The organism is Variovorax paradoxus, from assembly GCF_040544635.1.
Lineage (GTDB): Bacteria > Pseudomonadota > Gammaproteobacteria > Burkholderiales > Burkholderiaceae_C > Variovorax > Variovorax paradoxus_R.
Genome location: NZ_JBEPKJ010000012.1, coordinates 1 through 111,959, shown reverse-complemented (window position 1 = coordinate 111,959; position 111,959 = coordinate 1). Strand labels below are relative to the sequence as shown.

At 66.1% G+C, this 111,959-nt stretch carries 104 protein-coding genes, 1 tRNA gene, 1 pseudogene and 1 riboswitch (1 of these 107 running past the window's edge); of the genes and pseudogenes, 54 read left to right on the top strand and 52 right to left on the bottom strand.

Features of this window, described 5'->3' with window-relative positions:
* Positions 1-395, bottom strand: partial view of an ABC transporter substrate-binding protein gene (locus ABIC94_RS20405; protein ID WP_354374796.1) — the beginning only. Its footprint begins 712 nt before the window's first position; the window shows 395 of its 1,107 coding nt (coding positions 1-395); its start codon is at positions 393-395; its stop codon lies off the left edge, out of view.
* A 174-nt stretch (positions 396-569) separates the two neighbouring features.
* Between ABIC94_RS20405 and uvrA the strand changes: the two genes are divergently transcribed.
* The 4 genes from uvrA (at position 570) to ABIC94_RS20385 (ending at position 9,659) form a co-directional block, all read left to right on the top strand.
* Positions 570-6,323 carry an excinuclease ABC subunit UvrA gene (gene uvrA, locus ABIC94_RS20400; protein ID WP_354374795.1) on the top strand — a complete coding sequence of 1,918 codons (5,754 nt, stop codon included), beginning with the start codon at positions 570-572 and terminating at the stop codon, positions 6,321-6,323.
* Between the two features lie 135 nt (positions 6,324-6,458).
* A complete protein-coding gene (locus tag ABIC94_RS20395) occupies positions 6,459-7,508 on the top strand; it encodes an ornithine cyclodeaminase (protein ID WP_354374794.1) in 1,050 nt (349 codons plus the stop codon).
* Positions 7,509-7,547: 39 nt separating this feature from the next.
* Complete coding sequence (locus ABIC94_RS20390) at positions 7,548-8,594, top strand: histone deacetylase family protein (protein ID WP_354374793.1); 1,047 nt, start codon at positions 7,548-7,550, stop codon at positions 8,592-8,594.
* 96 nt (positions 8,595-8,690) lie between these two features.
* Positions 8,691-9,659 (top strand): Bug family tripartite tricarboxylate transporter substrate binding protein, encoded by a 969-nt coding sequence (locus ABIC94_RS20385; protein ID WP_354374792.1) that lies wholly within the window; start codon positions 8,691-8,693, stop codon positions 9,657-9,659.
* On the opposite strand, the gene ABIC94_RS20380 is transcribed toward ABIC94_RS20385, so the two are convergent.
* The 4 genes from ABIC94_RS20380 to ABIC94_RS20365 all read right to left on the bottom strand — a co-directional run bounded on the left by ABIC94_RS20380 (position 9,625) and on the right by ABIC94_RS20365 (position 13,517).
* Positions 9,625-10,515, bottom strand: a complete 891-nt coding sequence (locus ABIC94_RS20380) for an HAD-IIB family hydrolase (protein ID WP_354374791.1) — start codon at positions 10,513-10,515, stop codon at positions 9,625-9,627. The genes ABIC94_RS20385 and ABIC94_RS20380 overlap by 35 nt on opposite strands.
* A 7-nt stretch (positions 10,516-10,522) precedes the next feature.
* Entirely contained in the window at positions 10,523-12,151 is a 1,629-nt protein-coding gene (locus tag ABIC94_RS20375) for a peptide chain release factor 3 (protein ID WP_354374790.1), read from the bottom strand.
* 88 nt (positions 12,152-12,239) lie between these two features.
* A complete protein-coding gene (gene phaP / locus ABIC94_RS20370) occupies positions 12,240-12,734 on the bottom strand; it encodes a TIGR01841 family phasin (RefSeq protein ID WP_354374789.1) in 495 nt (164 codons plus the stop codon).
* 144 nt (positions 12,735-12,878) lie between these two features.
* A complete protein-coding gene (locus ABIC94_RS20365; protein WP_354374788.1) occupies positions 12,879-13,517 on the bottom strand; it encodes a hypothetical protein in 639 nt (212 codons plus the stop codon).
* 117 nt (positions 13,518-13,634) lie between these two features.
* Positions 13,635-13,703: riboswitch (S-adenosyl-L-homocysteine riboswitch) on the top strand.
* 66 nt (positions 13,704-13,769) lie between these two features.
* Here ABIC94_RS20365 and ahcY point away from each other — a divergent pair.
* The 4 genes from ahcY to ABIC94_RS20345 all read left to right on the top strand — a co-directional run bounded on the left by ahcY (position 13,770) and on the right by ABIC94_RS20345 (position 17,519).
* Complete coding sequence (ahcY, locus tag ABIC94_RS20360) at positions 13,770-15,209, top strand: adenosylhomocysteinase (RefSeq protein ID WP_354374787.1); 1,440 nt, start codon at positions 13,770-13,772, stop codon at positions 15,207-15,209.
* Complete coding sequence (locus tag ABIC94_RS20355) at positions 15,210-15,998, top strand: TlyA family RNA methyltransferase (RefSeq protein ID WP_354374786.1); 789 nt, start codon at positions 15,210-15,212, stop codon at positions 15,996-15,998.
* 10 nt (positions 15,999-16,008) lie between these two features.
* A complete protein-coding gene (gene metF, locus ABIC94_RS20350; RefSeq protein ID WP_354374785.1) occupies positions 16,009-16,833 on the top strand; it encodes a methylenetetrahydrofolate reductase [NAD(P)H] in 825 nt (274 codons plus the stop codon).
* An 86-nt stretch (positions 16,834-16,919) separates the two neighbouring features.
* On the top strand, positions 16,920-17,519 hold the full coding sequence (locus ABIC94_RS20345) for a septal ring lytic transglycosylase RlpA family protein (protein ID WP_354374896.1): 600 nt from the start codon (positions 16,920-16,922) through the stop codon (positions 17,517-17,519).
* Between the two features lie 30 nt (positions 17,520-17,549).
* On the opposite strand, the gene ABIC94_RS20340 is transcribed toward ABIC94_RS20345, so the two are convergent.
* Entirely contained in the window at positions 17,550-18,503 is a 954-nt protein-coding gene (locus tag ABIC94_RS20340; protein WP_354374784.1) for a 23S rRNA (adenine(2030)-N(6))-methyltransferase RlmJ, read from the bottom strand.
* A gap of 221 nt (positions 18,504-18,724) precedes the next feature.
* On the opposite strand from ABIC94_RS20340, the gene rplM reads away from it, so the two are divergent.
* The 3 genes from rplM (at position 18,725) to erpA (ending at position 20,105) form a co-directional block, all read left to right on the top strand.
* Positions 18,725-19,156 (top strand): 50S ribosomal protein L13, encoded by a 432-nt coding sequence (gene rplM / locus ABIC94_RS20335; protein WP_028259766.1) that lies wholly within the window; start codon positions 18,725-18,727, stop codon positions 19,154-19,156.
* A 12-nt stretch (positions 19,157-19,168) separates the two neighbouring features.
* Positions 19,169-19,561: a 30S ribosomal protein S9 gene (gene rpsI, locus ABIC94_RS20330; RefSeq protein WP_055808288.1), complete on the top strand. Its 393-nt coding sequence runs from the start codon at positions 19,169-19,171 to the stop codon at positions 19,559-19,561.
* Between the two features lie 178 nt (positions 19,562-19,739).
* Entirely contained in the window at positions 19,740-20,105 is a 366-nt protein-coding gene (erpA, locus tag ABIC94_RS20325; protein WP_007827949.1) for an iron-sulfur cluster insertion protein ErpA, read from the top strand.
* 112 nt (positions 20,106-20,217) lie between these two features.
* On the opposite strand, the gene ABIC94_RS20320 is transcribed toward erpA, so the two are convergent.
* Together ABIC94_RS20320 and ABIC94_RS20315 are read right to left on the bottom strand one after the other, a co-directional pair.
* Complete coding sequence (locus ABIC94_RS20320; RefSeq protein WP_354374783.1) at positions 20,218-21,345, bottom strand: anhydro-N-acetylmuramic acid kinase; 1,128 nt, start codon at positions 21,343-21,345, stop codon at positions 20,218-20,220.
* A 53-nt stretch (positions 21,346-21,398) separates the two neighbouring features.
* Positions 21,399-22,739 carry a peptidoglycan DD-metalloendopeptidase family protein gene (locus ABIC94_RS20315; RefSeq protein WP_354374782.1) on the bottom strand — a complete coding sequence of 447 codons (1,341 nt, stop codon included), beginning with the start codon at positions 22,737-22,739 and terminating at the stop codon, positions 21,399-21,401.
* Positions 22,740-22,896: 157 nt separating this feature from the next.
* Here ABIC94_RS20315 and tyrS point away from each other — a divergent pair, with 157 nt between their 5' ends.
* The gene (gene tyrS / locus ABIC94_RS20310) at positions 22,897-24,129 is read left to right on the top strand and encodes a tyrosine--tRNA ligase (protein ID WP_354374781.1); all 1,233 of its coding nucleotides are present in this window, start codon (positions 22,897-22,899) and stop codon (positions 24,127-24,129) included.
* A gap of 38 nt (positions 24,130-24,167) precedes the next feature.
* On the opposite strand, the gene ABIC94_RS20305 is transcribed toward tyrS, so the two are convergent.
* Positions 24,168-24,785: an OmpA family protein gene (locus tag ABIC94_RS20305; RefSeq protein ID WP_354374780.1), complete on the bottom strand. Its 618-nt coding sequence runs from the start codon at positions 24,783-24,785 to the stop codon at positions 24,168-24,170.
* Entirely contained in the window at positions 24,782-25,276 is a 495-nt protein-coding gene (locus tag ABIC94_RS20300; RefSeq protein WP_354374779.1) for a FecR family protein, read from the bottom strand. The genes ABIC94_RS20305 and ABIC94_RS20300 overlap by 4 nt, the downstream gene beginning before the upstream one ends.
* Positions 25,277-25,419: 143 nt before the next feature.
* On the opposite strand from ABIC94_RS20300, the gene ABIC94_RS20295 reads away from it, so the two are divergent.
* Positions 25,420-26,331, top strand: a complete 912-nt coding sequence (locus tag ABIC94_RS20295) for a cation diffusion facilitator family transporter (protein ID WP_354374778.1) — start codon at positions 25,420-25,422, stop codon at positions 26,329-26,331.
* Positions 26,328-26,771 (top strand): D-aminoacyl-tRNA deacylase, encoded by a 444-nt coding sequence (gene dtd, locus ABIC94_RS20290; RefSeq protein ID WP_354374777.1) that lies wholly within the window; start codon positions 26,328-26,330, stop codon positions 26,769-26,771. The genes ABIC94_RS20295 and dtd overlap by 4 nt, the downstream gene beginning before the upstream one ends.
* A gap of 10 nt (positions 26,772-26,781) precedes the next feature.
* On the opposite strand, the gene ABIC94_RS20285 is transcribed toward dtd, so the two are convergent.
* The 3 genes from ABIC94_RS20285 to ABIC94_RS20275 are packed head-to-tail and all read right to left on the bottom strand — an operon-like array spanning position 26,782 to position 28,796.
* Positions 26,782-27,381, bottom strand: a complete 600-nt coding sequence (locus ABIC94_RS20285; RefSeq protein WP_354374776.1) for a class I SAM-dependent methyltransferase — start codon at positions 27,379-27,381, stop codon at positions 26,782-26,784.
* Between the two features lies 1 nt (position 27,382).
* Positions 27,383-27,844: an rRNA maturation RNase YbeY gene (gene ybeY, locus ABIC94_RS20280; RefSeq protein WP_354374775.1), complete on the bottom strand. Its 462-nt coding sequence runs from the start codon at positions 27,842-27,844 to the stop codon at positions 27,383-27,385.
* A 1-nt stretch (position 27,845) separates the two neighbouring features.
* A complete protein-coding gene (locus tag ABIC94_RS20275; protein ID WP_354374774.1) occupies positions 27,846-28,796 on the bottom strand; it encodes a PhoH family protein in 951 nt (316 codons plus the stop codon).
* 20 nt (positions 28,797-28,816) lie between these two features.
* Between ABIC94_RS20275 and ruvA the strand changes: the two genes are divergently transcribed.
* Positions 28,817-29,389 (top strand): Holliday junction branch migration protein RuvA, encoded by a 573-nt coding sequence (ruvA, locus tag ABIC94_RS20270; RefSeq protein WP_126749423.1) that lies wholly within the window; start codon positions 28,817-28,819, stop codon positions 29,387-29,389.
* A gap of 18 nt (positions 29,390-29,407) precedes the next feature.
* Here the strand turns inward: ruvA and ABIC94_RS20265 are convergent, their stop codons facing one another.
* The 7 genes from ABIC94_RS20265 to ABIC94_RS20235 are packed head-to-tail and all read right to left on the bottom strand — an operon-like array spanning position 29,408 to position 35,914.
* Positions 29,408-30,034 (bottom strand): YdeI/OmpD-associated family protein, encoded by a 627-nt coding sequence (locus ABIC94_RS20265; protein ID WP_354374773.1) that lies wholly within the window; start codon positions 30,032-30,034, stop codon positions 29,408-29,410.
* Complete coding sequence (locus tag ABIC94_RS20260) at positions 30,031-30,984, bottom strand: phosphatidate cytidylyltransferase (protein ID WP_354374772.1); 954 nt, start codon at positions 30,982-30,984, stop codon at positions 30,031-30,033. Before ABIC94_RS20260 ends, ABIC94_RS20265 begins: the two co-directional genes overlap by 4 nt.
* Positions 30,981-31,703 carry a lysophospholipid acyltransferase family protein gene (locus ABIC94_RS20255; RefSeq protein ID WP_436318063.1) on the bottom strand — a complete coding sequence of 241 codons (723 nt, stop codon included), beginning with the start codon at positions 31,701-31,703 and terminating at the stop codon, positions 30,981-30,983. Before ABIC94_RS20255 ends, ABIC94_RS20260 begins: the two co-directional genes overlap by 4 nt.
* Positions 31,700-32,140, bottom strand: a complete 441-nt coding sequence (locus tag ABIC94_RS20250; protein WP_354374771.1) for a hypothetical protein — start codon at positions 32,138-32,140, stop codon at positions 31,700-31,702. The genes ABIC94_RS20255 and ABIC94_RS20250 overlap by 4 nt, the downstream gene beginning before the upstream one ends.
* Positions 32,133-33,482 (bottom strand): phosphatase PAP2/dual specificity phosphatase family protein, encoded by a 1,350-nt coding sequence (locus tag ABIC94_RS20245; RefSeq protein ID WP_354374770.1) that lies wholly within the window; start codon positions 33,480-33,482, stop codon positions 32,133-32,135. Before ABIC94_RS20245 ends, ABIC94_RS20250 begins: the two co-directional genes overlap by 8 nt.
* A gap of 19 nt (positions 33,483-33,501) precedes the next feature.
* Positions 33,502-35,271 carry a bifunctional alpha/beta hydrolase/class I SAM-dependent methyltransferase gene (locus ABIC94_RS20240; protein WP_354374769.1) on the bottom strand — a complete coding sequence of 590 codons (1,770 nt, stop codon included), beginning with the start codon at positions 35,269-35,271 and terminating at the stop codon, positions 33,502-33,504.
* A gap of 40 nt (positions 35,272-35,311) precedes the next feature.
* Positions 35,312-35,914 (bottom strand): CDP-alcohol phosphatidyltransferase family protein, encoded by a 603-nt coding sequence (locus ABIC94_RS20235; RefSeq protein WP_354374768.1) that lies wholly within the window; start codon positions 35,912-35,914, stop codon positions 35,312-35,314.
* A gap of 179 nt (positions 35,915-36,093) precedes the next feature.
* On the opposite strand from ABIC94_RS20235, the gene ruvB reads away from it, so the two are divergent.
* From ruvB to ABIC94_RS20220, 3 genes are all read left to right on the top strand, one after another.
* Complete coding sequence (gene ruvB, locus ABIC94_RS20230; RefSeq protein ID WP_354374767.1) at positions 36,094-37,158, top strand: Holliday junction branch migration DNA helicase RuvB; 1,065 nt, start codon at positions 36,094-36,096, stop codon at positions 37,156-37,158.
* 20 nt (positions 37,159-37,178) lie between these two features.
* Entirely contained in the window at positions 37,179-38,141 is a 963-nt protein-coding gene (dmeF, locus tag ABIC94_RS20225) for a CDF family Co(II)/Ni(II) efflux transporter DmeF (protein WP_354374766.1), read from the top strand.
* 94 nt (positions 38,142-38,235) lie between these two features.
* Positions 38,236-39,105, top strand: coding sequence for a UDP-2,3-diacylglucosamine diphosphatase (locus tag ABIC94_RS20220; RefSeq protein WP_354374765.1), 870 nt, complete (start codon positions 38,236-38,238; stop codon positions 39,103-39,105).
* Between the two features lie 18 nt (positions 39,106-39,123).
* On the opposite strand, the gene ABIC94_RS20215 is transcribed toward ABIC94_RS20220, so the two are convergent.
* The 4 genes from ABIC94_RS20215 to ABIC94_RS20200 form a co-directional block, all read right to left on the bottom strand.
* Complete coding sequence (locus ABIC94_RS20215; RefSeq protein ID WP_354374764.1) at positions 39,124-39,372, bottom strand: hypothetical protein; 249 nt, start codon at positions 39,370-39,372, stop codon at positions 39,124-39,126.
* A 186-nt stretch (positions 39,373-39,558) separates the two neighbouring features.
* Complete coding sequence (locus ABIC94_RS20210; protein WP_354374894.1) at positions 39,559-40,839, bottom strand: cytochrome c; 1,281 nt, start codon at positions 40,837-40,839, stop codon at positions 39,559-39,561.
* A gap of 16 nt (positions 40,840-40,855) precedes the next feature.
* Positions 40,856-41,551, bottom strand: a complete 696-nt coding sequence (locus ABIC94_RS20205) for a c-type cytochrome (protein ID WP_354374763.1) — start codon at positions 41,549-41,551, stop codon at positions 40,856-40,858.
* Complete coding sequence (locus ABIC94_RS20200; protein WP_354374762.1) at positions 41,551-41,739, bottom strand: DUF2970 domain-containing protein; 189 nt, start codon at positions 41,737-41,739, stop codon at positions 41,551-41,553. Before ABIC94_RS20200 ends, ABIC94_RS20205 begins: the two co-directional genes overlap by 1 nt.
* Positions 41,740-41,837: 98 nt before the next feature.
* Between ABIC94_RS20200 and ABIC94_RS20195 the strand changes: the two genes are divergently transcribed.
* Positions 41,838-43,292 (top strand): PLP-dependent aminotransferase family protein, encoded by a 1,455-nt coding sequence (locus ABIC94_RS20195; protein WP_354374761.1) that lies wholly within the window; start codon positions 41,838-41,840, stop codon positions 43,290-43,292.
* The gene (gene alkB, locus ABIC94_RS20190; protein WP_354374760.1) at positions 43,289-43,948 is read left to right on the top strand and encodes a DNA oxidative demethylase AlkB; all 660 of its coding nucleotides are present in this window, start codon (positions 43,289-43,291) and stop codon (positions 43,946-43,948) included. Before ABIC94_RS20195 ends, alkB begins: the two co-directional genes overlap by 4 nt.
* A gap of 237 nt (positions 43,949-44,185) precedes the next feature.
* Here the strand turns inward: alkB and ABIC94_RS20185 are convergent, their stop codons facing one another.
* The 4 genes from ABIC94_RS20185 to ABIC94_RS20170 form a co-directional block, all read right to left on the bottom strand.
* Complete coding sequence (locus ABIC94_RS20185) at positions 44,186-44,629, bottom strand: MaoC family dehydratase (protein ID WP_354374759.1); 444 nt, start codon at positions 44,627-44,629, stop codon at positions 44,186-44,188.
* On the bottom strand, positions 44,622-46,274 hold the full coding sequence (locus tag ABIC94_RS20180; protein ID WP_354374758.1) for an AMP-binding protein: 1,653 nt from the start codon (positions 46,272-46,274) through the stop codon (positions 44,622-44,624). The genes ABIC94_RS20185 and ABIC94_RS20180 overlap by 8 nt, the downstream gene beginning before the upstream one ends.
* Positions 46,271-47,011: a nitroreductase gene (locus tag ABIC94_RS20175; RefSeq protein WP_354374757.1), complete on the bottom strand. Its 741-nt coding sequence runs from the start codon at positions 47,009-47,011 to the stop codon at positions 46,271-46,273. Before ABIC94_RS20175 ends, ABIC94_RS20180 begins: the two co-directional genes overlap by 4 nt.
* A 161-nt stretch (positions 47,012-47,172) precedes the next feature.
* On the bottom strand, positions 47,173-48,192 hold the full coding sequence (locus ABIC94_RS20170; protein ID WP_354374893.1) for an AraC family transcriptional regulator: 1,020 nt from the start codon (positions 48,190-48,192) through the stop codon (positions 47,173-47,175).
* 205 nt (positions 48,193-48,397) lie between these two features.
* Here ABIC94_RS20170 and ABIC94_RS20165 point away from each other — a divergent pair, with 205 nt between their 5' ends.
* Positions 48,398-49,126, top strand: coding sequence for a glutathione S-transferase family protein (locus ABIC94_RS20165; RefSeq protein ID WP_354374756.1), 729 nt, complete (start codon positions 48,398-48,400; stop codon positions 49,124-49,126).
* A gap of 54 nt (positions 49,127-49,180) precedes the next feature.
* On the opposite strand, the gene ABIC94_RS20160 is transcribed toward ABIC94_RS20165, so the two are convergent.
* The 4 genes from ABIC94_RS20160 to ABIC94_RS20145 form a co-directional block, all read right to left on the bottom strand.
* Complete coding sequence (locus ABIC94_RS20160) at positions 49,181-50,809, bottom strand: tannase/feruloyl esterase family alpha/beta hydrolase (protein ID WP_354374755.1); 1,629 nt, start codon at positions 50,807-50,809, stop codon at positions 49,181-49,183.
* Positions 50,810-50,971: 162 nt separating this feature from the next.
* Complete coding sequence (locus ABIC94_RS20155) at positions 50,972-51,652, bottom strand: Crp/Fnr family transcriptional regulator (RefSeq protein WP_354374754.1); 681 nt, start codon at positions 51,650-51,652, stop codon at positions 50,972-50,974.
* Positions 51,653-51,821: 169 nt separating this feature from the next.
* Entirely contained in the window at positions 51,822-52,799 is a 978-nt protein-coding gene (locus ABIC94_RS20150) for a tripartite tricarboxylate transporter substrate-binding protein (protein WP_354374753.1), read from the bottom strand.
* Between the two features lie 29 nt (positions 52,800-52,828).
* On the bottom strand, positions 52,829-53,995 hold the full coding sequence (locus ABIC94_RS20145; RefSeq protein WP_126748073.1) for a mandelate racemase/muconate lactonizing enzyme family protein: 1,167 nt from the start codon (positions 53,993-53,995) through the stop codon (positions 52,829-52,831).
* Positions 53,996-54,097: 102 nt separating this feature from the next.
* Between ABIC94_RS20145 and ABIC94_RS20140 the strand changes: the two genes are divergently transcribed.
* On the top strand, positions 54,098-54,997 hold the full coding sequence (locus ABIC94_RS20140; RefSeq protein ID WP_436318067.1) for a LysR substrate-binding domain-containing protein: 900 nt from the start codon (positions 54,098-54,100) through the stop codon (positions 54,995-54,997).
* Between the two features lie 87 nt (positions 54,998-55,084).
* Here ABIC94_RS20140 and ABIC94_RS20135 read toward each other — a convergent pair whose 3' ends face one another.
* The gene (locus tag ABIC94_RS20135; RefSeq protein WP_354374892.1) at positions 55,085-55,522 is read right to left on the bottom strand and encodes a winged helix-turn-helix transcriptional regulator; all 438 of its coding nucleotides are present in this window, start codon (positions 55,520-55,522) and stop codon (positions 55,085-55,087) included.
* Positions 55,523-55,625: 103 nt separating this feature from the next.
* Between ABIC94_RS20135 and ABIC94_RS20130 the strand changes: the two genes are divergently transcribed.
* Positions 55,626-56,429, top strand: coding sequence for an SDR family oxidoreductase (locus tag ABIC94_RS20130; protein WP_354374751.1), 804 nt, complete (start codon positions 55,626-55,628; stop codon positions 56,427-56,429).
* Between the two features lie 11 nt (positions 56,430-56,440).
* The gene (locus ABIC94_RS20125) at positions 56,441-56,737 is read left to right on the top strand and encodes a YciI family protein (RefSeq protein ID WP_354374750.1); all 297 of its coding nucleotides are present in this window, start codon (positions 56,441-56,443) and stop codon (positions 56,735-56,737) included.
* Between the two features lie 160 nt (positions 56,738-56,897).
* Here the strand turns inward: ABIC94_RS20125 and ABIC94_RS20120 are convergent.
* Positions 56,898-56,974, bottom strand: a tRNA-Met gene (locus ABIC94_RS20120).
* Positions 56,975-57,123: 149 nt separating this feature from the next.
* Here ABIC94_RS20120 and ABIC94_RS20115 point away from each other — a divergent pair.
* Complete coding sequence (locus ABIC94_RS20115; RefSeq protein ID WP_354374749.1) at positions 57,124-57,792, top strand: sigma-70 family RNA polymerase sigma factor; 669 nt, start codon at positions 57,124-57,126, stop codon at positions 57,790-57,792.
* A complete protein-coding gene (locus ABIC94_RS20110; RefSeq protein ID WP_354374748.1) occupies positions 57,789-59,069 on the top strand; it encodes a hypothetical protein in 1,281 nt (426 codons plus the stop codon). Before ABIC94_RS20115 ends, ABIC94_RS20110 begins: the two co-directional genes overlap by 4 nt.
* Positions 59,070-59,094: 25 nt before the next feature.
* Here ABIC94_RS20110 and ABIC94_RS20105 read toward each other — a convergent pair whose 3' ends face one another.
* Positions 59,095-59,874 carry an enoyl-CoA hydratase gene (locus ABIC94_RS20105; RefSeq protein WP_354374747.1) on the bottom strand — a complete coding sequence of 260 codons (780 nt, stop codon included), beginning with the start codon at positions 59,872-59,874 and terminating at the stop codon, positions 59,095-59,097.
* Between the two features lie 133 nt (positions 59,875-60,007).
* On the opposite strand from ABIC94_RS20105, the gene ABIC94_RS20100 reads away from it, so the two are divergent.
* A complete protein-coding gene (locus ABIC94_RS20100; protein ID WP_354374746.1) occupies positions 60,008-60,634 on the top strand; it encodes a DUF2325 domain-containing protein in 627 nt (208 codons plus the stop codon).
* A gap of 19 nt (positions 60,635-60,653) precedes the next feature.
* On the opposite strand, the gene ABIC94_RS20095 is transcribed toward ABIC94_RS20100, so the two are convergent.
* Genes ABIC94_RS20095 through ABIC94_RS20085 form a run of 3 tightly spaced genes read right to left on the bottom strand, consistent with a single transcriptional unit; the run spans position 60,654 to position 64,410 of the window.
* Positions 60,654-62,510 (bottom strand): M61 family metallopeptidase, encoded by a 1,857-nt coding sequence (locus tag ABIC94_RS20095; RefSeq protein ID WP_354374745.1) that lies wholly within the window; start codon positions 62,508-62,510, stop codon positions 60,654-60,656.
* On the bottom strand, positions 62,510-63,232 hold the full coding sequence (locus tag ABIC94_RS20090) for a DsbC family protein (RefSeq protein WP_354374744.1): 723 nt from the start codon (positions 63,230-63,232) through the stop codon (positions 62,510-62,512). The genes ABIC94_RS20095 and ABIC94_RS20090 overlap by 1 nt, the downstream gene beginning before the upstream one ends.
* Positions 63,233-63,252: 20 nt before the next feature.
* On the bottom strand, positions 63,253-64,410 hold the full coding sequence (locus ABIC94_RS20085) for an FAD-dependent monooxygenase (RefSeq protein WP_354374743.1): 1,158 nt from the start codon (positions 64,408-64,410) through the stop codon (positions 63,253-63,255).
* 89 nt (positions 64,411-64,499) lie between these two features.
* On the opposite strand from ABIC94_RS20085, the gene ABIC94_RS20080 reads away from it, so the two are divergent.
* Both ABIC94_RS20080 and ABIC94_RS20075 read left to right on the top strand, forming a co-directional pair.
* Positions 64,500-65,381 (top strand): MOSC domain-containing protein, encoded by an 882-nt coding sequence (locus tag ABIC94_RS20080; protein WP_354374742.1) that lies wholly within the window; start codon positions 64,500-64,502, stop codon positions 65,379-65,381.
* Positions 65,378-66,391 carry a glycerophosphodiester phosphodiesterase family protein gene (locus ABIC94_RS20075; RefSeq protein WP_354374741.1) on the top strand — a complete coding sequence of 338 codons (1,014 nt, stop codon included), beginning with the start codon at positions 65,378-65,380 and terminating at the stop codon, positions 66,389-66,391. The genes ABIC94_RS20080 and ABIC94_RS20075 overlap by 4 nt, the downstream gene beginning before the upstream one ends.
* Positions 66,392-66,404: 13 nt before the next feature.
* Here ABIC94_RS20075 and rbsD read toward each other — a convergent pair whose 3' ends face one another.
* Genes rbsD through ABIC94_RS20045 form a run of 6 tightly spaced genes read right to left on the bottom strand, consistent with a single transcriptional unit; the run spans position 66,405 to position 72,497 of the window.
* The gene (rbsD, locus tag ABIC94_RS20070; protein ID WP_354374740.1) at positions 66,405-66,797 is read right to left on the bottom strand and encodes a D-ribose pyranase; all 393 of its coding nucleotides are present in this window, start codon (positions 66,795-66,797) and stop codon (positions 66,405-66,407) included.
* A complete protein-coding gene (gene rbsK, locus ABIC94_RS20065) occupies positions 66,794-67,768 on the bottom strand; it encodes a ribokinase (protein WP_354374739.1) in 975 nt (324 codons plus the stop codon). Before rbsK ends, rbsD begins: the two co-directional genes overlap by 4 nt.
* The gene (locus ABIC94_RS20060) at positions 67,765-68,865 is read right to left on the bottom strand and encodes a LacI family DNA-binding transcriptional regulator (RefSeq protein ID WP_354374738.1); all 1,101 of its coding nucleotides are present in this window, start codon (positions 68,863-68,865) and stop codon (positions 67,765-67,767) included. The genes rbsK and ABIC94_RS20060 overlap by 4 nt, the downstream gene beginning before the upstream one ends.
* A gap of 26 nt (positions 68,866-68,891) precedes the next feature.
* Positions 68,892-69,875 carry an ABC transporter permease gene (locus ABIC94_RS20055; RefSeq protein ID WP_354374737.1) on the bottom strand — a complete coding sequence of 328 codons (984 nt, stop codon included), beginning with the start codon at positions 69,873-69,875 and terminating at the stop codon, positions 68,892-68,894.
* On the bottom strand, positions 69,872-71,500 hold the full coding sequence (locus ABIC94_RS20050) for a sugar ABC transporter ATP-binding protein (protein WP_354374891.1): 1,629 nt from the start codon (positions 71,498-71,500) through the stop codon (positions 69,872-69,874). Before ABIC94_RS20050 ends, ABIC94_RS20055 begins: the two co-directional genes overlap by 4 nt.
* A 43-nt stretch (positions 71,501-71,543) precedes the next feature.
* Positions 71,544-72,497 carry a sugar ABC transporter substrate-binding protein gene (locus ABIC94_RS20045; protein ID WP_354374736.1) on the bottom strand — a complete coding sequence of 318 codons (954 nt, stop codon included), beginning with the start codon at positions 72,495-72,497 and terminating at the stop codon, positions 71,544-71,546.
* Between the two features lie 258 nt (positions 72,498-72,755).
* Between ABIC94_RS20045 and ychF the strand changes: the two genes are divergently transcribed.
* Positions 72,756-73,847 carry a redox-regulated ATPase YchF gene (ychF, locus tag ABIC94_RS20040; RefSeq protein WP_126749393.1) on the top strand — a complete coding sequence of 364 codons (1,092 nt, stop codon included), beginning with the start codon at positions 72,756-72,758 and terminating at the stop codon, positions 73,845-73,847.
* A 138-nt stretch (positions 73,848-73,985) separates the two neighbouring features.
* The gene (locus ABIC94_RS20035; RefSeq protein WP_354374735.1) at positions 73,986-74,660 is read left to right on the top strand and encodes a glutathione S-transferase; all 675 of its coding nucleotides are present in this window, start codon (positions 73,986-73,988) and stop codon (positions 74,658-74,660) included.
* A gap of 25 nt (positions 74,661-74,685) precedes the next feature.
* On the opposite strand, the gene ABIC94_RS20030 is transcribed toward ABIC94_RS20035, so the two are convergent.
* Entirely contained in the window at positions 74,686-75,156 is a 471-nt protein-coding gene (locus ABIC94_RS20030) for a YqaA family protein (protein ID WP_354374734.1), read from the bottom strand.
* A 181-nt stretch (positions 75,157-75,337) separates the two neighbouring features.
* On the opposite strand from ABIC94_RS20030, the gene dusB reads away from it, so the two are divergent.
* The 3 genes from dusB to purH are packed head-to-tail and all read left to right on the top strand — an operon-like array spanning position 75,338 to position 78,288.
* Positions 75,338-76,396, top strand: coding sequence for a tRNA dihydrouridine synthase DusB (gene dusB, locus ABIC94_RS20025; protein ID WP_354374733.1), 1,059 nt, complete (start codon positions 75,338-75,340; stop codon positions 76,394-76,396).
* Positions 76,397-76,418: 22 nt separating this feature from the next.
* Complete coding sequence (locus tag ABIC94_RS20020; protein WP_007838304.1) at positions 76,419-76,655, top strand: Fis family transcriptional regulator; 237 nt, start codon at positions 76,419-76,421, stop codon at positions 76,653-76,655.
* 16 nt (positions 76,656-76,671) lie between these two features.
* A complete protein-coding gene (purH, locus tag ABIC94_RS20015) occupies positions 76,672-78,288 on the top strand; it encodes a bifunctional phosphoribosylaminoimidazolecarboxamide formyltransferase/IMP cyclohydrolase (RefSeq protein WP_354374732.1) in 1,617 nt (538 codons plus the stop codon).
* A gap of 93 nt (positions 78,289-78,381) precedes the next feature.
* Here purH and hemL read toward each other — a convergent pair whose 3' ends face one another.
* Entirely contained in the window at positions 78,382-79,677 is a 1,296-nt protein-coding gene (hemL, locus tag ABIC94_RS20010) for a glutamate-1-semialdehyde 2,1-aminomutase (RefSeq protein WP_354374731.1), read from the bottom strand.
* The gene (thiD, locus tag ABIC94_RS20005; RefSeq protein WP_354374730.1) at positions 79,677-80,636 is read right to left on the bottom strand and encodes a bifunctional hydroxymethylpyrimidine kinase/phosphomethylpyrimidine kinase; all 960 of its coding nucleotides are present in this window, start codon (positions 80,634-80,636) and stop codon (positions 79,677-79,679) included. The genes hemL and thiD overlap by 1 nt, the downstream gene beginning before the upstream one ends.
* A gap of 111 nt (positions 80,637-80,747) precedes the next feature.
* Here thiD and ABIC94_RS20000 point away from each other — a divergent pair, with 111 nt between their 5' ends.
* From ABIC94_RS20000 to ABIC94_RS19975, 6 genes are all read left to right on the top strand, one after another.
* Positions 80,748-80,918, top strand: coding sequence for a rubredoxin (locus ABIC94_RS20000; protein WP_007838397.1), 171 nt, complete (start codon positions 80,748-80,750; stop codon positions 80,916-80,918).
* Positions 80,919-81,001: 83 nt separating this feature from the next.
* Positions 81,002-81,400 carry a response regulator gene (locus ABIC94_RS19995; protein ID WP_126749384.1) on the top strand — a complete coding sequence of 133 codons (399 nt, stop codon included), beginning with the start codon at positions 81,002-81,004 and terminating at the stop codon, positions 81,398-81,400.
* A complete protein-coding gene (locus ABIC94_RS19990; RefSeq protein ID WP_354374729.1) occupies positions 81,400-81,765 on the top strand; it encodes a response regulator in 366 nt (121 codons plus the stop codon). The genes ABIC94_RS19995 and ABIC94_RS19990 overlap by 1 nt, the downstream gene beginning before the upstream one ends.
* A 19-nt stretch (positions 81,766-81,784) precedes the next feature.
* Positions 81,785-82,318, top strand: a complete 534-nt coding sequence (locus ABIC94_RS19985) for a chemotaxis protein CheW (protein ID WP_354374728.1) — start codon at positions 81,785-81,787, stop codon at positions 82,316-82,318.
* 42 nt (positions 82,319-82,360) lie between these two features.
* Complete coding sequence (locus tag ABIC94_RS19980; protein WP_354374727.1) at positions 82,361-84,679, top strand: methyl-accepting chemotaxis protein; 2,319 nt, start codon at positions 82,361-82,363, stop codon at positions 84,677-84,679.
* A gap of 28 nt (positions 84,680-84,707) precedes the next feature.
* A complete protein-coding gene (locus ABIC94_RS19975; RefSeq protein WP_354374726.1) occupies positions 84,708-90,773 on the top strand; it encodes a hybrid sensor histidine kinase/response regulator in 6,066 nt (2,021 codons plus the stop codon).
* Positions 90,774-90,816: 43 nt separating this feature from the next.
* Here ABIC94_RS19975 and ABIC94_RS19970 read toward each other — a convergent pair whose 3' ends face one another.
* Entirely contained in the window at positions 90,817-92,316 is a 1,500-nt protein-coding gene (locus ABIC94_RS19970; protein ID WP_354374725.1) for a cryptochrome/photolyase family protein, read from the bottom strand.
* Here ABIC94_RS19970 and ABIC94_RS19965 point away from each other — a divergent pair, their 5' ends adjacent.
* The 6 genes from ABIC94_RS19965 to ABIC94_RS19940 all read left to right on the top strand — a co-directional run bounded on the left by ABIC94_RS19965 (position 92,317) and on the right by ABIC94_RS19940 (position 97,025).
* Positions 92,317-92,916, top strand: coding sequence for a YqgE/AlgH family protein (locus ABIC94_RS19965; RefSeq protein ID WP_354374724.1), 600 nt, complete (start codon positions 92,317-92,319; stop codon positions 92,914-92,916).
* Positions 92,916-93,374: a Holliday junction resolvase RuvX gene (gene ruvX, locus ABIC94_RS19960; protein WP_436318061.1), complete on the top strand. Its 459-nt coding sequence runs from the start codon at positions 92,916-92,918 to the stop codon at positions 93,372-93,374. Before ABIC94_RS19965 ends, ruvX begins: the two co-directional genes overlap by 1 nt.
* Positions 93,371-93,868: a bifunctional pyr operon transcriptional regulator/uracil phosphoribosyltransferase PyrR gene (pyrR, locus tag ABIC94_RS19955; RefSeq protein ID WP_354374722.1), complete on the top strand. Its 498-nt coding sequence runs from the start codon at positions 93,371-93,373 to the stop codon at positions 93,866-93,868. The genes ruvX and pyrR overlap by 4 nt, the downstream gene beginning before the upstream one ends.
* Positions 93,868-94,830 (top strand): aspartate carbamoyltransferase catalytic subunit, encoded by a 963-nt coding sequence (locus ABIC94_RS19950; protein ID WP_354374721.1) that lies wholly within the window; start codon positions 93,868-93,870, stop codon positions 94,828-94,830. The genes pyrR and ABIC94_RS19950 overlap by 1 nt, the downstream gene beginning before the upstream one ends.
* 139 nt (positions 94,831-94,969) lie before the next feature.
* Positions 94,970-96,253: a dihydroorotase gene (locus tag ABIC94_RS19945; RefSeq protein WP_354374720.1), complete on the top strand. Its 1,284-nt coding sequence runs from the start codon at positions 94,970-94,972 to the stop codon at positions 96,251-96,253.
* A gap of 25 nt (positions 96,254-96,278) precedes the next feature.
* The gene (locus tag ABIC94_RS19940) at positions 96,279-97,025 is read left to right on the top strand and encodes a lysophospholipid acyltransferase family protein (protein WP_354374719.1); all 747 of its coding nucleotides are present in this window, start codon (positions 96,279-96,281) and stop codon (positions 97,023-97,025) included.
* Positions 97,026-97,213: 188 nt separating this feature from the next.
* Here the strand turns inward: ABIC94_RS19940 and ABIC94_RS19935 are convergent, their stop codons facing one another.
* Positions 97,214-99,472 carry a putative bifunctional diguanylate cyclase/phosphodiesterase gene (locus ABIC94_RS19935; RefSeq protein WP_354374718.1) on the bottom strand — a complete coding sequence of 753 codons (2,259 nt, stop codon included), beginning with the start codon at positions 99,470-99,472 and terminating at the stop codon, positions 97,214-97,216.
* A 468-nt stretch (positions 99,473-99,940) separates the two neighbouring features.
* Between ABIC94_RS19935 and ABIC94_RS19930 the strand changes: the two genes are divergently transcribed.
* The gene (locus tag ABIC94_RS19930) at positions 99,941-100,246 is read left to right on the top strand and encodes a hypothetical protein (RefSeq protein WP_354374717.1); all 306 of its coding nucleotides are present in this window, start codon (positions 99,941-99,943) and stop codon (positions 100,244-100,246) included.
* A 400-nt stretch (positions 100,247-100,646) separates the two neighbouring features.
* Here ABIC94_RS19930 and ABIC94_RS19925 read toward each other — a convergent pair whose 3' ends face one another.
* Together ABIC94_RS19925 and ABIC94_RS19920 are read right to left on the bottom strand one after the other, a co-directional pair.
* Positions 100,647-101,585, bottom strand: a complete 939-nt coding sequence (locus ABIC94_RS19925; RefSeq protein WP_354374716.1) for a pectate lyase family protein — start codon at positions 101,583-101,585, stop codon at positions 100,647-100,649.
* Positions 101,586-102,160: 575 nt separating this feature from the next.
* The gene (locus tag ABIC94_RS19920) at positions 102,161-103,060 is read right to left on the bottom strand and encodes a LysR family transcriptional regulator (protein WP_354374715.1); all 900 of its coding nucleotides are present in this window, start codon (positions 103,058-103,060) and stop codon (positions 102,161-102,163) included.
* 71 nt (positions 103,061-103,131) lie between these two features.
* Between ABIC94_RS19920 and ABIC94_RS19915 the strand changes: the two genes are divergently transcribed.
* The 7 genes from ABIC94_RS19915 (at position 103,132) to ABIC94_RS19885 (ending at position 111,422) form a co-directional block, all read left to right on the top strand.
* Positions 103,132-104,061 (top strand): NmrA family NAD(P)-binding protein, encoded by a 930-nt coding sequence (locus tag ABIC94_RS19915; protein ID WP_354374714.1) that lies wholly within the window; start codon positions 103,132-103,134, stop codon positions 104,059-104,061.
* A 22-nt stretch (positions 104,062-104,083) separates the two neighbouring features.
* Positions 104,084-104,338, top strand: coding sequence for an alpha/beta fold hydrolase (locus ABIC94_RS19910; protein ID WP_354374713.1), 255 nt, complete (start codon positions 104,084-104,086; stop codon positions 104,336-104,338).
* 88 nt (positions 104,339-104,426) lie between these two features.
* Complete coding sequence (locus ABIC94_RS19905; RefSeq protein ID WP_354374712.1) at positions 104,427-104,708, top strand: alpha/beta fold hydrolase; 282 nt, start codon at positions 104,427-104,429, stop codon at positions 104,706-104,708.
* Positions 104,709-105,201: 493 nt separating this feature from the next.
* Positions 105,202-106,461: a hypothetical protein gene (locus tag ABIC94_RS19900; RefSeq protein WP_354374711.1), complete on the top strand. Its 1,260-nt coding sequence runs from the start codon at positions 105,202-105,204 to the stop codon at positions 106,459-106,461.
* A gap of 354 nt (positions 106,462-106,815) precedes the next feature.
* On the top strand, positions 106,816-108,750 hold the full coding sequence (locus tag ABIC94_RS19895) for an alginate lyase family protein (RefSeq protein ID WP_354374710.1): 1,935 nt from the start codon (positions 106,816-106,818) through the stop codon (positions 108,748-108,750).
* 253 nt (positions 108,751-109,003) lie between these two features.
* Positions 109,004-109,198 carry a hypothetical protein gene (locus ABIC94_RS19890; RefSeq protein ID WP_354374709.1) on the top strand — a complete coding sequence of 65 codons (195 nt, stop codon included), beginning with the start codon at positions 109,004-109,006 and terminating at the stop codon, positions 109,196-109,198.
* A 58-nt stretch (positions 109,199-109,256) separates the two neighbouring features.
* Positions 109,257-111,422, top strand: coding sequence for a dockerin (locus ABIC94_RS19885; RefSeq protein ID WP_354374708.1), 2,166 nt, complete (start codon positions 109,257-109,259; stop codon positions 111,420-111,422).
* A gap of 150 nt (positions 111,423-111,572) precedes the next feature.
* Here ABIC94_RS19885 and ABIC94_RS19880 read toward each other — a convergent pair.
* Positions 111,573-111,959, bottom strand: a pseudogene (locus ABIC94_RS19880) (type II secretion system secretin GspD); the annotation flags it as partial.

Here is a 111,959-nt window from a genome sequence, read left to right as displayed (position 1 = left end):
AGAACCGGCTTGTGCAGCGCCATGGCGCCGGTCGAAGGCGCGATGAGCGGCACGCCGTGCTTGTCGAGCCAGGGCACGATGGCCTGCGAATGCGGGGTGCCGCGGCTCAGGAACAGTGCCAGCACCTTTTTGTCTTCGATCAGCACGCGGGCGTTTTCGCTGGCGCGCTTCACGTCGAACGCATCGTCCATGCGCAGTATCTCGATCTTCTCGCCGTGAATGCCGCCTTGCGCATTGGCGGCATCGATCACCAGTTGGGCGCCGCCCAGGGCTTCGTTGACGCTTGCGGCCACCGAGCCGGTCACGCCGGTCGTCTGGCCGATCAGGATCTGGGCCGAAGCAGCCGTGGCGGCCATCGTCAGCAGGGCGGCGCAAAGCGTGTGCAGCTTCTTCATGGGTAACTTTCGGAGGTTCAGTCGTTAAACGGAAACAAAATGTGCTATTTGTTACTCAAAGTGTCTAAAACGGAATCCGTACAAACCCCTGCGCGGGCACAGACCATGTGACGGAATGCGCGAATTCGTCACCGGCCACTCCCTAGAATGTTTGCCCCACCCCCCAAGGCACTCATGACACAGGGCTCCATCCGGATTCGCGGCGCGCGCCAGCACAATCTCCAGAACCTCGATCTCGACATCCGCACCGGCGAGATGACCGTGGTCACCGGGCCCAGCGGCTCGGGCAAATCGAGCCTCGTGTTCGACACCCTCTATGCCGAAGGCCAGCGGCGCTACGTGGAGACCTTCTCCGCCTACGCGCGCCAGTTCCTGGACCGCATGGACAAGCCGGCGGTCGACAAGGTGGAGGGCGTGCCGCCCGCCATTGCCATCGACCAGACCAACCCGGTGCGCTCCTCGCGCTCCACGGTCGGCACCATGACCGAGCTCAACGACCACCTGAAGCTGCTCTACGCGCGCGCGGCCCAGCTGTTCGACCGCGAAACCGCGTTGCCGGTGCGCCACGATTCGCCCGACAGCATCTATGCGCAGATCGCCGAACGGGCGGCTGCGGCGGGCGATCCACGGCTGGTCGTTACCTTTCCGGTCGAGCTGCCGGCGGGCACATCGGCCGAAGAAGTAACGCAGTGGCTGTCGGCCAGCGGCTTCACGCGCGTGCAGTCGGAGCGCGAAGTGGCCACGCCCACCGGGCCGCGCAAGGTGCTCGACGTGGTGGCCGACCGCTTCCGCATCTCGGGCGCCGAGCGTTCGCGCGTGGTGGAGGCCATCGAGGTCGCTTTGAAGCGGGGCAGTGGCCGCGTCACAGTGCATGCCACGGGCGCGGAGGAAAACGCGCCCACCGACGTGTGGAAGTTCTCGACGGGCCTGCATTGCCCCGAGAGCGACATCCGCTACACCGACCCGATTCCGTCGATGTTCTCGTTCAACTCGGCCGTGGGTGCCTGCGAAACCTGCCGCGGCTTCGGCCGGGTGATCGGCGTCGACCTGGGCCTGGTGATTCCCAACGACAAGCTCACGCTGCGCGCCGGCGCGATCAAGACTATCCAGACCCCCGCCTGGAAAGAGGCGCAGGACGACCTCATGCGCCACGCCGAGGCGGCCGGCATTCCGCGCGACACGCCCTGGAACAAGCTCACCGACGAGCAGAAGCACTGGGTGATCGAGGGCACGCCCAACTACAAGGAAGGCAACTGGAACAAGCAGTGGTATGGCGTTCGCCGCTTCTTCGGCTACCTGGAGAGCAAGGCCTACAAGATGCACATTCGCGTGCTCTTGTCGAAGTACCGCAGCTATACGCCGTGCCCCGTGTGCAGCGGCGCGCGGCTCAAGCTCGACAGCCTGCTGTGGCGCATCGGCAGCAAGGAAGACGCCGACGCGGTGCTGGAACCCGCCAAGCGATTCATGCCAACCGGCGCGAAATGGACGCGTGCGCAGCTCGAGGCGCTCCCCGGCCTTTGCCTGCACGACCTGATGCTGCTGCCCATCGAGCGGCTGCGCCGCTTCTTCGACCGCGTCGAGCGGCACGGCAACGGCAACACCACGAGCGAGGGCGAGGCGCAGGCGCTGAAGCTGCTGTTCGAGGAAATCACCACCCGCCTGCGCTACCTGCACGACGTGGGCATCGGCTACCTCACGCTCGACCGCCAGAGCCGCACGCTCTCGGGCGGCGAGGTGCAGCGCATCAACCTCACGACGGCGCTCGGCACCTCGCTGGTCAACACGCTGTTCGTGCTCGACGAGCCCAGCATCGGCCTGCATCCGCGCGACATGAACCGCATCACCGAGGCCATGCTGCGCCTGCGCGACGCCGGCAACACGCTGGTGGTGGTCGAGCACGACCCGGCCGTGATGCTCGCGGCCGACCGCGTGATCGACATGGGCCCCGGCCCCGGCATTCGCGGCGGGCAGATCGTCTTCGACGGCACCACCGACCAGCTGCGCGACGCCGACACGCTCACCGGCCAGTACCTGGGCGGGCGCAAGAAAATCGGCATGGGCTTCAAGCGGCTGGTGAGCGAGAACACGCACCGGCTCATTCTCGAAGGTGCGCGCGAACACAACCTGCAGAACGTGACGGTCGAGTTTCCGCTCGCGCGCCTGGTGTGCGTGACCGGCGTCAGCGGCTCGGGCAAGTCGACGCTGATCCAGGACGTGCTGGCGCCCGCGCTCATGCGCCACTTCGGCAAGGCCACCGAAACGCCGGGTGCGCACGACCGCCTGCTGGGTGCCGATCACCTGGGCGACGTGGTCTTCGTCGACCAGTCGCCCATCGGCAAGACGGCGCGTTCCAATCCCGCGAGCTACGTGGGCGCGTGGGACGCGATTCGCGAGATCTTCGCCACCGCGGCGCTCTCACGCCAGCGCGGCTACACCGCGAGCAAGTTCAGCTTCAACTCCGGCGACGGGCGCTGCCCGACCTGCGGCGGCTCGGGCTTCGAGCACGTCGAGATGCAGTTCCTGTCGGACGTGTACCTGCGCTGCCCCGATTGCGACGGCAAGCGCTACCGCCCTGAAATCCTGGAAGTGCGCGTGGAGCGCAAGGGCAAGAACTACAACGTGGCCGATGTGCTCGACCTGACCGTAGCCGAAGCCGCGGCGGTGTTCGAGGCCGACCGCGACGTGCTGCGCGTGCTGCAGCCCATTTCCGATGTGGGGCTCGACTACGTCAAGCTCGGCCAGCCGGTGCCCACGCTGAGCGGCGGCGAGGCCCAGCGCCTGAAGCTCGCGGGCTTTCTGGCCGAGGCGGCCAAGAGCGCGACGGCCAGCAAGCAGTCGGTCGCGCGCAGGGGCACGCTGTTCTTGTTCGACGAGCCAACCACCGGTCTGCACTTCGACGACATTGCGCGCCTGATGCGCGCGCTGCGCAAGCTGCTCGACGCTGGGCATTCGCTGATCGTGATCGAGCACAACCTCGACGTGATCCGCGCGAGCGACTGGTGCATCGACCTCGGGCCCGAAGGCGGCGAGGGCGGCGGCCAGGTGGTGGCCGAGGGCACACCCGAGCAACTGCGCGAGAACCGCGCCTCGCTCACCGGCGCGGCGCTGGCCGACTATGAACTGGCCGTCGGCCCCGAGGCCTACAAGGTGGCGGAGCGCGCGGCACGGCGCTACATCGCCAATGCCAAGACGGCGCCGGGCAGCAATGCGATCGAGATCGTCAATGCGCGCGAGCACAACCTGAAGAACCTGAGCGTGAACATTCCGCGCGGCAAGTTCAGCGTGGTGACGGGCGTGAGCGGCTCGGGCAAATCGACACTGGCCTTCGACATCTTGTTCAACGAAGGACAGCGGCGGTATCTCGAGTCGCTCAACGCCTATGCGCGCAGCATCGTGCAGCCCGCGGGCCGGCCCGAAGTGGATGCGGTCTACGGCATTCCGCCCACGGTGGCCATCGAGCAGCGCCTGTCGCGCGGCGGCCGCAAGAGCACGGTGGGCACCACCACCGAGGTGTGGCACTTCCTGCGCCTCTTGTACGTGAAGCTGGGCATCCAGCATTGCACGCACGACGGCGCGGCGGTGCAACCGCAAACGCCGGACAGCATCGCGGCGCAGCTGATGCGCAACTTCAAGGGCCAGCACATCGGCCTGCTGGCGCCGCTGGTGAGCAACCGCAAGGGCGTGTACACCGAGCTGGCCGACTGGGCGCGCCCGCGCGGCTTCACGCACCTGCGCGTGGACGGCGACTTCCTGCCGACCACGGGCTTTCCGCGCATCGACCGCTTCAAGGAGCACAGCATCGAGCTGCCGGTGGCCAGCCTCGACGTGCTGCCCTCGAAGGAAACCGAACTGCGCGAGGCGCTGACCAAGGCGCTCGAGCACGGCAAGGGCGTGGTGCATGTGCTGAGCCAGCTCGACGGCCTCAAGGCCGCGATGATGGCCGGTGTGTCGGCGCACGGCATCGGCCGCGTGAACGTGTTCTCCACGCTGCGCGCCTGCCCGGTCTGCAGCACCAGCTATGCCGAACTCGACCCGCGCCTGTTCAGCTACAACAGCAAGCACGGCTGGTGCCCCGACTGCGTGGGCACCGGCGTCAAGCTCAGCAAGGACCAGCGCAAGGTCTTCGACGACTCGATTCGCGACGACGACAACAAGGGGCGCGAGCAGACCTTTGCCGAGCCCGAGGTGGAAGACCTGGCCGACACCGCCTGCCCGACCTGCGAAGGCACCCGGCTCAACGCCACGGCGCGCGCAGTGAGCTTCGGCGCATCGCTGGCGGACGGCATGGGCGGCATCGGCATTACCGAACTCGCGCGCATGAGCGTGACCGAAGTGAGGCAGTGGTTCGAAGGCCTGGTGCTGACGGGCCGCGAAGCCGAGATTGCGCGCGACCTGGTGCCCGAGATCAAGAGCCGCCTCGAGTTTCTCGAAGAGGTGGGCCTGGGCTACCTCACGCTCGACCGCGGCGCGCCGACACTGAGCGGCGGCGAAGCCCAGCGCATCCGGCTTGCGGCGCAGCTCGGCAGCAACCTGCAGGGCGTGTGCTACGTGCTCGACGAGCCGACCATCGGCCTGCATGCGCGCGACAACCAGATCCTGCTCGACGCGCTGCACAAGCTCGGCGACAAGGGCAACACGCTGGTGGTGGTGGAGCACGACGAAGACACCATCCGCCGCGCCGACCACATCATCGACATCGGCCCGAGCGCCGGCAAGCGGGGCGGGCGCCTCGTGGCCGAAGGCTCGGTGGCCGACATCCAGGCGGCGGGCGATTCGCAGACCGGCCGCTACCTGCGCGATGCCATCAAGCACCCGCTGCAGGCAAGGCGGCTGATTCCTTCTCCCGACCCGAAGGCGGAAGACAGCGGCCAATGGCTCACGGTGCACGGCGCCGACCTGCACAACCTGCAGGACCTGACCGCCACGCTGCCGCTGCATCGCCTGGTGGTGGTCACCGGCGTGAGCGGTTCGGGCAAGTCCACGCTCGCGCGCGACGTGCTGCTGGCCAGCGTGCAAGCGGTCGTGATCCAGCGCATGACCAAGGCCGGCCGCGACGCCGATGCCGCGGGCAAGCGTCCGGCGTGGTCCGGCTGCGATCGCGTCGAGGGCTACGAAACCATCGACCGCGTGCTCGAGGTCGACCAGACCCCCATCGGCAAGACACCGCGCAGTTGCCCGGCCACCTATATCGGTTTCTGGGACACCATCCGCAAGCTGTTTGCCGACACGCTCGAAGCCAAGGCGCGCGGCTACGGCCCGGCGCGCTTCAGCTTCAATACCGGCGAAGGCCGCTGCCCCGGCTGCGACGGTGCCGGCGTGCGCACCATCGAGATGAGCTTCCTGCCCGACGTGAAGGTGCCTTGCGAGGTGTGCCACGGCGCGCGCTTCAACCCCGAGACGCTGGCCGTGAGCTGGCGTGGCAAGAGCATCGGCGACGTGCTGCAGATGGAGGTGGACGAGGCGGTGGAGTTCTTCGCCGCCATGCCCAACATCAGCCATCCGCTGCAATTGCTGAAGGACGTCGGCCTCGGCTACCTCACGCTGGGCCAGCCTTCGCCCACGCTCTCGGGCGGCGAGGCGCAGCGGATCAAGCTGGTGACCGAACTCAGCAAGGTGCGCGACGACATCACCCGCCGCGGCCAGAAGGCGCCCCACACGCTCTATGTGCTCGACGAGCCGACCGTGGGCCTGCACATGGCCGACGTCGAGAAGCTGATCCACGTGCTGCACCGGCTGGTGAACGGCGGCCACAGCGTGGTGGTGATCGAGCATGACCTCGACCTGATCGCCGAGGCCGACTGGATCATCGACCTGGGGCCGGAAGGCGGCAACGCCGGCGGGCGCATCGTCGCGGCGGCGCCGCCGGAAGAGGTGGTGCGGCTGGGTACCCACACGGGCGTGGCGCTGGCGCCGGTGTTGACAAGATAGGGGGCTCGCAAAGCGCCGAAAGGCGGCGCACAATGGCTTCAATCCTTGGCGCAGGCGCATCCTGAATCAGCCATGGGGGATCGAGTCGGGTGACAGGATGAAGCGCCGTGCCGGGGCTACGCAAGGAGCCATGTCATGACCCGCTTCATCGATGTTCACAGCCTGGTTCGCCTGGTGGACGAAACCGGCGTTCCGCAATTTCTCAAGGCGCTGGCCGACGCGCTGCGCGACGATTTCCTGCGCTGGCGCGAGTTCGACAAGAAAGCGCGCGTGGCCAGCCATTCGCATCTCGGCGTGATCGAGCTGATGCCCGTGGCCGACGACGGCGCCTACGCCTTCAAATACGTCAACGGGCATCCGCACAACACCTCGGTCGGGCTGCCCACGGTCATGGCCTTCGGGGTGCTGGCCGAGGTCGATACCGGCTACCCGGTGCTGTTGTCCGAGCTCACGCTCACCACCGCGCTGCGTACCGCCGCCACCTCGGCCATGGCGGCGCAGGCCTTGGCGCGACCCGGCTCGCGCAGCCTGGCGCTGATCGGCAACGGCTCGCAAAGCGAGTTCCAGGCGCTGGCCTTTCATGCGCTGCTGGGCATCGAGGAAGTGCGTGTGTTCGACATCGACCCGCGTGCCACCGACAAGCTGGTGCGTCACTTGTCCGCTTGCACGCCGCTGGACGTCGTGCGCGCGCATTCCGTGGCCGATGCCGTGCGCGGCGCGGACATCGTCACCACCGTCACCGCATTTCAGGGGCAGGCCACCGTCCTCACGCCCGACATGATCGAGCCCGGCATGCACATCAATGCCGTGGGCGGCGATTCGCCCGGCAAGACCGAGCTGCACCCCGGCGTGCTGCGCCTGGCGCGCGTGTTCGTCGAGTACGAGCCCCAGACCCGCGTCGAGGGCGAAATCCAGCAGTTGCCGGCCGACTTTCCGGTGCACGAACTCTGGAAGGTGCTGGTCGGCGACGTGCCGGGCCGCGAAAGTGCCGACCAGGTCACGGTGTTCGATTCGGTCGGCTTCGCGCTCGAGGACTACACCGCGCTGCGCTACATCCATCAGCTGGCCATCGAGCGCGGCGTGGGCCAGCAGATTGCGCTGGTGCCCGAGCTCGACGACCCAAAGGATCTGTTCGGGTTGACCGCCTCCGGCCGGCGCCGTGCGGTGCTGCGGCGTGCGGCATGATGGGCGGCTTCGCAGCAACGCCCATCTGCTTTTTCATTCATGCTCACCATCTACAACGACCAGCACGCACTTCACCAAGGCAAAGTCGAGATGTTCCGCGGCGAGCTGGTGCCGTGCTTCGAGGTGCCCGCCCGCGTCGACCATGTGAAGCATGAACTGGAGCGTCGAGCCCTGGGTCCGTTGCAGGTGCCCGATGCATTCGATGAGGCGCTGCTGGCCAAGGTGCATGCGCCGCGCTACCTGGACTTCATTGCGCATGCGTGGGATGAATGGGTGGCGCTCGACCCGGCCAACGCCTCCCGCGATGCCCTGCCTTCGTACTGGCCCACGCGCGGCATGCGCACCGATGTGCTGCCCCAGAGCTTTCCGGCCCGCCTGGGCCTGTTCTCGTTCGACGCTGGCACGCCGCTCACGGCCGGCAGCTGGGCCGCCGCGCGGCATGGCGCCGCCTGCGCATGGACCGCGGCGCAGCGCGTTATCGGCGGCCGGCGCGCCGCCTTTGCACTCACTCGCCCGCCGGGCCACCATGCGGGTGCCGATTTCTTCGGCGGCTACTGCTTCGTCAACAACGCCGCGGTGGCCGCGCAGGCGCTGCGCGATGCCGGTGTGGAGCGCGTTGCCGTGCTCGACGTGGACTACCACCACGGCAACGGCACGCAGGCCATCTTCTATGAGCGAAGCGATGTTCACTTTGCAAGCCTGCACGGCGACCCGCTCACCGACTATCCGTATTACCTCGGCCATGCGGACGAGCGCGGCGCGGGCGAAGGGGTGGGCTTCAACCACAACCTGCCGCTCGCACGCGGCACCGGTTTTGTCGCATGGCGCGCGGCGCTCAGGTCGGCGCTCGACAACATTGCAAAGGTAAAGGCGGGTGCCCTCGTGGTGTCGCTCGGCGTCGACACCTTCGAGGGCGATCCGATCTCCGGCTTCAAGCTGAAAAGCGAGGACTACCTGCGCATGGGCGAAGACCTCGCGGGCGCGGGGTTGCCCACGGTGTTTGTGTTCGAGGGTGGCTACGCGGTCGCGGAAGTGGGCATCAACACGGTGAACGTGCTCGAAGGTTTCGGCCAGCGGGCCGGCTGAGGAACCTCGGCGACAGCAGTCGGGTGAGCACCGATTGCCGGGGACGGCGGGGCAAGGCCCAATCCGCGGTTCATTCAGTTTCAGGAGTCTTCCGCCATGTCCCGCCGTTCCCTTCTCTGTGCCGCCACGCTTGCCGCGTGCGGTCTTGCTTTTCCATTGGCGGCGCTTGCCCAGGCTTTTCCCAGCAAGCCGATCAAGCTGGTCATCGCCTTTCCGGCGGGCGGGCCGACCGACATCACGATGCGCCAGCTGGCCGACAACGCGAGCAAGATCCTCGGGCAGGCCGTGATCGTAGAGAACAAGCCCGGCGCCGGCGGCACGCTGCCGGCGCAGGCGCTGCAAACCTCGCAGCCCGACGGCTACACGGTCGCGCAGATTCCGCTCGGCGTGTTCCGCCTCGGCTACACCACCAAGATCAACTGGGACCCGCTCAAGGACATCAGCTACGTCCTCAATGTGACGGGTTACGCCTTCGGCATCGTGGTGCCGGCCAGCAGCCCCTTCAAGACCTGGGCCGACTTTGTCGCCTACGCCAAGGCCAATCCCGGCAAGCTCACCTATGGCTCCACGGGCAACCTGACGAGTCCGCACCTCACGACCGAAATCATTGCGCAGAAGGCCGGCATCGAACTGCAGCACGTGCCCTACAAGGGCAGCGCCGACCTGATGCTCGCGGTGGTCAGCGGCCAGCTCATGGCCGCCGCCGACAGCACCGGCTTTGCGCCGCAAGTCGAAGCCGGCAAGCTGCGGGTGCTGAACACCTGGGGCGAAAAACGCCTGGCCAAGTTCCCCGATGCGCCGACGCTGAAGGAACTGGGCTACGACTTGGTGCAGAACTCGCCGTTCGGTATCGGCGCCCCCAAGGGCACGCCGCCCGAGGTGGTTAAGAAGCTGCACGACGCGTTCAAGCAGGCCATGGAAGAGCCAAGCTACGTGGCCTCGCTCGGCCGCTACGACATGCTGCCGAACTACATGAGCTCTGAAACCTATACCAAGTTTGCGCAGGAGACCGTGGTGAAGGAGAAGGCTGTCATCGAGAAGCTGGGCTTGGCGAAGCCGAACTGAGGGTGGACGGCCCGCTGCGGTCAGGGCCGGCGCGGCCAGACAGTACTGCTCGCGCCACTTCGCTGAAACCTGCCCCGCGCTCGCCCTCGGTCACGTAGCGCGGCAGGTGCTCCAGCTGCGGCACGAAGCGCGCCACGTTCGCCACGCCGACGCTGTTCGCAAAGGTGCGGAACATCAGCTGGTCGTTGGTCGAATCGCCCACATAGGCCCAGCGATCGATTTCGTCGTCGAGCGTGCGGCCCCACAGCTCACGCACGATCCAGCGCGCGCCTTCGAGCTTGTCGTTGTTGCCGTACCAGCCGTTGATGTGAATGCTGCTCACGGTGGCGTGCATGCCTTCGCTGCGCATCAGCGTCACCACCTGTGCGATGGTTTCCTCGCTCAGCTGCGTGAACTCGCTGTGGTCGATGGCGATGTCGGTCTCGCGGCCCGGCGAGTCGGTGGCGCGCCGGGCGCCCGGAATCTCGCGCTCGATGCGCGCCAGCACGGCTTGCATGCGGTCGAAATTGGCGGCGCGGGTTGCCGCGTCCTGCTGGTAGCGCTTTTGCAGCTTGCCTTCCGGAAGAGGCAATAAAGCGACCGCGCCGTTTTCCGCCACGATGGAATCCACGGGCCAGGCGGAAACGAAAGGCTCGCTCCAGCCTACCGGACGACCGGTGATCGCCACGACCTGAAGCCCGGCGGCCTTGAGGTCTCCAAGCGCCTTCAGCGCATCGGGCGTGATGGCGCCTTCTGTCGTGAGCGTGTCGTCGATGTCGGTGAACACGCCGACCAGGTTGCCGCGCGCGGTCGCCGCCCATTGCGACAGCGGCAGCAGATGGGTGGGCGAGGAGGGCAGCGAAGTCGACTGGCGCATGCCTGGCTCAGCCCGCGCTCTGCAGTGCCAGCCCCGCGTGCTCGCGCAGCGGATGGAAATGGATCTTCGGAAAGCGCTCCTGCGCCAACCGCACGTCGTACGGCGACGTGCACAGGAAGGCCAGCGTGTCGGCCGCGTCCTTGGCCATGCGCACCGGGTACGCGTTGACGAACTCGCGCAACTCGGCCGGGGTGTCGGCCGTGATCCAGCGTGCACCCGTGTACTGGCAGCCCTCGAGCCGCACGTCGGCGTCGTACTCGGCCTTCAGGCGGTGCTGCACCACTTCGAACTGCAGCTGGCCGACAGCGCCCAGCAGCATCGGCCCGCCGACCTCGGGACGGAACACCTGGATCGCGCCTTCTTCGCCGAGCTGGGCCAGGCCCTGCTGCAACTGCTTGGTACGCAGCGGGTTTTTCAGAATCACCGTCATGAACAGTTCGGGCGCGAAGAAGGGCAGGCCGGTGAACTGCAGGCTCGCGCCGTCGGTGATGGTGTCGCCCAGTTGCACGCCGCCATGCGTGGTGAAGCCCACGATGTCGCCCGCATAGGCCTCTTCGACCGCCTCGCGGCGCTGGCTCATGAACGTGACGACGCTGGTGGGGCGCAGCTCCTTCGAGGTGCGCTGCACCTTGAGCTTCATGCCCGGCGTGTACTTGCCCGAGGCCATGCGCACGAAGGCGATGCGGTCACGGTGGTTGGCGTCCATGTTGGCCTGCACCTTGAAGACCACGCCCGCGAAGTCCTTGTCCTCGGGCTGGATCTCTTTCACCACCGGCTGGCGGTTGACCATCGTGGTGCTGGTGCGCGACTGGGGCGAGGGCGCCAGGTCGACCAGCGCGTCGAGCACTTCCATCACGCCGAAGTTGTTCACGCCGGAGCCGAAGAACACCGGGGTCTGCTTGCCGGCCAGGAAGGCCTCGCGATCCCAGGTGGGGGAAGCGCCGGTGGCCAGCTCCATGCTGTCCATGGCGGATTCGAAATCGGCGCCGAATCGCTTGGTGAGCGTGTCGCGTTCGGTGAGCGCGATGGTCTCGAAGTCGTGCGGCAACCGCTCGCTGCCCGACTCGAACACCGTCATCGTCTGCGTGCGCAGGTTCATGATCCCGCGGAAGCTCTTGCCTTGGCCGACCGGCCAGGTCATGGGCACGCAGGGCATGCCAAGCTCGCGCTCCACCTCGTCGAGGATGTCGAGCGGCTCGCGCACTTCGCGGTCCATCTTGTTGACGAAGGTGATGATGGGCGTATCGCGCTGGCGGCAGACCTCGATCAGTCGGCGCGTCTGCGCTTCCACACCGTTGGCCGCATCGATCACCATCAGGGCCGAGTCGACGGCCGTGAGCACGCGGTAGGTGTCTTCCGAGAAGTCCTTGTGGCCGGGCGTGTCGAGCAGGTTGATGACGTGGTCGCGGTACAGCATCTGCATGACCGACGAGGCCACCGAGATGCCGCGCTGCTTTTCAATTTCCATCCAGTCGGAAGTCGCATGGCGCGAGGCCTTGCGCGCCTTGACCGAGCCGGCGATCTGGATCGCGCCGGAGAAAAGCAGCAGCTTCTCGGTCAGCGTGGTCTTGCCGGCGTCAGGGTGGGAAATGATCGCGAAGGTGCGACGGCGGCGGGTTTCGGCAACAAAAGACAAGGTGGGCAATCTGCAGGGGGATTGCCCGATTTTAGAAGGCGGCCCGGGAACCCACCGGCCAAGGCCGGAAACGTCCGCCTTGGGCGCCTTACTTCCGCTGCAGCAGCTTGGTCACTTCGTCCACATTGGCCTGTATGCGCTGGCGCACCAGCTCGAAGGAATCGGCTTGCGACTTGGCGGCAAGGTTGGCGAGTTCCTTGATGTCGTCGATGGCGCGCTGGAACGATTGGCGGCCGAGTTCGTCGAGCTTGGCGAGGTTGGCCTTGGGGTCCTTGCCGGGCATTTCCTTGGCGGCCGTCTGCCATTCGACGATGGCGTTCTTGATCATCTCGGTTTGCCGTTGCACCACGGTCTGCAGGCCCTGGTAGGACTTTTGGTTCGCCTGCATCAGCGTCTGAAGGTCCTTCTGGCCGTTGGCGAGCAGCTTGCTCGCGCCGCCGGTCAGGTTGAGTTCCTGCAGCCGGTCGGTCATGGCCTTGAGGTTCTTCAGCGGATTGAGCATGTCGGCGGCCTCGGGGCCCGCCGCCTTGGTGCTGCTGCTGGCAGTGGTTTTCTTTGCGGCGGCTTTCTTGGCAGTGGCCATGGTGCGGTATCTCCTGTGTCGGTGTCGGGTGAACGGGTGAATGACAAGGACCGGCCGGACGGCAAAGTCCCTCGCCACGATACGCCGCAGCGGCACGCCCGCGGCTGCCGCTGCGACAAATTTGCCTGCGGGATTTCCCTTGGATTACATCGGCGGCGCGAAACCGTTGCGCCCGGCGGTGACCCGCAGCGCCGTGGGGATGCCGTTCTTTTCCTGTGCGTTGACCAGCACCTTGGCGCCAGGCACCAGCAGGGATTCGGTGCCGGGACGGAAGGTCACGACCGGCACATCAGGCGGCACGATGACAGTCTTTTCTCCGCCCTTGTAGGTCAGCCGGAGTTGTTGTCCGCCGCGCACCGATTTTGGCGCTGCGGCCAGATCCGCCACGGTGGCATTGGTCATGGTGCTCTGCGGCAGCAGGTCCCACGGACGGTGGCCTTCGCCGGTACCGCGCGCGGCCTCGGGGAACACCACCACCTCGAGCGCCTTCTGCGTGCCGTCGGCCTGCGGCATGGCGGCGGTGCCGATGAAGCTGCCCTGCTTGATGTCGGACAGCTTGATCGGATAGACCTCCGACACCGTCATGTCGGCCGGCCGCGCAAGGCTGACGACTTCGCCGCCGCGGTCTTGCACCACGAGGGTCTTCGCGTCGACGCGGACGATGGTGCCGCGGATGCGCACGGGGTCGGAGGCTGCCTGCTGCTGCGCGGAGGCAAGGACCGGCGCACCGGCGGCAAGAAGGGCAGCCGAGGCCAGCAAGACCTGGGAGATTCTGACGAGCATGGATGGAACTTCCGTCGTTGGGAGCAGATCAATGTACGCCCCGGATGTGAAACGCGCTTTCCGGTATGTGGGATATCCCGGCGATTGGCTCGCATCGCCACGCCGTCTACAATCCCCTGTTCCGAGGAGCGTTGCAGCGCCATCAGGCGTGAGGCTCGGACTACATCGCAACCACGCTCACCCGCTGTTCTCGCGGTGAGTCTTTTCCCCGAACGCAGTGGCACCTTTCAAACTAGCTTTGTTGGAGTTCTCATGAGCGCTGTTCTCAAGCCCACCCCCGTTTCCACCGCCGACCAGGCGATTGCCGACCTGTCGCTGGCCGCCTGGGGCCGCAAGGAAATCCGCATCGCGGAAACCGAAATGCCCGGCCTGATGGCCATCCGCGAGGAGTTCTCGAAGGGGCAGCCGCTCAAGGGCGCGCGCATCACGGGCTCGCTGCACATGACGATCCAGACCGCCGTGCTGATCGAAACGCTGCAAGCGCTCGGTGCCACCGTGCGCTGGGCTTCGTGCAACATCTTCTCGACGCAGGACCACGCCGCCGCCGCCATTGCCGCCGCCGGCACGCCGGTGTTCGCGATCAAGGGCGAGTCGCTGAAAGACTACTGGGACTACACCCACGCCATCTTCGACTTCGGCCCCAAGGGCTCGAAGGGCGAGGGCCCGAACATGATCCTGGACGACGGCGGCGATGCCACGCTGCTGATGCACCTGGGCCAGCGCGCCGAGAAGGATCTGGGCGTGCTTGCCAACCCGACGAGCGAGGAAGAACGCATCCTCTACGCGGCCATCAAGGCCAAGCTGGCAGTCGATTCGACCTGGTACACCCGCAAGTCGGCCGAGATCATCGGCGTGACCGAAGAGACGACCACCGGCGTGCACCGCCTGAACGAGATGAGCGCCAAGGGCACGCTGCTGTTCCGCGCCATCAACGTGAACGACTCGGTCACCAAGAGCAAGTTCGACAACCTCTACGGCTGCCGCGAATCGCTGGTGGACGGCATCAAGCGCGCCACCGATGTGATGATCGCCGGCAAGGTGGCTTGCGTGGCTGGCTACGGCGACGTGGGCAAGGGCTCGGCCCAGGCACTGCGCGCACTGTCGGCGCAAGTGTGGGTCACGGAAATCGACCCGATCAACGCCTTGCAGGCCGCAATGGAAGGCTACAAGGTCGTCACGATGGAATATGCCGCCGACAAGGCCGACATCTTCGTGACCACCACCGGCAACAAGGACGTCATCACGCATGACACCATGGCCAGGATGAAGGACCAGGCCATCGTCTGCAACATCGGCCACTTCGACAACGAGATCGACGTGGCGTCGATCGAGAAGTACGAGTGGGAAGAAATCAAGCCGCAGGTCGACCACATCAAGTTCCCCGACGGCAAGAAGATCATCCTGCTGGCCAAGGGCCGTCTCGTGAACCTGGGCTGCGGCACGGGCCACCCGAGCTTCGTGATGTCGTCGTCGTTCGCGAACCAGACCATCGCCCAGATCGAGCTCTTCACCAAGCCCGACGCCTACCAGGCCGGCAAGGTCTACGTGCTGCCCAAGCACCTCGACGAGAAGGTTGCGCGCCTGCACCTGAAGAAGGTCGGCGCGATGCTCACCGAACTGACGGACGAGCAAGCCGCCTACATCGGCGTGAACAAGGCGGGTCCGTACAAGGCGGACACGTACCGGTACTGAATGCGCGCTGATCAATTGCTGGTGGAACGCGGCCTCGCCGCGTCGCGCTCGCAGGCCGTGCGGCTCATTGCCGGCGGCATGCGCTGGCGCGATGCGGGCACGGGCGATGCGTGGCGCTCGGTCGTGAAGAACCGCGACGAAGTGCCCGAGTCCGCCGAGCTCGAACTCGACGATGCCGCAGAAGCGCGCTACGTGTCGCGCGGCGGGCTCAAGCTCGAAGGCGCGCTGGCTGCAAGCAGCGTGGACCCGTCGGGCAAGCTGTGCCTCGACGTTGGCCAATCGACCGGCGGCTTCACCGATTGCCTGCTGCAGCGCGGCGCTGCGAAGGTGGTGGGCGTCGACGTGGGCCATGGGCAGCTGCATGCGCGGTTGCGCGAGGACGAGCGTGTCGTGGCCATCGAGGGCGTCAATGCGCGAGCCTTGTCGCCGGACGACCTTCAGGAAGAAGGCGAAGAGCCTTCCGAACTGCGTTTCGACCTCATCGTCGGCGACCTGTCGTTCATCTCACAAACGCTGGTGCTGCCGGCCGTGGTGCCGTTCCTGGCCGACGACGGGCACCTGCTGGTGCTGGTCAAGCCGCAGTTCGAACTGCAGCCGGGGCAGGTCGGCAAGGGCGGCATCGTGCGCGACGAGTCGATGTATGCGGTGGTCGAAAAGCGCCTGCGCGATGCCTGCGAAGCGCTCGAGCTTCGCGTGCTGCAGTGGTTCGACAGCCCCATTGCCGGCGGCGACGGCAACCGCGAGTTTTTCATTCACGCCGTGCGCGTTGCTCACGCGAACGGCTCTTAAGGAGACGCAGGTGCGCCTTCCTCTGAGTTTCGAATTCTTTCCGACCAAGACGCCTGAAGGCGCGGTCAAGCTGCGCGCGGTGCGCCAGCAGCTGTATGCGCGCAAGCCCGAGTTCTGCTCGGTCACCTACGGCGCGGGCGGTTCCACGCACCAGGGCACTTTCGGTGCGGTGCAGGAGATCCTGTCCGAAGGCGTGGATGCCGCCAGCCACTTCTCGTGCATCGGCGCGACGCGCGCCACCGTGCGCGAACAGCTGGCCGAGCTCAAGGCCATGGGCGTGAAGCGTCTCGTGGCGCTGCGCGGCGACCTGCCGAGCGGTTACGGCATCGGCGGCGAGTTCCTGTACGCCAGCGACCTCGTGGCCTTCATCCGCGAAGAAACGGGCCGCGACTTCCACATCGAGGTGGCTTGCTACCCCGAGGTGCATCCGCAGGCGCGCTCGCCCGAGGCCGACCTGCAGGCCTTTGCCGCCAAGGTAAAGGCCGGGGCCGATTCGGCGATCACGCAGTATTTCTTCAGCCCCGAGGCCTACTTTCGCTTTGTCGAAGACGCCCGCAAGCTGGGACTCGACACGCCGATCGTGCCGGGCATCATGCCCATCACCAGCTCGACACAGCTGATGCGCTTCTCCGACGCCTGCGGCGCCGAAATCCCGCGCTGGATCCGCCTGCGGCTGCAGGGCTTCGGCGACGATACGGCGTCCATCAAGGCCTTCGGCCTCGACGTGGTGACCGACCTCTGCGCGCGTCTGCGCGACGGCGGCGCACCGGCGCTGCACTTCTACACAATGAACCAGTCGGCGGCGACGCTGGCTGTACTGGAGCGCCTGGATTGAGGGAGCGCGCAGAAGCAGGGGGCTCGCTGCGCGGGGCGCTTCGCATCGCGCTGGTCGCAGCAACCTGCGCGCTGGCCGGTTGTGCCATGCCCCCGGCCACCGAAGGCGGGGCAGCAGATGCGAAAGACGCAAAGCTTTCGCCGTTGCCACGCCAGATGGCCGTACCTCCGGGTGCGCCGGCTCGTTCGAGCGTGCCTTCCGTCCGCTACGACCTTGCGGTGTCGGGAACTGGCGAATTGGGCCCCGACGATGGCGTGCCTGGCGACAGTGGTCCTCGCGAGATTTTCGAGCGCGGCGGGGCGTCCTGGTACGGCATCCCGTTTCACCAGCGCAAGACCGCGAGCGGCGAGCGCTTCGACATGACGGCCATGACGGCGGCCCACAAGACCTTGCCGTTCAACACCCGCGTCTGCGTGCGCAGCCTGGTCACCGGCAGCGAGGTGCTCGTGCGCATCACCGATCGGGGGCCCTATGCGCAGGGCCGCATCATCGACCTGAGCCGTGCCGCGGCCGAACGCATCGGCATGATCGGGCTCGGCATCAAGCAGGTGGCGCTGACGATCATCGACCGCGAGGGCATGCGCTGCGGCGGCCTCGAGGCGGAGAAAGGCGATACCGCAACGCCGGCGGCCGCGCCTACTTCCGCGCGCCGCAAGGTGAATGTGCCGCCGCGCCGCCGCCGTTAGAGGCGAGAGGCGCAGACAAAAACGAAACGCCTAGCCGCCCGCGTCGAGCGAAAACGCGGCGTGCTTGTCCTGGGCCAGCCGCTCCACCAGCTGCGGCAGGGCGGCCGCCAGCAGCGGCTTCAGCGTGTAGGGCGGGTTGATCAGGAACATGCCGCTTGCGGGCAGTCCGGGTCGCTGGGTTTCGCCGGTGTCCGTGGTGATCAGCTTGCTTGACTTGACCGTGAGCGTGGCGTGCAGCCACGGTTTGCCGGCCTTGGTTGCCATCGTCTTGAGCCGGCGCGGCAGGTCGTGCGCTTCGGGGCGCGGAATGATCGGGTACCAGATGGCGTAGGTGCCGGTCGCGAAGCGCTTGAGCGCCTCGGCCGCGAAGTCGAGCACGCGGCCGTAGTCGCTCTTGATTTCGTAGCTCGGGTCCATCAGCACCAGCGCGCGGCGCGAGGGCGGCGGCAGGAACTTGGTGGCGCTGCCGAAGCCGTCTTCGCGCAGCACGGCGATCTGGCGACCCGCTTCGAGCTGCGCAATGTTGGCGTCCAGCGTGCGTGCATCGGTCGGGTGCAGCTCGAACAGCTTGAGCTTGTCATGGTCGCGCAGCAGGTGCTGCACGATGAACGGCGAGCCGGGGTAGATGCGCGCGCCGCCCTTCGGGTTGAAGTCGTGGATCACGCTCAGGTAGCGCGCAATCGCATCAGCCAAGGGGGCTTCGGCTTCGGGTGCTGCTACCTTTTTGGTAGCTGACTTTGCAGCCGGAGCAGGCGCGGCAGGTGCTTTCTTCTCGGAAAGCAGGCGCAATATGCCTTCGGCCGCTTCGCCGCTGGTGCCGGCGTAATCCCCGTCGAGCCGGTACAGGCCGGCACCGGCATGGGTGTCGACAACGGTCAGGGCTGCTTCTTTTTCAAGCAGGTGATCGAGCGTGGCAATCAGCACCGTGTGCTTGAGCACGTCGGCGTGGTTGCCGGCATGGAAGGCGTGGCGGTAACTGAACATAGGGTGAGGATGGTAACGTCTCGGGCCTCGTGAGAGGCTTCAATTTGCTTCGATAGGCCAATTCTTCGTATAATCGCGGGCTTCGCAGCGTTTTTGTAGCCCCGCGGCGAAGGCATGCAACCTGTTCTCCAGGGTGCGTGAAACCCACCTAAGAGATTCCCGTCAGAGGAACGCCGACCGTGGAAAAGGGCTCGCCAAACCCTCTTTTCAAGAGAAAACTCATGACCAAAACGTTCAGCGCCAAGCCCGCTGACGTGACGCACGAGTGGTTTGTGATTGACGCGACCGACAAGGTCCTCGGACGAGTAGCCAGCGAAGTTGCTCTCCGTTTGCGCGGCAAACACAAGGCCATTTACACGCCTCACGTCGATACCGGTGACTTCATCGTCATCATCAACGCCGCGCAACTGCGCGTCACCGGCGCCAAGTCGATCGACAAGGTGTACTACCGTCACTCGGGCTACCCGGGCGGTATCACGGCGACCAACTTCCGCGACATGCAATCCAAGCACCCGGGCCGCGCCCTGGAAAAGGCTGTCAAGGGCATGCTGCCCAAGGGCCCGCTTGGTTACGCGATGATCAAGAAACTCAAGGTGTACGGTGGCGCTGAGCACCCGCATACCGCCCAACAGCCCAAAGTGCTGGAACTGTAAGGAGCCTTGAGAATGATTGGTGAATGGAACAATGGCACCGGCCGTCGCAAATCGAGCGTCGCCCGTGTGTTTCTGAAAAAGGGCTCGGGCAAGATCACGGTCAACGGCAAGGACATTCAAGAGTTCTTCGGCCGCGAAACCTCGATCATGATCGCGAAGCAACCCCTGGTGCTGACCAACAACACCGAAACGTTCGACGTCATGGTCAACGTGAACGGTGGCGGTGAATCGGGCCAGGCCGGCGCAACGCGCCACGGCATTACCCGTGCGCTGATCGACTACGACGCAAGCCTGAAGCCGGTGCTGAGCCAAGCTGGCTTCGTGACCCGCGATGCGCGTGAAGTCGAACGTAAGAAGGTCGGCTTGCACTCTGCACGCCGCCGCAAGCAGTTCAGCAAGCGCTGATACTGTTCGCTACGGACAAAAGCCGCCTTCGGGCGGCTTTTTCATTGCGGCACCTTGGCGCAGGCGTGTTCGACCCCACTTGTGTTGGGTGCTCGCTACCGCCGACCTGCCAGGAATGCCGCATTGCAGTAGCATTGGTTCATTGGCCGCATGTTCGGCCCTCAAGGAGTTATCCCACATGAGCGCTGTTGCCGAAAATATCCAGACCCAGATGCCCGAACCGATCGTCTTCACCGACAGTGCGGCCGCCAAGGTGGCCGACCTGATCGCCGAAGAAGGCAATCCCGACCTCAAGCTGCGCGTATTCGTGCAGGGTGGCGGGTGCTCGGGCTTTCAGTACGGTTTCACTTTCGATGAAATCACGAACGAAGACGACACGACCATGACCAAGAACGGCGTGTCGCTGCTGATCGACGCCATGAGCTACCAGTACCTCGTCGGCGCCGAAATCGACTACAAGGAAGACCTGCAGGGTGCCCAGTTCGTGATCAAGAATCCGAACGCCACCAGCACCTGCGGCTGCGGATCCAGCTTCTCGGCTTGATGCCTTCTTGCCGCTGTCGGCAGCTTTCGGTTCCGTAAAAGCCGCCTTCGGGCGGCTTTTTTGTTGCCGCTGGCTCCGGACCGCCGGACCAGGGCTGGCGGGGGAGTTCGGCTCAGGCCGGGTAAATCGCGCCCAGCACCCGCGGGCCGCGCGCTCCGGTCACGCTGGCCAAGTTGCCTGCCTCGCGCCGCACGGTGCTGCGCGCCAGCCATGCAAAGGCCGCAGCCTCTACCTGCAGGGGGGGCAGCCCGTGGTCGGTGGACGTGGCCACCTTCACGCCCGGCAGCAGTGCGCGCAAGCGCCCGACCAAGTGGTCGTTCAATGCGCCGCCGCCGCAGACGATCAGCAGCTTGCTATTTTTTTCATAGCACAACACATCTGCCGCACAAACGCTGGCGGTGAATTCGGCCAATGTGGCCTGCACGTCGGCAGGTGGGGCCGCTGTGGCCGCACCGAGGCACGCTGAAAGCCATGCCGGGTTGAACAGGTCGCGACCGGTGCTTTTGGGCGGCGCCTTCGCGAAGTAGGGTTCGGCCTGCAGCGTGGCGAGCAACTGAGGCAGCACCTGCCCGCTCGCAGCCCATTGCCCGGCGCGATCGAAGGGCTGTCCGGTATGAAGCTGGCACCAGTAATCCATCAAGGCATTGCCCGGGCCGCAGTCGAAACCCAGCACTGCCGGCTCTCCCGCAGCGTCGGCCGCGGGCAGCAGGCTCAGATTGGAAATACCGCCGATGTTCAGCACCGCCACGGGTTCGCCGGCACGCGCGAAGAGTGCGCGGTGAAATGCCGGTACCAGCGGGGCGCCTTGGCCACCCGCCGCCAGGTCGCGGCTGCGAAAGTCCGCGACCACGTCGATGCCCGTCAGCTCGGCGAGCAGCGAGGGGTTGTTGATCTGGAGCGTGTAGCCGACCTCGTCGAACTCGGTGGGCCGGTGGCGCACGGTCTGGCCGTGCGCGCCGAGAGCCGTAACGGCGCTGGCAGGGGTGCTGCTGTCCGCGAGGAGCTGGCCGGCCACGCCGGCATAGATCCGGGCCAGGCCGTTGCCGGCAAGTGCCGCGCGGTGAAGTTCATTGTCGCCGGGCGTGTTGAGCGCCATCAGCTCTGCCCGCAGTGCGGCGGGAAAAGGGGCTGTGGCGTAGGCCCGCACGGCGATGCGGCCTTCCGAAAAGTCGGCCAGAACGCCGTCGACGCCGTCGAGCGACGTGCCGGACATCAAGCCGATGAAGAGTTCGGCGGCCATTGCTGAATGGGGCGAGCGGGCCGCGTGCTGTGCTGCCGCTGCGAAGCGGAGGCTCAGTCGGCGCTGGCCTGGATGACCGAGAACGCGGCCGCCAGTTCGGTGCGTGCACCGATGGCAATGCGTTCGAAGGCTGGGCGCATGGCCGCGGTGATCGGGGCGCCGCCTTCCTGGGCGATCGAGGCCGGGTCCTGGTATTCGCCGTTCACGCGGAACTCGAAGTGCAGGTGCGGGCCGGTGGCCCAGCCAGTGGAACCCACCGCACCGATCGTCTGGCCCTGGCTGATGCTTTCGCCGGCCTTGACGTCGACGCGGCTCAGATGGGCGTAAGCCGTCTGCTGGTTGTTTCGGTGCTTGACGATGACGATGTTGCCGTAGCCGCTTTGCGTGCCGGCGAAATCGACCGTGCCATCACCGACGCTGCGCACCGCGGTGCCGGTGGGGGCCGCGAAGTCGATGCCGTTGTGCTGGCGCCAGCTGTTCAGGATCGGGTGCATGCGCATCGCGAAGCCGCTCGACACACGCGAAAACTCGACCGGCGAGCTCAGGTAGGCCTTGCGCAGGCTGTCTCCGTTCGGGCGGTAGTAGCTGCCCTTCTGGCCTGCGGGCTGGAACCACACGGCCTGGTGCACCTTGCCGCCGCTCTCGAACTCGGCGGAGAGCACGCGCCCGCTGCGCAGCGCCTGGCCGTCGGCTTCGAAGGTTTCGTACACCACGGCGAAGCGGTCGCCCTTGCGCAGCGCACGCACGTCGACGTCGCCCGCGAAGATGTCGGCCAGCTGGCTCGCGACCGAATCGGGAACGCGGGAGTCGTCGGTGGCTGCGAACAGCGAGGTGCGGATGGTGCCGCTGGCCAGTCGCGTGCCCGGCGTGAGCGTGTCGCGCTCGGTGAGCGCGACGAAGCCGACCGCCGTGCGTTCGATGACGAAGCGCTTGAAGCCGCCGTCGCCGTCGGGAATCCAGCGGGCGCTCAGCTTCTTGAGCTGGTTTTCCTGCGTGGCTTCGGCCGTGATGGTGCGTCCCGCGCGCGCGAACAGCGCATTGCGGGCTTCGCCGCTTCCGCGCACGAAGGCGGTGGCGGCAGGGTCGGAAATGCCCAGGCGCTTCAGCAGGGCCTCGGCCGTGTCGCTGGAGCGCGTGATGTCGGTGCGAAACAGCGTGAAGCTGAAGTTCTCAAGGGACTCGCTCTGTTCCGCAAAGGACAGGGGCGCGGTCGCTTCAAGAATCTGTTGGACCGGGAGGTCGGACGCGTCGGGGCCCAGCGAGGCCACCGCCAAGGTTCCGGCGCTCAGCAAGGCAGCCGCGATAGCCGCGGTGATCTGCTTGGGATAGGTCCGGAATGTATAAGCCACGCGAGAAGCCAGTAGCTCCTCGGCGGCGAGAATGCCGTTGATCAAACTTTGAATTCCAGCTCAGGTTCTGCAAATCCGTGCTGCAAAGCCCAGAACGGACAGGGCGGCAGGACGGTGCGGAAAAAAGCGCCGCTTAGAATCCGGCGCTTGAAAAGTCGGGCTGAGTATAGCTTCGGCAACCTGAAAATCAGCCAAAAAGCCTATGAATGCCGAATCTGTTACATCCAATGGCCTGTCCGATGGTGTAAGACGAGCGCTTGAAATCTCCCTTCGGGGCACCGACGAACTGCTCCCGCAGGACGAATGGGTGCGCAAACTGCAGCGATCGGAGGCGAGCGGAACCCCGCTGCGCATCAAATTCGGCCTGGATCCGACGGCTCCCGACATCCATCTGGGGCACACCGTGGTTTTCAGCAAGATGCGCCAGCTCCAGGATCTGGGGCACACGGTGATCGCGCTGATCGGCGATTTCACCACCACCATCGGCGATCCTTCGGGCCGCAACAGCACCCGCCCCCCGCTCACCCGGGAGCAGATCGAGGCCAACGCGAAGACCTATTTCGACCAGCTGCGGCTGGTGCTGAACATCGATCGCACCGAAGTTCGTTACAACTCCGAGTGGAGCGACCCGCTGGGCGCGCGCGGCATGATCCAACTGGCCGCCAAGTACACCGTTGCCCGCATGATGGAGCGCGACGATTTCAACAAGCGCTTCAAGAGCGGTCAGTCGATCTCGGTGCATGAGTTCCTCTATCCGCTGATGCAGGGCTATGACTCGGTGGCGCTCAAAAGCGACCTCGAACTGGGCGGCACAGACCAGAAGTTCAACCTGCTTGTCGGCCGCCATCTTCAGCAGGAATACGGCCAAGAACCGCAGTGCATACTCACTATGCCTCTGCTGGAGGGGCTCGATGGCGTCGAGAAGATGTCCAAGAGCAAGAACAACTACATCGGCATCAGCGAAGACGCCAACACCATGTTCGCCAAGGTGCTGTCGATCTCCGACGAGCTGATGTGGCGCTGGTACACGCTGCTGAGTTTCCAGTCGCTGGAGCAGATCGGGGCGCTCAAGGCCGAAATCGCCGGTGGCCGCAATCCGAAGGATGCGAAGGTGGCGCTGGCCAAGGAAATTACTGCGCGCTTTCACAGCGCGGCGGCCGCCGAAGCCGCCGAGCAGGACTTCATCAACCGCAGCAAGGGCGGCGTGCCGGATGAGATTCCCAAGGTTTCGCTGGGCGGCGCGCCGCTAGGCATTGCGCAGCTGCTCAAGCAAGCCGGCCTGGCATCTTCGACCTCCGAGGGCAACCGGCTGATCGACGGCGGCGGCGTGCGGGTCGATTCAGTCGTGATCAGCGACAAGGCGCTGAAGCTGTCCGCGGGCAGCTACGTGGTGCAGGTCGGCAAGCGCAAGTTTGCGCGCGTGACCGTCAATTGACGAAAAGGGCGGCGGCGCTGGCCGCCAGCCCACCTACCTCACCGGACTTCGATGGTGACGCGCCGGTTGCGCGGCTCGTCCACCTCGTCGGCGGTGGGAACGGCAAGTTCACGTTCGCCGCGGCCCACGGCCTCGATGCGCTTGGCCGGAAACTGCCGGTCGATGAAGAGCTGCACTACTTCTTGTGCCCGGCGCTGCGAAAGCATGTCGTTCTGCTCGAGGGCTCCCTTGGTGTCGGTGTGCCCGGTCACCACGATGTCGCTGCCGCTGCGGGTTTGGGCCGCAATCAGGGCTTCGTTCATCACTTGCTGCGACGCGGGCGTGAGCGTGGTGCCGCCAACCTCGAAAAACACCGTGTAGCGCTGCGGCGGAGGCGGGCGCATGTCGAACAGCACCTTGTTCTGGGCCTGAACCTTGGCTGGGTCCGCCTGGTCGACCACGGGCGCGCCCGAAGCGCCGACGGCCGCGGTTGCGCGCTGATAGGGCTTGGAAAGAACTTCTTCGCCGTCTTTCGCGCGCACCACCACCGCCGAAGGCTTGTCGTCTGCCTGGGGCAGCAGCACCACGCGGGTGCCCGGGGTCGAGCAAGCGGCAAGCAGCGTTGTGATCAGGGCGGCAAAAGTCAGAGAGGCACAGGTCCGCGACTTCATCATCATGGCTGGCCGTCGGTCTGCACGATGAAGTCGGTCCCGCGGATGCCGATGGTGGCCGTTTGCGTCTCCACGCGAATTGCGTCGGGATTGGTCTTGCCGATCAGGCCGGTGATCATGCGCATGGAGCCGCGCAGCAGCGACACGAGCACGCCGCCTTCATGCGTGGTGGCGTTGAAGTGGAATTCCTTCAGGTCCAGCCGCGACGAAGGACCGACCACCAGCGTCGTGTCGTCGCGCAGGACCACGGCGGCGGAAGAGTCCGGGCCCGTCACGATACGGTCCACGGCGGTGAGCGCATCGCCCGCGCTGGCCGTGCGAGGCGTGCCGGCGGTGCTGAGCAACTGCACGTTGCCGCGCACCGACTTCACGAAGCCCGCCTGGGGCTCGGCGACCGGCGCAGCTGCTGGCGCAGCGGAAGGCGTTTGTGCGTGGGCCAACGCCACTGCGCCCCAAAAGGCGAAGCCTCCCAGGGCGATCAGGAATTTTTTCATCATCACTCTCTGCGAATGTCTCGCGGTGACACAAATATTAAATTGAACCTGTTACAAGCGGAGGCCGCATTTGATAACTCGGCTGCAAGGATGCGGTCTTTTGCCGCACTTCTGTCGTTTTTATTGTTCAACGTCTCTCGCCGCGCATGACTTTCACGCCCAAGACGCTGCTTCGCGTTTCTGTTGCCGTTGCCTTGATCACGATCCTGCTCAAGGGATTGGCGGGCTACGTGACGAACTCGATGGGCCTGATTTCCGATGCCATGGAGTCTTTCGTCAATCTTGCCAGCGCGATGTTCGCCCTGGCAATGGTGACTGTCGCCGCGCGGCCCGCCGACGAGGAGCATCCCTACGGCCACCACAAGGCCGAATATTTCTCGTCGGGTTTCGAAGGCATTCTGATTGTCGGTGCCGCGGCCGCCATTCTCTGGGTTTCGGTGCAGCGGCTGCTTTCCCCTCAGCCTCTCGAGCAGCTGGGCTGGGGGCTCGGGCTTTCGGTGATCAGCTCGGGCTTCAACGCGGCCCTGGCCTTTGCGCTGTTTCGCGCGGCGCGCATGCACCGGTCGATTGCGCTGGAGGCCGATGCGCGGCATCTCATGACCGATGTCTGGACCTCGGCAGCGGTGGTGATCGGCATCGTGGCCGTGTACTTCAGCGGATGGCTCTGGCTCGATCCGCTGCTGGCCATTGGCGTGGCGCTCAACATCGTGCGGGAAGGCGTGAGGCTCGTGTGGCGTTCGTCGCAGGGCCTGATGGACGAAGCGCTCGAGCCCGAAACCATCGCCACGCTGCGCGCCACGCTCGACCAGTTTGCCGCGCGCCTGCCCGAAGGCGCTCGGCTGCGCTTCGACGACATGGTGACGCGGCGCGCCGGCCAGCGCCGATTTGCCGACCTGCACATGCACGTGCCCGGCGAGTGGACGCTCCAGCACGCGGCAGCCATGCGCGATGAACTGGAACAAATGCTGATGGACGCCGTGCCCGGCTTGCGCGTGACCATCCAGCTGCTGCCGCTGGGCATGGAAGCGCGCGCCACCCAGTTGGAGGAAGACGCATGAAGGCCGTGGTTCAACGCGTGGCAAGCGCGCGCGTCGATATCGCCGGCCGGACCGTCGGCGCCATCGATGCTGGCCTGCTCGTCCTGCTTTGCGCCGAGCGCGGCGATGCGGATGTGCTGGCCGATCGCATGCTCGCCAAGCTGTTGAAGCTGCGCATCTTTTCCGACGAGGCAGGCAAGATGAACCGCAGCCTGCAGGACATTGGCGGCGGCCTGCTCGTGGTGAGCCAGTTCACGCTGGCGGCCGATGTGAGCGGCGGTAACCGCCCCAGTTTCACGCAGGCAGCGGCACCCGACGAGGGGCGGCGGCTCTACGACTATTTCGTGGCGCAAGCCCGTGCTGCGCACCCCGTGGTTGCAACGGGCGAGTTCGGTGCCGACATGCAGGTGCACCTGGTCAACGACGGGCCGGTCACCATTCCGTTGCAGATGGTGGCGTAGCGCGCTGCCTTCAGTCGCGTTCGAGCACGGCTTCCCAAAGCACCTTCGGCTGCTCGTAGCGCTCGACCGCGAGTTCCTCCAGGTGCCGCACGCGCCAGCCATCGGCAAAGAGCCGCTCCACCGCCGCGCGGTCGAAAAAGCGCTTGGGCACGCCGTCCACCAGATAGAAGGAATCTTCTCCGTCCGGTGGCGGGCCGTTGGCGCCGTGGTGAACGTCGTTGACTGAATTCAACCGGCACAGCAGCACGCCGCCCGGGCGAAGCACGTCGTGAATCCGCCGGGCCAGGGCCAGTGTTTCATCCCAGGCAAAGTAGTGCAGCGAAAGACTTGCGAGCACCGCGCCCACGCTGCCGTCGGCCATCGGAAAGGGCGCACGGAAATCGCTGCAAAGAAACTCCGCGCCGTGCGGCACCCGGGCTCGCGCGGCCGCCACCGATTCGGTCGAGAGCTCGATGCCCACCACGCGCAGCCCCGCGCCCACCAACACCGCGCTGTCCCGGCCCGTTCCGCAGCCCAGTTCGAGCACCGGGTCCGCTCCCGCGCGCTCGGCAAGCAGAGGAAGCCAGCGCTGCAGCCACGGATCGGTGTTCGCGCCGGGTGTTGCAGTCATCTCACCGCCCGTAGGGATTGCGAATGCCGAGGCCGGCCAGAATTTCGATCTCGCGCGCTTCCATTTCCTCGGCATCGGCCTCACCGGTCTCGTGGTCCCAGCCCTGCGCGTGCAGCGTGCCGTGAACGAGCAGGTGCGCGTAGTGCGCGGCCAGGGTCTTGCGCTGTTCCTTCGCCTCGCTGGCGACCACCGGCGCGCACAGCACCAGGTCGGCCATCACCACGGGGCTTTGCGCATAGTCGAAGGTCAGTACGTTGGTCGCGTAGTCCTTGCCGCGGAACTCGCGGTTCAGGCGCTGGCCTTCTTCGGCATCGACGATGCGCACGGTGATCTCGCCATCCGCGTCGAGCGCGTGGCGGATCCAGCGCGCCACGCTGTGCCGCGGCAGCGCGGCGCGGTGCCGCTCGATGCCCTTGAAGCGCTGCGCAAATTGCAGCGAGAGCGAAAGCTGGGCCAGTGCCATGTCAGTGCGTTCCCGCGCGCTTGCGCTGGCCGTCGTAGGCGTCGACGATCTTGGCGACCAGCGGATGCCGCACCACGTCGGCACTGGTGAAGTGCGTGATCGCGATGCCGCTCACGCGCCGCAGCACGCGCTCGGCGTCGATCAGCCCGCTCAACTGCTGCTTGGGCAAATCGATCTGACTCACGTCGCCCGTCACCACCGCCTTGGCACCGAAGCCGATGCGCGTGAGGAACATCTTCATCTGCTCGACCGTCGTGTTCTGCGCCTCGTCGAGGATGACGAAGGCATTGTTCAGCGTGCGCCCGCGCATGAAGGCCAGCGGCGCGATTTCGAGCGCGTTGCGCTCGAACGCCTTCTGCACCTTCTCGTAGCCCATGAGATCGTAGAGCGCGTCGTACAGCGGACGCAGGTACGGGTCGACCTTCTGCGTCAGGTCGCCCGGCAGAAAGCCGAGCCGCTCGCCGGCTTCCACCGCCGGTCGCGTGAGCACGATGCGCTGCACCGCCGCGCGCTCCAGCGCGTCGACTGCGCAGGCCACCGCCAGGTAGGTCTTGCCGGTGCCGGCCGGGCCGATGCCGAAGGTGATGTCGTGCTTGGCGATGTTGTCGAGGTACAGCGCCTGCGTGGGCGTACGCGCGCGCAGGTCGGCGCGGCGCGTGACGAGCATCGCCGAGTCCTCGTCGCTCATCGAGCCGTCGCCCGCGAGCGTGAGCTGCACCACGGCCGGGTCGATAGGACGCTGGGCAATTTCATACAGCGCCTGCAGCACGTCCATTGCACGTTGCGCGGGGGCCTTGGGGCCGTCGACCTTGAACTGCTCGTGGCGGTGCGCGATCTTCACGCCCAGGGCTTCCTCGATGCGGCGCAGGTGCGCGTCCAGCGGTCCGCACAGGTGGCCGAGGCGCGAGTTGTTGGGTGGGGCAAAAGTGTGTCGCAGAATCACGCCGGACATTTCAAGGAAAAAGGGCACCCATGATAGGCAAACTCACCGGCATCCTGGCCGAGCGCAATCCACCGCAAGTGGTGGTGGACTGCAACGGCGTCGGTTACGAGGTCGATGTGCCGATGAGCACGTTCTACAACCTGCCCGGCACCGGGGAGCGCGTTTCGCTGCTCACGCACTTCGTGGTGCGCGAGGACGCGCAGATTCTCTACGGTTTCGGCACCGCCGAGGAGCGTGCGGCCTTTCGCCAGCTCATCAAGATCACCGGCGTGGGCCCGCGCACGGCGCTCGGCCTGCTTTCGGGCATGAGCGTGGGCGAGCTGTCGCAGGCCATCACCACGCAGGAGCTCGGCCGGCTGGTGAAAATTCCAGGCATCGGCAAGAAGACCGCCGAGCGGCTGCTGCTGGAACTCAAGGGCAAGCTGGGTGCCGACATCGGCCTGCCTGCGCATGCGGCCTCCGATGCGCAGGCCGACATCCTGCAAGCGCTGATCGCATTGGGCTACAGCGACAAGGAAGCGGCGCTGGCGCTCAAGGCGCTCCCCAAGGACGCGACGGTGAGCGAGGGCATCAAGCTGGCGCTGAAGGCGCTGGCGAAGTAGGGCGCCGCCCGATCCGGCTCAGGGATGGATCTTCTCGCCCTTCGCGAGCATTTCCACGAATTTCGCGATGCGCCGCGCCCGGGTCTCGGGCTTCTTCGCACCTTGGGTGCGGAACAGCACTGCATAGCGGTTGCGCGAATCCAGCTTGACGAAGAAGGCGGCGGCCTTGGGGTTTGCGTCGAGGGCGGCCTGCAGGTCGGGCGGCACGGTAGCGATGCTTTGGGCGTCGTAGGCCGCATCCCAGCGGCCGTCGGTGCGGGCGCGGTCGACCTCGGCCAGGCCGGCTGGCTGCATGTGGCCTTCGGCGATCAGCCTCAGGGCTTTGTCGCGGTTGATCTTCGACCAGGTGCTGCGCAGGGTGCGCGGCGTGAAGCGCTGCAGAAAGTGCTTGTCGTCTTCTGCCTTGCGCTGCCCGTCGATCCAGCCGTAGCACAGCGCAACCTCGAGTGCCTCTGGGTGGTTGACCGACGCGATGCCGCTGTCCTTCTTGGCCATTCGCAGCCATACGCCGGCCGCGTCGGCATGGTGCCGCTTGAGCCAACGCTCCCATGCGGCGGCAGTGGTGCATTCGACGGGCGTGTCATGCGGCACGCGCTCGGCCGCCACCGCTTTCTTTGCGCTTGTGCTTGCGCGTGCCGTGCTCATGGCACCCACCAGTAGCGCAAGGCGTGAAAGTAGATCGGCGCAGCGAAGATCACCGAGTCGAGCCGGTCGAGCATGCCGCCGTGGCCCTCGATCATCGAGCCCCAGTCCTTCACGCCGCGGTCGCGCTTGATGGCCGACATCACGAGCCCGCCGAAGAAACCCATGAGGCAGATGGTGAGCGCCATCAGCGCGGCCTGCCAGGGGTTGAACGGTGTTGCCCAATAGAGCACCGCGCCCAGTGCGGTGGCGCTGGCCACGCCGCCGACAAGGCCTTCCCAGGTCTTGGAAGGCGAAAGTTCGGGCGCCACCTTGCGCTTGCCGAAGAGCTTGCCCCACACGTACTGCAGCACGTCGCTGCCCTGCACCACGATCACGAGGAAGGCGATCAGCAGCAGGTTGCGGCCTTCGAAACCGGGAATCTGCAGTGTGAGCAGCGCGGGCACGTGGCTGATGCAGAACACGCAGATCATCAGGCCCCACTGGATCTTGGAGGTGCGTTCCAGAAAGCGCTGCGTGTCGCCGCCCACGGCCGCGAGTATGGGCAGCACCAGAAAGGCGTAGACCGGAATGAAGATCGAATAGAGCCCGTACCACTCGATCCACACCAGGAAGTACTGCACCGGCAGCCCGATGTAGAACGCCGCCGCAATCGCATGATGGTCGCCGCGCCGCGTGTAGGCCAGGCTGATGAACTCGCGCAGCGCGTAGAACGAGATCAGATAGAACAGCACGATCACGCCGCCCTTGCCGAACGCGAAGGCAATGCCGATGACCGCCACCATCACCCACCACGCATTCACGCGCGCGTTGAGGTTGTCGATCACAGAGCTCGGCTGGCCCTGCGCCACGCGCCACTTGAGCATTGCGCCGATGGCCGAGGCAAGAATCAGCACGCCGGCGACGCCGCCGAACAATTGCAGTGTGGTCTGGGTGGAGGGCGAGATGTTCATGGCGTCGTCGTTGTTTTTTCTTGTTCTGGTACGCGGTCGTATTCGGGGCGCAGGTCGAGCATGGCGGCGCGTGCGCGCGCGATGAAGCTGGTCTTTTCTTCGCCTTCGGCCAGCTGGATCGGGGCGCCGAAGTGAACCGTGCAGGCGAGCGGAATCGGCACCAGCGTGCCCTTGGGCAATACGCGCTTCAGGTTTTCGATCCACACCGGCACCAGCCGCACATTGGGGCAGGCGCGCGCCAGGTGAAAGAGGCCGCTCTTGAGCGGCAGCAGGATTTCGTCGCCGGTGTTGCGCGTGCCCTCGGGAAACATGATGAGCGAGTCGCCGCCTTCCAGCGCTTCTTTCATCTGATCGACCGGGTTGCCGCCTTGGCCCGAACCGTCGCGCCGGATCATCAGCGCGTTGAACACGTCGGCACCGATGAACTGGCGCACCTTGGAGGCCATCCAGTAGTCCTGCCCCGCCACCGGCCGCGTCAGCGCGCGCAGATCGGGCGGCAGCGTGGCCCACAGCAACACGAAGTCTCCATGGCTCGTGTGATTGGCGAAGTACAGCGTCTGCTCGGCCTTGGGCGTGGTGCCGCTCCAGATGGCGCGTACGCCCGTCAGCAACCCGGCCGCGCCGATGATCAGCTTGCCCGCGACCACAGCGAGGGCGCGGCGCAGCACCGTGCTTGGGGGCCGGAGGTCTTTTTTGTCGTTGTTGTCTTCTTCGGTCAAGAGAGGTCCTGTGTCATCAAGGCGAGGAGAAACATGGCGGTCTGGCAGGCGATCACGACGGCGTGGCGCTGCATGAGCTGGCGGGTTCCCTGGATACGGTCGTCGAGCGGCCGGGCGGCTTTCGTCGCCGGTGCATTGCGCAGGCCGAGCCGGTCGAGCGCGGTGTCGAGCGCATCGAGCGATGCGATGGCGCCGCGTACCAGATCGCTGAACAGCGCCTGGTCGAGCCGCAGCCTGAAAGCGAAATAGCGCTCGAGCGTGCCCAGCACCACCACCGCGCCGAAGCTCATGGCGGCCGTGATCGAGAGCGAGCGCATCGTGAGCGCAAGCACCAGCGCCGCAATGCACATCAGTGCGAAGCCCCAGGCCGCCAGCACCGCCGCAGCGCGCAGCAACCCGGCCAGCGCCGCACATGTGGCGCGTTCGGTGTCAGTCATGGGGTGGCAGTCCCGGAGCAGCGGTGCCCAGCGGTTCGAGCGAGACCCGCCACCCGGCGCGCAGCACGATCTGCGGGCGGGCAAGGCGCACCGTGTCTTCGGCTTGCACCAGGCCGCTCGATCCGCCGTAGCGCCCCAGCCATGCAATGGTCGCAGCGGCGCTGCGCGAGAAGCCCAGCGCGCAGCAGACCCATACCGGCGCGCCTTCGGCATTGAGGCGCTGCCCTTCGATGACCGCAGCCGCGCGCTGCAGCCGCACGGTCGGCGGCACGGTCAGGTCGAGCATCGGCACGCAGCGCGCATGCGGCACACCAGCGGGCGCCTGCAACTCGGCGCACAGGCTCACGAGCCGTGGCCGACCCGCGGCGATCCATTCGGCCTTGGCCGGCAAGCGTCCGAGACGCAGGCCCGGCACCACCTCGACCGAAGCCGGCAAACGGCGCGTCCAGAGCCACGCATTGGCTGCGGCGCCGAGGCGGTAGGGCGCGAACAGCCAGCGTGCGGCCCAGCCCATGCGGCCGCTGCCGTTCATCTGGAAGCCACGGGCGCCGAAGCCGATGTAGTTGAGCGCCACCAGCGCCAGCGAAACCGCGGGCCAGGCGAGCCACAGCCATATGCCGCCGCCATACAACGCGGCAGCAAGAAACAACGCCGCGCCGGCGGCATAAAAGCTTGCGAGCTTCCAGCGCTGTGCATCGCGCGTGCACTGCCAGGCGCGCGGCATCGACACCGTGCGCTCCATCGGCCACAGCCAGACGCAGAAAATTCCGAGCAGCGCGCCGGTGGGAATGTCGATGAAGTGGTGCTGCCAGGTCGTGAGCACCGAGGCGCAGATGGCGAACGCCCACACATGCAGCACCAGCTTCGCCCAGGCTGCATGCAAGAACTGCCGGTACCAGTCCCACAGGATCACCGCCAGCGCGATGTGCAGCGAAGGCGCCTGGTTGTAGGGCTGGTCGAAGCCGCGCAGCGCATTGAACAGGAAGGCCGGTGCGCCCTCGACCGCCGGCTGCCCGAAGCTGAAATGCAGCGGCCAGATGACGAAGCAGGTGCAGGCGATGAGCGTTGCGCTCACGAGCCGCAGGGCGTGCCGGTCGAGCGTGCGCTTGCTGCGCGCAAGAAATAGCGAGAGCGCGTAGAAGACGTTGATCGTCCAGTACGGAAAGATCGTCCAGGCCCAGAACGGCACCTGCCGCTCCCACTCGAAAGCCATCGAGGGCACCTGCGCGCGCGTGGTGGCCCACCAGTTGGCGAGGCCGTAGGTCGCGTAGAACAGCGGGCCCAGAAACACCAGCCATGCAGCGGCCCGCTTCCAAGGGCGCTGTGCCAGCCAGCGCTTCATTTCGCGCCAAGCCCCGAGGTCATGCCACCCTCACTGCGAGCGAGACGGTGAAGATGCCCCACTCGTCGACGCGCTGGTCGATCTTGCGGAAGCCCGCTTCCTCCACCAGCTGGTCCATTTCGGCCTGCGTGCGGCGGCGCATCACCCAGGCTTCGCCCTGGCGGTGGCTGGTGAGCGCGCGCGCAATCATCTCGAGCTGCGGATGCCACGGCTGGCCGGTGTAGACCAGGTAGCCGCGGTCTTCCACTGCGTCGCCCACGCCCGCGAGAGAACGCCGCACCATTTCGTTGTCGGGGAACAGTTCGTAAAGGCCCGACACCACGGCCAGCGTGGGGCGCGGCGTTACGGTGGCCAGGCTGATGCGGTCGAAGGCGTCGGCCTGCACGAACTGCGCGACGTCTTCCAGGCCCTTCTCGGCGATGAGCGCGCGGCCGTCGCGCACGTTGATGTCGCTGTAGTCGCGCAGCAGGATCGAGCTGGCCTTGACCGGGCTCGCGAGCACCGCGTCGAGCACGTAGCGGCCATGGCCGGCCGCAATGTCCATCACGCGCACCTCGCGGTGCATCTCGGCCAGGCGCTCCATCGCGATGCGGATCAGCTCCTCGACATGGATCTTGCGCTGGCGTATGCCGCGCCAGCCGATCGAGTTCAAGTAGGTGTTGTCGATGGAACGGCCCAGCGGCCCTTTGCCTTCCGGATGATTGCGGTAGACGTAGTCGAGCGTGCTGCCCGAGTCGAAGCCGGTGGCATGGCCCAGCGCAATGCCGCTCGACAGCGTGCCGCCGACGCGCAGGCCGGCGCGCGTCATGGCCCAGTAGGCGCCGCGCGGCGAAAGCGGTGCCAGGGGCTCGGCCAACGCGCGCGACTCATCGGCGGTGTTGCCGCTCAGATGCGCGGCGCGCAGGTCGACCGGCACCGGCGGCTGGTCGAACAGCTGCAGGATGAATTCGCGGATCGACTGCACCGCCGGCGCCCGATCTTTCTCGCCCAGCGTGTCGTGGAAGAACCCCGGCAGCTCCACCTTGGTCTTGATCGCGCTGCCCAGCCGCTCGAAGAACTGGTGCTGCGGCTTGTGGTGCACCACCCAGTCCGCGCCCGAGATCAGCAACTGCACCGGCAGCGTGATGGCGTTGGCATCGGCCACCACGCGGTCGGCGGCTTCGTAGAGGCCGAGCAGGATGTTGACGGCGATGGGCCGCGAGATCAGCGGATCGCTCTCGTAGCTCGCAATGCGCTCGGGGTCGTGCGTGAGGAATTTCGCCTTCACATAGCTGTTGACGAAGAACAGCCCGCGCAGCTTGTGCATCAGCCCCAGCCCGGCGCGCGCAAAAGGGACGTACAGCTTGACCTTGAAGGCCGGCGAGGCCAGCGTGAGCCCGCGCACCTTGGGCGCGTAGTCGTGCGCCCAGGTGGAGACCAACACGGCCCCCACGCTCTGCGCAATGACGTGGATGTCGTGTTCCGCCACGCCGTGCGCGCTGCCGATGTGCTGGACGAAAGTCTGCACGTCGCGCACCGAGGTTGCAAAGCTCGGGCTGTAGCCGCGCTGGCCCGGCGAGCGGCCATGGCCGCGCGCGTCCCAGGCAAAAAAGTCGAAATCGGGCAGGTCGAGCTCGTCGACCAGGTGCGCCATGCGCGCGCCGTGTTCATGGCCGCGATGAAACAGCACGATGGCGCCGCGGCGCGTGGTACCCGTGGCCGGCCAATGCCGGTAGAAGAGCGATTCGCCGTCGTGCGTGCGGAACTGGCACTCCTGGGGAATGCGCGGGGTGGTGTTGGTGTCGGTCATTGAATCCAGAGGGCTGTTTTTTTGTTTGTTGTGCATGGGTTCATGCGGCTTCGGCCAGTGCGCGCCGGATGCGGTTGACCACCGTCCAGGCCACGAGCGCGGCGAGGAGCGGCATCAACCAGGCGGTCCAGCCCGGCAGCGGCCAGCCCAGCGCCACATAGAGGCCGAGCGCGCCGAACACGAAGGCGCGGTCGCTCTTGCCGAGCGGCCCGTCGTAGCGGCGCGAGGCACCCACCGTGGGACCGAGTGCGCCGGCGAATTCGCTCAGGCCCGCGAGCATGATCACCGTGCCGACCCAGAACGGGTTGAACGGCTGCACCAGCGCAAACGGCAGGTACAACGCGGCGTCGGAGACCACGTCGGTCAGTTCGTTGAGGAACGCGCCGAGTTTGCTTTGCTGCCCGTGCTCGCGCGCCAGCATGCCATCGATGGCGTTGAAAGCCATGCGCACGAACATCCATGCGGGAATGAGCGCGAAGGCCGCGAGGGACGGCGCCGCGAAGAACAGCCAGAGCCCGAGGGCGACCGAAACCACGCAAGCGGCCAAGGTGACCTGGTTGGCGGTGACGCCCATCGCATGCAGGCGCACCACCAGCGGCCGCAACAGCGCCTGGAACCGCGGCTTCAGTTCGTAGATGGACACGTGCTGGCTTCCCCTCGTTTGTTATATGGCCTGAGACGGCCGGAGCATTCTGCCAGTGTGGGGATTGGCCCCCACGCTCGGCACTTCATGTCCTCGCTGCCCCCCGAGGGGGCCACTCGCTTGCTTGGGGCGGCCCGGCGCGCGCTCGGACTAAACTTGCCATCGCAGCCCCTCATTTCATGACCATCCAAACCGACGATTTCGCCCCCGCACCGCCTCGCGTGGTGTCCGCCGCTCCCGCTTCACCCCAGGAAGAGGCGATAGAGCGGGCATTGCGCCCCAAGCTGCTCGACGAATACGTGGGCCAGGCCAAGGTGCGCGAGCAGCTCGAAATCTTCATCGGCGCGGCGCGCAAGCGCAAGGAAGCGCTCGACCACGTGCTGCTGTTCGGCCCGCCCGGCCTCGGCAAGACCACGCTGTCGCACATCATCGCGGCCGAGCTTGGCGTGAACCTGCGCCAGACCTCCGGCCCCGTGCTCGAAAAGCCCAAGGACCTGGCGGCGCTGCTGACCAACCTCGAGCCGAACGACGTGCTCTTCATCGACGAGATCCACCGCCTGAGCCCGGTGGTCGAGGAAATCCTCTATCCGGCGCTGGAGGACTACCAGATCGACATCATGATCGGCGAGGGCCCCGCGGCGCGCAGCATCAAGCTCGACCTGCAGCCCTTCACGCTGGTGGGCGCCACCACCCGCGCCGGCATGCTCACCAACCCTCTGCGCGACCGCTTCGGCATCGTCGCGCGGCTGGAGTTCTACACGCCCGAGGAACTGGCGCTCATCGTGCGGCGCAGCGCCGGCCTGCTCAAGGTGGAAACCGACGAAACCGGCGGCTTCGAGATTGCGCGCCGTTCGCGCGGCACGCCCCGCATCGCCAACCGTCTGCTGCGGCGCGTGCGCGACTATGCCGAGGTAAAGGGCAACGGCCGCATCACCGAAGACATCGCGCACAAGGCGCTTGCCATGCTCGACGTCGATCCGCAGGGCTTCGACCTGATGGACCGCAAGCTGCTCGAAGCCGTCATCCATCGCTTCGACGGCGGCCCGGTGGGGTTGGACAACGTGGCTGCCAGCATCGGCGAGGAGCGCGACACCATCGAAGACGTGATCGAGCCTTACCTCATTCAACAGGGCTACCTGCAGCGCACGCCGCGCGGGCGCATCGCCACGCTGGCGGCCTACCGCCACCTCGGGGTGACGCCGCCTTCGAGCCGCTCGGACGGACAAGACCTTTTCGGAATCTGATCTTCTACTCATGCACACCCATGCATACCCATGACCTGAGTGCCTGGCAGCACGACCACGAGTTCGGCGCAGGCAACGAATCGGCCGAGCGCAGCACCCGCCTCGTGATGTGGATCACCGTCGCCGCGATGGTGGTCGAAATCGGCGCCGGCTGGTGGTTCAACTCCATGGCGCTGCTGGCCGACGGCTGGCACATGAGCTCGCATGCGCTGGCCATCGGCCTGAGCGCCTTTGCCTATGCGGCGGCGCGGCGCTACGCGCACGATCCGCGCTTTGCATTCGGCACCTGGAAAATCGAAGTGCTGGGCGGCTTTGCGAGCGCGCTGATGCTGCTCGGCGTTGCGGCGCTGATGGTGGTGGGTTCCATCGAACGGCTTCTCTCGCCTTCGGCCATCCACTACCGCGAAGCCGTGGCGGTGGCCGTGCTCGGGCTGGTGGTCAACCTGGTCTGCGCGCGGCTGCTGGGGTCGGCGCACCACCACGGGCATGGGCACGACCATGGTCACGGCCGCGCTCATCACGACGATCACAGCCACTCGCACGGCCACGACCTGAACCTGCGCTCCGCCTACCTGCATGTGGTGGCTGACGCCGCCACCTCGGTGCTCGCCATCGCGGCGCTGCTGGGCGGCTGGTTCTTCGGCTGGTCATGGCTCGACCCGATGATGGGCATCGTCGGCGCGGTGCTGGTGTCGGTGTGGGCCAAGGGGCTGCTGAAGGAAACCGGCCGCGTGTTGCTCGACCGCGAGATGGACCATCCTGTCACGGCCGAAATCCGCGAAGGCGTGGAGACCATGCTGGCCGATTCGGAAACGCGCGTGGTCGACCTGCACGTGTGGCGCGTGGGCCGGGAAGCCTATGCCTGTGCGCTCACCGTGGTGACGCATTCGCCCACGCTTTCGGCCGACGAGGTGCGCGCCTGCTTCTCGATGCACGAGGAGATCCGCCACTCGACGGTGGAAATCCAGCGCTGCGCATCCTGAGCTGACTGCAGGGCGTGGCCTCCTGGCCACGCGTCACCAGAATGTCACGGGAACGCCATCGCGCCGTCACGCCGCGGTGGGAGCCTACCCGTCCATGCAACGCGACGATGCTTTCCTCCGCGCATGGCGCGACACCGCGACCCGGGCCCCCGAGCCGGAGGACGACGATCTTGCGCGCCCGCCGCTGCGCTATCGCACCCTCTGGATCTCCGATCTGCACCTGGGCACGCCCGGCTGCCAGGCCCGCGCGCTGCTCGACTTCCTGAAGCACACGGAGTGCGAGACCTTGTTCCTGGTCGGCGACATCATCGACGGCTGGCAGCTCAAGCGCCACTGGTACTGGCCGCAGGCGCACAACGACGTGATCCAGAAGCTGCTGCGCAAGGCGCGCAAGGGCACCCGCGTGATCTTCATTCCGGGCAACCACGACGAGTTCGCGCGCAAGTACCTGCACCACAACTTCGGCGGCATCGACGTGGCCGAGGAATGGATTCACGAGACCGCCGACGGCCGCAAGCTCTGGATCATTCACGGCGACCTGTTCGACGGCGTGATCCAGTGCGCCAAGTGGCTCGCGCACGTGGGCGATTCGCTCTACGAGTTCACGCTCAAGCTCAACCGGCACCTCAACTCGCTGCGCGCGCGCATGGGCCTGCCGTACTGGTCGCTTTCGAAGTACCTCAAAGGCAAGGTCAAGCGTGCCGTGAGCTACGTGGGCGATTTCGAGAACGCCGTGGCGCGCGAGGCCCGCAAGCGCGGCGTGCAGGGCGTGGTCTGCGGCCACATCCACCACGCCGAAATGCGCGACATCGACGGCATCCTCTATTGCAACGACGGCGATTGGGTCGAAAGCCTCACGGCCCTGGCCGAGCATGCCGACGGCACGCTGGAGATCATCGACTGGGCGCAACACATGCCCGTGCCCGCGAAGACCGGCGCACAGCGCGAGCCCGTGGCGGCCTGAACGAGGGCAGAGCGCGGCTCAGCGGCTCTGCGGTGGGCCCTTGGCCGATTGGCCGAGGAACTGGTCCCGCCAGCTGTCGTAGTGCCGCAGCATGTTCTTGCCCATTTCGTCCATCCACAGCCACCAGGCAAGCGTGAAATTCTCCGCGCCGGTGGGGGCGAGGAGCGGGTCGGCCGGCAGGGCGGCATGCGCCAACGGGTCCGGCAGTTCGTAGTCGCACAGCCGTTCGACGCTGGCGTGCGAGAAATTCGTAGCGACAAAGCTCAAGGTTGCTCTCCTTCGAGTGGCGCGTTCTGGGGCGCCTAAGAACAACTCCCGAAACAAATTGGAACAGAAAAGGCGCTGTGGTCGGCTTCGGATAATCCCGAATGAAAACAAAAGAGCTCATAAATTGTGGCCGCGCGTACGCACATCGACCGCTTCCGGGAGCCCGTTCCAAGGCACTTGCGCCGCTCAGCGGCGCATCGTGTCGAGCGGCGTCACAGGCGGGCTGTCGTTGCCCCATGACCCGCGAATGAAGGTGAGCACCGCGGCCACGTCGGCCGCGTCGAGCACCTGTCCGAAGGGCGGCATGCCGTAGGGCCGGGGATTGCCTTCGGTGGCGGGCAGGTAGCCGCCGTGCGCAATCACCTGGACCAGGTTCGCCGTCTGCGCCATGTTCACGGCGCGGTTGCCCGCCAGCGGCGGGAACGCGCCCGGCGCTCCCTGGCCCTGGTCGCCGTGGCAATAGGCACAGCGCTGGTCGTAGATTTTTGCGCCGCGCGTCATGGTGCCGGCATCTCTGCGCAGGGCGGCGGCGGGCCGTGCAGGCGCAGCAGACGCGGCCGGCCCGCCGGGCAGGTCTTTCAGGTAGGCAGCCATCGCGCCCAGATCGGCATCGCTCAGGTATTGCGTGCTGCGGAACACCACGTCGGCCATCGGCCCCATGACCGAACCGCGCGGCGCGACGCCGCTCTTGAGCAGCGCCACCACTTCGGCGGTGGGCCAATCGGCCACGCCCGCCTCATGCGGGTCGGCGAGCGACGGCGCATACCAGTTCTCCACCGCGATCAGCCCGCCCGAAAGGCCGAGTTGGGTCTGCGTTGCGCCGAGCGAATCGCGGCTGCCGTGGCACGCGATGCAGTGCCCCAACCCGCCGACCAGGTAGGCGCCGCGGTTCCATTCGGCAGGCTTGCCCGCGTTGGCCACGAAAGGCTCGGGCTTGAAAGAAAGGGCCCGCCACACCGCCAGCGCGGCCTGGGAGTCGTAGGGAAACCGCAACCGATGCGCCAGGTTCGGCGCCGGCGCGGGCGGCACGCTGCGCAAATAGGCGTAGATGGCATCCGAATCTTCGCGCGTCACTTGCGTGAAGTTCGGATACGGGAACGCGGGGTACAGCAGCCGGCCGTCCTTGCTGCGGCCGTTGTGCATCGCGCGCCAGAAATGCGCGCTGCTCCAGCTGCCGATACCGGATTTGTCGTCGGGCGTGAGATTGCTCGAATACACGGTGCCGAACGGCGTCTCGATCGGCAGGCCGCCCGCATAGGGCTGGCCGCCTCGCGTGGTGTGGCATCCGGCGCAATTGCCGGCCAATGCGAGATAGCGTCCACGCTCGACCTGCTGGGGCGTGGCGTTGAAAGTTTCGGCCTGCTCCGGCAGCGGGTCTTCGCCGCGCAGGTTCAGCGCCACGATGCCGCCGGCCGCGCCGCCCACCAGCAGCACCAGAACCAGCAGTGTCCAGCCGAGATATCGCATCTTCTTCATGGCCGCCTCACTTCGGCATGCCGCCGCACGCCACCGGCAGCGGGGCGGGCAGGGACGGGGCGGGCTTCGGATCGGCCGGCATGGGCTGCACCGCGAGCCAGCTGGCCACGGCGTTGATGTCGGCCGTCGTCATGCGGCGGCCGATGTCGGCCATGCAGTCGGGAGCGAGCGCATGCCGCTCGTTGGTGAGCCAGGCGCCGAGCTGCGACGACACGTAGAGGCGGGGCAGCCCGAGCAGCCCCGGAATGGCCGGCTGCACGCCGGTGAGCGCGGCGCCGTGGCATTGCACGCAGGCCGGAATGCGGCGTGCCGCATCGCCTTCGAGTGCCAGCTGGCGGCCGCGCGCCAGCTGTGCGGGCGGCGCGTCGCTCGCGGTCGAGACGGGCGGGTAGGGCAGGTCCAGGCCCGCGAAGTATTCGGCCATTTCCATCAGGTACGCATCGGAGAGGTGCTGCACCATGTAGGTCATGTCGGCATTGAAGCGCCGGCCGTCGCGAAAGCTCCGCAGCTGGTTGAAAAGATAACCCGCGGGCTTGCCGGACAGGCGCGGAAAGTAGCCGGCATTGGTGGTGGCGCCTTCGCGCCCGTGGCAGGCGATGCAGGCGGCCACGCGCTGCTCGATGCCGCCTGCAGCCATGGCGGCCCCCTGGCAGCCGAGGAGCAGCAGCAACGCGATTCCCGCGAGGCGGCGGACAGTCTTCATCACGTGCCGGCCGCAAAGTGCGCAAGCGCCAGCAGCCCCGCAATGAGCAGCAGCACCGTGACCAGCGCGACGCCGATGAGCGGCAGCACCCCGACCTGTTCGGTGCGACGGTCGGCATCCGCGCGGCGGCCGCCCAGCCCGATGAAACTCCAGAGAACGGCGCGTACCGCGCGCATGAGATTGGACATGCACCGACTGTGCCGCAACCGCACTCAAAAAAACAGATGCAGATCCGGATCAAATCACCGGTGCAGATAAAGTCGCCTCGAATGAAAACAGCCCTGCAATGAAGCGCTACGAAGCCCTTGCCGCCGATATCGAGGCGTCGATCCGCCACGGCACGCTGAAGACCGGCGACCGCCTGCCTTCGGTGCGGCATACCGGCGAGAGCCGCGGCGTGAGCGCGTCCACCGTGTTCCAGGCGTACTACCTGCTCGAGGCGCGCGGGCTGGTGCGCGCCCGCGACCGCTCGGGCTACTACGTCACGGGCGGCGGGCTGCGCGATGCGCCGCCCGAGGCCAACCTCATGTCACGCCCCGCCGAGGGGCCGAAATCGCTCGACGTGAGCGACCAGGTGTTCGACATCCTCGAAGCCAGCATGTCGCGCAAGGTGGTGCCCTTCGGTTCGGCGTTTCCGAGCCCGCTGCTGTTTCCGCTCGCGCGGCTGGGCCAGTTCATGGCCGCGAGCGCCAAGTCGCTCGACCCATGGAGCACGGTGGACGACCTCACGCCCGGCAGCGCGGCGTTGCGCCGGCAGATTGCGCTGCGCTACCTGGGCGACGGCATGCAGGTGCCCGCTGACGAAATCGTCGTCACCAACGGCGCGCTGGAGGCGCTCAACCTGTGCCTTGCGGCGGTCACGCGGCCGGGCGATTCGGTGATCGTCGAATCGCCCACCTTCTACGCGGCCCTGCAGGCACTGGAGCGCATGGGCCTGCGCGCCATCGAGGTGCCGACGCATCCGGGCGAGGGCATCGACCTTGGCGCGCTGGAGCTCGCCATTGCGGCCCACCGGCCCAAGGCCTGCTGGCTGATGACCACGTTCCAGAACCCGCTCGGCAGCCTCATGCCCGACGCGAAGAAGAAGGCTCTGGTGGAACTGCTGGCGCGGCACGCGCTGCCGCTGATCGAAGACGACGTGTACGCCGAACTCTATTTCGGCGACCGGCGGCCGCCTCCGGCCAAGGCCTTCGACACGCAAGGCCTCGTGCTGCATTGCTCTTCGTTCTCGAAGTGCCTGGCGCCGGGCTACCGCATCGGATGGGCATCGGCGGGGCGCTTCACGCGCACGGTGGCGCGGCTGAAGCTGACCACCTCGCTCAGCACCTCGGTGCCCGCCCAACTCGCGCTGGCCAGCTATCTGGAGAAGGGCGGCCTCGACAAGCACCTGCGCAAGTTGCGCCAGACCCTGGCCGTTCAGCAGGCGAGCTTCGCGCAGGCGGTGGGCCACTTTTTTCCGGCGGGCACGCGCGCCACGCGGCCGCTCGGCGGCTACTTCCTGTGGGTCGAGCTGCCGGCGCATGTGAGCGCGCTCGATATCCATCGCCAGGCGCTGGCGCTCGGCATCAGCGTCGCGCCCGGGCCGATCTTTTCGGCCACGCGCGGCTTTGCCCACTGCCTGCGCCTGAACTACGGGCATGCCTGGGACGGACATGCCGAAAAGGCAATGCAGACCTTGGGGCATTTGGTGGCCGCCGCGGCAGCCGACGGCCCGGCGCACGACAAAATCGCTTCGTCGTGACGCTCGATCTTTTCTCCGATGCCCCCGATGCCGAACTGCCGCGCGGCAAAGAGGCGATCGGCCCCGGCGCCTTCGTGCTGCGTGGTTTCGCGCTGCCCTTCGTGGAGGATCTCCTGCCCGCGTTGAGTGATGTCGAACAGAGCGCCGCCTTCCGGCACCTCGTGACCCCGGGCGGTCTCACGATGTCGGTCGCCATGACCAACTGCGGCCGCCTCGGCTGGATCTCGGACCGGCGCGGCTACCGCTACGGCGAACTCGACCCTCAAACGGGCGCGCCATGGCCGCCGATGCCCGCGGTGTTCGAGCGCCTGGCGCAAGCGGCTGCCGCCGAAGCGGGGTTCGAGGGCTTCGCACCCGACGCTTGCCTGATCAACCGCTACGAACCCGGCACGCGGCTGTCGCTGCACCAGGACAAGGACGAGCGCGACTACGGCGCGCCCATCGTCTCGGTTTCGCTCGGCATGCCGGCCACGTTTCTTTTTGGCGGGCTCGCGCGCGGCGACAGGGCCGTTCGCATTCCGCTGACGCACGGCGATGTCGTCGTGTGGGGCGGGCCTGACCGGCTGCGCTACCACGGCGTGCTGCCGCTCGAAGACCGGCCGCATGCCCTGCTGGGCAGCCGGCGCATCAACCTCACTTTTCGCAAGGCGGGTTGAGGCCCGGCGAACGGGCAGGGCGCGCCGATGCGGCACTACATCTCGTTCAAGTCAAACGGATGACTTGTCCCGCTTTTCTGTGCACAACTCTGTGGGTTGTCTGAGGACCCGGGTGCTCGAAGCAAGCACTGGCGCGGGTTTGCACCACATTGCCTGCTGAACGGGCACCGGGCCCGGCAGCGTGGAAAAACGGGTGGAAGGCGGGGTAGATCGTCTCGAAAGCGCCTGTGCCGACTGTCATGAGCCGGGCGTGAAAAGGACCGTCCCCTGCGCGAGAACGCTGGTCCGGTCGTCTGCGCTCTTGATCGCGCCCTGCAATTCGAGGACGCATCCGCCCTTCGAATGCGCGGCCATCGACGTCACCTGCCACTCGATGAGCACCGTCTCGCTCGCTCGCACGGGACGCAGCAGGTCGACCGAGAAATTCATCCCCAGCACGTTCCCCTTCCCGGCGAAGTGGCTGGCGGTCAGTCCCATCAACAGGGAGGTGGTGTGGGTCGCGCTGGCGATCAATCCGCCGAAGCGCGTGCCCCGTGCAAATGCCGCATCGTGGTGCAGAGGGTTCTCGTCTCCCGCAGCCAGGGCAAAGGCCCGCACTTGCGCTTCGTCGAAGGTATGGGGTCGCGAGAAGCGGTAGCCGGGTCCGACCGGCGCAACGGCCGCGGCTTCGAACTCAGCCATGGCTCGCGAGCCTGGTGATGGCGTCCTGGCTTCCGGCCTGCTCGCGCAAGCGGAACTTCTGGATTTTTCCCGTGGCCGTCTTCGGCAAGGGGGTGAAGATCACCCGGCGCGGACACTTGAAGTGCGCCAGCCGTTCCCGGCAGAACGAAATGACCTCTTGCTCGGTGGGCGCAGCGACACCTGCCCTGAGTTCGATGAACACGCACGGCACCTCGCCCCACTTGCTGTCGGGCTGGGCAACCACGGCCGCATGCAGGACCGCCGGGTGTCCGTGGACGACGTCCTCGATTTCCACCGAGGAGATGTTCTCGCCGCCCGAGATGATCACGTCTTTCGACCGATCGGTGATCTGCGCATACCCGTTGGCATGAAGAACCGCGACGTCGCCGGTACGGAACCAGCCGTTGGCGAGCGCCTTGCGCGTCGCCGCCTCGTTCTTGAAGTAGCCCATCATCACCGTGTTGCCGCGCAGCATGAGCTCCCCTGCGGATTTGCCGTCGGGCAGGACGGGTTCGAGGGTGTCGGCGTCGCCGACCATGAGGCCTTCGAACATGGCGGCCCGCACGCCCTGTCGCACCCGCAGCGGGCCTTGCTCGGCGGGCGGTAGATCGTCCCAGCCGTCCTGCCACACGCAACTCACCGGCGTGCCGGAAACCTCCGTGATGCCGAAGACGTGCTCCACGTCGAAGCCCATGGCCAGAACCGCGTTCAGCACGGCAAGCGGCGGCGGCGACCCCGCGGTCAGCACGCGCACGGGGCGCGGCAGCCGGGCGTCTTTCGCCGAGTCCGCGAGCATTGCCATCACGACCGGCGCTGCACAGAGGTGATCGACCTGGTGCCGGTCGATGGCCTCCAGCACCGCATCGGCGGAAACCCGGCGCAGGCAGACATGGGTTCCCGCTGCCGCCGTCACGGCCCAGGTGAAGCACCATCCGTTCGCGTGGAACATGGGCAGCGTCCACAGATACTTCGGCGCCCGAGGCATCGCCCAGTTCGTGATCTGCAGCAAGCTCATGAGGTAGGTGCCGCGGTGGCTGGCGACCACGCCCTTGGGATCTCCGGTCGTGCCGGAGGTGTAGTTCAGGGCGATGGGTTGCCACTCGTCGCCCGGCCACCGGCCGGGGAAGTCCGGGTCTCCGCTCGCCAGCAAGGATTCATAGTCGGTGTCGCCGATGCGTTCGCCGGGTGGCGCGAGGTGATCGTTGATGTCGATGACCGCTGGCGCACGGTCGAGGAGCTTCAAGGCTGCGGCCACCGTTGCGGCGAACTCACGGTCGACCATCAGCAATTTGCATTCGCCATGACGCAGGATGAACGCGATCCCTTCGGCATCCAGGCGATGGTTGATCGCGTTGAGCACCGCACCGGCCAGCGGTATGCCGAAGTGGGACTCCAGCATGGCCGGCGTGTTGGGCGCCAGCACCGAAACGGTGTCGCCCGGCTGGATGCCTCTCATCGTCAGCGCCGACGCAAGGCGATGGCAGCGCTCCCGCGTCTGCTCCCATGTCCGCGTCAGATCGCCGTGCACCACCGCCGCACGTTTCGGATGCGCCAAGGCGGCGCGATCGAGAAAGCCGAGCGGAGTGAGCGGCACATGATTCGCCGCGCAGCGTTCGAGGCCCTGTGCATAGGATTGCGCGCTCATGCTCTTGTCTCCTTCGAGGTGTCGTGAAATGTCGTGAAGGCGGAAACCGGCTCTCGCTCGGTCACGAGCGAGTTCTCGATCGAAGACTCGTCGGCGTAGCCCAGGCTCATGCCGCAGACCAGCATCTGGCCGGAGGGAATATCCAACAGGTCCGCGATCTGGCGATGAAACTTCAGAAAGGCGGCTTGAGGGCAGGTGTGGAGGTTTCGGCCGCGCGCGGCCACCATCACGCTCTGCAGGAACATGCCGTAGTCCAGCAGGCTTCCTTCCTGGAGTTCGCGGTCCACCGTGAAGAACAGGCCCACGGGCGCATCGAAGAACCGGTAGTTGCGCCCGTGCTGCAAGTGCATGCGCTGCTTGTCGCCCTTGGCGATGCCGAGCAATCCGTAGAGGTCCCAGCCGACCTTGCGGCGCCGTTCCAGGTAGGGGGAAAACCATTCGCGCGGGTAGTAGTCGTAGGGCTCGAGCAGTTCTCCCGACCTGCCGGGATCATCGTCGAGCGCGGCAATCGCAGCGGACAGGCTGGCCTTTGCAGGCCCTGTCAAAACATGCACATGCCAAGGCTGCATGTTCATGCCGGAAGCGCTGTAGCGCGCGGCCGAGAGGATCGCTTCGACTTCTTCTCTCGGCACCGGCCTTGGCAAATACGCCCTCACGCTGCGTCGGGTGGCAATGGCCCAATCGACTGCTCCTCGCAGTGCTTCTGCACTGAGCGGCGATGCCATCATTCGATTCATTCCTGGATTCCCTTGCCTCAAACAAACTCGTGGCGCCGCGGGCGCGACTGCCAGAGAAGATTAGTTCTGCAAGGGCGCGGTGCCCATGCCCGGACGCCTCGATTCAAGCGGGGCTTCTGGGCATGCGAGCGCCTCTTTGGTGGACTCCAGGAGTCTGGCGCCTACTCTCGCGTTGGGGGAGACGAGCGATAAGCTCCCGGGCTGACGCCTGTCCATTTCTTGAAGGCGCGATGGAAAGCGCTTGTTTCCTGGAATCCGGTTCGGGCGGCGACTTCGGCCACCGTCAACGACGCGCTCGACAACAGATCGATGGCGATGTCCCGCCGCAGATCGTCTTTCACCCGCTGGTAGCTCACGCCCTCCTGCTGCAAGCGGCGTTGAAGCGTGGTGCCCGAGATGCAGAGTTCCTGTGCGAGTTTTTCCAGCTCCGGCCATGCATCGGGCACCTGGCTGCGCAACCTGTTGCGAACCTGCGCACTGGTGCTCGCGTCATTGCGGTACTTGACCAGCAAGTTGGCCGGTGCCGCCCTCAGAAAGTTGTCGACCGTTTCCGGCGACTCTGCAATCTTCAGTTCCAGCAGATCGCTTGCGAAGCTGATGTGCGTGGTCTCGCCGTTGAATTTCACGTTCTCGCAGAACCGCGTGCGGTAGTGGCTGTCATCGCCGGGAGGCGGGCATCGGAACTGCATCTCGCGCAGGGGAATGCGCCTGTGCACGAGCCAGCATGCCAGTCCATGGACCAGGATGAACCAGGTGCCGTAGCCGAACAGCCGGCGCAGCACGCCGCCGTCATGCAGGATCACGCGGGCCTCGTCGCCGGAGCAGACCAGCTCCCCGCGGAAGTCATCCAAGGTCGCGTGCAGGAACCTCAGGATCCGGCGAAGGGCATGCGCCAGGTTGTCGGCGTTGACCGCCGCGCGCGTCATGAGCGCATAGCTGCCCCGGCGAAGCCCGTGGCTGTCCAGGCCGAAGAACTCGTCGTCCATCAGGTCGGCCAGCGCCACCCACATGCGCGAGTACGCAGCCGCCGAGATGCGCGCACGCGGCGCGCTCAACAGCTCGCGATCGATCTTTGCACTTTCGAGGACGCTGCTGATGTCCATGTTCCGGAGCGCCGCGGCGTGGATCGCCTCGTGCACCAGTTCAATGGACACGGTTCCCTTCAAGCCTGCAGACTTCATACGAACTCGCTCAAGAATCGTTGATGGGGCGAGCCCTTTATAAGCGTGTTCCACGCCGGGTTTCCCCTAGGCGCGAAAGCGGGGAATTGGTCGCCTCCGGACAGTTCGCAACTGGGCGCAAACCTAGAATGCACCGGCCTTTCAGGAACGCATTCGCGTGCCGCGCACCCGAGCTGGCGCAGGGGCCTGACCAACCACGAAGACCATGTTGACCCTGTACCACTGCGTCAGCGCCCGTTCCTTTCGGCCACTCTGGACGCTGGAGGAACTGGGGCTTCCCTATGAACTGAAGATGCTGCCATTCCCGCCACGCGTGTTGCAGCGCTCCTATCTCGACGTGAACCCCCTCGGCACGGTTCCCCTGTTGATCGACGGCGAGACCCGGATGACCGAGTCGGCGGCCATTTGCCAGTATCTCTGTGCCTTGAGCGCGCCCACCGCCCTGAATGTGGAAGCCGGTGAAAACGACTTCGGTGCTTATCTGAACTACCTGCACTTCGGCGAAGCTACGCTCACTTTTCCCCAAACGCTGGTCCTGCGCTACGCACACTTCGAACCCGAGACCCGCCGGCAACCGCAGGTGGCGAGTGACTATGCCAAGTGGTTCCTGGCTCGGCTGCGCACGCTGGAGCCACTCCTGACGGATCGCGAATATTTGTGTGCCGGGCGTTTCACGGCGGCCGACATTTCCGTCGGCTACGCGCTCCTGCTGGCGCAGCACCTCGGGCTGGCCAACGAATTCACTCCTTCCGTGCGCGCCTATTGGGACAGGCTGAAGCAGCGCCCCGCCTATGCGGCAGCGCTTGAAGCCCAGCAGAGGGCGGCTCGGCAGCAGGGTGTGTCGCTCGTCGCCGCGCCCGATACGCTGCCGCCGGCAACGTCCCCTCCTGCACAGCCGACTGCACAGCCGCCTGAACAAGACGCACGAAGTTGAGCGGCTCGAAGCAGGCGGCGCCGGGCAAGCACATCGAAGTGCAGCCTTATTAGCTCAGGAGGTGCAGGCGTAGTTGGCCGCCAACCTGGACGCTGCAGCATCGTTGGCCGGCCCCGTGTACCGCGGATATTGCGGGTACTGGCACAACGGCCGGCTGAGGACGACCGCTCCATCGGTGTCACGCTTCTCCGCGACCAGCGTGGCAGGTGCCGCGCTCTTGGTCACCCATTGGTCGAGTGCCGTCAGCAGGTCTGCCGAATCGGCACCCGGTCCTCCGGCGCAGTGGTTCACCCCCGGCGCAACGTAGAAGCGAGTGGATGCATCGGCAGCCGAGGCGCCCACCGCGCTTCGCATGTTCCCGTAGTACTCGACGGTCGATCTGGCGCTGAGCGCGGCATCGTTTCCGCCGTGCCACAAGATCAACTTGCCGCCGCTGTTGATGAACGGCCGGATGTCCGCGTTGGTCGCGTCGTTGAGTGCGGCCATGGCATAGAGCGCGTTCTGGTTCTGGTCCCAGGGGGTGTAGGCCAGCGAATCGACCGTCCGGTCGCGGGCGAGGTAGTTCTTGACGGTCGTATCCTGAAACAGGAACTGCAGCGCCATGGTGACATTGCCGTCGCCCGTGAGCCAGGTCCGCCACGCGCCCGGGTCGTCCTCGTTGCCTGTCAGGTTCCAGCCCGCATTGCGGAAGGTGGTGCTGCCCGTGAAGGTGGCTTCGGTGGTCCACGAAGTCACCACGTCGAGCTGTGCGTCCGAGAGGCAGCTGTCGCCGGTATCGGCTCCGCCGGCGCAACGCAGCGCGGCAACATTGACCACCGCGGGCATGCATGCGGCCTGGTTCGACACAACGCCGTCCGTAACGCCGTCGAGCCCGTCGCAGGCGTCTCGCACACGCGTGCTCAAAAGCGCGGTCTTCGCGGCGCTGAACGCACCGCCAGGCGCGGCAAGCGCCCTGGAATTCCGGTTGAAGGCGCCCATGAACCCGACCCAGTTGTAGGCGGGTGCGCGCGCAATCACGCCGTCGAAGAGGTTTGGCGAGCGCTGCACTGCCATCAATGCTTCCCGTCCGCCGTTCGAGCAGCCCTCGAAGTACGACTTGGCCGGCAACGCCCCGTAGGCCGTCGCCAGCGTCTCTGTTGCGGTCGACATCACCGTGGGTACCGAGAGGCTGCCGAACAGCTGCGCGGCAAAGGTGTCGGTCAACGCGAAGTCCGCGCTCAATCCGCTGCCCTGATGCCCGGAGTCGCTGGCGACCACGGCGTAGCCTTGACCCAGCGCCGGTGCCCCGGGCGGCGAAATGGCGCCGTTGTAGCCGCCTCCGCCCTGGTAGTAGAGCTTGCCGTTCCACGCCTCCGGCAGGGAGATCTGGAAGTTCAAGGCGGGCGCTATCGTGCCGGTGACCTTGCAGTACACGGGCGTGCCTGCCGATGCCGCCTCCATGACGGCCGTCAGCGCGGCGCCTGCAACGGTTTTTCCGTTCAGGTCGCTGCACGCCTTTTGAGCCGTGGCAACCGGCGGTGCGGGTGGCGGGTTTCCGGGTTGAGCCGCCGGAGGGGCGGGAAGCGGCAGGAAGGGCGTGCCGTTGCCGGAGCCGCCGCCGCACGCCGCCAGCATCGCCACGCTGACAGCAGCAGCATGGAGCTTCACGCGAGGCGACGATGCCTTTGAGAGTAAGAAGTGCATGTCTCTATTCCTTTGTCAGTTTTCTGCCGGCGCACCGCATCGAGATTGAGCGATGCCGATCAGATTCTGGAAGGCGAGAACATTGGCAACTGTTTCGGGACGGACATTCGGCCCGCTGATTTCTAAGGAAAAACCCTTCGGTTCCGATGCATGCCGGCCCTGCTACGGATACTTGGCCAGTGCCTGCCTGTCCATGACCGTGATGTAGCCGTAACCCCGCTGGATGAGGCCCGCGGTTTCGAGTTCGGTCAACGCAATGTTGACGCGCTGGCGCGAGATGCCCACCAGCAGCCCGATCTCCTCCTGGTTGATCCGCAGCGTGGAGTCGGTGTTCGGATAGAGCACCGGATGGAAGAGGCTGGAGATTCCACGCGCCACGCGCGCCGTCGGTTCGAGCAGCCGGTCGAACTTCACCATGGCAATGAACTGCCCCAGCCGCTCGTTCAAATGCGAGAGCATGAAGTGGTTGAACGGAATGCTTCGATCGAGCAACCACGAGAACATGGCCCTCGGCAGATGGACAGTGATGGTCGGCCGCGTTGCCATGATCTCGTACTTGCGGTGCTCCGGCTTCAGGAGCGATCCTTCGCCGATCCATCCGCTGGCTGCGACCCCGGTAAACATGATCAGGCGGCCGTCCACCGTGGTGTCCTGAACACGAAGAAAGCCTTCCAGAACGCCGATCCAGCTGTCGGCCATCTCGTTGCGCTGGCACACATACGAATGGGCTTCATGGTGGCGAACGTAGAGGGCCTCGAATGCCTTCGTTCGCTCTGCCTGCGTCAGCGCGCGCGGCCAGATGCACCGTTCAAAGAAGGCATTCAGTTCTTTGGCTGGCAGCATGTGTGGACGCGCATTTGTGAATTTCCATTCGACTGGCGAATCCTATGGGACGCAGGCTTGTCGAGTTTGTGGCGCGGATGACATTTGCACCTTTGCACCTTCGGGATAAACCCTCGCGCTTGCGGATTTGGGGCGCAAACCGATCAAGTCCGGCTTGTCTTGCGCCCGGTCAGTCGGCGTATTCGCCGGCGTCCTTGATGACCTTCGACCAGCGGACCTTCTCAGCTTCCACGAACTTCCGGTGGCCGGCCGCGGTCAAGCGGTCGTCGTTCACCACGGTGAGGCCCAGCGCCTCTTCACGCTTGATGAGTTCCGGATCCTTCAAGGCGGTGCGGAGCGCCGCGTTCAGCTTGTCCAACACCGCGGGCGGCGTTCCCTTGGGCGCATACAAGCCGTGCCAGACCTGCACGTCGAAGTCCTTGAGCCCGGACTCCGACAGCGTGGCGGTGTCCTTGAGCGATGGCAGCGGCAGGCGCTTCAGGCTCGTGATGCCGTAGACCTTGACCTTCTTGCCCTCGATCTGCGGAACAGCGTTGGTGGCCTGCTCGCACATGAGATCGACCTGCCCGCCAATGAGGTCCGTCATGGCCGGCGCGGTTCCCTTGTATGGCACCGCGGTCATGGTGATCTTCAAGGCGCTCTGGAACATCAAGCCGCACAGGTGCGACGCGGAGCCCAGCCCTGCATGGGCCAGGTTGACCTTTCCGCCGTTCGCGGCAATCCACTTGCGCAAGTCCGCGAAGCTGTTGGCTTCCAGAGTCGGCTTGCCGATCACCACCGAAGGGGCTTCGTTGATCACGCCCAGCATTTCGAAGTCATCGGGCACCTTGTAAGGGAGCTTGCGATACAACGCCGGCGCGGTGGCCATGCCGATGTGATGCACCAGCAGCGTGTAGCCGTCCGGCGCGGCGCGCGCCACTTTGGCCGAGCCGATGGTGCCGCCCGCACCGGCCGCGTTGTCGACAACCACGGTCTGGCCGAGTGGCTTGCGCAGTGCCTCCGCCAGGTCCCGGGCGATCTTGTCGCTCGGGCCGCCGGCTGCGAACGGGACAACCAGCGTGACGGGCTTGTCCGGGAAGTCCGCAGACGCCAATGTGGCCGAAGCGAGCAGACCTAGGCCGGCGGCGTGGCGCCAAATGCTTTTCATGGTGTTGTCTCCTTGGGGTGTCAGTTGCTTCAGGCCGAAAGCGCTTGCATCTCGCGGTACAGATCGGCCTTGCCTTCGAAGCCGATCCCCGGCAAGTCAGGCAGGGTCACGAAGCTGTTCTCGACCTTCACGCCATCCGGGAACCCGCCGAACGGCTGGAACAGGTCGGGGTACGACTCGTTGCCGCCGAGGCCGAGGCCGGCCGCGATGTTCAGCGACATCTGGTGACCGCCGTGCGGAATGCAGCGGCTGGCCGACCAGCCATGTTCCTTCAACATCTCCAGCGTGCGCAGGTATTCGACCAGGCCGTAGCTGAGCGCGCAGTCGAACTGCAGCCAGTCGCGGTCCGGGCGCATGCCGCCGTAGCGGATCAGGTTGCGCGCGTCCTGCATCGAGAAAAGGTCTTCCCCCGTGGCCATCGGGTTCTTGTAGAAATTGCGCAGCGCGGCTTGCAATTCGAAGTCCAACGGGTCGCCCGGCTCTTCGTACCAGAACAGGTCGTACTGCGACAGGGCCTTGGCATAGGCAATCGCGGTTTCCAGGTCGAAGCGGCCGTTGGCGTCGACGCAGAGCTTCTGGCCGTCCTGCAGCACTTCCATGATCGAATCGATGCGGCGCAGGTCTTCGTCGAGAGAGGCTCCGCCGATCTTCTTCTTCACGACCGTATAGCCGCGGTCGATGTAGCTGCGCATCTCGTCCTTCAGCTTTCCATGGTCCTGCCCCGGGTAGTAGTAGCCGCCCGCTGCGTAGACGAAGATCTTGCGATTGGGCTTGCCGTCCCCGTAGCGGTCGGCCAGCAATTGAAACAGCGGCTTGCCTTCGATCTTGGCCACCGCGTCCCATACCGCCATGTCGATGGTGCCGATGGCCACCGAGCGCTCGCCATGGCCACCCGGCTTCTCATTGGTGAACATCGTGTTCCAGATCTTGTGCGGATCGAGGTTGTCGCCGCTGTCGTCGACGAGGGACGACGGATTCGCTTCCATGATGCGCGGGATGAACCGCTCGCGCATCAGCTTGCCCTGGCCGTAGCGGCCGTTCGAGTTGAAGCCGTAGCCGACGACCGGCTTGCCATCGCGGATCACGTCGGTGATCACTGCGACAAGGCTCAGCGTCATCTTGCTAAAGTCGATGTAGGCGTTGCGAATGGGCGAGCTGATGGGGATGGTCTTCTCGCGGATTTCGACGATCTTCACGGTTGTCTCCAGAACGGGTGAGTGAAGACTGAATGGTCGGCTCTGCCGTCTTTTCCGGCCAATGTTCAATATCTCAACTTCTATGCGCTGGACGAACCGGACATGAACCTGATCTGGCTTGACGACTTCCTGGCGTTGGCAGCAACGGGGAACTTCTCGCGTGCGGCAGATGAGCGCCATAGCTCCCAACCCGCATTCAGCCGTCGCATTCGCGCGCTGGAGGAGTGGATCGGCGCCGACTTGTTCGACCGCAGCACGCAGCCCGCCACACTCACCGAAGTTGGCGAATGGTTTGCCGGCGTGGCGCAGGAATTGACCGCCAGGGTGGCCCGCGTACCGGGTGACGCGAGGAAGATTGCGGAGGCCAGTTCGGTCACGCTGCGCATTGCGTGCACGCATGCGCTTTCCATGACTTTCCTGCCGCGATGGATTCGCAACCTCGAGTCCAGCATCACGCTGGGGCCGGTGCAGCTTATGTCCGACGTCCTTCAGCGTTGCGAATCGCTGATGCTGCAAAGCAAGGTTCAGTTCGTACTGAGCCACGCCCATCCCGACGCGCATGGCGCGCTCGATGCAGACGCGTACCAATCAGCCCGGATCGGTGAGGACATGCTCATTGCAGTGTCCGCACCCAATGGCTCCGGCAAGCCGCGGCATCAGCTTTCACGCAAGGGCGCATCGGCCGTGCCGGTGCTCTTGTACAGCGAGGAATCCGGGCTGGGACGCATCATGCGTGCCCTCGTCAGCCGGCGGCTGGAGTCGCTAAATGTCCAGGTCGTTTTCACGGCCCATCTCGCCTCGGTCCTCCGGACGATGGCGCTGGACGGCAGGGGCATCGCATGGCTGCCGCAGACCCTCGTGGAGGAAGACATCGGCCAAGGGCGCCTTGTCGCCGCAGCGAGCAGCGAGTGGGCCGTTCCGCTGGAAATCAGGCTCTATCGGGACAGCGAGCTCTTGGGGAAGGCGGCGAATGAATTCTGGAGTGCTGCGATCAGGGGGTGAGCGGCGTCGTTCTTGTTCCTGGTTCGTCGCGACGGGGATAGCCGGGCCAGCGGCCCGGAGACGACCGCAAAAAGTAATGTTGCTGGCTCATTCGGGGATCAGGACACGGATGGCGCGTGTCCCGAGTTCGGCGCCAGTCACGGCATCGATCGCGATGGGTTTGATTTCCGTTCCGTTCTCGGCGTCAAGAAAGCGCGTCAACCGACCTTCGCCCCGATGCTTCCGACCCCACGCGGCAATCAGGAAGAGCACTGGCAGAAAGTCCCGCCCGGCATCGGTCAAGACGTACTCCTCGCGCGGGGGCCGTTCCGAATAGAGCTTTTTCTCGAGCAAACGCTCCTGCGTCAGTGTTGCCAGTCGCTTGGTGAGCATGGTCGGCGCAATACCGAGGTTCTTCTTGAACTGGTCGAAGCGCGTCACACCCGCGTTGGCGTCCCGCAGGATCAGCATCGTCCAGCTGTCTCCCAGAAAGGCAAGGCTGCGCTCGATGGGACATGTCGGCTCGGAATCGGTTCTTGAGTTCATATCGTTTTGATATTGACTTGGTACTAAAACGATACTAACCTGCGATCCGCGGTTCGTCCAGACCCGTGAAATGCCTAGATCGATTCTTGAATTGGAAGCAAACATGAAGAAAACAGTACTGATCACAGGCGCATCGTCGGGCTTCGGCTTGATGCTGGCGACGCACCTGCACGCACACGGCCACAACGTCGTGGGTACAAGCCGTACGCCGGAAAAATACGCAGCGCAGGTGCCTTTCAAGCTGCTGCGCCTCGACATCGACGATGACGAATCCATCGCATCGTTCACTCGCGAACTGGCCCAATCCACCGAGCGTGTAGATGTCCTCGTGAACAACGCCGGGTACATGGTGACCGGCATTGCCGAAGAAACGCCCATCGGGCTCGGCCGTCAGCAGTTCGAGACGAACTTCTGGGGAACCATCAAGGTGACGAACGCGTTGCTACCCCGTTTCAGGGCCCAGAAGGCCGGGCAGATCATCACGGTGAGCTCGATCGTGGGGTTGATCGGTCCACCCAATCTTTCCTTCTACTCGGCGTCGAAGCACGCGGTGCAGGGCTACTTCAAGTCGCTGCGCTTCGAGTTGGACCAGTTCAACATCAAGGTCAGCATGGTAGAGCCCGTGTGGTTCAAGACCAACCTTGGCCACAACGCTGTCGCCGCGGCAAGCAACGAGATCGCCGACTACAACGCGTACCGAAAGCAGGTGCAGGCCGCGACGCAAAAGGGCATCGACGGGGCGGAGTCGCCAGATGCCGTGATCCAGACCATTTCCGGCCTCATTGAGGCGCCGGCGCCGAAGTTCAGCAATCCCGTCGGAAAGATGACCGGGATGATCCTGTTCCTGCAGAACTACCTCCCGAAGATGTTCGAGGGCTCCATTCTCAAGAGCGTGAAAACAGCCTGATAGGAGAAGTCATGAAGTTCTACCTGTGCAAATTCATCCCGCCCCGTGCGGACTTTCTTGCCACGATGTCAGCAGATGAAAAAACCTGGATGGGCGAGCACGGCGCTTTCCTGAACGACCTGCTCGCGAAAGGCATCGTTGTCGCTCACGGTCCGGTGCTGGACCCGGCCGGCGGTTATGGCGTGTCGCTGTTCCAGATCGAAGATGGGCAAGACATCGATGCCCTTACATCGCAGGACCCGATTGTCAAGAATGGGGTCGGGCACTATGAGCATTTCAAGATGCTTGGCCTGAAGTCGCGCCCTTAATTGCGTCGCTTCATCTGCAACACTCCTTCCGCCTACGCGGTGGTTAGGAATCTGGGCCAACAGCAGCGAAGCTGCGCATGAACCGATGCAATGAAAAAGCCCTAAGTAGTTGATTTACTTAGGGCTTTTGGACTTAAGCGGACAACCGCAAAAGTAATGTTGGTGGCTCTTCACGGATTCGAACCGCGGACCTGTGGATTATGATTCCATCGCTCTAACCGACTGAGCTAAAGAGCCGTTCGGCACAGTTTTGTGCCGAGCCCAAGATTATAGCCCAGGCTGCGGGTCTTCGATCAAGCTCCGGCGCGCCGAATGCGGTGTCTTTTTTGCGATGCCCAACCCCGAAGCCGTCTGCCGCCCGTACAAGCCCGGGTGAGAATCCTCCGATGTCTGCGCTCCCCCGCGCCCCTTCCGCCAAAGCCGCCACCGAGCGCGACGCCATGCCCGACGATCAGTTGATGCTGGCTTACGCGCGCGGCGACGGTGCGGCTTTCGACGTGCTCTACGCGCGCCACGAGGGCGGGCTGTTCCGCTTCGTCAAGCGGCTGCTGGGCGCCCGGCTGGCGGCACAGGCCGACGAGGTGTTCCAGGACACATGGGTGCGCATCATTTCTGCACGCGACAGCTTTTCGCCGCAGGGCGCCGCCTGGCGCACCTGGGCTTTCACGATTGCGCACAACCTGGCCATGGACCGTCTGCGCGTGAGCGGGCGCGAGGTGGCGCTCGATGCCGCCCATCCGGACGACGGCGACGACGCCGTGCCTGCTCTCGACCGCGGCGTGCGCGGCGCGGTCGATGCCGCTTCCCATCCTTCGGCCGAAGAACTCGCGTTCTGGCGCGCCGCCGGCCGCCGGCTGCTGGCCTGCCTCGAGGAGCTGCCGCCCGAGCAGCGCGCCGCATTCCTGCTGCACCATGAAGACGGGTTGACCGTCGAAGCGCTCGCGGCCAGCCTGGAGATCGGTTTCGAGACCGTGCGCAGCCGCCTGCGCTACGGCCTGCAGAAACTGCGCGGCTGCATGGAACGCTACCTGTCGGTGCTGGAGCAGCGCGCATGAGCGGCGGCGGCAAGAACGGCAGCGATTTCGACGGCGGCGACGACCGCCCGTTGCACGACCCGGTATTGCGCCGCGCGTTGGACCATGCGCCGGACAGCGGCGCCATGCCCGATCCGCGCACCCGCGACGCGATCAGGAAGATGGCGCACAACCTGGCGCCCGTTCCCGCAACGGTGCCGTTGGCTGCCGCGCCGTGGTGGCGCCGATGGTTCGGTGGCGGGGAAACGCATGCCCGCATGCCGTGGAACGCGGCCTTTGCAACCGTGCTCGTGGCCACCTTCGTGACTGTGCTCTGGTACCGAGAACCGATTCCCGATGCGCGGCTCGATGGAGAGGCACAAGTTGGCGGGGCCGCGGCGCCGGCGCCTGTGCAACCTTCGGCGCCCAGTCCCGCGGTTGTCGCTCCGGAGCCGCAAGCACCGGCGACACGGGGCGCTGCGCCCGTCCCGCCAGCCCCGGAAGCGACTGAGCCTGCGCGCGACACCGCGAATGAGGAGTCGGCCAAGAGCAGGGGCAATGCTTTGCGCAAGCCCGCACCGGCACCTGCGGGCAAGCAGACCGGGACCACGCAGGAGACAGACAGGAAGACATCTGAGGTGCCGCCAGCGCCCGTGCTCGCTGCGCCGGCCCCGGCACCGGCCCCGGCACCGGAGTCTGCCGCTGCACCATCTCCGCCGTCAGCCCCTGCCGCTGCAGCTTCGAAGGTGACCCCGCTACCGTCCATTGCGGAGCAATCCGCAGCCGAGCCTCGGGCATTCCCTCGCACCGAAGATCGAAGCGCAGCGGCACCAATGGCCGCAGCAGGGCCACCGCCGATGCAGCGCGAGCGGGCGGACAGTGCGCCTGCGTTATCCGCGCAGCGCAACGCCAATGCCGAGCCTTCCGGCGCTTTGCGGCAGGCACCCGCTCCGCGCGCAGCGGTCGCCGCCGGGGCCGCAAGTCCGCAGGGCGATACGTCCCCGTTCTCGGCGCTGGACAGTTGGACGTCCTTCAACTACGTGCGCGCCGGGCAAGCCGTGCGTCATGTGCGCGGCGACGTCGAAGGAGTGGCGGCATCGGTGAATTCGGTGGCGCGTTCGGCCACGGTTCCTGGCAGCGACCTGGCCACGCCGGTCGAGGCGCGCCTGGAGCTCTACCGCGGCACGGCCCTGCTCGCCGTGCTCGAGATTGCGGGCGACGAGGTGCGATGGACGCCGCAAGCGGGCGGCCGTCCATCGGTCGGCACGCCGCCGGCATCGGCGCTCGCGGCTTTGCGGGCGCTGCTCACACGGCAATAGCAGGCAAGCGAGCGCCGAGGCGCTCTCAGGCGTTCTTGAAGTCGGGCTGGCGCTTGTTGAGGAAGGCGTCCATGCCTTCCTTCTGGTCGGCGGTGGCGAACAGCGCGTGGAACAGCCGGCGCTCGAACATCACGCCGTCGGAGAGGCCGCTTTCGAAGGCGCGGTTGACCGATTCCTTGGCCGCCATCACCGCGATCTGCGAGTAGCCGGCAATGACCAGCGCGGCGCCCAGCGCCTCGTCGGCCAGCTTTTCGTACGGCACCACGCGGCTCACGAGGCCCGCGCGCTCGGCTTCGGCGGCGTCCATCATGCGGGCGGTGAGCGCCATGTCCATCGCCTTGCTCTTGCCCACCGCGCGCGGCAGGCGCTGCGTGCCGCCGGCGCCGGGGATCACGCCGATCTTGATTTCGGGCTGGCCGAACTTCGCGTTGTCGGCCGCAATGATGAAGTCGCACATCATCGCGAGCTCGCAGCCGCCGCCCAGGGCGAAGCCGCTCACGGCCGCGATCACGGGCTTGCGGATCGAGCGGATGGTTTCCCAGTTGCGCGTGATGTAGTCGCCCTTGTAGGTGTCGATGAAGCTGTACTTGGCCATCGCCGCAATGTCGGCGCCGGCGGCAAAGGCGCGCTCGCTGCCCGTCAGGATGATGCAGCCGATGGCGTCGTCCGCATCGAAGGCCTTGAGCGCGGTGCCCAGCTCGGTCATCAGCGCGTCGTTGAGCGCATTGAGGGCCTTGGGGCGGTTGAGGGTGACGATGCCGACCTTGCCTGCTTCGGTCCGCACTTCGATGTTTTCGTAGCTCATGGTGTCTCCGGGGGGAAAGAAAAAACGCTTCACTTCACTATACCCAGCATCCGGCGCAGGCCTTCGCGGCCACGCTGGGTAAGACTTTAGTTGAGAATTATTCTCATCTAGAATCGCCGCCATGGAGTTCCCGATGCAAGAGCAAGAACCAGCGCGAGAGCAAGAACATGCCGTGTTGCTGCGGGCGTATGCCCGCGTACAGGAGCGCTGCTCGCGCCTCTTGGCCGAGCAGGCCACGATGATCGAGCGGCTCGAGGCGCAGGTCGTGCGGCTGCGCGGCGCGTTGGTGGCGCGCGACTCGGCCATCGCCATCGTGCGCGAGGAACTCGCGGCGCGCGCTGCCGTGGGCAACGCGTTGCCGAAGCGCCTCGACGCACTGCTGGCGCCGGCAAGCCGGCGTCGCGTCATGCCGGCTTGCGGCGCGCCTGCGGACCTGCGCGAAAAAGCGGTGCTGTGTGTCGGCCGCGGCGAAGAGGCGCCATCGCTCGCGCGCCAGCTGGTGGAGATTGCCGGCGGCCGCTATCTGCACCATGACGGTGGCGACGATGCCGATGACCCTGCCCTCGAGGCCGGGCTGCGCGCCGCCGACCTGGTGATTTGCCAGACCGGCTGCGTGAGCCACGGCGCTTACTGGCGTGTGCAAGACCATTGCCGGCGCACCGGCAAGCCCTGCGTGCTCGTGGGCGAGCCCCAGCCGATCCAGTTCGTACGGCAGCAGCAGCCGGCCGCCGCGCCCGCTGCGGAGAGCGAGCGCCGGTAACGTCGGTAAGGCCGGTCGCTCAGCGCCGCGCGCTCGGCGCGAGCCAGGCCGTCACTCTTGCCGCATCGTGCAGGAACAGGCGCCACGTGGTGGAGCCCTCCGGCCGCACCAGCGGCAGCCTCAGCAGCTTGCGATCGCGCGCCACCAGCGCGGTGAAGCGCGAGGTGTCGCCGAGATACAGCGCCAGGTCCTCCAGCTTGGCGATGCGCCAGGCCTGCGCGGGCCGTTGCTGCCCCTTCTTGCCGGCGGCCGGCACCTCGATGCCGATCCATTCATCATGGGCCGAGAAGCCAGCTTTCTCCGCCGCGCCGCCGCGCAGCACCACCTTGACCTGAACGCTGCCGTTGGCTTCGGCCACGCGCAGGCCCAGCGCCTGTGCCGGTTGCGACGGGTCTTCGAGCGCGGCAACGCCGTGCGCGCGCAGCAGGTCCGCCAGCGGCAGCTCGTCGGTGGAGTGCACCCACTGCGCAATCTCCGCCGCATAGGAGCGGCCGCCCACGGCTTCGAGCGCGGCGGCCATGTCGGCTTCGCTGATCGGGCCGCCGCCGCTTTGCACCCACAGGTGGCGCATCACGTCGTCGAGCGTGCCTTTGCCTTCGCGGCGCAGCGTGAGGTCGAAGCACAGCGCCACCAGCGCACCCTTGGTGTAGTAGCTCACGGTGCTGTTGGGCGTTTGCTCGTCCTGCCGGTAGTACTTGACCCAGGCGTCGAAGCTCGCATCGGCCACCGGCTGCACCAGCCGGCCCGGCGTCTGGAGCACCTGGTTGATGGTCTTGTTGAGCAGGCGCAGGTAGGCCGCGTCGTCGATGCGGCCGGCGCGGCGCAGCAGCAGGTCGTCGTAGTAGCTGGTAAAGCCCTCGAAGAACCAGAGCAGCTGCGTGTAGTTCTCGCGGCCGTAGTCGTAATGCGCGAATTCCGCCGGGCGCATGCGCTTCACGTTCCAGGTGTGGAAGTACTCGTGGCTGATCAGCCCCATCAGCGTGGTGTAGCCCTCGGGCTGCTTCTTGGCGCCGCGCTGCGGCAGGTCGCGCCGGTTGCAGATCAGCGCGGTGGAGTGCCGGTGCTCGAGCCCGCCGTAGCCGTCGTCCACCGCATTGAGCATGAACACGTAGCGGTCGATGGGCAGCTTGGGGCCGCCGCGCTTGCCCGCCTTGTCGCCATGCCAGAACCGGATTTCGGCCTCGCAGATGGCCTGCGTGTCGGCAATCAGGCGCTCGCCGTCGAACGAGGCCGCGGCACCCGCAATGACGAAGCGGTGCGGCACGCCGCAAGCCTCGAACTCCGCGCTCCAGAAAGGCCCCATCTCGACCGGGCTGTCGGCCAGCTCGTCGTAGCCGGCGGCCAGGTAGGTGCCGAAGCCGTGCTTGTCTGTCTTCGAGGGCACGAGCGCCGTGGCGCACGACCAGCGTGCATCGTCAGACGAAAGTGCGGGCGCAGCGATGTCCAGCGCATGCGGCGCATCGGTCTGGCCTTCGACCCGCAGGCACAGGCTGGTGCCGTTGAAGAAGCCGCGCTCGGCGTCGAGCCACGCGGTGCGCACCGAGTTGTCGTAGGCGCACACCTGGTAGTGCAGCACCAGCGGCTGGCCCGGCACGCAATCGATTTGCCAGCTGCACTTGTCGAGCTGCGTCAGCACGGGCTTGCGGCGCCCTTGCGTGGCGCGCAGGCCCTGCAGGTTCTTGGCAAACTCGCGCACCAGGTAGCTGCCCGGAATCCACACCGGCAGCGTCACGCGCTGCTGCGCGGAGGGCGCTTCGATGGTCAGGGTCACGGCGAAGAGGTGCGCATGCAGGTCCGCGCATTCGATGCGATAGCGCACCGCGGCGGCCGGCGCAGCCGCTGTTGCGCGCCGAGAAGCGGTCGTCGGCGCGGCCATCAGTTGGTGGAAGCGGTGAGTTGCTTCTCGACCTGCTCCGCCGGAATGGCGCCCGGCGTGCGGGTGCCGTCGGTGAAGATGAGCGTGGGCGTGCCGGTGATGTTGTACTTGCGGCCGAACTCCACGTTGCGCTGCAGGGCCGTCACGTCGCAGCTGCTTGCCGCAGCGCTGGGCTTGACGTTGGCTTCCATCCAGTCGCCCCAGGCCTTGCCCTTGTCCTTGCTGCACCAGATGTCACGCGACTTGGTTGCCGAATCCGGGCCGAGCACCGGGTAGAGGAACAGATAGACGGTGACGTTGTCGACCGTCTTCATGTCTTTCTCGAAGCGCTTGCAGTAGCCGCAGTTCGGGTCTTCGAACACCGCGAGCTTGCGCTTGCCGGTGCCGCGCACGATCTTGATGGCGTCTTTCACGGGCAGCTTGTCGAACGAGACCTGGCTGAGCTTCTCGATGCGCTCCTCGGTCAGGTTCTTGCGCGCATTCACGTCGATGAGGTTGCCCTGCAGCAGGTAGTTGCCCTGCTCGTCGGTGTAGTAGATCTGGAAGCCGTTCACGCGCACTTCATAAAGACCCGGCAGCGGCGACTTCGTGACTTCGTCGATGGCCGGGAACTGCGGAATGCGCGCCGGAAGATTCTTGCGGATCTCGGCTTCGCCGGCGAAGGACGTGACAACCGCACCCAGCGTGCAGGCGGCGAGAAAAAGGTGGCGTGCGAGTTTCATTGAAAGTCCGGTCGATGGATTCATGCCTTCAAGCCCATCGCCTGGTTGGCGATCCAATGCTTGAGGAGGCGCGTGCGGTCGAAGCCGCGCATGCCCCAGTTGCGCAGCGCGGGCAGGGGACCCATGCTGTGCGAAAAAAGTTGCTGCAGGCCGTCGGTGGCCAGGCTCATCTGCAGCACGTCGGCGCGGCGGGCGCGTTCGTAGCGGCGCAGCAGGCGCGCATCGCCCACGCTGCGCCAGTAGTCGCGCTGTTTGATCACGTCGGCCAGCATGGCCGCATCGGCCAGGCCGAGGTTCAGGCCCTGGCCCGCGAGCGGATGCACCGTGTGGGCGGCATCGCCGGCCAGTACCCACGATTGCGAAGAAGAAGCGAAAGAAGAGCCAGAGGCCTGTGCCTGGTTGGGCATGGCGCCGGTCCAGCGGTCGGCAATGGCGCGCGCGAGCGGCCAGGCGGCGCGCTCGCTCGTCAGTTGCAAGGCGCCCAGCGCGCCATGGCTGGCCTCGCTCACGGCGGTGTTGAATTCTTCGGTGCTCTGGGCCAGCAGGGCGGGGGCGCGAAGCTGGTCGACCGACCACACCAGTGCGAGCGAGCGGCCGTGCGTGCCGCCCATCGGCAGCAGCGCCAGTACTTCGCCCTTGTCGTTGAACCACTGGCGCGCAACGCCGTCGTGCGGCTGCGCCGCTTCGAGCCGCGCTGCAATTGCATGCTGCGGATAGCGCGTCACCGCGTAGCTCACGCCGAGTGCATCGCGCGTGGCGCTGGCCTTGCCTTCGCACACCACCGTGAGCGGTGCGGGCACCGGCTCGGCCACGACTTCGACCTGAGGCTGAAACCGAACCGCGTCGGCCAGCTGCTTTTCGAGCGCGGGCACATCGACGATCCAGGCCAGCGCGTCGACCTTCTGGCGCATGGCGTTGAACTCCACGCGTCCGCCCTCGTCACCGTTCACGAGCATTTCGCGCACGGGCGTTGCATGGGCCGCGTCCGGCCAGGCGCGCAGCGATTCGAGCAGCGTCTTCGAGGCGGTGTTGAGCGCGTAGGCCCGGATGTCTTCCTTGCCCGTCGCGGCGGAGGGCGCCACCAGCGCGACGCGCACGCGCTCGCGCGCAAGCAGCAGGGCCAACGTGCGGCCGACGATGCCGGCACCGCGTATGCAAACTTCAGGGGGGAGGGCCATTCGGCCATTGTAAGAACAAGCCCAGCCCCCAGGCGCGTCCCCCGAATGGCCGATGCGGGACAATCGCTGCCGAATTCCAAGGAACCCACGTGTCACAGCCCGTTTTCGACCTTCAAGCCACCATTGCGCGCCTGTTCGTCTACCCCGTCAAATCGTGCGCGGGGGTCGAGCTTCCCGAGGTGCTGCTGACCGAAACCGGCCTCGAATTCGACCGAGCGTGGATGGTGGTCGATGCCCAGGGAGAGTTCGTCACGCAGCGGCAGTTGCCGCGCATGGCGCTGATCAAGCCGCAGATGAAGCAGATGGAAGTGGTGCTGCGCGCGCCGGGCATGCTGGCGCTGCACCTCGCGTTCGACCGGGTCGAGAAGCCGGTGCGCGTGCGGGTCTGGAAAGACGAAGTGGCCGCCTACGACATGGGTGACATCGCCGCGCAGTGGTTCAGCGACTTTCTCTCCGAACCGGGCAAGCCGCAGACGCTGCGCCTGGTGCGCTTCGATCCCGAGCACAAGCGCCTGTCGAGCCCGCAATGGACCGGCGGCATCGAGGCCACGAACCAGTTTGCCGACGGCTATCCGCTGCTGGTCGCCAGCGAGGGTTCGCTGGCCGAGCTCAACGAGCGGCTGGCCGCCGCGGGGCACGATGCGGTCGGCATCGAGCGCTTCCGGCCCAACATCGTGCTGGCCGGCATCGAGTCGCACGATGAAGACCGAGTGGATGCGCTGCACATCGCCACGGGCGAAGGCGAGGCCGAACTCAAGCCGGTAAAGCCCTGCACGCGCTGCCCGATTCCGGACATCGACCCGGCCACGGCCGTCAGCAGCCCCGAGGTCGGCGACATGCTGCGTACCTACCGCGCCGATGCGCGCGTCGACGGACGCATTACCTTCGGCATGAACTGCATCGTGCTGCAGGGCGTGGAGCACATGCTGAAGGTGGGGCAGGCCGTGGGCGCGAATTACCAGTTCGAATGAAGGGCAGCCGGAAAGGCAGCCGCACGCTGCGCGGGTTGGCAGTGCTTCTGGCGGTCGTCGCGCTGGCGTCGGTGCTGCTTTTTGCCGGCAACCAATCGCGATGGCTCCAGCCGCCTGCCGTGCGGCCCTTTTTGCTGTCCCACCGCGGCGTGCACCAGACTTTCGATGTGCGCGGCTTGCGCAGCGACACCTGCACCGCCGCCCAGATTCACGCGCCGACGCATGCGTTGATCGAAAACACGCTGCCGTCGATGCGGGCAGCTTTCGACGCCGGCGCGGACATGGTGGAGTTCGATGTCCATCCCACCAACGACGGCGCGTTTGCGGTGTTCCACGACTGGACGCTCGAATGCCGAACCGAGGGGCGAGGCGTCGTGCGCGATCACACGCTGGCGCAACTGCAGGTGCTGGACGTCGGCTACGGCTATACCTCCGACGGAGGCAAGACCTATCCGTTGCGGGGCAAGGGCATCGGGCTGATGCCGAGCCTGTCGCAGGTACTGGGCGAGTTCCCGACGAGGCGCTTTCTCATTCACGTGAAGAGCCGAGACGCGGAAGAAGGCCGGCTGCTTGCAGGCCGCCTCGCCGCTCTGGATGCCGTGCAGAGAAGCCGACTCGTGGTGTACGGCAGCGACGAGCCGGTCAGCGCGCTCAAGCAGGCATTGCCGGACATTCGAGTCGCGCCGCGCAGTGCGCTGGTGCAGTGCCTGCTGCGCTACGCGGCGCTTGGCTGGTCGAGCTACGTGCCCGAAGCATGCCGGAGCGGCTTGATGCTGGTGCCGGTCAATGTGGCGCCATGGCTCTGGGGCTGGCCGCATCGGCTGCAGCGGCGGCTGGAGACGGCCGGCACCCGGCTGGTGGTGGTCGGGCCGTATGCGGGCGGCGACTTCAGCAGTGGCATCGACAACACCGAGACGCTTGCGGAGCTGCCCGTCGACTATCGCGGCGGGCTGTGGACCAACCGCATCGAGCGCATCGGTCCGGCAGTGCGCTCCCGCGTGCCGGACTGAAGCCGGCGGCACCTCAGAAGCTCACGCCGGCAATCAGCATGATGTTGGCGTAGGGCGTGCATTCGCCTGTGCGCACGACGGCGCGTGCCGTCGCGCTGCGGCGTTTGAACTCTTCGTGCGACACCGTCTGCGGCGCAATGCCGAGCGATTGCGGGTACCAGGCGGGCAGGGCCTTCGCGCCGTTCAGGGCCTCGTCGGCCACCACCACGCTCTCGACCTGCATCTCCGACAAGACGGCCTGCAGCACCTCGGTGAGCAGCGGCACACCGCGCGTCACCGCAAGATCGATGCGCCGCGGCCCCTCCGGAATCGGCAGGCCCGCATCGCCGATCACCAGCATGTCGCCATGGCCCAGCGAGGCGATGACCTGGGAGAGTTCGGCGTTGAGAAGGGCGGTACGTTTCACAGCGCGGTCCAGTCGGGGGGCATCGGGCTCTGCAGCACGGCATCGCGGTGCGGAATGGAAGGCTGGGCGCCGGGTTGCTGAATGCACAGCGCGGCCGCGCGAATGCCCAGGCGCACGGCTTCGTCGAACGATTGGCCTTCGCCCAGCGCGACGGCCAGCGCGCCGAGGAAGGTGTCGCCCGCCGCGGTGGTGTCGACCGCCTGTACTTTGGGCGCGGGATGGTGGCGTGCGCCGTTGGCGTCGATGGCCACCGCGCCACGCGCACCGAGCGTGACGACCACGCGCGCGACGCCTCTGGCACGCAAGGCCTGGCCGGCCAGGGCGGCTTCCTGCGGGCTGTCGGCCGCCTGGCCGCACAGCGCGTGCGCCTCGATTTCGTTGACGACCAGCGTGTCGATGCGCGGCCACAGCGGCTCGGCGATGGGCTGCACCGGCGATGGGTTGAGCAGCACCTTGCAGCCTGCGCCGTGCGCCACCGTGATGGCACGGGCGACCTGGTCCATTGGCGTTTCGAACTGCGCCACCAGAAAGGCCGCGCCTTGCAGCTGCTGCCGCAGCGCCGCCTCGTCGATTTCGACCCGCGCGTTGGCGCCGGGGATGATCACGATGCGGTTCTGGCCGCCGTCTTCCACCAGGATCAACGCCGTGCCGGTGGGCTCGGCGGCGTCGGTGCGCAGTGCGGCCGTGTCGATGCCGTCGCGCATGAGCGCTTCGCGCAGCGCCTGGCCGTGTGCGTCGTTGCCGACGCAGCCGATCATGCTGACCCGGCCCCCTTCGCGTGCGCAGCTCACGGCCTGGTTGGCGCCCTTGCCGCCGGGAATATGGGCGATCGAACGGCCCTGGAGGGTTTCGCCCGCGGCCGGCACCTGCGGCACGCGCAGCACGATGTCCATGTTCAGGCTGCCGAGCACCACGATGCGCGGCGACGGCTGCTGCGCGACGCTGGAAGAAGAGGAAGGCTGCGAACTCACGGGGCGCGGGACTTTCGTTTTTCCGTTGAAGAAGAAGCAGAAGCAGAGGCAGAAGCAGCAGGAGAGGGAGCAGCCGCCTCGCGGAAGCTCGCATGCCGTGCCGTGGAGGCGCGCACGTGCAGCTCGGGCTGCAGCACCACCTTGCGTGCATCGCGCCGCTTGCCGCCCACGCGCTCCAGCAGCATGTCGACCGCCAGTGCGCCGATGCGCTCCTTGGGCTGCGCCACGGTGGTGAGCGGCGGACTGGTGTAGGCCGAGAGCTCGATGTCGTCGAAGCCGACGATCGAAAGGTCGTCCGGCACATGCACGCCGCTTTCATGCGCCGCGCGCAACGCGCCAATGGCCATCAGGTCGTTGCACACGAACACGGCCGAAGGCGCCTGCTCGGTGCGCAAGATGGCGTGCATCGCCTCGTAGCCGCCCTGGCTCGTGAAGCCGCCGCGCCACAGCAGCGCGTCCGCATTAGGGGTGGCGCCGGCTTCGGCCAGCGCCATGCGCCAGCCCTCGATGCGCTGCTCGCTCGGCATCACACCCACCGGTCCGCCGATGCAGGCAATGCGCTTGTGGCCGAGCGACAGCAGGTGCCGCACCGCGAGCAGGCCGCCCTGCATGTGAGCCGTTTCCACCAGGTCGCAGGCCGGGTCGGCAATCTCGCGGTCGACCAGCACCGTGGGAATGCGCAGGCCGTGCAGTTGCGTGACCAGCGAGTCGTCGTCGCCGGCGCCCGTGGACACCACGATCAATCCGTCGATGCGGCGCTCGGCCAGCACCTGCAGGTACACGCTCTGGCGGCGGGGCTCGTCGTCGGTGTTGCACAGCACCAGCGTGTAGCCGGCGCCGAAGCAGCGGTCTTCCACGATGCGGACGATCTCGGCAAAGTACGGGTTCGAGCTGTTCGGAATCAGCATGCCGAGCGTCGACGTGGTGTTGCTCTTCAGGCTGCGCGCCATGGCGTTGGGCACATAGCCCAGCTCGCGGATGGCTTCTTCCACGCGCTCGCGCCCCTTGGCGCTCACGTGGCGCGTGTCGTTGACCACGTGCGAGACAGTGGTAACCGAAACCCCCGCGCGCAGCGCGACGTCCTTGATGGTGGCCATGGCGTGTTCCCCTTTTATTTGCGGCGTCAGGCCAGGCGGCGATCGGCCCGGCGTTGGCGCAAGGTGTCGATGATCACCGCAACCACGATCACCGCGCCGGTGATGATGCGTTTGCTCGGCTCGCTGGCGCCCACCTGTGCGAGCCCCGCCTCGAGCACCGCGATGATCAGCACGCCGAAGAAGGTGTTGACCACCGAGCCGCGCCCGCCCATGAGGCTGGTGCCGCCGATGACGACGGCCGCAATCACCTGCAGCTCGATGCCGACGCCGGCATTGGGGTCGGCCGCTTCGAGCCGTGCCGACTGCATCAGCCCCGCGAGCCCGGCCAGGAGGCCGGTGGCGGCAAACACGATGATGCGGATCGGCCGCGGGTCGATGCCCGCGAGCCGCATCGCTTCTTCATTGGTGCCGATGCCGACCACATGCCGGCCGAAGACCGTGCGCGTGAGCACCAGCTGGCCGGCAACGACAAGCACCACCGCGAGCACGAAGGCCGCGGAGATGCCCCCGACCCACGGCGCGGCAAGGCCCGAGATGGCGTCGCCCACGTACTGCGTGCGCGAATCGGTCACCAGGTACGCACCGCCGCGTACCGCTTCGAGCATGCCCAGCGAAACGATGAAGCTGGGCAGCCGCCATGCGACCGACACCGCGCCCGTGACCGTGCCGCACACCAGGCCGGTCGCCAGGCCCAGCGCAGCGGCCACGGGAACCGAGAGCTTCCACTGGAGGATGGCCGCCGCCGTCACCGCGGCGCTGAGTGCCAGCACCGAACCCACCGAGAGATCGATGCCCGCGATGATCAGCACGAAGGTCATGCCCACCGCCATCACGGCGAGCGCGGGAATTTCATTGGCAATGGAGATGAAGGTTTCGCGGGTAAAGAAGTATTCGCTCAGCGTGCCGAAGAGCGCAACCATGCCCACGAGCACGACGGTGAGGCCGAGGTAGGTGCCCAACTGGCCCTTGAGAGCGGAGGGCGGGGCGGATGTGGGGGCGGCTGCGTTCATGATGTCTCGGCGGAGGCCGGTTGGGCCGGATTCGAATCGGAAATGGCGGATCCCACCGTCGGGGTCGTCGGTGGCATTGGCGCGGGGGCGCGTCCTGCCGCGTCGCTGAACGCGGCGGCGAGCAGCGATTGTTCGCTCCATTGGCCGCGCTCGAACACCGCGACCAGCCGGCCGGCGCTCATCACGCCGATGCGGTCGCACATGGCCATCAGTTCGCGCAGGTCGCTCGACACCATCAAGAGCGCCTTGCCGGCATCGGTCATGCGGTCGAGTTCGGTATAGAGATCGGACCGCGCGCCCACGTCCACGCCGCGCGTGGGCTCGTCGAGCAGCAGCACCTTGCATTCGCGGTGCAGCCAGCGCGCGAACACCACCTTCTGCTGATTGCCGCCGCTCAGCGTGGCAACGGGCTGCTCGATGCTGCGCGAGCGGATGCGCAGAAGCTCGACCAGTCGCCGGGCAATGCCGCGCTCCTTGGCGCGCTGCAGCCAGCCGGCGTGCGAGATGGCGCCCAGGTCGCTCAGCGTGGCGTTGACGCGAATCGGTTGCGTGAGCAGCAGCCCCTGCGACTTGCGGTCTTCGGTCACCAGGCCGATGCCCGCGCGGATCGCCTGCATCGGCGAGCGCCAGCCCTTGCGAGCGCGCTGCACCGGCTGCGCATTCGATGTGCCGTCGTAGAGAAGAATTTCGCCGCGGTCGGCACGGTCGGCCCCGAACAGCAGCCGCACGAGTTCGGTCCGGCCCGAGCCGACCAGGCCGGCCAGGCCCATGACTTCGCCCGCATGCAGGTCGATGTCGACGCCCTTCACGACCTGAGCGCGGCCGATGCCGCGTGCGCTCAGCAGCACCGGCCCGGCCACGCGGCGGTCGCGGCCCTCGTGTTCGTGCACCGCGCGGCCCACCATCCGCTGCACCAGTTCGGCTTCGCGCACGCCGGCCATGGCGCGTACGTCGACCAGCCGGCCGTCGCGCAGCACCGCCGCGCGGTCGGCAATGCGCTGCAGCTCTTCGAGGCGGTGCGACACATAGACGATGGCCACGCCGCGCGCCTTCAGCAGTTCGATCTGCTCGAAGAGGTGCGAGGTTTCGCGCGGCGTGAGCATGGCGGTGGGCTCGTCGAGCACCAGCACGCGCGTGTCGTCCTGCAGGTTGCGCGCAATCTCGACCATCTGCTGCTGGCCGATGCCCAGCCGCGCCACGGGCGTGGCCGGGTCGATGTTCTGCATGCCGATCTTCGCGAGCTGTTGCGCCGCCAGCTCGTGCAGCTTGCCGCGGCGGATCCAGCCGGTCTGGTTGGGCAGCCGGTCGAGCAGCAGGTTCTCGGCCACCGACAGCGTGTTGACCAGCCCCAGCTCCTGCATGACCATGCGCACGCCCAGCCGCTCGGCGTCGCGGCGCGATGCGGGCTGGAACGGCACGCCGTCCAGCAGCATCTGGCCGCGCGTCGGCTGCACCAGGCCGCAGACGATTTTCGACAGTGTGCTCTTGCCGGCGCCGTTCTCGCCCGTGAGCGCGAGCACCTCGCCGGCATTCAACACAAGAGAAACGTCGTCGAGCACCGGCGCCGCGTAGTCCTTGCCGAGCGCGCTCAGCGAGAGCACGGGCGGGGCAAGACTTGCGTTCATGGCGGCGGCGGATGCGTTCAACGGCGACTCTTTTTCTTGTTGCTTACTTCGACGACTTGGTGACCAGCACCACGTCGGTCTTCACTTCGGCGGGCATGCTCGACTGCGGCTTCTTGTCGGCCAGCGCCTTGAGCGCGGTCTCGATGCCGAACACCGCCTGCTTGGCCGCGAACTGGTCGGCGGTGGCAAGCACGCGGCCGTCCTTCAGCATCGGCTTGATGGCGCCGATGTTGTCGTAGCCCACCACCAGCACCTTGCCGGTCTTGCCCGCGGCCTTGACGGCAGCCACCGCGCCGAGCGCCATGCTGTCGTTGCCCGCGAGCAGCGCCTTCAGGTCGGGATGCTCGCGCATCATGCCGGCGGCCACCGTGTTGCCCTTGTCGATTTCCCACTGGCCCGACTGCACGCCCACCACCGTCATGCCGGCGGCCTTCATCGCGTCCTGGTAGCCGAGGGTGCGCTGCTGCGCATTGAAGGTGGTCGAAACGCCTTCGATGATGCCGACCTTGTCGCCGGCCTTCAGGCTCTTGGCCAGCTCGTCGCCGACCAGCTTGGCGCCGGCGCGATTGTCCGGGCCGACGAAGGGCACCTGAATGCCTTTTTCCTTCAGCGCGGCGGTGTCGAACTGGTTGTCGATGTTGACCACCAGAATGCCACGGTCGATGGCGGCCTTGACCACCGGCACCAGGGCCTTCGAATCGGCCGGCGCAATGACCAGGGCAGTGATCTTCTGCGCCATCATCTGCTCGACCATCTTGATCTGAGCGGCCGTGTCGGTTTCGTCCTTGATGCCGTTGGCCACCAGCGTGTACTGCGAGGCGTTGGCTTTCTGGTGCGCCTTGGCGCCGTCTTCCATGGTGCGGAAGAATTCGTTGGCCAGCGACTTCATGACCAGCGCCACCTTGGGCTTCTCCTGGGCGAGGGCGGGCAAGGCGGCGAAGGCGCCCAGCAACGTCAGTGCGGCTGCGCTTTGCAGCGTGCGACGGGTGAACTTCATGGTGTGTCTCCTGAGGTGGTTGAGCGGTGCACCGGTCTGTGCCGGGGGCTCCGATATTAACTAACGAAAACGTTTGCGCAAACGTTTGCTAACCGGGGGCTAACCCTGATCGCAATTTACTTTCCGAGGGGGGCCGCGCACGGCCGCCCGAAGCGGCCGCCCCGCCCCCGGAAGGGGGGGGCGAAGCGACACGAAGTGCGCGAAGCTTGGGGGTGAGCCAGCTCGGCCTAAAATTGCGGGTTACCCAGAGGACCCCCCATGAGTTTGCAATGCGGCATCGTCGGCCTGCCCAACGTCGGTAAATCCACCCTTTTCAATGCGTTGACCAAGGCCGGTATCGCAGCGGAAAACTATCCGTTCTGCACCATCGAGCCCAATGTGGGCGTGGTGGAAGTGCCCGATCCGCGGCTCGCCCAGCTCAGCGAGATCGTCAAGCCCGAGCGCGTGGTGCCCGCCATCGTCGAGTTCGTCGACATCGCCGGCCTGGTGGCCGGTGCCAGCACGGGCGAGGGCCTGGGCAACAAGTTTCTTGCGCACATCCGCGAAACCGACGCCACGGTGAACGTGGTGCGCTGCTTCGACGACGAGAACGTGATTCACGTGGCCGGCAAGGTCGACCCGATCTCCGACATCGAAGTGATCCAGACCGAACTCTGCCTGGCCGACCTGGCCACGGTAGAGAAAGCGCTGCACCGCCACACCAAGGTGGCCCGTTCGGGCGACAAGGACGCGCAGAAGCTCGTCGGCCTGCTCGAGCGCTGCCAGGCGGCGCTGAACGAGAACACGCCGGTGCGTGCGCTCGAGTTCACGAAGGAAGAGCAGCCGCTGGTCAAGTCGTTCACGCTCATCACCGCCAAGCCCGCGATGTTCGTCGGCAACGTGGCGGAAGACGGCTTCGAGAACAACCCGTATCTCGACCGCCTGCGCGAATACGCCGCCAAGCAGGGCGCCCCCGTGGTCGCGATCTGCGCCAAGATCGAAGCCGACCTGGCCGAGATGGACGACGAAGACAAGAAGATGTTCCTCGCCGAAATCGGCCAGGACGAGCCGGGCCTGAACCGCCTGATCCGCGCGGCCTTCAAGTTGCTGGGCCTGCAGACCTACTTCACCGCCGGCGTGAAGGAGGTGCGCGCCTGGACCATCCACATCGGCGACACCGGTCCGCAGGCCGCTGGCGTGATTCACGGCGACTTCGAAAAGGGCTACATCCGCGCCCAGACCATCGCCTTCGAGGACTACATCGCCTACAAGGGCGAACAGGGTGCCAAGGACGCGGGCAAGATGCGTTCGGAAGGCAAGGAATACGTCGTCAAGGATGGTGACGTGATGAACTTCCTCTTCAGCTCCTAACTGGCTCACCCCCAGTCTTCGCGCACTTCGTGTCGCTACGCCAACCCCCTCGCCGGGGGCAACACCAGCGGCCCGGCGAAGCCGGTTCCGCGGTGTTCCACGAAAAGGCACGCCCTTTCTTCAAGCACCTGCCGACCTATGCTCACCGTCCATCACCTCAACAACTCGCGCTCGCAGCGCGTGCTGTGGCTTCTCGAAGAACTCGGGCTGCCCTACGAAATCGTTCACTACCAGCGCGATCCGCAAACCATGTTGGCGCCCGCTTCGCTGCGGGCCGTTCATCCGCTTGGCAAATCGCCGGTGGTCACGACGGACGACGGCCTTACGCTGGCGGAATCGGGCGCGATCATCGACACGGTGATCGAGCGCTACGGCAACGGCCGGCTGGCACCGGCGCCAGGCACGCCCGAGGCGCTGCGCTACCGCTACTGGCTGCATTTCGCGGAAGGCACGGCCATGTCGCCGCTGCTGCTCAAGCTGGTGTTCGACAAGATCGAACGCAGCAAGATGCCGTTCTTCGTGAAGCCGATTGCAAAGATGATTTCGGGCAAGGCCAAGGCGGCCATCGTCATGCCCAACATCGAGAGCCACCTGAATTACATGGAAGCCGAGCTCGGCAAGAGCGAATGGTTTGCCGGCAATGAATTCACGGGCGCCGACATCCAGATGAGTTTTCCGGTCGAAGCCGCGCAGGCGCGCGGAGGTCTGGATGCAAAGCGGCCCAGGCTCATGGCCTACCTGGAGCGCATCTATGCGCGCCCGGCCTACCGGCGCGCCCTGGAACGCGGCGGACCCTACGACCTGTTGAGCTGAACCGACCGGGGAACGCCGGCTCCGGCTACCCCGGAAAGATGTAGAGCAGCGCCACGGTCATGCACACGTAGCGCAAGAATTTGCCGATGACCATGTATCCAAGACATGGCCAGAACGGCAGCTTGAGCCAGCCTGCCACTGCGCAGAGCGGATCGCCCACGATCGGCAGCCAGCTCAGCAGGCATGCCTTCGGGCCGAGCCGCTCCAGCCAGCTCAATACGCGCACATGATGTTTCGAGTGCGAGTATTTGTCTGCGACCTTGTGCGCGCCGTAGCCTATCCACCAGTCGACCGCGCCGCCCAGCGTGTTGCCCGCGGTGGCCACCAGAACGGCCGGCCAGAACATTTCGGGATTGAGCTTGAGCAAGCCGAAAAGAATCGGCTCCGAGCCCACCGGCAGCAGCGTGGCCGAGACGAAGGCCGCGATGAACAGCGTGGAGAGTCCGTACTGCGGAAGCGCGAGTAGCGCCAGGAGAGCGTCGAGCCAGGCTTGCATAAGGTGAAATGAGTCGACGCAGTATAGGTAGCCCGCCTGCTGCTACAGGTCGGAGAAAGCGCCGAGGGCGGCGGGTTTTATGCCCCTACCCCAAGCGCAAATCGTTTCAGTCACCGAAATCGCGCGTGGCTACAATCGTGCCTCATTTTTCAGCAGCCGAACTCGCGACGCTTCCTCCTCCATGACCTTGCAGATCGGCACCCACACGCTGGAAAACCGCCTGTTCGCCGCGCCCATGGCCGGCGTGACGGACCGGCCGTTCCGCATGCTGTGCCGCCAGCTCGGCGCTGGCTATGCGGTCAGCGAGATGGTCACTTCGCGCAAGGAACTCTGGAACACGCTCAAGACGTCGCGCCGCGCCAATCATGACGGCGAGCCCGGCCCCATTGCGGTGCAGATCGCCGGCACCGATGCGGCCATGATGGCCGAGGCCGCGGTCTACAACATCGAGCGTGGCGCGCAGATCATCGACATCAACATGGGGTGCCCGGCCAAGAAGGTCTGCAACAAGTGGGCCGGTTCTGCGCTGATGCGTGACGAGCCGCTGGCGCTGGAGATCGTGCAGGCGGTGGTCGACGCGGCGCAACCTTTCAACGTGCCGGTCACGCTCAAGATGCGCACCGGCTGGAGCGAAGAGCACCGCAATGCGGCCAAGCTCGCGCGCGATTTCGAATCGGCCGGCGTGCAGATGCTCACCGTGCATGGCCGCACCCGCGAGCAGGGCTACAAGGGCAGCGCCGAGTACGACACCATTGCCGCCGTGAAGGCCGCGGTGCGTATTCCCGTGGTGGCCAACGGCGACATCAATTCACCGGAGAAGGCGCGCGACGTGCTCGCGGCCACTGGTGCCGATGCGGTGATGATCGGCCGCGCAGCGCAAGGCCGGCCTTGGATCTTCCGCGAGATTTCTCACTTTCTTGCAACGGGTACGCATCTTGCGCCGCCGCTTGTCATAGAGGTTCGCCGCTTGCTGCTCGATCATCTGGTGGAGCACTATGCGCTTTACGGCGAGTTCAGCGGCGTGCGCACCGCGCGCAAGCACATCGGCTGGTATGTGCGTACGCTGCCGGAGGGGGAAGCCTTCCGCGCGCAGATGAACACCATCGAAGACTCTGCCGCGCAGCTGCGTGCGGTCGGCGATTATTTCGACGGGTTGGCGGACCGCATGGACCGCATGCCCGTGCACCAGGCGGCCGAAGAGCTGTCCGGTGAAGAGGAGGCGGCTTGCGCCGCTGATTGAGAGAGAAGAAGAGAAGAAAAGCATGAGCAAGAAACACATCGAGGACTGCGTTCGCACCAGTCTGGACAGCTACTTTCGCGATTTGCGCGGCACCGAACCCGACGGCATGTACGAGATGCTCGTGCGCGTGGTCGAGAAGCCCTTGCTCGATGTCGTGATGACGCGCGCCGAAGGCAACCAGTCGAAGGCTGCGCAATGGTTGGGCCTGAATCGCAACACGCTTCGCAAGAAGCTGGTTGAACACAAACTTTTGAAATAACTACACGGCATATTCCATGGCCCAGACCGCACTCATCTCCGTCTCCGACAAAACCGGCATCCTCGAATTCGCGCAAGCGCTGCACGGCCTCGGCATCAAGCTGCTGTCCACCGGCGGCACCGCCAAGCTGCTGGCCGATGCCGGCTTGCCTGTGACCGAAGTGGCCGACCACACCGGTTTTCCTGAAATGCTCGACGGCCGTGTGAAGACGCTGCATCCCAAGATCCACGGCGGCCTGCTGGCGCGGCGCGACCTGCCGGCGCACGTGGCGGCCATCAAGGAGCACGGCATCGACACCATCGACCTGCTGGTGGTCAATCTCTATCCGTTCGAAGCCACGGTGGCCAAGGCCGGCTGCACGCTCGAAGATGCCATCGAGAACATCGACATCGGCGGCCCGGCCATGGTGCGCAGCGCGGCCAAGAACTGGAAGGACGTGGGCGTGCTGACCGACGCCTCGCAGTACCCCGTGGCGCTGGCCGAGCTGCAGGCCGGCGGCAAGCTCAGCGACAAGACCAAGTTCGCTTTCTCGGTGGCCGCGTTCAATCGCATTGCCGACTATGACGGCGCCATCAGCGACTATCTCTCGGCCATCGACTTCGAAGCCAGCATCGGCCAGCCGTCGCCCACACGCTCGTTGTTTCCGGCGCAAAGCAACGGCCGTTTCGTGAAGGTGCAAGACCTGCGCTATGGCGAGAACCCGCACCAGCAGGCCGCGTTCTACCGCGATCTGCACCCGGCGCCAGGCTCGCTCGTGTCCGCGAAGCAGCTGCAGGGCAAGGAGCTCAGCTACAACAACATCGCCGATGCCGACGCCGCATGGGAGTGCGTGAAGAGCTTCGACGTGCCGGCCTGCGTGATCGTGAAGCACGCCAACCCCTGCGGCGTGGCCGTGGGCAAGGACGCGGCCGAGGCTTACGGCAAGGCCTTCAAGACCGATCCGACTTCGGCCTTCGGCGGCATCATCGCCTTCAACCGCCCGGTCGACGGCGAGACGGCGCAGGCCATTGCCAAGCAGTTCGTCGAAGTGCTGATGGCGCCGGGCTACACGCCCGAGGCGCTCGAGGTGTTCCAGGCGACCAAGGCCAAGCTCAACGTGCGCGTGCTCGAGATTGCTCTTCCGAAGGTTTCCAAGGGCGGCGCTACAGACTGGGACAACGGCCGCAATGCCATGGATGTCAAGCGCGTCGGCTCGGGCCTGTTGATCCAGACCGCGGACAACCACGAGCTCGCGGCAAGCGACCTGAAGGTGGTCACCAAGAAGCAACCCACGCCCGAGCAGCTGCAAGACCTGCTGTTCGCATGGAAGGTGGCCAAGTACGTGAAGAGCAACGCCATCGTGTTCTGCGCCGGCGGCATGACCATGGGCGTAGGCGCGGGCCAGATGAGCCGCCTCGATTCGGCACGCATCGCAAGCATCAAGGCCGAGCACGCGGGCCTGTCGCTGAAAGACACCGCGGTGGCGAGCGATGCCTTCTTCCCGTTCCGCGACGGGCTCGACGTGGTGGTCGATGCCGGTGCGAGCTGCGTCATTCAGCCGGGCGGTTCGATGCGCGACCAGGAAGTGATCGACGCCGCCGACGAGCGCGGCGTGGTCATGGTGCTTTCGGGCGTGCGCCACTTCCGCCACTGAGCACCAACCGTCCCTCGGGCAAGGCCGGGCTGTACCGCTAGCGTTTTGCTGGCGTGCGCAGCCCGGCTTTTTTCTTGGCCGGTTGCTTCGGCCTTAACGGGGCCCGGAGGCCTTGAAGATCTGCCTGGCAGCCTCGATCGTGGCGGCGATGTCGTCGTCGCTGTGCGCGGCACTCACGAAGCCCGCTTCGTAAAGAGCCGGTGCGATGTACACGCCGCGGTCGAGCAGGCCGTGGAACAGCGCGTTGAACTTTGCGTTGTCGGTGGTCATTACGGTCGCGTAGTTCTGCGGCAGCTCGTTCATCAGGAAGAAGCCGAACATACCGCCTTCGCTGTCGGCGTTGAAGGGCTGGCCTTCGGCCGCGGCGGCAGCCTTGAGACCTTCGACCAGCGACTGCGTTTTCTTCGACAGCGCTTCATAGAAGCCGGGCCTGGCGATTTCCTTCAGCGTGGCCAAACCGCAGGCCGTGGCCACGGGGTTGCCCGACAGCGTGCCCGCCTGGTAGACCGGGCCGAGCGGCGCAAGCTGCTCCATGATGGCGCGCGGACCGCCGAAAGCCGCCAGCGGCATGCCGCCGCCGATGACCTTGCCGAGCACCGTGAGGTCGGGCGTGATGCCCAGCACGCCCTGCGCGCCGTGCAGGCCGACGCGAAAGCCGGTCATCACTTCGTCGAACACCAGCAGCGCGCCGTGCTGCGTGCAAAGGTCGCGGCAGCGCTGGGCGAATTCGGGCGTGGCGCGCACGAAGTTCATGTTGCCGGCAATCGCCTCGATCATCAGGCAGGCGATGTCGTTGCCGTGCAGCGCAAAGGCTTCCTCGAGCTGGGCGATGTTGTTGTACTCCAGCACCAGCGTGTGCTGCGTGACCTCGGGCGGCACGCCGGCCGAGGTGGGATGGCCGAAGGTGGCAAGGCCCGAGCCCGCCTTGACCAGCAGCGCGTCGGCATGGCCGTGGTAGCAGCCTTCGAACTTGATGATGTGCTTGCGGCCGGTGGCGCCGCGCGCCAGGCGCAGCGCGCTCATGGCGGCCTCGGTGCCCGAGCTCACGAGCCGCACCATTTCCATCGACGGCACCAGCGCGAGGATGGCTTCGGCCAGCTCGATTTCACGCTCGGTGGGTGCGCCGTACGAGAAGCCCTCGAGCACGGCCTTTTGCACCGCCTCGACGACCGCCGGATGGCCGTGGCCCAGGATCATCGGGCCCCAGGAACCGATGTAGTCGATGTAGCGCTTGTCGTTGGCATCCCAGAAATAGGCGCCTTCGGCACGGCGGATGAAGCGCGGCGTGCCGCCCACGGCCTTGAAGGCGCGCACGGGCGAGTTGACTCCGCCGGGGATGACGGCGCGGGCGCGCTCGAAAAGAATGTCGTTTTGGTCAGCGTTTGGCATCAATGTCTGGTGTCGTGAGGGGGCAGGGCAAAGTCTGGGGGTGCGTCGGGGTCTTCGTCTTCATCGTCTTCCGGCTCGGCCCAGAACAGGCGGTCCGGAAGCACGTGGCCCATGCCGGGCCGAAAGCCCGCGTCGAGGCAGCGGTCCATGTAGGCCAGGGCTTCGGTGGTGGCGGCCACCAAGTCGGTTCCGCTCGCGAGCAGGGCGGCCAGCGCGGCCGACAGGGTGTCGCCGGCACCGGCGAAAACGGCCTCGAGCCGTTCGTACTTCTCGTTGGTGAGCACTGACTGCGGAGAGGCCAGCACGTTGTCGATGAACTGGTCGGGCAGCACCATGCCGGTCACCAGGGTGTAGGGCACGCCGAACTCTCCCGCGGCCTTGGCAATGTCGCGCGCGCCGGGCGGACGCTCGCCGCTCCAGTCCGGAAGCAGCCACCGCCAGAGGGTGCTGTGGTTTCCGACCAACACTGTGGTCTGGGGAAGAAGTAACTCTCGAAAAGCGTCGAGATAGGGCTCGATCAGGTCCTCGTCCCACCAGGAAAGGTTGGGCATATAGGCCACCAACGGCACCTCGGGATAGTCGGAAGCGGTCTCGGCGATGGTGCTCAGGGTGTCGGGGCTGCCGACAAAGCCTACCTTGATGAGCTGGACTTCCACGTCCTCGAGGATGGCGCGCGCCTGCTCGGCCACGGCCTCTTCGTCGAAGGCGAAATGGTCGAATATCTCGGCCGTGTCCCGGGCGTACGCCCCCGTGACCACGGGCAGCATGTGGGCGCCCACCGACGCCATGGCCAGGGCGTCGCCGCCCAAGCCGCCGGCGCCGCTCGGATCGCTGGCATTGAAGACCAGAACGCAGGGCGGGTTCAGGTCGCGCTCGGCCACCTCTTCGGCGTCCGGCGAGGGGTCGTTAAGATCGCCCGGGTTGCGGGCGTTGTCTGCTGGATGTAAGTAAATGGTCATACGCCGGGCGAAATCCCCTGGATGGTGGCATAGGCGCGACGTTTACCGTCTGCCAGTGAGATACGCATAGATACACTCGTTGCATTTAATGAACAAGGACTTTAAGCTCCGATGAATACGAAAACTTGGATGTGCCTGATTTGTGGGTGGATCTATGACGAAGCGGTTGGTGTGCCGGAGGACGGCATCGCAGCAGGCACGGCCTGGGCGGATGTCCCGATGAACTGGACCTGTCCTGAGTGCGGTGCGCGCAAGGAAGACTTCGAAATGGTTGAAATCTGAAGAGCATGGCATAGAGCTGCGCGATTTGCGCCGATGTACGGCGCGGCGGGCATCCAAGTCTCATCTCAGCAGGAGTGTGTGCAATGGGGCCGAATGGATCAGGTTACAAGGTGCTTGTCATCGACGACAGCAATACGATCCGGCGCAGTGCCGAAATATTTCTGAAGCAGGGCGGGCACGAGGTTCTTCTCGCGGAAGACGGCTTTGACGCGCTCTCCAAGATCAACGACCACAAGCCGCATCTGATTTTCTGCGACATCCTGATGCCTCGCCTGGACGGTTACCAGACCTGCGCCATCATCAAGCGCAATGCTCAATTCTCCAATGTTCCGGTGGTGATGCTTTCTTCGAAAGACGGCGTCTTCGACAAGGCTCGCGGCCGCATGGTCGGGTCGCAAGACTACCTGACCAAACCTTTCACCAAAGACCAGCTGCTGCAGGCCGTGCAGCAGTTTGGCATCGTTCAACAGGAAGTGCAGTAATGCCCATTCGAAAAATCCTCGTCGTCGACGACTCCAAGACGGAACTGCTGTTCCTGTCAGACCTGCTCCGCAAGAACGGCTTTGCCGTCAAGACCGCTGAAAACGCCGAAGACGCGATGCGCCGTCTCGAAGAGGAGCAGCCCGACCTGATCCTCATGGACGTCGTCATGCCCGGCCAGAACGGCTTCCAGCTGACCCGCGCGATTGCCCGCGATCCGAAGTACGGCGCCATCCCGATCATCCTGTGCACCAGCAAGAACCAGGAAACCGATCGCGTCTGGGGCATGCGCCAGGGCGCGCGCGACTACATCGTGAAGCCGGTCAACGAGGCCGACCTCATGTCCAAGATCACCGCGCTCGCCTGAGCGGGAGCCGACTGAGTCCATGGCGAATCGCGACGCTCTCCGCGCCTTCCAGTCCCGGCTTGCGAGCCGCCTGCAGGCCGCACGCACGACCGGCGTTGCCGCCACGTGGCTCGCGGTCGAGGCGGGGGAGGGCAAGTTCCTCTTTCCTCTCGGCCACGCGGGCGAGATATTTCCCTGGACGCCTCCCCAGCCCGTGCCCTACACGGAGCCCTGGTTCCTTGGCGTTGCCAACCTGCGCGGCGGCCTCTTCGGCGTGGTGCAGCTGTCGGCATTCGCCTCTGGCGTTCCGAGCGGACCGGCCCCCACCGAGGCGGCCCGCATGCAATCGCGGCTCGTTGCCCTCAACGAGCTGCTCGAAGTCAACTGCGCATTGCTGGTCGATCGACTGGCGGGGTTGCGCGGCGCCGAGGCCTTCACGGCCGCGGAACCGCCAGGCGCAGAAGCACCTGCCTGGCTTGGGCATCTGTACACCGATGCGGCGGGTGAGCGCTGGCAGGAAATCAACCTGCAAGCGCTTTCGCAGCAACCCCAATTTTTGAGTATTGGCGCCTAGTGCCTTCGCACAGCCCAAAGACAACCACCTGAAGGACCGACCGTGAGCTCGATCGCCGACAAGTTCAAGAAATTACTGCCCGCGAACAGCGGCAACGACAAGGCCCGCGTCGACGGTTCGACCCTATCGCTCGACGATGTCGACACGGTTCAGGCGCCGGACGAAAAGACCGTTCGGCTGGCCCGGAAAAAAGGCCGTGCCCCCGAGCCCGCGCCTACCGGCTTTGCCGACGGCGGCGCGCTGACCAGCGGCGAAGCGGCCAACGAGGCCGGCGCGGGTGCGCTCGAGGCAGCCCAGGCGCAAGCCGCGGCCGCAAAGGCGAGCTCCAGGCCGGCGCGCCAGCAGCGGATCCTGGCGATCATGCTGGCCGTGGTGGTGTTGCTGCTGTTGCTGGTGGCCGGCTCCGCCATTCTTCGCGCCGAGCGTCTCGCCCAGCAGGTGGCCGCCACCGGCCAGTCGCTGATGCAGTCGCAGCGTCTCGCCAAATCGATCTCCCAGGCTCTCGTGGGCAGCGCGCCCGCGTTCGTCGAAGTGAAAGACAGCGCCGACGACCTCACGCGCCGCGTGCAGGGCCTCACCAACGGCGACGAGGCCCTGCGCCTCGAACGCGTGGGCAACCAGTACGACGAGGACATGGGCAAGATCAACCCCTTGGTCGCCCGTGCCGATGCCAGCGCCAAGGTCGTGCTGGCCCAGCGCCAGATCCTGACCCAGGTGGGTGCCGCCTTGCGCGACATCAACCAGCAATCGTCCGCGCTGCTCGAAATGACGGAAACCGTCGCTTCGCTGAAGATGCAGCAGAACGCCACGCTGCCTGAAATTTCCGCCGCCGGCCAGCTCGTGATGCTCACCCAGCGCATCGGCAAGTCGACCAACGAATTCTTCACGGTCGAGGGTGTGAACCCCGACGCCGTGTTCCTGCTCGGCAAGGACCTGAACACCTTCCAGGAAACCACCCGCGGCCTGCTCGACGGCAATGCGCAGCAGCGTTTCCCCGGCTCGAAGGACCCGCAAACGCGCCAGCAGCTCGAAGCCATTCTGAAGACCTACGAGCAGATGCGCACGCAGGCCTCCGCCATTCTGGGCAATCTGCAGGGCCTGGTGGCAGCGCGCGAAGCGCAGGCTTCCATCCTGACCGACAGCGAACCGCTGCGCAAGTCGCTCGGCGAGCTGCAGGACAAGCTCTCCGCACGCACCGGCCTGGGCGCCGGAACGATCGTGCTGCTGTTCGTGCTCTCGCTGGCCGCCCTGGCCCTGGCAGGCGCCATCGGTTTCGTGCAGGTGCGCGAAGGCCGCGAACGCGCCGCCATTGCCGAACGCGAACGTCTCTCGGCCGAGCAGGCCAGCGACGAAGCCGGCCGCATCAACAACGCCAACCAGGCCGCCATTCTTCGGCTGATGAACGAACTGCAGACAGTGGCCGAAGGCGACCTGACGCAGGAAGCGACCGTGACCGAGGACATCACCGGCGCCATTGCCGACTCGGTGAACTACACGGTGGAAGAACTGCGTTTGCTGGTGGGCAACGTGCAGAACACGGCAACCCGCGTGGCACAGACGACGTCGCAGGTGGAAAGCACCTCGACCGAACTGCTGGCCGCCTCGACCGAACAGCTGCGCGAAATTCGCGAAACCGGCCAGTCGGTGCTGACCATGGCCGAGCGAATCAACGGCGTGTCCTCGCAAGCGCAAGAGTCCGCCACGGTGGCGCGCCAGTCGCTGCAGGCTGCTTCTTCGGGCCTGCAGGCTGTGCAGAACGCCATCGGCGGTATGAACTCCATCCGCGACCAGATCCAGGAAACCTCCAAGCGGATCAAGCGCCTGGGCGAATCCTCGCAGGAGATCGGTGAAATCACCGAGCTGATCTCGGACATTACCGAACAGACGAACGTGCTGGCGCTGAACGCCGCCATTCAGGCCGCATCGGCCGGTGAAGCCGGTCGCGGCTTCTCGGTGGTGGCGGAAGAAGTGCAACGGCTGGCTGAACGCTCCGCGGACGCCACGCGCCAGATTTCGGCGCTGGTGAAGGCCATTCAGACCGACACGCAGGATGCGGTGGGCGCCATGGAGCGTTCCACGCAGGGTGTGGTGGAAGGGGCCAAGCTGTCCGACAATGCAGGTACCGCACTGACCGAGATTGACCGCGTGTCGCGCCGCCTTGCAGAGCTGATCGAGCAGATTTCGCAATCCGCCTCCCGCGAAGCCGATTCGGCCAACGTGGTGGCTGCCAACATCCAGCACATTTTTGCAGTGACCGAGCAGACCGGAGAAGGTACCCGTACCACCGCCCAGCAGGTACGCGAGCTCTCGCAAATGGCGGAAGAACTGCGCCGCTCGGTCGCCCGATTCAAAATTGCCTGACAAGAGATAAGAACGGCGAGCATCCAACGTGTCGATTCAAACCCCTGCCACGACCCCCCTCGCTGGCAATGTGCCGGCCACCGAAGACCTTGGGCCGCTGGCCTGGGTTCTGGGAGAAATCCAGAAATCCCTCGACAGCGTTGCCAAGTCGCTGCGGCGCTTTGTGCGCGACGTGGGCAACACCTCGGAACTCGAGAGTGGCCCGCTGCAAATGGCCCGCCAGCAACTGCACCAGTCCGTCGGTGCGCTGCAGATGGTGGGCAATACCGCGCCGGCGCTGGTGCTCGGTTCCATCGAGTTCGCGGTTCAGGGCTTCATTGCCGAACCGCAGCGCTGCACCGAAAGCGCAGTCCAGAAGATCGAGCGTGCCGGCTTCGCCGTCGTCGATTTCCTCAATGCGCTGCTGGCCGGCAAGGCCGTATCGTCGGTGGCGCTGTTCCCGCAATACCGCGACGTGCTCGAACTGGTCGGCAACGAGCGCGTTCATCCGGCAGACCTCTGGAGCATTGCCTGGCGCTGGGTCGAAGTCCGTCCCGCGCTGACCCAGGCCGCGATGGCCTATGACCCGGCGGTGCGCTCGCGGCTCGACCGCGAGGTGCTGCAGCTGGTCAAGACCGGCGACCCGCAGGCCGCGCGCCGGCTGAATGCGCTGTGCCTGGGGCTCGGGCGCGGTGCGCTGCTGCCTCGCGTGGCGAGTTTCTGGACCCTGGCCGCGGGCTTCTTCGAGGCCCTGGCGCTGGGGCTGATTCCGGCCGATTCCTATGTCAAGCGGGCCGCTTCACGCGTGCTGCTGCAATACGCCACGTTCGCGCGCGGCGACAACACGGTCTCCGACCGGTTGGGCCAGGACCTGCTGTTCTTCTGCGCGCAGGCCGTGCCCACCGCGCGCGACGATGCCGCCACGCTGCGCACCGTGCGCACCGCCTGGGGCGTCGCGAGCGAGCCGTATATCGACTACAGCGTCGAGCAGTTCGGCCGCTTCGATCCACTGGTGCTCACGCAGGCCCGCAAGCGCATCGAAACCGCCAAGGAAATGTGGTCGGCGCTTTCGGGCGGCGACGCCACCCGTACCCGCCAGGTGGCCGACACCTTCGCGCAACTGGGCGAATCGCTGCAGAAGCTGCATCCACCGAGCCTGCCGATGGTGGAGGCCCTGACGCATGCGGTCGAAGCGTCCGTGCGCACCGGCCAGCCGCCCGACACCGAACTGGCGATGGAAGTCGCCACCTCGGTGCTCTACCTGGAAGCCGCGCTCGAAGACCTGGATCCGAGCGATCCGCAGCTCACCTCCCGCACGCTGCAGCTGGCCGGCCGCATCGAGCGCGTGCGCGCTGGCGGCCATTCGGAGCCGCTCGAGCCCTGGATGGAAGACCTGTATCGCCGCGTGAGCGATCGCCAGACCATGGGCACCGTGGTCGACGAGCTGCGCAGCCACCTGAGCGAGCTCGAAAAATCGCTCGACCAGTACTTCCGCCGTCCGGCCGAAAAGGCGCTGCTGCGCACCGTGCCGAGCCAGCTGCTGCAAATGCGCGGCGTGTTCTCGGTGCTGGGCCTGGAGCAGGCCGCGCACACCGTGCACCGCATGCGCGACGACGTCGAGCAGATGCTCGTGGGCAACGCATCGCCCGTCGAGGAAATGCACAGCTTCGATGCGCTCGGCAACAACCTGGGCGCCCTGGGCTTCCTGATCGACATGCTGGGCTATCAGCCGGCGCTTGCCAAGCGCCTGTTCGTATTCGACGCCGAAGCCGGCGAACTCAAGCCGCTGATGGGCCGCCAGGCGACCGACAGCGGTGTTGCCGATGCCGCAGCGGCGGATGGCAAGCCCGCGGGCGCCGAACCCGTGCTCAGCATCGAGGAGGTCGACGCCCAGATCGCCTCGAAGCTGGCCGCGCTCGCCACGCCCAACCGCAAGGCGAAGGTGTCGCCCATCGAGGAATTCAGTCGCAAGGCGGACAGCTGGACGAACAAGATCACCGGTCCCGCGGCGCTGCCCGATACCGAAGTGACCGAACTCGAAGAAGACGACCTGCAGAACATCTTCCTCGACGAGGCCCGCGAGGTGGTGCAAAACGGCCTGGCCGCCATCGACGAACTCGGCAGCCACCCCGACGACACCGAGGAACTCACCATCCTGCGGCGTGCGTTCCACACGCTCAAGGGCAGCTCGCGCATGGTCGGCCTGACCGACTTCGGCGATGCCGCCTGGTCCTTCGAGCAGGTGCTCAACACCTGGCTGGCCGACCAGCGCGACGCCACGCCCGATCTGCTCACCGGCACCCGCAAGGCGCTCAACGAGTTCAGCGAATGGGTCGAAGCCATTGCGTCCGGCGCCCAGCACGGCTGGCAGTCGGGGCATTTCAGCCGCGTGGCCAATGCCCTCTTGGCTGGCGAACCGGTGCCGACCGCGGTACCGCGCGTCGATGCGGACGCCCTTGCGGTGGCCGCGCGCCATATTGCCGCAGAGCCACCGGCGCCCGCCGCTGCGTTGCCGATGCCGGAACTGCCGGAGTTGCCCGATCTGTCGCTGGCCCCCGCGGCACCGCCGGAGCCGGAGCCTGCGCCCGCCGCGGCGTTCGAATTGCCGGCGCAAGTGCCGGAGCACTCCGCCCGGCACGAAACCGATGACGACTTCGCATCGACCGACTTCCTCGACTTCGAAACCAAGCCGAGTCCGGAGGAGTCTTTCGAGGTCCTGGACGGCAGCGGAGATTTCGACTTCCTGCTGCCCGAAAAGGCGGAGCCCGCCCCATCCGTCGCGCCTCCTCAATTCATCGCCGAAGCGGCGGATGAGCCCGCGCCCGAACCGGCCGTTGCGGCCGAGCAGCCTTCGGCGCTGCCCGACCTCGACTGGTCGCCAGAGCCGTTGCCGGCGAGCGAGAGCGAGCCTGCAGCCTTTGCCACGGCAGCGCCCGCCCAAGAAGAAGAGCCTGAGGCCGCCGCACCAGCGTTCCTGGTGGAGCCGGAAGAACCTGCTGCTGCTGCGGAAGAAACGCCTGCCGCGCCGGCGGAACTGCCTGTAGCCGCAGCCGACCCTGTTGCCGAAGAGGTGCCGCAGCCCGCGGCCGAAGTTCAGGAAACCGCCGAAGCCGTCGAAACCATCGAGGCCACCGAAGAGGCCGAATCGGCTGCGCCGTCCAGCGCCGACGACCAGGTCAAGGTCATCGGGCCGCTGCGCATCGGCATTGCGCTCTACAACGTCTACCTCAACGAAGCCGACGAATGGTCCAGGCAACTGGCCACCGACGTGGGCGAGTGGGCCCTCGAATCGCACGAGCGCCTGTCCGATTCGACCGTTGCGCTCGCGCATTCGCTGGCCGGCAGCTCGGCCACCGTCGGCTTCCACAGCCTTTCGGGCATGGCCCGCCTGCTCGAAGCCGCGCTGCAGCATCTGCAAATGCAGGGCAGCGGTACGCGTGAGCAGGGTGTGGTGCTGGTCGCCGCGGCCGACGAATTGCGTCGCCTGCTGCATCAGTTTGCCGTGGGCTTCCTGCGCGAGCCTTCCGAGGGAACGCTGCAGGCGCTGCGCGACATTGCCGCCGCACCCATGCCGGCCGAGGCGGCCGCCCGGATCGAAACCCGGCCGCTCCAGCACATGGTGGCCACCGACAGCGTTGCCGATGTGGCGCTGGACGACTCCGAAGACGCCATCGACGTCACCGATGCGGTCGACGTCGACCTGTTCCCGATCTTCGAGGAAGAAGCCGCGGAATTGCTGCCCCAGCTCGGCCAGGCGCTGCGCCAGTGGGCACACCATCCGGACGACAGCGCGCCGCGCGCCTCGGTGCTGCGCACGCTGCACACGCTCAAGGGCAGCGCCCGGCTGGCCGGCGCCATGCGCCTCGGCGAGCGTGCGCACCGCATGGAGTCCGAGATCGAAATCCTGGGCACCCAGGGCGGTGCCGACCGGGTCGAAATCGAAAAGCTGCTCACGCGTCTCGACGCATTGCAGTCCACCTTCGACGCGCTGCGCGCGGCGGACGATGCCACCCAGGCCGAAGTGGCCCAGCTCGTGGTGGCGGCCTCCGCTGCCTTGCCGGGCGTCCAGCTGGTGCAGGTTGCCGCCGAAGCCGGCGCACCCGCCAACGACGAAGCCGCTGTTGCGGGCGACGAGAGCGGGAGCGCCGCAGCCGAGACGGCGGCTTTGCCGTCGCTCCTGCCGCGGCCGGCTCCGGCACTGCTCGCGCCGTTGCGTGCGGCTTCCACCCAGGCCGTTCGCATCCGCACCCAGCTGCTCGACCGCCTGGTGGCGCAGACCGGCGAGGTCATCATCACGCGTTCGCGCCTCGAAGCCGAACTGGGCCAGCTGCGCGGTTCGCTCTCCGACCTGACGGGCAACCTCGACCGCCTGCGCCAGCAATTGCGCGACATCGAGGTGCAGGCCGAAAGCCAGATGCAGTCCCGCCTGGCGCAAGCCAAGGACTCGCAGCAGAGCTTCGACCCGCTCGAATTCGACCGCTTCACCCGCGTGCAGGAACTCACGCGCATGATGGCCGAGTCGGTGAACGACGTGGCCACCGTGCAGCGCACGCTGCAAAAGACGGTGCAGGCCACGGAAGACGATCTCAGCGTGCAGGCACGCCAGACGCGCGAACTGCAGCGCGGCCTGCTGCGTACGCGCATGGTGGAGTTCGAAGGCATTTCCGACCGTCTCTACCGCGTGGTGCGCCAGGCGTCGAAAGACACCGGCAAGCAGGTGCGCCTGGACATCGTCGGCGGCTCCATCGAAATGGACCGCGGCGTGCTCGACCGGATGACGCCCGCCTTCGAGCACCTGCTGCGCAATTGCGTGGCGCACGGCATCGAAGACCCGGCCGCGCGCGAAAAGGCCGGCAAGGACGCCCACGGCCTGATCGTGATCGACCTGCACCACGAAGGCAACGACGTCTCGGTGAGCTTCCGCGACGACGGCGCCGGCCTGGACCACAAGCGCATTGCCGAACGTGCCCGCACACTCGGCCTGCTTGCGTCCGACCAGGAACTGTCGCCCGAAGAAGCCACCGAGCTGATCTTCAAGCCCGGCTTCTCGACAGCGGGGCAGGTGTCCGAACTGTCCGGCCGCGGCATCGGCATGGACGTGGTGCGCGCGCAGATCGCGGCGCTCGGCGGCCGCATCGAAACGCACAGCACGGCCGGGCAAGGCACCACCTTCAAGCTGGTGCTGCCGCTCACCACCGCGGTGACGCACGTGGTGATGCTGCGCGCCGGCGAGGTGTCGATCGGCGTGCCGTCCAACCTGGTGGAGCTGGTGCAGCGCGTGAGCAGCACCGAGCTCGAAGCAGCCTACCTGCACAACAGCCATCCGTTCGGCAGCGAACAGGTGCCCTTCTACTGGGCCGGCGCACTGCTGCAGGCCTCGGCGCGCAGCGAACACCCCACCAGCAAGAACAACACTGTCGTGATCGTGCGAAGCGCGGCACAGCGCGTGGGCCTGCACGTGGACGAAGTGCTGGGCAACCAGGAAGTCGTGGTCAAGAACCTCGGGCCGCAGCTCGCACGCCTGCCGGGTCTGGCCGGTATCTCGGTGCTGGCTTCGGGCGCGGTGGCGCTGATCTACAACCCGGTGGCGCTGGCCGCGGTGCATGGCGAACAGGCGCGCACGCGCCAGGCCGCCGCACTGGCCGTGTCCGCGCACGCCGCTTCGGGCGATGCGGAGCACGGTGCGCCGCAGGAGCCGTTGCCGATGCTGGCACCCCCGGTGCCGCAGGTTCCGCTGGTGCTGGTGGTCGACGACTCCATTACGGTTCGCCGCGTGACGCAGCGTCTGCTGCAGCGCGAAGGCTATCGCGTGTCGCTGGCGGCCGACGGCCTGCAGGCGCTCGAACGGCTGCAGCAGGAGCGTCCGGCCGTGGTGCTGTCTGACATCGAAATGCCGCGCATGGACGGCTTCGACCTGGCCCGCAACATCCGCGCGGACGAGTCGATGGCGGGCCTGCCGATCATCATGATCACCTCGCGCATCGCCGAGAAGCACCGCGACTACGCGCGCACGCTGGGCGTGAACCACTACCTGGGCAAGCCGTACTCGGAAGACGAGCTGCTGCGCCTGGTGCGTGCGTACACGAGCGAGCCGGCGCTGGCGGCTGCGGCCTGACGTTCTTCAGCGTTCGACCAATAAAGGGGCCCGCCGGGCCCCTTTATTTTTGCAGCGCCTTCGCCCGCGCCACGCCGTAGCGCTGCAGCGTTTTCTCGCGCGCCTCGGCATGGTCCACCACGGGGTGGGGGTAGGTTTCGCCGAGCTTGATACCCGCCGCTTCCAGTTCCACGGGCGAGGCCGTCCAGGGCGCGTGGATCGCGGCATTCGACAGCCCCGCCAGCTGCGGCAGGTAGCGGCGGATGAACTTGCCTTCGGGGTCGAAGCGTTCGCTCTGCGTTACCGGGTTGAAGATGCGGAAGTAGGGCTGCGCATCGCAGCCGCTGGAGCTTGCCCATTGCCAGCCGCCGTTGTTCGAAGCCAGCTCGAAGTCGTTCAGGTGCAGCGCAAAGTAGCGCTCGCCGCGCCGCCAGTCCAGCCCCAGGTCCTTGCAGAGAAAACTCGCCGTCAGCATGCGCAGGCGGTTGTGCATGTAGCCGCTCTGGTTGATCTGCAGCATGGCCGCGTCCACCAGCGGGTAGCCGGTGCGGCCCTGGCACCAGGCTTCGAACAGCTGGTCGGCATGCTTGCCGTGGTGCCATTGGATCTTGTCGTACTCGGGGCGGAAGCTCTTCGATTCGCCGCCCGAGTGCACGTGCGGGAAGTGCGCCAGGATCTGGAAATAGAACTCCCGCCAGATCAGCTCGCTGAGCCAGGTCGCCGCGCCCGCGTCCCCCTGCAGCGAAAGCTGGTGCGCCACCCCTGCCAACTGCCGGATCGACACCGTACCGAAGCGCAGGTGCACGCCCAGGTAGCTCGGCCCCCGCACCGCCGGAAAATTGCGCGCCGCGTCGTAGCGGTCGATGCGCTGGAAGAAGTCTTCGAACAGCGCCGCCGCGCCCCGAGTGCCGGTGGGAATCTCGAGCTCGGAAAGGTTGGTTTCCTGGAAGCCGATCTCCTCGAGCGAGGGCACCGGCGCGCGCCAGGCCTCCGGCGGCGGCGCCAGCGCGTCGGCGTACGCCCGAACCGGGTATGGCTTGAGAAAGAACGAGTCGACCTTGGCCAGCCAGGCCCGCTTGTAGGGCGTGAACACCGTGTAGGGCTGGCCGGTCTTGGTCATCACCTCGTCGCGGTCGAACACGATCGAGTCCTTGCAGGTGTGGAAAGCCACGCCTGCATTCGCCAGGGCGCCGAGCACCTGGGCGTCGCGCGCGAGCGCGTCGGGCTCGTCGTCGCGGTTGGCGAAAACGGCCTGCACGTCCAGTTCGTGGGCCAGGGCCGGAATTTCATCGACCGCGGCGGCGTGGCGCACGATCAGCCCGCCGCTCAGGTCCCGCAACTCGGCGTCGAGCTCCACGAGCGATTCGCGGATGAACTCCACCCGCCGGTCGACGCGGGGGAGGGGGTCCAGAATGGCCCGGTCGAACACGAAAACGCACACCACCTGCCGGCAGGCCCGCAGGGCCTGGTAGAGCGCCGCGTTGTCGTCCACGCGCAGGTCGCGGCGAAACCACATGAGCCCTTTGGGATAGGTCTTGTCGACGGCCAGTAAAATCGGCGGCATATGGCTGCCGATTCTGCCCCGATGAACCTCACGCATCACTTTCTGATCGCGATGCCGGGGATGGAAGATAAAACTTTCAACCGCAGCGTCGTCTACCTCTGCGAACACAGCGAGCGCGGCGCGCTCGGCCTGGTTATCAACAAACCCAGCGACATCAACCTCAAGGAGCTGTTCGAGAAGATCGAGCTCCACCTCGCCCGCCCCGAACTCGGCAATTCGCCGGTTTTCCAGGGCGGCCCGGTTCAGACCGAGCGCGGCTTCGTGCTCCACGAGCCGGTGTTCTCCCATGCCGAGAAGCCCGACGAATCGGTCTATGCCTCGACCATGACCATTCCCGGCGGCCTGGAAATGACCACCTCCAAGGACGTGCTCGAGGCCCTGGCCACCGGCGCCGGGCCGCGCAAGGTGCTGGTTTCGCTGGGCTATTCGGCCTGGGGCGAGGGCCAGCTCGAGTCGGAACTGGCCGAAAACAGCTGGCTTACCGTGAGCGCCGACCCGGCCGTGATCTTCGACACACCGGTCGAACAGCGCTACGACAGGGCATTGCTGCTGCTGGGTCTGGAAGCATGGAAACTGTCGCCGGAAGCGGGACACGCGTGATGGCCGCTGCCATGCCAGACGCTCCCGCTCCCTCCGTTTCTTCTTCCGTTCCTGTTCCTGTTGCCGTTCCTCCCCATTTCCAGAGCTTCCTGGCCTTCGACTTCGGCCTGAAGCGAACCGGCGTCGCAAGCGGAAACCGCCTGCTCGGCGCCGCGACCCCGCAGGCCACCATCAAGGCCGAGGGCGATGCCCGCTTCGCGCAGGTCGAGGCGCGCATCAAGGAATGGCAGCCCGACGCGCTGGTCGTCGGCGTGCCTTATCACCCCGACGGCGCCCCGCACGAGAACACCCGCCGGGCGCAGAAGTTCGCCCGCCAGCTGCGCGGCCGGTTCAATCTGCAGGTCTTCGAGGTCGACGAGCGCTACAGCACCACCGAGGCCCTGGCCTCCGGCGCGCGCGATGCCGATGCCGCCTCCGCCTGCATCATCCTGGAGCAATTTTTGAGGAGTCTCCCTTGAGTTCAATACCCGATGCCGAAGTGCTCTACACAGGGCTGCTGGCCGGCGTGAAGGCGCTGCTGCGCCCCGAAACCAAGTTGGTCGGCATCACCTCCGGCGGTGCCTGGCTGGTCGAGCGCCTGCAGAAAGACCTGGGCCTCGCCGGAGCGCCCGGTGTCATCTCGTCGGCCATGCACCGCGACGACTTCGCGCGCCGCGGCCTCTCGGCCAGCGCGCAGACCTCGCTGCCCTTCGACGTGAATGGCACCGACGTGCTGCTGCTCGACGACGTGCTCTACACCGGCCGCACCATCCGCGCGGTGCTCAACGAGCTGTTCGACTTCGGCCGCCCGGCCTGCGTGCGGCTCGCGGTGCTGGTCGACCGCGGCGGGCGCGAGCTGCCAGTGGCCGCCGATTTCGCGGCCGCGAAGCTCACATTGCCCGATACCCAGCTCCTCGCGCTCGCCCGTGCGGACGACGGTGCGTTCAGTCTCAAAGTGGAGGAGAACAGCTGATGCTCTACAAGCGAAACCCGCAGCTCAACAAGAACGGCGAACTGATCCACCTGCTGTCGATCGAGGGCCTGCCCAAGGACATCGTCACGCACATCCTGGACACGGCCGCCAACTTCACGAGCGTGAGCGACCGCGAGGTGAAGAAGGTGCCGCTCCTGCGCGGCAAGAGCGTGTTCAACCTGTTCTTCGAGAACAGCACCCGCACCCGCACCACCTTCGAGATTGCAGCCAAGCGCCTGTCGGCCGACGTCATCAACCTCGACATTGCGCGCTCCTCCGCCACCAAGGGCGAGTCGCTGCTCGACACCATCGCCAACCTGAGCGCCATGGCCGCCGACCTGTTCGTGGTGCGCCACAGCGAGTCGGGCGCGCCCTACCTCATTGCGCAGCACGTGGCACCGCATGTGCACGTGGTGAACGCCGGCGACGGCCGCCATGCGCACCCGACGCAGGGGCTGCTCGACATGTACACGATCCGCCATTACAAGAAGGACTTTGCGAACCTCACGGTCGCGATCGTCGGCGACGTGCTGCACTCGCGCGTGGCGCGCTCCGACATTCATGCGCTCACCACGCTCGGCTGCGCCGAAGTGCGCGTGGTCGGCCCCAAGACGCTGGTGCCCGGCGACATGGCCGGCATGGGCGTGCGCGTGTGCCACACGCTCGAAGAGGGCATCAAGGACTGCGACGTCATCATCATGCTGCGCCTGCAGAACGAACGCATGAGCGGCGCGCTGCTGCCTTCGTCGCAAGAGTTCTTCAAGACCTACGGCCTCACGCCGGAGAAACTGCAGCTGGCCAAGGCGGACGCGATCGTGATGCATCCGGGCCCGATCAACCGCGGCGTGGAAATCGATTCGGCCGTGGTCGACGGCAGACAGAGCGTGATCCTTCCGCAGGTCACCTTCGGCATCGCGGTGCGCATGGCCGTGATGAGCATCGTGGCAGGTAACGAAGCATAGACATGTTGCTCGCCCCCAGTCTTCGCGCACTTCGTGTCGCTTCGCCAACCCCCTACCGGGGGCAACACCAGTGGCCCGGCAAAGCCGGTTCCACGGTGTTTCCCGAAAAGGCCCTGACTGCCACCGGAAGTACAGACGCATGAACATCCTCATCACCAACGGCCGCGTGGTCGATCCCGCATCGGGCACCGACAAGAAAACCGACATCGCCATTGCCGACGGCAAGATCGCCGGCATCGGCCACGCGCCGGCCGGCTTCAAGGCCGAGCGCACCATCGATGCCGCGGGCTGCGTCGTTGCGCCCGGCCTCGTCGATCTGGCCGCGCGCCTGCGCGAGCCCGGCTACGAGCACGAAGGCATGCTCGAAAGCGAAATGGCCGCGGCCATCGCGGGCGGCGTGACCAGCCTCGTGTGCCCGCCCGACACCGACCCCGTGCTCGACGAGCCCGGCCTGGTCGAAATGCTCAAGTTCCGCGCCGAGAAGCTGCAGGGCGCGCGCCTGTTTCCGCTCGGCGCGCTCACACGCGGCCTGGCCGGCGGCGTGCTGACCGAGATGGTCGAGCTCACGGAGGCCGGCTGCATCGGCTTCAGCCAGGCCGACGTGCCGCTGGCCGACACCCAGGTGCTGCAGCGCGCGCTGCTCTACGCAAGCACCTTCGGCTACACCGTGTGGCTGCGTCCGCAAGACCGCGACCTGGGCAAGGGCGTGGCGGCCAGCGGTCCGCTCGCCACGCGGCTCGGTCTTTCGGGCGTGCCGGTGTCGGCCGAGACCATTGCCATTTTCACCATCATCGAGCTCATGAAGAGCACCGGCGCGCGCGTGCACCTGTGCCGCATTTCCAGTGCCGCGGGCGTGGCGCTGGTGCGCGCGGGCAAGGCGCAGGGGCTGCCGCTCACCTGCGACGTCAGCATCAACTCGCTGCACCTTGCCGACACTGACATCGGCTTTTTCGACAGCCGCGCGCGGCTGAACCCGCCGCTGCGCCAGCAGGGCGACCGCGACGCGCTCTCGGCCGCGCTGGCCGACGGCACCATCGACGCGCTGGTGTCCGACCACACGCCGGTCGAGGCCGATGCCAAGACGCTGCCTTTTGCCGAAGCCGAACCCGGCGCCACCGGGCTCGAACTGCTGCTGCCGCTTGCGCTGCAATGGGGCGAGCGCAGCGGCGCCGGCATTTCGCGCGCGCTGGAAGTGATTACCTCCGCGCCCGCGCGGTTGCTGACGGCCGCCGATGCGGGCACCGGCATCGGCAAGCTGGCCGAAGGCGGCGTGGCCGACCTGTGCGTGTTCGATCCGGCCCTCGAATGGCAGGTGCAGCCCGAGGCGCTCAAGAGCCAGGGCAAGCACACGCCGTTCGCGGGCTACCCGCTGCAGGGGCGCGCGCTCCACACCCTGGTTGCGGGCCGCGTGGTCCACGGCTGAAGAGAAGAAGAGGGCGCACGTCCCGATGGTTCATTCACTGAAGGCCTGCTGGCGCCTGCTGCATGCGGTGGGGCACGCGCTGGCCGGCTGGTGGACCATTCGCTTCACCTTTCCGGGTCTTTCGCAGGAAGCACGCAACCTGCGGGTGCAGCAGTGGTCGCGGCGCTTGCTCGAGATCATGGGCGTCACGCTCAAGGTGCAGGGCAAGCCTCCGGCGGAGGGGCCGGTGCTGCTCATCTGCAACCACCTCTCGTGGCTGGACATCACCGCCATTCACGCCGCATGCCACGTGCGCTTTGTCTCGAAGTCGGGCGTGAAGCACTGGCCGTTGATCGGCACGCTCTCCACCGGCTCCGGCTCGCTCTACATCGAGCGCGAGCGCCGGCGCGATGCACTGCGCGTGGTGCACCACATGACCGAAGCGCTCTGCGAGGGCGACCGCATCGGCGTGTTCCCCGAAGGCACCACGAGCGACGGGCGCGGGCTGCTGCCCTTTCACGCCAACCTGCTGCAGGCCGCCATTTCATCGGGCGCGCCGGTGCTGCCCGCCGCGCTGCGTTTTGCCGACGCGGCCACCGGAGAAACCAGCCAGGCGCCGCGCTATATCGACGACGACAACCTGCTGACCTCGCTCTGGAACACGCTGCGCGCGCCACCCCTGCTGGCCATCGTGCGCTTCGGGGAGCCGCAGTCGCCGCTCGGCCGGGAGCGCCGCGCCTGGGCGCAGTCGCTGCATGAAGACGTGCAGCAGCTGCGCCGGGAAACGCACTGAGGGCAGGGACAGCACTCATAAAAAAAGCGCTCCCGAAGGAGCGCTTAACGACGCACGAATGCGTCGTGAGGAGGAACCGCAATGCATGACCGCAGGTTGATCGCTGCAATGGCCGAGGCTTGCGGGAGAAATCAGTTCATGCGCGTGGGCGAGTGCCTACATGTGTAGGCCGGGGCGTCTGCCGCGGGTTATTGGTGGTCTTCGCCCTTGCTGCGTTCGCTCTGTTCCATGGTGCCCGTGCGCAGAAAGTCGCCTGCCTCGTTGGCAACCACGGCCTCGCTGAAGTAGTAGCCCTGCGCAAGTGTCGTGGAGCCCGTCGAGTGGAGAAAGGCGAGTTGCGCCTGCGTTTCCAGCCCCTCGACGATGATGCCGATGCGGGCCTCCCGCGCCAGGTTCATGATGGCGCGCACCGTGGCCGCGCTGTCGGGATCGTCGACCGCTCTCTTGAGCATCGACTGCGCGATCTTCAGGTGGTTCACGCGGTAGGTCCGCAGGTATTCGAACGACGAGTATTCGGTGCCGAAGTCGTCAATGGCAATCCGCACCCCGAGCGCCCGCAACTGCGGCAGTACGTCGTTGTGGGTCCATGTCATCTGGGCCAGCGTCGACTCCGTCACGTCGAACTCCAGAACGGATGCGTCGAGCTGCCATTTCGCAAGGCTCTCGACCACGTCGCGGACCAGTTCGTTGCCCTTCCTGAGCTGCCCGAGAGACAGGTTGATGGCCACGACAGGGGGCTGCACGCCTTGCTCGCGCCACAGGCTCATTTGCCTGCACGCCTGGTTCAGCACCCAGCGGCCCAGCATGACGATGCCGCCGGTGCGCTCGGCAATCGGTACGAATGCACCTGCGTCGAGAAGGCCGCGCTCGGGATGGTTCCAGCGCAGCAGCGCTTCCACGCCCACGATCTTTCCGGAAGACAGCTCGACCTGCGGCTGGTAGTAGAGCTCCAGCTCTTCGCGTTCGATGGCCTTCTTCAGGTCTTCGCCGAGCGCGACGCGGTCGCGCACTTCCAGATCGATTTCCTCCGAGTGAAAGTGAAACTGGTTGCGCCCTTCTTCCTTCGACCGGTAGAGCGCCAGGTCGGCCTGCATGACCATTTCGTCCGGGCTCGCACTGCCCGGGATGTAGGGGCAGATGCCGATGCTGGCGGAGACATGCACCTCGTTGCCGTCGAGCATGTACGGGCGGGCCAGCTCCTGCTGGATCTTTGCGGCCAATGCGCCCGCGGCCGCCGGTTCGCCCATTTCGCTTTGCAGCACCGCGAACTCGTCGCCGCCCAGGCGAGCCACCACGTCGGTTTCACGCGTGCAATTCTTCAGGCGCTGAGCCACCTCGCGCAGCAGCAGGTCGCCGGCCGGATGGCCGAACGTGTCGTTGACCGGTTTGAAGTGGTCCAGGTCGAGGCAGTGCAGCGCAAACGGCACGGAGCCTCGCCGTGCGGCGGCATGGGCCTGGTGAAGGCGCTCGATGAGGGTGGCGCGGTTGGCCAGGCCGGTCAGCCCGTCGGTGCGCGCGAGCCGTGCCAGCTGCTCCTCCGCGGCCTTGCGCTCCGTCACGTCGATGACGATGCCCTCGACCTCGATGAGCCGCCCGTCCTTGTCGCGAACCGGAACATAGCGGTTCTCGACCCAGCGCCGCCCGCCGTCGCCCGTGCACAGGCGGTATTCGATGGAAGCGCCCTCCGCGTCCTTCTCCAGAACGCGGGCCATCGCATCGGCGACCCCGGCCTGGTCGGCCGGGTCGATCAGAACGTCCGCCCAGTTCGGGTTCGCCAACAGGCTGGCCGGGTCATGGCCGAATTTGGTGATGTTGTGCGAGATGTAGATCAGCGGGAACGAAGGTTCGCCGCGCAGGCGGTAGAGGATGGTCGGGCTGTTCTGCACGATGATGTTGGCATCGGACAACTCCCGGGTTCGTTCTTCGACGGCCTGTTCGAGCTGGTTCATCTTGAAGGCGGCGTCTTCCGTCATTTGCCACTTCATCGTGAGCGCGCTGGCCAGCTGGCGCACCTCGATGGGGTCGAACGGCTTCTTGAGCACCAGCAGGCGGTCGCGCGCGTCCAGGCGCTCGAACACCTCGACCCATGACTGGTCCGCATAGGCCGTGCAGATCACGATCTGCAGGCGCGGGTCTACCCGCCACAGCTGCTCGATCGTCTCGACGCCGTCCCACCCCGGGGGCATGCGCATGTCGATGAACGCCATGGCGTAGGGCTCGCCCGCCTCCAATGCCTCACGCACCTTGGCGAGCGCTTCTTGCCCCTGGAAGGCGCTGTCCAGCAGAAAGTCCACCGAGGCCTGCTTGGCCGAGGTGCCGAACAGCGCGGCCTCCATGTCGTCCAGGTCCGAGGCCGCGGCCTCCGGCAGCAGAATTTTCCTGAAGTCTTCGTGGATGGCGGGCGTGTCGTCCGCCAGAAGAATGCGTCGATTCTGTTTTTCGCTCATAGGGTCTCTTCTTCTGCCTTCTTGATCGGAAGCTCGAGCGTGAACGCCGCACAGTGCCGACACCGACGCTGCGGACTGCCTGCATATGCAGTCCAAATGCCTCATATCGGCCTCATATCGGCCTCATGTGGCGGCCCCTGCATGCTCATTGCATTAGACACTTTGACACGCCATTTCGCGCGATTGAATGTTGCTCGAGCGCACGGCGGCGTGACCTTGCCCCTCCCGGTCTTTATGAATCCTTTAGAGTCGGTCTCGCATCCCACGCGGTTCTGCGCCTTCTCTGGCACTCGGCGGGGGATGGAATTAGCATGCGCACCTTCAAGTCGGCGGATTGCCCGCCGATGCTGTTCGCCGACCAGCGCGATAAACCCCTTTTCGGAATCGAACACCGTGGATAAAAACATGCATGAGCGAAGCACGGAAAGGCGCCCGAAACCGCCTGCCTGCACAACGGTCAAGGAAGCAATGACGAAGCGCGATGCGGAGGTCGATACAGCGACGTCCGCTCTGAGAGCCGCTGCGGACGATGTCGCCACCTGCGTTGCCGAACTGATGCACTTCATTGCACCGCACGGCGTCTCGGCACTTCTGGACTGGCGCGGGCGCTCCGGCGATCGCATCGAACCTCGCACGCAGTTCGGTCTGATCGGCGAAATCCACGACGTGACCTATCAATTGCGGGCGCTGCAACGGGCAACGGAACTGGCCACACGCCGGGCGCGCCGCCGGGCTGCTGAAGGTGGCGCCAGGCTGGAGCGGTCCGGCGGCTGAGCGCAGCAACACTACTGCCAGCGGGGCTTACAACCGTATCGGCATTCGGCGCCCATAATCCGCCTGCGGCCGCGCCAGAGGTCGCGTTTGAAACCCGAGGCTCCGGTCCTATCAAAGCGAGCCAGCCACATTCTTTTCTGGCTTTCACGGGATGACATCATGAGCGTATTGCAGATGTTTCTACCGGCGTCCGAGCCAGCGCGCAGCGAGGCTCTGGACCAGTTTCGAAGAACGCACCACTTGCCACGCCACCTCGTGAGAGGCATTGGGCGCAGGGCGTTGGGCGAACCCGGACCGATCGTGCTGGTCGGCCCATTGCAAAACCAGCAACAGGCGTCGTCGCCAGACCTGCAGACACCCGCCGCGCCGGAATAGGCATTCCGGCATCGCCCAGCCGTCGTCAGCTGCAGGTGAGACTTGCGAGGGCCTTGCCTGCGCCGGCAACATCGGGCAACTTCTGTTTCACGCAAGCCGGGTCCTGCGCTGTGTACGCGTAGGGAATGGCAACCGGAAAGGTCGCGGTCGTGATCCAGTCGGTTGCGTCGCGCGACGGTGAGGACGAGCTGGCCACCCAGGTGATTCCGAAGGTGCTGAAGTCGGCCGGCGTCTTGATGTTGTTGTTGCGCAGTTCCCAGAAGCCGATGGCCGAGCTGTCGCGCGAAGTGACGGGATTCTTCGAGTTCTCGAAGTAGTTGCCTTCGATCAGCGAGAAGCCGCCCATGCGGATGTTGGCCCCCGAGGTGATCACGCCGCTGTACAGGTTGTTGTACAGGTGGGTGTAGCCGCCGCGCTGCAGCGGCAGGCGCGAGCCAACGTTTTCGTAGACGTTGTGATGGAAGGTGATGAAGCGATCGCTGGAATCACTGTCGCTCGAGCCGATGAGGCCGACCTTGTGATGGTCGTGGATGTGGTTGTACGAATAGGTGATATGGTGCGCGCCGGCCTTGTTGTCGAGCAGCCCGTCGAACTCCAGGTCGCCAGCGCCCGAGCACTCCTTCAGGCTGCTGAACAGCGTGTTGTGGTCGATCCAGATGTGGCTCGGGAAATTGCCTCCCTGGCCCTCGATGCCGATCGCATCGATCGAACCCGGCAGCAGGCCGATCGTCATGTTGCGGATGACGATGTTCGTGGCATCGGCCTTGATGGCCAGCCCGAAGTTGGCCGACGAATTGTCGGCTCCCTCGATGGTGATGTCGCTCTTGTCCTCGATCTCGACGATAGCGCCTGCCGGCCGCTGCCACTGCGTGCAGGCGTCGGTGATGCTGGAGAAGTCGAACGTTCCGTTGTAGCGGATCACCAGCCCGCCCGTGCCGCTATAGGCGTCGATGGCGGCCTGCATCTGCGCTGCGGTAGAGACCGTGATGGCCGCGACCTTGCCGCCTCCGGTGACTTCGCCGGCAAACCCGCCGCTAAGGGTGCTCGAAGTGGAAGCTGGTGCAGGTTCGGAGGAACCGGGAGCCGCAGGAGCATCGGGAGTCGAAGGGCTGGAGGGAGTAGAGGGATCGGAGGGGGTGGAGGGATTGGAGGAGGAGGAAGAAGGACCAGAGGAGGCAGAGGGAGCAGCGGCAAGAGCGGATGCAGTCAGTGCTGCGGGCGAACCCGTCCCACCGCCTCCACCGCCACCGCAGGCCACCAGCACAAGCGACGTCAATAAAGCACCCGCAGCACGCGACCGATGCAACTCCTGGTTTGTTTGCTTCAATTTCTTCATGATATTTTTATGAGTCGATGCCCCGGCATGAAGGACGAACTGTCCAGGCCGCGGGCAATGTCGATATGCACGCTGCGTGCCGACATTGCATTTCTGCTTCTTCTCGTCGAGGCGAGCGCACTTTGTCAGAAGTGGTCGAGATTTCCGCGAACGAGGCAGCTGGTTCGCCTCGGGAACGACATATTTGTCGCTTAGTGACGAAGCTATGCAGATCGCACCGCTTCCTTCGCAAGGTCGATGAACGCACGCGTCTTTGCAGGAGGAGCGATATTGCCGGGATAGGCCGCGTACAGAAACATGCGACCCGACGCCCAGCCAGGAAAAAGACGAACAAGGCGCCCGGCTTCCACCTCGGCGCGCAGGTTTGCCGTACTCGGAAAAAAAGAGATGCCCGCGCCCTGGCGCACCAGTTGCAGCACGGCGTCCGTGCTCGCCGCTGAGATCGAGCCGCGCAGCTTCACACGCACCTTTCGGCCGCCGCGCTCGAGATCGATCGACCATGGAGCCGGCAGCAGCGACAGCGCGATCCACTCGTGGCTTGCGAGCTCCGCAGGTTTGCGTGGCGTGCCATGCCGGGCGAGGTAGCTGGCCGCCGCAACAATCCAAAGCCCGAGTTCCTCGAGCACCACCGCGCGAAGGCCGGAATCGGCCATCGGCCCGATGCGGATCGTGAGATCGAAGTGCTCGGCAATCAGGTCGAGCTTGCGGTCCGTGGGCACATAGTCCACGCGCATTGCCGGATAGCGTTCGCTATAAGCCGCGATCCAGCTCGCAACCATGCCGGCCGATCCCTGAGGGCTGGAGAGCCGCAACGTACCCGAAGGTTGCGCGTGCCCCGAGCGTGCCCGCTCCATCGCAGCCTCCGCGCCGGCCAGCAGCTCACGGCAATCAGCGAGAAATGCCGCCCCTGCTTCGGTGATTGCGAGCTTGCGCGTGGATCGCAGCAACAGCTGCGTGCCCAACTCCCGCTCGAGCAACGCCACCGCCTGGCTGACTGCGGACTTGGTCGTGTTCAGACGTTCGGCCGCGGCGGTGAAGGTTCCGGCCTCGGCGACCGCGACGAAGGCCGCCAGGCGGCCAAAGGAGATGGCGGGAGCCTTCATGCGATTGTTCTCCACAACTGGACAATGAATTCTCCCGCAGGCGCTTTCTGGAAACAACCGCGACGCGCACCATGGCACTCATCGCAACCTCACCCATGAAGGGAATCGCCATGTATGTACTTCTCGGCTCCAACGGCAACATCACCTCCAAAGTCGCGGCACTGCTGCTCGGACAAGGCACGACGGTACGCGTTGTCGGCCGAAATGCGGGATCGCTCGCTTCCCTGGAGGCCGCGGGCGCGGATGTCGCGGCTGGCGACATCGGCGATGCAGGCTTCCTGGCCCGCGCGTTCGCCGGTGCCACGGCCGTCTACACGATGATCCCTACCGACTACACGGCGGACGATATGCTTGCCGAGCAAGATCGTCTGGGCGATGCCATCGCACGCGCAATCGCCGCGGCCGACGTGAAACGCGTCGTGAATCTGAGCAGCGTCGGCGCGCATGTGAGCTCGGGCACCGGACCGATCGTGGGCCTGCATCGGCAGGAGCGGCGCCTCGACGAACTCGCCGGCGTTGAGGTGCTGCACGTGCGGCCCGGCTACTTCTTCGAGAACCATTTGGCCGCGATAGAGATGATCCGGAGCATCGGCGCGTACGCGGACATGACCGCGCCCGATTCGCCGCTGCCGATGGCGGCGACCGCCGACATCGCGCAAGTCATCGCGCGCGAGTTGCGCACGCCCTCGGGCAAGGGCAAGCGCGTGCTCCATCTGCGCGCACCAAGCCTTTACACGATGAAGGAAGCGACGGCGCTGCTCGGCAAGGCCATCGGCAAGCCGGATCTTGCCTACGTCCAATCCGATCCGGAGCAAGCCAAGGCGGCGCTGCTGCAGCAGGGCTTCTCGGCGAGCGCCGCCGCGCAGCTGGAGGAAATGAGCGCGGCCTTCTCCACGGGACGCCTCGACGGCGAGTACGACAAAGGCCCTACCGAGATCACCCCGACGACGCTCGCGGATTTCGCGGCCACGGTTTTCCGGCCTGCTTTCGAGAAGACTTGAGGGGTCCTTCACAGGCAGCGAAATGCTTCCTATCCTGCGGGTGATCGGCACGGAGCTGGCCTTCGTCACGGCAGGGGAGGCGTCCAGGCCCGCAATCCCGCTCTTGCATGGATTCCCGAGCTCCGCGCGCGAGTTTCGGAACGTCATACCCGAGCTGTCGCAAGTCGCCCATGTGATCGCGCCCGACCTTTCCGGCTTTGGCCCGGTCTGGGACGCCCAATTGAGGTTCTGGTCGAATCCGACCAGGAGAACGAAGCAGCCGCAGCCGTCGACCTGACCTTCGAGTTCACCCGCGAGCAATACACCGGCGGCCTGCCGGAAGAAGTCGTCGCCATGATCGGAGGGTGATGAATCTTCCGGGGCGCATGGAAACCCAGCGCGCGCTCATTGCCGACTACAAGAACCACGCCGCGCGTTTCGATGCGATCGCGAAGTACCTGAAAGAATGGCAACCGCCTGCGCTCATGCTGTGGGGCCGTCACGACCCCTACTTCGATATCGCCGAAACGCTGTCGTGGATGCAGGATCTGCCGCGCATGGAAGCGCATGTTCTTGACGGCGGACACTTCCTGCTCGAGACGCACGCGGCCACTGCGGTGCCGCTCATGCTTGACTTCATCAGGCGCACACAACGTGACGGCATCTGAACTTCGTAGAGCGCGGTCCTGGCGCCCAGAGGCACGAGCGCACGCGAGAGAGAACAACGCCATTCCCCTGAAGAATGAGTGAGTGAATCTCGATTTTCGATGCAGTCAAAAAACAAGGGATGAGGTCTTGGCTGTTCTACTCCGTCGATCGCTGCATCGTGAATGGAGTGCCTTGTCAGGCACAAGTGTTAGTCAGGTTCGGTCTGATGCGCCGGTGCTTCCATTTTTGTCGGACTTCACTTAAGCGCTGGCCATAACTTGTCGCACGGCGAATCCGAAGCGACGCTCCGCGTCACTTTCCAGGCTCAATTGACGTGCTCTTCCCGGCGGGGAACTGAGGCATGAATCGTGCACCTCATGGCCCGGTCGACGAGTGGATCCGGGCCCGGCCTGCGGCACGCCGTTGGCCATGCGCGACGACAGCAATCCCTGCATGCGAAGTACGCAACGCGTGCGGCGGCTGGTCTTCTTCAATCTTAAAAAAATCTTGCTCATGATGATGTTTCCCCGAGGATGCGTTTCCGCACTGATGCTTTCGGTGCTCCTGTCGGGCTGCGGCGGTGGAGGTGGCGGCAGCAACCAAGGCAGTGGCCTGGCCGGCCTCTTCGGTCTGGGCAGTGGAAGTCAAGGCAGCAATGGCACCGGCCAAAGTGGCGTTGGCACAGGCGGCACGAGCGGCACGGGGGGCGGCACAGATGGAGGTACTTCGCCCGTCCCTGCGACCACCGCACTGGTGACCAGGCTCGGCAAGCCCGCCCGGATGCTGTTCGGGCTCGGCTTGGGCGAAATCGATCAGATGAAAAGCCAGAACATTCACCCGGACATCATTGACACCTACCTCGTGGGCACCGGTGAAAAATCCTGGACCACCTGGAACAGTCCCGACGGCGCGTTCATCACATACACCGCACAAGCCAACCAGGCCTACGGCGCGATTTCCATGTTCACGCTCTACCAGATGCAGGGCGATCTGAGCGGCATCAACGACGCGACCTTCATGAACAAATACTGGGGGCAGACGCGGCTGATGTACCAGCTCATTGCGGACCTGCGCCAGCCCGTTCTGATCAACCTGGAGCCGGACTTCTGGGGATTCCTTGCATCGCAGGCGCCTGGCCGCGATGCGACGCGGGTGCCGGCCATCGTGAGCAACCAGCCCGAATGCGCCGGGTTGCCGGACAACGCCGCAGGCCTTGGCCAATGCCTCGTGCAGATGGGCAGGCAGATCGCGCCCAAGGCGCTGGTGGGATTCCCGCCCTCCTTCTGGAGCGGCACCGCTGCCGAGATCGGCGCGCAGATGCGCGCGGTCGGGGCAGACAAGGCGGACTTCATCGTCGCCCAGACCAGCGACCGCGACGCGGGCTGCTGGGAAGCTGAATCGCCGCCCGACGAATGCACGGGGCGAAGCGGAACGTTCTACTGGGACGCAAGCAACAAGACCAGCCCGAATTTCCACGACTCCCAGAAGCAGATTTCCGACTACCGCGCAGTGCTGGGCAACGGCCTCCCGATCCTGTGGTGGCAGACGCCGATGGGCGTGCCGTCCGATACGCCCGGCGGCACGGACCAGCACTACCGCGACAACCATGTCGACTACATGCTGCGCAACGCCCAGGAGTACGGCGACATCCACACCTTCGCCATCGTCTTCAGCCGAGGTGGCAGCCATCAGACCTCGCTCGCCACCGATGGCGGCCAGTTCGCCCGCCTCTCGGGCCAGTACCTGGCGCGAGGCGGTGCGACCTTGAAGTAGCGATCGGACGCCGGAATCGCACTTGATCCGGCGGCGATGTATTCGACGACACATGTATGTGGAAAGCGCGCCGGGTCCCGCGACCTTTCTGCGCATTAACTAACGGTTCCCATGTTTGATAAAACCAATTTTGCTGCTGCATTGCTCGTGTTGAGCGCGGTCGTGCTCCCGGGTTGCGGGGGCGGAAATTCGGGAAGTTTCCAGGCAGGCGCTCCAGCCCCTGCTGTCGCGGGGAGTACCCCGGAGGTCCCCGCTGCCGGAGGAGGCACACCGGAGACTCCCGCCACCACGGGAACGGGAGCCACCCCTGAAATCCCCGCCGCCCCGGGAGACAACACCCCGGTGGCCCGCGGCATGAAGCATCCAGGCGTTGGGGTCAGCCTCTCGGATCTTCAGACGCTCAAGGCGAACATCGAGCAGGGCAAGGAACCGTGGAAGTCCGGCTACAACCAATTGGCGAACAGTCCCAACTCCAGGCTCAGCTACCGAGGGCGTGGTGGCCCGTTCGCGAAGGTGAGCCGCGCCCCCGACGAGAATCTCAATGCTTGGCGCTCCGATATGGTCGCGATCTCGAATCTCTCGCGGATGTGGTACTTCACCCGTGACGAGCGATACGCGGAGATTGCAAAGTGGCTGCTGCTGGGGTGGGCCACCACCCACACGGAGTTCTCGGGTCGCGAGTCGATGCTCGATTTGGGCGACTACGCGCTCGATTTCGTGGGCGGCGCGGAAATCCTGCGCACCACATGGCCGGGCTGGAAGGAGGCCGACACGGAGATCGTCAAGAAGTACTTCAAGGACGTGTTGATGCCGGCGGCGAACCCCTATGGCGAAAGCATGTTCGGCGCCGCCAACAAGGGCGCACTGGCCCTCACTGCGCTTGGACTGATGGCGATCTACAACGACGACATCGAGACATTGGACAGGGTCGTCTACCAGACGCGCACGCTCGCCCACATCGGGCTGCGAAATTCCAATGACATCGGCATGCTCGGCGACTACCTCCGCGACCAGGGGCACGCCTATGGGCAGCTCAAGTCATTGACCGTGCTCGCCGAGGCGCTCTGGACCCAAGGCATCGACATTTATTCCGACTTGGACAACCGCCTGCTGGCGGCGGGTGAGTATTTCGCGAGAGTGAACGAGCTCGTCCCAACGACAGCCCTTCCTTTCGGTACCACCGATCGCTACTACCTCACCGACGTCACCAATCGCGGCTGGGACGGCGCCAATGGCGGGATCACGGCGCTGACCCAGATCTATAACGCCTACGTCCTGCGCAAGGGTCTCCAGGCACCCTTCATCGCACAGAGGCGCCTCCGGATGCCGGTGGACGGCACCAGCTTCATGTTCCTCAGGGAGTCCGACACCTCCAAGGCGACGCCGCCGCCGGCGCTGCCCATTCCTTCGACCACCTCGATCACCTCGGGGTTCAGCAATGTTGACTTCGGGGGCGCCACCCCAGCCGGCATGGCCACATACACCAATGGCAAATGGACAGTTCAGGGAGCAGGCAACGACATCTTCTGGGGCGCACAAGACGCTTGCCACTTCACCTACAAGGCCCTCACCGGCAACAGCGCCATCATCGCGAAAGTCGAGTCCGTCCAGAACACCAACCCGGCCGCCAAGGCGGGCGTGATGATGCGGACAAGCCTGGAAACAGGCGCTCCCCGCGCCTGGATGGCCCTCTCCGGGAGGGGCCAGGTCGAACAGAGCATGCCGAAGCTCGCGGTGTATGGCGGCACGAACTATGGGACCAAAGCCATGGACATCGCCAGCTCCACGGGCTCGTACTGGGTGAAGCTCGAGCGCATCGGGAACATCATCACCGGCTACGTTTCTCCCGACGGCACCAATTGGGCTGCCACCGATGTCGGCCGCATCAACGCCCCTGTTCCCGACACGATCTATGTCGGTCTGGTGGTCGCCTCGGCCGCCTGGGGCACCATGAACAGTTCCACCTTCAGCAACGTGCAGATCACCGGCGGCGACGGTGGGGCGCCGCGCGTCGTTCCGGAGGCACCCGCCATGCTGCTGGCCTCGCCGGGCGATGGCGCCGTGCCGCTGCGCTGGCAGGCCTCCTTTGGCGCCGCCGGCTACACGATCGGCCGCTCCGAGTTCAGCGGCGGGCCCTACGAGACCATCGCGTCGGGCGTCACGGGCAGCAGCTACACGGACACCTCCGTGACCAATGGCACCACCTACTACTACACCGTCACGGCGAGCAACTCCGCCGGAACGAGCGGCCGTTCTCCCACGGACAGCGCCACGCCGGCCGTCCGATAGTGAACGGTGCCACCGCAAACGACAGCGCAGTCGATCCGGGCGACGCATCCTGTCGGTTTTTTCAGGGTCGTGCGGCGACGATCTGAGTGGTTCGGTTCTTGCGGCATTCGCACAATTACACACAACATGCCAAAATGTCACAGATTTCAAGAAAGATGAGTGAGGTCTCCATTGACCGATCGTCGTCAGTTCTATCCACGATCCCCCGCAACTGGAATCGCACGCGGCTCATCGCGATCGGCCTGCTGAGCACATGGGTCGCGGCTTGTGGCGGTGGGTCGTCGGGCACTTCGACAGCAGCGCTCGTTGGAGGCACACCCGCGACCGCAACCGCGACCGCAACCGCGACCGCAACCGCAACCGCAACCGCAACCGCAACCGCAACCGCAACCGCAACCGCAACCGCACCTGCAACCGCACCTGCACCTGCGCCTGCGCCTGCGCTTGAACCCGCACCCGCACCCGCACCCGCACCCGCACCCGCTCAGGCCACTACCTGGAAGAGTTTGAAGTTCGGTGGTGGCGGCTACGTCAGCGGCCTCGTCTTCCACCCGACGACCGCCAATCTGCTCTACGCACGCACCGACGTCGGCGGCGCCTACCGCTGGAACCAGGCCACGTCGGCCTGGCTGCCCATCACCGACGGCCCGGGCTTCGGTGGAGGCGAGGAACGGTTCCATGGCGTCGAAAGCATCGCCGTTGATCCGAACAACGACCAGCTCGTCTACATGGCCGCCGGCATGTACACGTCCGGGGGCAACGGCCGCCTGTACATCTCCAGCAACCGCGGTGACCAGTGGACCTACGTCGCTCTGCCTTTCCCCCTGGGTGGCAACAACCCCGGCCGGGCCATCGGCGAACGCCTGATGGTCGACCCCAACAAGCCTTCGACGCTGTTCTACGCCACGCGCACGGCCGGCCTGTGGAAGAGCATCGACTCGGGCCTCACCTGGGCGCAGGTCACGTCGCTGTCGTCCGCCAAGTTGACCCAGGACGAGGTCAATGCCTTGGGCATGAACAGCGCGATGGGCGTCGAGACGGTCGTCTACGACACCGGCACCAAGGGCAGCGGCTCGGCCACGCAGACGATCTACGCGCCCATCGCCCCGGACTACGTCCAAACAGCAGGCCTGGCCTCGAACCTGTACAAGTCCAGCAACGGCGGCGCCTCGTGGACCCCGGTCTCGGTCCCGATCTCCGGCTATCACATCCCGCACATGGTGCGCGCCGCGGACGGCATGTTCTATGTCGTGTTCACCAAGGAGACCGGACCAGGCGCCGCTGGTCCCGCCCGTTTGTACAAGTTCGACGGCAGCAGCTGGACCTTGCTCGACAGCAACGACTCCGCCGGCTACGGCGGCGTGTCCGTCTCCGGCACCGGCTCGACCACGCGCATTGTGCTGGGTGTGACCAACACCTGGGGCAGCTTCAGCGGCCAGCAAATCATCCGGCTGTCCGACGATGCCGGCCGCAACTGGCGCGAGATCGCGGCCGCCATGCCGCATGCGCCGGCCGACGCGCCCTTCTGGGGATGGCCCGACGACATCGAGATCGATCCTGCCAACCGGGATCACATCCTGTACGGCCATGGCGGCGGGATCTGGGAAACGCGCAACGCGTCCTCGGCCACGCCGAGCTGGAACGAGCTGAACGACGGCATCGAGGAGACTGCCGTCCTGGGCCTGGCCACGCCGCCGGCCGGCGCCACGTACAGCCTGATCAACAGCATGGGCGACATCGGCACCTGGGTGCACACCAACCTCGCGACCAAGCCGACGCTGACGCCGGCCACCAGCTGGAGCAACGGCTTCGCCGCCGACATGGCGTGGTCCGACCCGCAATACATGGCCACCATCGGCGTCGTCCTGGGTAACAGCACCGGCTACGGCGCCTGGTCCGGCGACGGCGGCAAGACCTGGGCGAAGTTCGCCACCTACCCGCCGGGCGTCGCGGAAAACAAGGGTGGGGAAGCGAGCATCGTCGTCACCGCGCGCAACAGGGCGGTCTGGGCGCCCGGCAACTCGGTGCCGTCCTACACCACGGACAACGGCGCCACCTGGGTGCCGACCAATCTGCCCGCGATCAACACCATCTTCCCCCGCGCCTACCACCTGGTCGCAGATCGCAAGAAGCCGAACAAGGTCTATGCCTACGATTCCGGCGGCCACTGGTGGGGCACGCCGGGCAAGGTCTACGTGTCGACGGACGGCGGCCGCACGTTCACGCTGAGCCAGGGCTCGGTGGACGCGGGGCTGGCCCCCAGCTACTTCGCGAACACCTCGCTGGCGGTCAACCCCAACGTCGAAGGCGAGCTCTGGCTGGCTGACGGCAACGCCGTGTACCACTCGGTGGATTCGGGGGCGACCTGGACGAAGCTGAGCCAGTTTGCGTCGATCATGGGCAGCAACCCGTGGCCCGACGTCCAAGGCGCCACCTTGGTGGCCTTGGGCAAGGCAGCGCCTGGTGCGGCGTACTCGGCCTCCGTCTACGTGGTGGGCGTGGTGAACGGCGTGTGGGGCGTGTACCGCTCCGATGACGCTGGCGTCACCTGGACTCGCTTCAACGACGACGCTCACCAGTTCGGCGGCATCGGCGTGATGGCGGCCGATCAGAACATCTACGGACGCATCTATGTGAGCGGCACCGGCCGCGGCGTGTTGTACAGCAACTGAACCCCGTCCGCTTCATCCCCGCATCGCTCATGCGCAAGACAACTGCGATGGCCACCTTGCCCGATGCGCCGGCACGCCGCGGCTTCGTGCGCGCCGAGGCAGGTGCCGGAACCGTGGGGTGCCGAGGTCCCCGGGGCGTCGCTTGCTGCCCTACGGAAGCTCCCGTGCGCTGACCGGATCGGCCGTCGGCGGCAGCCCCCCGCGCAGCGGGCGGGGCGCCGGTGCTTCCGGCAGCACCGGCGCGGCGTTCACGCCGCGCAGCATGATGTTGTCGGTGTTCGGCTGCGCGCGCTGCTGCATGCCGCGGATCTCGTCGTAGCGGTCGTACGCAAAAGCCTCGGACGAGGCGCCGTCGCGCATGACCGCCGGGCGCAGGAACATCATCAGGTTGCTCTTGGTGCGCGAGCGGATCTCGTTCTTGAACAGGTTGCCCAGCACCGGAATGTCGCCGGCCAGGGGCACCTTCTCGATCGTGTTGTTGTAGTCGTCCGAGAGCAAGCCGCCGAGCATGATCAGGCCGCCGTCTTCCACCAGCAC

Excerpts from the sequence above, each read along its gene's own strand:
- ABIC94_RS20185 (WP_354374759.1), bottom strand. The coding sequence starts at position 44,629 with ATGGCTGAGTTCGAAGCCGCGGCCGTTGCGCCGGTCGGACCCGGCTAC.
- ABIC94_RS20075 (WP_354374741.1), top strand. The coding sequence starts at position 65,378 with ATGAAGGGCAGCCGGAAAGGCAGCCGCACGCTGCGCGGGTTGGCAGTG.
- ABIC94_RS20305 (WP_354374780.1), bottom strand. The coding sequence starts at position 24,785 with ATGATGATGAAGTCGCGGACCTGTGCCTCTCTGACTTTTGCCGCCCTG.
- ABIC94_RS19910 (WP_354374713.1), top strand. The coding sequence starts at position 104,084 with ATGCTTCCTATCCTGCGGGTGATCGGCACGGAGCTGGCCTTCGTCACG.
- ABIC94_RS20200 (WP_354374762.1), bottom strand. The coding sequence starts at position 41,739 with ATGTCCAATCTCATGCGCGCGGTACGCGCCGTTCTCTGGAGTTTCATC.
- ABIC94_RS20125 (WP_354374750.1), top strand. The coding sequence starts at position 56,441 with ATGAAGTTCTACCTGTGCAAATTCATCCCGCCCCGTGCGGACTTTCTT.
- rpsI (WP_055808288.1), top strand. The coding sequence starts at position 19,169 with ATGATTGGTGAATGGAACAATGGCACCGGCCGTCGCAAATCGAGCGTC.
- ABIC94_RS20295 (WP_354374778.1), top strand. The coding sequence starts at position 25,420 with ATGACTTTCACGCCCAAGACGCTGCTTCGCGTTTCTGTTGCCGTTGCC.
- ABIC94_RS19990 (WP_354374729.1), top strand. The coding sequence starts at position 81,400 with ATGCCCATTCGAAAAATCCTCGTCGTCGACGACTCCAAGACGGAACTG.
- ABIC94_RS20245 (WP_354374770.1), bottom strand. The coding sequence starts at position 33,482 with ATGAAGCGCTGGCTGGCACAGCGCCCTTGGAAGCGGGCCGCTGCATGG.
- ABIC94_RS20175 (WP_354374757.1), bottom strand. The coding sequence starts at position 47,011 with ATGAATCGAATGATGGCATCGCCGCTCAGTGCAGAAGCACTGCGAGGA.
- ABIC94_RS19895 (WP_354374710.1), top strand. The coding sequence starts at position 106,816 with ATGAAGCATCCAGGCGTTGGGGTCAGCCTCTCGGATCTTCAGACGCTC.
- ABIC94_RS20130 (WP_354374751.1), top strand. The coding sequence starts at position 55,626 with ATGAAGAAAACAGTACTGATCACAGGCGCATCGTCGGGCTTCGGCTTG.
- ABIC94_RS19950 (WP_354374721.1), top strand. The coding sequence starts at position 93,868 with ATGCTCTACAAGCGAAACCCGCAGCTCAACAAGAACGGCGAACTGATC.
- ABIC94_RS20035 (WP_354374735.1), top strand. The coding sequence starts at position 73,986 with ATGCTCACCGTCCATCACCTCAACAACTCGCGCTCGCAGCGCGTGCTG.
- ABIC94_RS20195 (WP_354374761.1), top strand. The coding sequence starts at position 41,838 with ATGAAGCGCTACGAAGCCCTTGCCGCCGATATCGAGGCGTCGATCCGC.
- ABIC94_RS20100 (WP_354374746.1), top strand. The coding sequence starts at position 60,008 with ATGCAAGAGCAAGAACCAGCGCGAGAGCAAGAACATGCCGTGTTGCTG.
- ruvA (WP_126749423.1), top strand. The coding sequence starts at position 28,817 with ATGATAGGCAAACTCACCGGCATCCTGGCCGAGCGCAATCCACCGCAA.
- ABIC94_RS19945 (WP_354374720.1), top strand. The coding sequence starts at position 94,970 with ATGAACATCCTCATCACCAACGGCCGCGTGGTCGATCCCGCATCGGGC.
- ABIC94_RS20170 (WP_354374893.1), bottom strand. The coding sequence starts at position 48,192 with ATGAAGTCTGCAGGCTTGAAGGGAACCGTGTCCATTGAACTGGTGCAC.
- ABIC94_RS20300 (WP_354374779.1), bottom strand. The coding sequence starts at position 25,276 with ATGATGAAAAAATTCCTGATCGCCCTGGGAGGCTTCGCCTTTTGGGGC.
- ABIC94_RS19940 (WP_354374719.1), top strand. The coding sequence starts at position 96,279 with ATGGTTCATTCACTGAAGGCCTGCTGGCGCCTGCTGCATGCGGTGGGG.
- ABIC94_RS19915 (WP_354374714.1), top strand. The coding sequence starts at position 103,132 with ATGGCACTCATCGCAACCTCACCCATGAAGGGAATCGCCATGTATGTA.
- ABIC94_RS20115 (WP_354374749.1), top strand. The coding sequence starts at position 57,124 with ATGTCTGCGCTCCCCCGCGCCCCTTCCGCCAAAGCCGCCACCGAGCGC.
- ABIC94_RS20055 (WP_354374737.1), bottom strand. The coding sequence starts at position 69,875 with ATGAACGCAGCCGCCCCCACATCCGCCCCGCCCTCCGCTCTCAAGGGC.
- ABIC94_RS20140 (WP_436318067.1), top strand. The coding sequence starts at position 54,098 with ATGAACCTGATCTGGCTTGACGACTTCCTGGCGTTGGCAGCAACGGGG.
- ABIC94_RS19900 (WP_354374711.1), top strand. The coding sequence starts at position 105,202 with ATGATGATGTTTCCCCGAGGATGCGTTTCCGCACTGATGCTTTCGGTG.
- ABIC94_RS20355 (WP_354374786.1), top strand. The coding sequence starts at position 15,210 with ATGCGCGCTGATCAATTGCTGGTGGAACGCGGCCTCGCCGCGTCGCGC.
- ABIC94_RS20135 (WP_354374892.1), bottom strand. The coding sequence starts at position 55,522 with ATGAACTCAAGAACCGATTCCGAGCCGACATGTCCCATCGAGCGCAGC.
- ABIC94_RS19970 (WP_354374725.1), bottom strand. The coding sequence starts at position 92,316 with ATGCCGCCGATTTTACTGGCCGTCGACAAGACCTATCCCAAAGGGCTC.
- thiD (WP_354374730.1), bottom strand. The coding sequence starts at position 80,636 with ATGACCATTTACTTACATCCAGCAGACAACGCCCGCAACCCGGGCGAT.
- ABIC94_RS20395 (WP_354374794.1), top strand. The coding sequence starts at position 6,459 with ATGACCCGCTTCATCGATGTTCACAGCCTGGTTCGCCTGGTGGACGAA.
- ABIC94_RS19890 (WP_354374709.1), top strand. The coding sequence starts at position 109,004 with ATGGGTCGCGGCTTGTGGCGGTGGGTCGTCGGGCACTTCGACAGCAGC.
- rplM (WP_028259766.1), top strand. The coding sequence starts at position 18,725 with ATGACCAAAACGTTCAGCGCCAAGCCCGCTGACGTGACGCACGAGTGG.
- ABIC94_RS20365 (WP_354374788.1), bottom strand. The coding sequence starts at position 13,517 with ATGCTCGTCAGAATCTCCCAGGTCTTGCTGGCCTCGGCTGCCCTTCTT.
- ychF (WP_126749393.1), top strand. The coding sequence starts at position 72,756 with ATGAGTTTGCAATGCGGCATCGTCGGCCTGCCCAACGTCGGTAAATCC.
- ABIC94_RS19935 (WP_354374718.1), bottom strand. The coding sequence starts at position 99,472 with ATGAGCGAAAAACAGAATCGACGCATTCTTCTGGCGGACGACACGCCC.
- ABIC94_RS20390 (WP_354374793.1), top strand. The coding sequence starts at position 7,548 with ATGCTCACCATCTACAACGACCAGCACGCACTTCACCAAGGCAAAGTC.
- ABIC94_RS20345 (WP_354374896.1), top strand. The coding sequence starts at position 16,920 with ATGCCCCCGGCCACCGAAGGCGGGGCAGCAGATGCGAAAGACGCAAAG.
- ABIC94_RS20165 (WP_354374756.1), top strand. The coding sequence starts at position 48,398 with ATGTTGACCCTGTACCACTGCGTCAGCGCCCGTTCCTTTCGGCCACTC.
- ABIC94_RS20150 (WP_354374753.1), bottom strand. The coding sequence starts at position 52,799 with ATGAAAAGCATTTGGCGCCACGCCGCCGGCCTAGGTCTGCTCGCTTCG.
- ABIC94_RS20000 (WP_007838397.1), top strand. The coding sequence starts at position 80,748 with ATGAATACGAAAACTTGGATGTGCCTGATTTGTGGGTGGATCTATGAC.
- ABIC94_RS20265 (WP_354374773.1), bottom strand. The coding sequence starts at position 30,034 with ATGAGCACGGCACGCGCAAGCACAAGCGCAAAGAAAGCGGTGGCGGCC.
- uvrA (WP_354374795.1), top strand. The coding sequence starts at position 570 with ATGACACAGGGCTCCATCCGGATTCGCGGCGCGCGCCAGCACAATCTC.
- ABIC94_RS19965 (WP_354374724.1), top strand. The coding sequence starts at position 92,317 with ATGGCTGCCGATTCTGCCCCGATGAACCTCACGCATCACTTTCTGATC.
- ABIC94_RS20085 (WP_354374743.1), bottom strand. The coding sequence starts at position 64,410 with ATGGCCCTCCCCCCTGAAGTTTGCATACGCGGTGCCGGCATCGTCGGC.
- ABIC94_RS20045 (WP_354374736.1), bottom strand. The coding sequence starts at position 72,497 with ATGAAGTTCACCCGTCGCACGCTGCAAAGCGCAGCCGCACTGACGTTG.
- ABIC94_RS20320 (WP_354374783.1), bottom strand. The coding sequence starts at position 21,345 with ATGGCCGCCGAACTCTTCATCGGCTTGATGTCCGGCACGTCGCTCGAC.
- ABIC94_RS20180 (WP_354374758.1), bottom strand. The coding sequence starts at position 46,274 with ATGAGCGCGCAATCCTATGCACAGGGCCTCGAACGCTGCGCGGCGAAT.
- ABIC94_RS20340 (WP_354374784.1), bottom strand. The coding sequence starts at position 18,503 with ATGTTCAGTTACCGCCACGCCTTCCATGCCGGCAACCACGCCGACGTG.
- hemL (WP_354374731.1), bottom strand. The coding sequence starts at position 79,677 with ATGCCAAACGCTGACCAAAACGACATTCTTTTCGAGCGCGCCCGCGCC.
- ABIC94_RS20210 (WP_354374894.1), bottom strand. The coding sequence starts at position 40,839 with ATGCGATATCTCGGCTGGACACTGCTGGTTCTGGTGCTGCTGGTGGGC.
- ABIC94_RS20240 (WP_354374769.1), bottom strand. The coding sequence starts at position 35,271 with ATGACCGACACCAACACCACCCCGCGCATTCCCCAGGAGTGCCAGTTC.
- ABIC94_RS20285 (WP_354374776.1), bottom strand. The coding sequence starts at position 27,381 with ATGACTGCAACACCCGGCGCGAACACCGATCCGTGGCTGCAGCGCTGG.
- ahcY (WP_354374787.1), top strand. The coding sequence starts at position 13,770 with ATGAGCGCTGTTCTCAAGCCCACCCCCGTTTCCACCGCCGACCAGGCG.
- ABIC94_RS20060 (WP_354374738.1), bottom strand. The coding sequence starts at position 68,865 with ATGGCCACCATCAAGGACGTCGCGCTGCGCGCGGGGGTTTCGGTTACC.
- ABIC94_RS19905 (WP_354374712.1), top strand. The coding sequence starts at position 104,427 with ATGGAAACCCAGCGCGCGCTCATTGCCGACTACAAGAACCACGCCGCG.
- purH (WP_354374732.1), top strand. The coding sequence starts at position 76,672 with ATGGCCCAGACCGCACTCATCTCCGTCTCCGACAAAACCGGCATCCTC.
- ABIC94_RS20095 (WP_354374745.1), bottom strand. The coding sequence starts at position 62,510 with ATGGCCGCGCCGACGACCGCTTCTCGGCGCGCAACAGCGGCTGCGCCG.
- ABIC94_RS19920 (WP_354374715.1), bottom strand. The coding sequence starts at position 103,060 with ATGAAGGCTCCCGCCATCTCCTTTGGCCGCCTGGCGGCCTTCGTCGCG.
- ABIC94_RS20030 (WP_354374734.1), bottom strand. The coding sequence starts at position 75,156 with ATGCAAGCCTGGCTCGACGCTCTCCTGGCGCTACTCGCGCTTCCGCAG.
- ybeY (WP_354374775.1), bottom strand. The coding sequence starts at position 27,844 with ATGGCACTGGCCCAGCTTTCGCTCTCGCTGCAATTTGCGCAGCGCTTC.
- phaP (WP_354374789.1), bottom strand. The coding sequence starts at position 12,734 with ATGGCCACTGCCAAGAAAGCCGCCGCAAAGAAAACCACTGCCAGCAGC.
- dmeF (WP_354374766.1), top strand. The coding sequence starts at position 37,179 with ATGCATACCCATGACCTGAGTGCCTGGCAGCACGACCACGAGTTCGGC.
- ABIC94_RS20160 (WP_354374755.1), bottom strand. The coding sequence starts at position 50,809 with ATGCACTTCTTACTCTCAAAGGCATCGTCGCCTCGCGTGAAGCTCCAT.
- ABIC94_RS20105 (WP_354374747.1), bottom strand. The coding sequence starts at position 59,874 with ATGAGCTACGAAAACATCGAAGTGCGGACCGAAGCAGGCAAGGTCGGC.
- ABIC94_RS20090 (WP_354374744.1), bottom strand. The coding sequence starts at position 63,232 with ATGAAACTCGCACGCCACCTTTTTCTCGCCGCCTGCACGCTGGGTGCG.
- ABIC94_RS20155 (WP_354374754.1), bottom strand. The coding sequence starts at position 51,652 with ATGCTGCCAGCCAAAGAACTGAATGCCTTCTTTGAACGGTGCATCTGG.
- erpA (WP_007827949.1), top strand. The coding sequence starts at position 19,740 with ATGAGCGCTGTTGCCGAAAATATCCAGACCCAGATGCCCGAACCGATC.
- ABIC94_RS20110 (WP_354374748.1), top strand. The coding sequence starts at position 57,789 with ATGAGCGGCGGCGGCAAGAACGGCAGCGATTTCGACGGCGGCGACGAC.
- dusB (WP_354374733.1), top strand. The coding sequence starts at position 75,338 with ATGACCTTGCAGATCGGCACCCACACGCTGGAAAACCGCCTGTTCGCC.
- ruvB (WP_354374767.1), top strand. The coding sequence starts at position 36,094 with ATGACCATCCAAACCGACGATTTCGCCCCCGCACCGCCTCGCGTGGTG.
- tyrS (WP_354374781.1), top strand. The coding sequence starts at position 22,897 with ATGAATGCCGAATCTGTTACATCCAATGGCCTGTCCGATGGTGTAAGA.
- ABIC94_RS19930 (WP_354374717.1), top strand. The coding sequence starts at position 99,941 with ATGACGAAGCGCGATGCGGAGGTCGATACAGCGACGTCCGCTCTGAGA.
- ruvX (WP_436318061.1), top strand. The coding sequence starts at position 92,916 with ATGGCCGCTGCCATGCCAGACGCTCCCGCTCCCTCCGTTTCTTCTTCC.
- ABIC94_RS20260 (WP_354374772.1), bottom strand. The coding sequence starts at position 30,984 with ATGAACATCTCGCCCTCCACCCAGACCACACTGCAATTGTTCGGCGGC.
- ABIC94_RS19925 (WP_354374716.1), bottom strand. The coding sequence starts at position 101,585 with ATGCAGGCCGCCATCGACGCCTATAGCGGCACGGGCGGGCTGGTGATC.
- ABIC94_RS20020 (WP_007838304.1), top strand. The coding sequence starts at position 76,419 with ATGAGCAAGAAACACATCGAGGACTGCGTTCGCACCAGTCTGGACAGC.
- ABIC94_RS20380 (WP_354374791.1), bottom strand. The coding sequence starts at position 10,515 with ATGCGCCAGTCGACTTCGCTGCCCTCCTCGCCCACCCATCTGCTGCCG.
- ABIC94_RS19985 (WP_354374728.1), top strand. The coding sequence starts at position 81,785 with ATGGCGAATCGCGACGCTCTCCGCGCCTTCCAGTCCCGGCTTGCGAGC.
- ABIC94_RS20250 (WP_354374771.1), bottom strand. The coding sequence starts at position 32,140 with ATGACTGACACCGAACGCGCCACATGTGCGGCGCTGGCCGGGTTGCTG.
- ABIC94_RS20220 (WP_354374765.1), top strand. The coding sequence starts at position 38,236 with ATGCAACGCGACGATGCTTTCCTCCGCGCATGGCGCGACACCGCGACC.
- ABIC94_RS19995 (WP_126749384.1), top strand. The coding sequence starts at position 81,002 with ATGGGGCCGAATGGATCAGGTTACAAGGTGCTTGTCATCGACGACAGC.
- ABIC94_RS20385 (WP_354374792.1), top strand. The coding sequence starts at position 8,691 with ATGTCCCGCCGTTCCCTTCTCTGTGCCGCCACGCTTGCCGCGTGCGGT.
- ABIC94_RS20205 (WP_354374763.1), bottom strand. The coding sequence starts at position 41,551 with ATGAAGACTGTCCGCCGCCTCGCGGGAATCGCGTTGCTGCTGCTCCTC.
- ABIC94_RS20275 (WP_354374774.1), bottom strand. The coding sequence starts at position 28,796 with ATGTCCGGCGTGATTCTGCGACACACTTTTGCCCCACCCAACAACTCG.
- dtd (WP_354374777.1), top strand. The coding sequence starts at position 26,328 with ATGAAGGCCGTGGTTCAACGCGTGGCAAGCGCGCGCGTCGATATCGCC.
- ABIC94_RS20050 (WP_354374891.1), bottom strand. The coding sequence starts at position 71,500 with ATGAACGCAAGTCTTGCCCCGCCCGTGCTCTCGCTGAGCGCGCTCGGC.